The 114841-nt window shown below is 59.8% G+C and carries 100 protein-coding genes and 16 pseudogenes (2 of these 116 only partly in view); 66 read left to right on the forward strand and 50 right to left on the reverse strand.

Features of this window, described 5'->3' with window-relative positions; genetic code table 11:
- The 3 genes from WN982_RS08345 to WN982_RS08355 form a co-directional block, all read left to right on the forward strand.
- Positions 1-6639: the 3' portion of a glucoamylase family protein gene (locus WN982_RS08345; protein ID WP_341315252.1), read on the forward strand. 1959 nt of this gene lie to the left of the window's left edge; only the last 6639 of its 8598 coding nucleotides appear in the window; its start codon lies off the left edge, out of view; the stop codon is at positions 6637-6639.
- Positions 6640-6717: 78 nt separating this feature from the next.
- Positions 6718-7161, forward strand: coding sequence for a hypothetical protein (locus tag WN982_RS08350; protein ID WP_341315253.1), 444 nt, complete (start codon positions 6718-6720; stop codon positions 7159-7161).
- 503 nt (positions 7162-7664) lie between these two features.
- Complete coding sequence (locus WN982_RS08355; RefSeq protein WP_341315254.1) at positions 7665-8663, forward strand: class I SAM-dependent methyltransferase; 999 nt, start codon at positions 7665-7667, stop codon at positions 8661-8663.
- Positions 8664-9052: 389 nt separating this feature from the next.
- Here the strand turns inward: WN982_RS08355 and WN982_RS08360 are convergent, their stop codons facing one another.
- Positions 9053-10498, reverse strand: a complete 1446-nt coding sequence (locus tag WN982_RS08360; RefSeq protein WP_341315255.1) for a DEAD/DEAH box helicase — start codon at positions 10496-10498, stop codon at positions 9053-9055.
- A gap of 135 nt (positions 10499-10633) precedes the next feature.
- Positions 10634-10783, reverse strand: a complete 150-nt coding sequence (locus tag WN982_RS08365) for a hypothetical protein (protein WP_168792753.1) — start codon at positions 10781-10783, stop codon at positions 10634-10636.
- Between the two features lie 120 nt (positions 10784-10903).
- Between WN982_RS08365 and WN982_RS08370 the strand changes: the two are divergent.
- A pseudogene (locus tag WN982_RS08370) lies at positions 10904-11083 on the forward strand (DDE-type integrase/transposase/recombinase); the annotation flags it as partial.
- A gap of 199 nt (positions 11084-11282) precedes the next feature.
- Here the strand turns inward: WN982_RS08370 and WN982_RS08375 are convergent.
- Positions 11283-11429, reverse strand: a complete 147-nt coding sequence (locus WN982_RS08375; protein ID WP_341315256.1) for a hypothetical protein — start codon at positions 11427-11429, stop codon at positions 11283-11285.
- 1646 nt (positions 11430-13075) lie between these two features.
- Between WN982_RS08375 and WN982_RS08380 the strand changes: the two genes are divergently transcribed.
- Positions 13076-14314 carry an NAD(P)-binding domain-containing protein gene (locus WN982_RS08380; protein WP_341315257.1) on the forward strand — a complete coding sequence of 413 codons (1239 nt, stop codon included), beginning with the start codon at positions 13076-13078 and terminating at the stop codon, positions 14312-14314.
- 135 nt (positions 14315-14449) lie between these two features.
- Here the strand turns inward: WN982_RS08380 and WN982_RS08385 are convergent, their stop codons facing one another.
- Together WN982_RS08385 and WN982_RS08390 are read right to left on the reverse strand one after the other, a co-directional pair.
- On the reverse strand, positions 14450-15724 hold the full coding sequence (locus WN982_RS08385; RefSeq protein ID WP_341315258.1) for an aspartate aminotransferase family protein: 1275 nt from the start codon (positions 15722-15724) through the stop codon (positions 14450-14452).
- Between the two features lie 501 nt (positions 15725-16225).
- Positions 16226-17119, reverse strand: a complete 894-nt coding sequence (locus WN982_RS08390; protein WP_341315259.1) for a LysR family transcriptional regulator — start codon at positions 17117-17119, stop codon at positions 16226-16228.
- 115 nt (positions 17120-17234) lie between these two features.
- Here WN982_RS08390 and WN982_RS08395 point away from each other — a divergent pair, with 115 nt between their 5' ends.
- On the forward strand, positions 17235-18092 hold the full coding sequence (locus WN982_RS08395; RefSeq protein WP_341315260.1) for an SDR family oxidoreductase: 858 nt from the start codon (positions 17235-17237) through the stop codon (positions 18090-18092).
- A 203-nt stretch (positions 18093-18295) separates the two neighbouring features.
- Here the strand turns inward: WN982_RS08395 and WN982_RS08400 are convergent, their stop codons facing one another.
- Together WN982_RS08400 and WN982_RS08405 are read right to left on the reverse strand one after the other, a co-directional pair.
- Complete coding sequence (locus tag WN982_RS08400) at positions 18296-19741, reverse strand: IS1182 family transposase (RefSeq protein WP_341315261.1); 1446 nt, start codon at positions 19739-19741, stop codon at positions 18296-18298.
- Positions 19742-19911: 170 nt separating this feature from the next.
- Positions 19912-20130, reverse strand: a pseudogene (locus WN982_RS08405) (IS3 family transposase); the annotation flags it as partial.
- A 328-nt stretch (positions 20131-20458) separates the two neighbouring features.
- Here WN982_RS08405 and WN982_RS08410 point away from each other — a divergent pair.
- Complete coding sequence (locus tag WN982_RS08410) at positions 20459-21769, forward strand: hypothetical protein (RefSeq protein ID WP_341315262.1); 1311 nt, start codon at positions 20459-20461, stop codon at positions 21767-21769.
- A gap of 123 nt (positions 21770-21892) precedes the next feature.
- Here WN982_RS08410 and WN982_RS08415 read toward each other — a convergent pair whose 3' ends face one another.
- Complete coding sequence (locus WN982_RS08415) at positions 21893-23107, reverse strand: IS701 family transposase (RefSeq protein WP_341315263.1); 1215 nt, start codon at positions 23105-23107, stop codon at positions 21893-21895.
- Positions 23108-23430: 323 nt separating this feature from the next.
- Complete coding sequence (locus tag WN982_RS08420; protein ID WP_341315874.1) at positions 23431-23922, reverse strand: hypothetical protein; 492 nt, start codon at positions 23920-23922, stop codon at positions 23431-23433.
- Here WN982_RS08420 and WN982_RS08425 point away from each other — a divergent pair.
- Positions 23818-24204, forward strand: coding sequence for an SET domain-containing protein-lysine N-methyltransferase (locus WN982_RS08425; RefSeq protein ID WP_341315744.1), 387 nt, complete (start codon positions 23818-23820; stop codon positions 24202-24204). The two genes, WN982_RS08420 and WN982_RS08425, sit on opposite strands and share 105 nt — an antisense overlap.
- Positions 24204-24416 (forward strand): hypothetical protein, encoded by a 213-nt coding sequence (locus WN982_RS08430; RefSeq protein ID WP_341315264.1) that lies wholly within the window; start codon positions 24204-24206, stop codon positions 24414-24416. Before WN982_RS08425 ends, WN982_RS08430 begins: the two co-directional genes overlap by 1 nt.
- A gap of 629 nt (positions 24417-25045) precedes the next feature.
- On the opposite strand, the gene WN982_RS08435 is transcribed toward WN982_RS08430, so the two are convergent.
- The 7 genes and pseudogenes from WN982_RS08435 to WN982_RS08465 form a co-directional block, all read right to left on the reverse strand.
- Positions 25046-26062 (reverse strand): alpha/beta fold hydrolase, encoded by a 1017-nt coding sequence (locus WN982_RS08435; protein ID WP_341315265.1) that lies wholly within the window; start codon positions 26060-26062, stop codon positions 25046-25048.
- Between the two features lie 7 nt (positions 26063-26069).
- Complete coding sequence (locus WN982_RS08440; protein WP_341315266.1) at positions 26070-27779, reverse strand: amino acid ABC transporter permease/ATP-binding protein; 1710 nt, start codon at positions 27777-27779, stop codon at positions 26070-26072.
- Positions 27780-27838: 59 nt separating this feature from the next.
- The gene (locus WN982_RS08445) at positions 27839-28690 is read right to left on the reverse strand and encodes an ABC transporter substrate-binding protein (protein WP_341315267.1); all 852 of its coding nucleotides are present in this window, start codon (positions 28688-28690) and stop codon (positions 27839-27841) included.
- Positions 28691-28766: 76 nt separating this feature from the next.
- A complete protein-coding gene (locus WN982_RS08450) occupies positions 28767-29669 on the reverse strand; it encodes a polysaccharide deacetylase family protein (protein ID WP_341315268.1) in 903 nt (300 codons plus the stop codon).
- Positions 29670-29808: 139 nt separating this feature from the next.
- Positions 29809-32184 (reverse strand): acetamidase/formamidase family protein, encoded by a 2376-nt coding sequence (locus WN982_RS08455; protein ID WP_341315269.1) that lies wholly within the window; start codon positions 32182-32184, stop codon positions 29809-29811.
- Between the two features lie 175 nt (positions 32185-32359).
- Positions 32360-33391, reverse strand: a complete 1032-nt coding sequence (locus WN982_RS08460; RefSeq protein ID WP_341315270.1) for an acetamidase/formamidase family protein — start codon at positions 33389-33391, stop codon at positions 32360-32362.
- A 289-nt stretch (positions 33392-33680) separates the two neighbouring features.
- Positions 33681-33995, reverse strand: a pseudogene (locus tag WN982_RS08465) (hypothetical protein); the annotation flags it as partial.
- 82 nt (positions 33996-34077) lie between these two features.
- Between WN982_RS08465 and WN982_RS08470 the strand changes: the two are divergent.
- Entirely contained in the window at positions 34078-34932 is an 855-nt protein-coding gene (locus tag WN982_RS08470) for a DUF1571 domain-containing protein (RefSeq protein WP_341315271.1), read from the forward strand.
- Between the two features lie 883 nt (positions 34933-35815).
- Positions 35816-36034 (forward strand): hypothetical protein, encoded by a 219-nt coding sequence (locus WN982_RS08475; protein ID WP_341315272.1) that lies wholly within the window; start codon positions 35816-35818, stop codon positions 36032-36034.
- A gap of 132 nt (positions 36035-36166) precedes the next feature.
- Here the strand turns inward: WN982_RS08475 and WN982_RS08480 are convergent, their stop codons facing one another.
- Both WN982_RS08480 and WN982_RS08485 read right to left on the reverse strand, forming a co-directional pair.
- Positions 36167-36856: a hypothetical protein gene (locus WN982_RS08480; protein ID WP_341315273.1), complete on the reverse strand. Its 690-nt coding sequence runs from the start codon at positions 36854-36856 to the stop codon at positions 36167-36169.
- A 63-nt stretch (positions 36857-36919) separates the two neighbouring features.
- A complete protein-coding gene (locus WN982_RS08485; protein WP_341315274.1) occupies positions 36920-37438 on the reverse strand; it encodes a hypothetical protein in 519 nt (172 codons plus the stop codon).
- 35 nt (positions 37439-37473) lie between these two features.
- Here WN982_RS08485 and WN982_RS08490 point away from each other — a divergent pair, with 35 nt between their 5' ends.
- The 9 genes and pseudogenes from WN982_RS08490 to WN982_RS08530 form a co-directional block, all read left to right on the forward strand.
- On the forward strand, positions 37474-37677 hold the full coding sequence (locus WN982_RS08490) for a hypothetical protein (RefSeq protein WP_341315275.1): 204 nt from the start codon (positions 37474-37476) through the stop codon (positions 37675-37677).
- Between the two features lie 10 nt (positions 37678-37687).
- Positions 37688-38065, forward strand: coding sequence for a hypothetical protein (locus WN982_RS08495; protein ID WP_341315276.1), 378 nt, complete (start codon positions 37688-37690; stop codon positions 38063-38065).
- A 463-nt stretch (positions 38066-38528) separates the two neighbouring features.
- Positions 38529-38726, forward strand: a complete 198-nt coding sequence (locus WN982_RS08500; RefSeq protein ID WP_063496100.1) for a hypothetical protein — start codon at positions 38529-38531, stop codon at positions 38724-38726.
- Between the two features lie 515 nt (positions 38727-39241).
- Positions 39242-39454, forward strand: a complete 213-nt coding sequence (locus tag WN982_RS08505) for a hypothetical protein (protein ID WP_341315277.1) — start codon at positions 39242-39244, stop codon at positions 39452-39454.
- Between the two features lie 55 nt (positions 39455-39509).
- The gene (locus tag WN982_RS08510) at positions 39510-39845 is read left to right on the forward strand and encodes a hypothetical protein (protein ID WP_341315278.1); all 336 of its coding nucleotides are present in this window, start codon (positions 39510-39512) and stop codon (positions 39843-39845) included.
- Positions 39846-40184: 339 nt separating this feature from the next.
- Positions 40185-40388 (forward strand): annotated as a pseudogene (locus WN982_RS08515) (cold-shock protein).
- A gap of 304 nt (positions 40389-40692) precedes the next feature.
- Positions 40693-40818 (forward strand): annotated as a pseudogene (locus tag WN982_RS08520) (DUF2934 domain-containing protein); the annotation flags it as partial.
- Between the two features lie 976 nt (positions 40819-41794).
- A complete protein-coding gene (ltrA, locus tag WN982_RS08525; protein ID WP_341315279.1) occupies positions 41795-43495 on the forward strand; it encodes a group II intron reverse transcriptase/maturase in 1701 nt (566 codons plus the stop codon).
- 474 nt (positions 43496-43969) lie between these two features.
- Positions 43970-44146: pseudogene (locus tag WN982_RS08530) on the forward strand (EamA/RhaT family transporter); the annotation flags it as partial.
- A gap of 217 nt (positions 44147-44363) precedes the next feature.
- Here WN982_RS08530 and WN982_RS08535 read toward each other — a convergent pair.
- Positions 44364-44930, reverse strand: a complete 567-nt coding sequence (locus tag WN982_RS08535) for a hypothetical protein (protein WP_341315280.1) — start codon at positions 44928-44930, stop codon at positions 44364-44366.
- A gap of 501 nt (positions 44931-45431) precedes the next feature.
- Positions 45432-45795 (reverse strand): annotated as a pseudogene (locus WN982_RS08540) (hypothetical protein); the annotation flags it as partial.
- A 181-nt stretch (positions 45796-45976) separates the two neighbouring features.
- Here WN982_RS08540 and WN982_RS08545 point away from each other — a divergent pair.
- From WN982_RS08545 to WN982_RS08560, 4 genes are all read left to right on the forward strand, one after another.
- Positions 45977-46447: a hypothetical protein gene (locus WN982_RS08545; protein ID WP_341315281.1), complete on the forward strand. Its 471-nt coding sequence runs from the start codon at positions 45977-45979 to the stop codon at positions 46445-46447.
- A 5-nt stretch (positions 46448-46452) separates the two neighbouring features.
- Positions 46453-46683 carry a hypothetical protein gene (locus WN982_RS08550; protein WP_341315282.1) on the forward strand — a complete coding sequence of 77 codons (231 nt, stop codon included), beginning with the start codon at positions 46453-46455 and terminating at the stop codon, positions 46681-46683.
- A 1821-nt stretch (positions 46684-48504) separates the two neighbouring features.
- Positions 48505-48939: a carboxypeptidase-like regulatory domain-containing protein gene (locus WN982_RS08555; RefSeq protein ID WP_341315283.1), complete on the forward strand. Its 435-nt coding sequence runs from the start codon at positions 48505-48507 to the stop codon at positions 48937-48939.
- A 294-nt stretch (positions 48940-49233) separates the two neighbouring features.
- The gene (locus tag WN982_RS08560) at positions 49234-49380 is read left to right on the forward strand and encodes a DUF3096 domain-containing protein (RefSeq protein WP_341315284.1); all 147 of its coding nucleotides are present in this window, start codon (positions 49234-49236) and stop codon (positions 49378-49380) included.
- 73 nt (positions 49381-49453) lie between these two features.
- Here WN982_RS08560 and WN982_RS08565 read toward each other — a convergent pair whose 3' ends face one another.
- Positions 49454-50476 carry a helix-turn-helix domain-containing protein gene (locus WN982_RS08565; protein WP_341315285.1) on the reverse strand — a complete coding sequence of 341 codons (1023 nt, stop codon included), beginning with the start codon at positions 50474-50476 and terminating at the stop codon, positions 49454-49456.
- Between the two features lie 181 nt (positions 50477-50657).
- Between WN982_RS08565 and WN982_RS08570 the strand changes: the two genes are divergently transcribed.
- The 5 genes from WN982_RS08570 to WN982_RS08590 all read left to right on the forward strand — a co-directional run bounded on the left by WN982_RS08570 (position 50658) and on the right by WN982_RS08590 (position 55232).
- A complete protein-coding gene (locus WN982_RS08570) occupies positions 50658-51029 on the forward strand; it encodes a hypothetical protein (protein WP_341315286.1) in 372 nt (123 codons plus the stop codon).
- Between the two features lie 170 nt (positions 51030-51199).
- Positions 51200-51421 (forward strand): hypothetical protein, encoded by a 222-nt coding sequence (locus WN982_RS08575; protein ID WP_341315287.1) that lies wholly within the window; start codon positions 51200-51202, stop codon positions 51419-51421.
- Positions 51422-51665: 244 nt separating this feature from the next.
- Positions 51666-52385, forward strand: a complete 720-nt coding sequence (locus WN982_RS08580; RefSeq protein ID WP_341315288.1) for a Crp/Fnr family transcriptional regulator — start codon at positions 51666-51668, stop codon at positions 52383-52385.
- Between the two features lie 296 nt (positions 52386-52681).
- Positions 52682-54355 (forward strand): phosphoglucomutase (alpha-D-glucose-1,6-bisphosphate-dependent), encoded by a 1674-nt coding sequence (gene pgm / locus WN982_RS08585; RefSeq protein ID WP_341315289.1) that lies wholly within the window; start codon positions 52682-52684, stop codon positions 54353-54355.
- Positions 54356-55076: 721 nt separating this feature from the next.
- On the forward strand, positions 55077-55232 hold the full coding sequence (locus WN982_RS08590; RefSeq protein ID WP_341315290.1) for a hypothetical protein: 156 nt from the start codon (positions 55077-55079) through the stop codon (positions 55230-55232).
- Between the two features lie 8 nt (positions 55233-55240).
- On the opposite strand, the gene WN982_RS08595 is transcribed toward WN982_RS08590, so the two are convergent.
- From WN982_RS08595 to WN982_RS08610, 4 genes are all read right to left on the reverse strand, one after another.
- On the reverse strand, positions 55241-55588 hold the full coding sequence (locus WN982_RS08595; protein ID WP_341315291.1) for a hypothetical protein: 348 nt from the start codon (positions 55586-55588) through the stop codon (positions 55241-55243).
- Positions 55589-55776: 188 nt separating this feature from the next.
- Complete coding sequence (locus WN982_RS08600) at positions 55777-55953, reverse strand: hypothetical protein (protein ID WP_341315292.1); 177 nt, start codon at positions 55951-55953, stop codon at positions 55777-55779.
- 755 nt (positions 55954-56708) lie between these two features.
- Positions 56709-56981, reverse strand: coding sequence for a hypothetical protein (locus WN982_RS08605; RefSeq protein WP_341315293.1), 273 nt, complete (start codon positions 56979-56981; stop codon positions 56709-56711).
- Positions 56982-57223: 242 nt separating this feature from the next.
- Entirely contained in the window at positions 57224-57730 is a 507-nt protein-coding gene (locus tag WN982_RS08610) for a phasin family protein (protein ID WP_341315294.1), read from the reverse strand.
- 493 nt (positions 57731-58223) lie between these two features.
- Here WN982_RS08610 and WN982_RS08615 point away from each other — a divergent pair, with 493 nt between their 5' ends.
- A complete protein-coding gene (locus tag WN982_RS08615; protein WP_341315295.1) occupies positions 58224-58811 on the forward strand; it encodes a YSC84-related protein in 588 nt (195 codons plus the stop codon).
- 310 nt (positions 58812-59121) lie between these two features.
- Complete coding sequence (locus WN982_RS08620; protein ID WP_341315296.1) at positions 59122-59316, forward strand: hypothetical protein; 195 nt, start codon at positions 59122-59124, stop codon at positions 59314-59316.
- A 608-nt stretch (positions 59317-59924) separates the two neighbouring features.
- Here the strand turns inward: WN982_RS08620 and WN982_RS08625 are convergent.
- Positions 59925-60371: a hypothetical protein gene (locus tag WN982_RS08625; protein ID WP_341315297.1), complete on the reverse strand. Its 447-nt coding sequence runs from the start codon at positions 60369-60371 to the stop codon at positions 59925-59927.
- A gap of 573 nt (positions 60372-60944) precedes the next feature.
- On the opposite strand from WN982_RS08625, the gene WN982_RS08630 reads away from it, so the two are divergent.
- Both WN982_RS08630 and WN982_RS08635 read left to right on the forward strand, forming a co-directional pair.
- Complete coding sequence (locus tag WN982_RS08630) at positions 60945-62141, forward strand: fatty acid desaturase (protein ID WP_341315745.1); 1197 nt, start codon at positions 60945-60947, stop codon at positions 62139-62141.
- A gap of 111 nt (positions 62142-62252) precedes the next feature.
- Positions 62253-62756, forward strand: a complete 504-nt coding sequence (locus WN982_RS08635; RefSeq protein ID WP_341315298.1) for a DUF892 family protein — start codon at positions 62253-62255, stop codon at positions 62754-62756.
- Positions 62757-62776: 20 nt separating this feature from the next.
- Here the strand turns inward: WN982_RS08635 and WN982_RS08640 are convergent, their stop codons facing one another.
- Together WN982_RS08640 and WN982_RS08645 are read right to left on the reverse strand one after the other, a co-directional pair.
- Complete coding sequence (locus WN982_RS08640) at positions 62777-62944, reverse strand: hypothetical protein (RefSeq protein WP_341315299.1); 168 nt, start codon at positions 62942-62944, stop codon at positions 62777-62779.
- 126 nt (positions 62945-63070) lie between these two features.
- Entirely contained in the window at positions 63071-63343 is a 273-nt protein-coding gene (locus WN982_RS08645; RefSeq protein WP_341315300.1) for a hypothetical protein, read from the reverse strand.
- A 41-nt stretch (positions 63344-63384) separates the two neighbouring features.
- On the opposite strand from WN982_RS08645, the pseudogene WN982_RS08650 reads away from it, so the two are divergent.
- Positions 63385-63795: pseudogene (locus WN982_RS08650) on the forward strand (J domain-containing protein); the annotation flags it as partial.
- Positions 63796-63852: 57 nt separating this feature from the next.
- On the opposite strand, the pseudogene WN982_RS08655 reads toward WN982_RS08650, so the two are convergent.
- Positions 63853-64281 (reverse strand): annotated as a pseudogene (locus WN982_RS08655) (divalent metal cation transporter); the annotation flags it as partial.
- A gap of 16 nt (positions 64282-64297) precedes the next feature.
- Between WN982_RS08655 and WN982_RS41100 the strand changes: the two are divergent.
- The 8 genes and pseudogenes from WN982_RS41100 (at position 64298) to WN982_RS08695 (ending at position 69808) form a co-directional block, all read left to right on the forward strand.
- Positions 64298-64711, forward strand: coding sequence for a hypothetical protein (locus tag WN982_RS41100; protein WP_348524567.1), 414 nt, complete (start codon positions 64298-64300; stop codon positions 64709-64711).
- Positions 64712-65000: 289 nt separating this feature from the next.
- Complete coding sequence (locus WN982_RS08665) at positions 65001-65345, forward strand: hypothetical protein (RefSeq protein WP_341315302.1); 345 nt, start codon at positions 65001-65003, stop codon at positions 65343-65345.
- 829 nt (positions 65346-66174) lie between these two features.
- The gene (locus WN982_RS08670) at positions 66175-66894 is read left to right on the forward strand and encodes a Crp/Fnr family transcriptional regulator (protein ID WP_341315303.1); all 720 of its coding nucleotides are present in this window, start codon (positions 66175-66177) and stop codon (positions 66892-66894) included.
- A 515-nt stretch (positions 66895-67409) separates the two neighbouring features.
- On the forward strand, positions 67410-67565 hold the full coding sequence (locus WN982_RS08675) for a DUF3309 family protein (RefSeq protein WP_341315304.1): 156 nt from the start codon (positions 67410-67412) through the stop codon (positions 67563-67565).
- Positions 67566-67688: 123 nt separating this feature from the next.
- Positions 67689-67865, forward strand: a complete 177-nt coding sequence (locus tag WN982_RS08680) for a CsbD family protein (RefSeq protein WP_341315305.1) — start codon at positions 67689-67691, stop codon at positions 67863-67865.
- A gap of 97 nt (positions 67866-67962) precedes the next feature.
- Positions 67963-68355, forward strand: a complete 393-nt coding sequence (locus WN982_RS08685; RefSeq protein ID WP_341315306.1) for a PRC-barrel domain-containing protein — start codon at positions 67963-67965, stop codon at positions 68353-68355.
- Between the two features lie 42 nt (positions 68356-68397).
- Entirely contained in the window at positions 68398-68613 is a 216-nt protein-coding gene (locus WN982_RS08690; protein WP_341315307.1) for a hypothetical protein, read from the forward strand.
- Positions 68610-69808 (forward strand): annotated as a pseudogene (locus WN982_RS08695) (DUF2252 family protein). The gene WN982_RS08690 and the pseudogene WN982_RS08695 overlap by 4 nt, the downstream one beginning before the upstream one ends.
- A gap of 284 nt (positions 69809-70092) precedes the next feature.
- Here WN982_RS08695 and WN982_RS08700 read toward each other — a convergent pair.
- The 5 genes from WN982_RS08700 to WN982_RS08720 form a co-directional block, all read right to left on the reverse strand.
- A complete protein-coding gene (locus WN982_RS08700) occupies positions 70093-70866 on the reverse strand; it encodes a PRC-barrel domain-containing protein (RefSeq protein WP_341315308.1) in 774 nt (257 codons plus the stop codon).
- 208 nt (positions 70867-71074) lie between these two features.
- Positions 71075-71221, reverse strand: a complete 147-nt coding sequence (locus tag WN982_RS08705) for a DUF3096 domain-containing protein (RefSeq protein WP_115102851.1) — start codon at positions 71219-71221, stop codon at positions 71075-71077.
- Positions 71222-71284: 63 nt separating this feature from the next.
- Positions 71285-71872, reverse strand: coding sequence for a YSC84-related protein (locus WN982_RS08710; protein ID WP_341315309.1), 588 nt, complete (start codon positions 71870-71872; stop codon positions 71285-71287).
- Positions 71873-72188: 316 nt separating this feature from the next.
- Entirely contained in the window at positions 72189-72584 is a 396-nt protein-coding gene (locus WN982_RS08715; RefSeq protein ID WP_341315310.1) for a type II toxin-antitoxin system HicB family antitoxin, read from the reverse strand.
- Between the two features lie 158 nt (positions 72585-72742).
- Entirely contained in the window at positions 72743-74083 is a 1341-nt protein-coding gene (locus WN982_RS08720; RefSeq protein ID WP_341315311.1) for a cation:proton antiporter, read from the reverse strand.
- A gap of 310 nt (positions 74084-74393) precedes the next feature.
- Between WN982_RS08720 and WN982_RS08725 the strand changes: the two genes are divergently transcribed.
- From WN982_RS08725 to WN982_RS08735, 3 genes are read left to right on the forward strand one after another with little or no spacing between them, the layout of a single operon-like run.
- Positions 74394-74984, forward strand: coding sequence for a YSC84-related protein (locus tag WN982_RS08725; protein ID WP_341315312.1), 591 nt, complete (start codon positions 74394-74396; stop codon positions 74982-74984).
- 60 nt (positions 74985-75044) lie between these two features.
- Positions 75045-75191, forward strand: a complete 147-nt coding sequence (locus WN982_RS08730; protein ID WP_341315313.1) for a DUF3096 domain-containing protein — start codon at positions 75045-75047, stop codon at positions 75189-75191.
- A gap of 32 nt (positions 75192-75223) precedes the next feature.
- Positions 75224-75694: a PRC-barrel domain-containing protein gene (locus WN982_RS08735; RefSeq protein WP_341315314.1), complete on the forward strand. Its 471-nt coding sequence runs from the start codon at positions 75224-75226 to the stop codon at positions 75692-75694.
- A 358-nt stretch (positions 75695-76052) separates the two neighbouring features.
- On the opposite strand, the pseudogene WN982_RS08740 reads toward WN982_RS08735, so the two are convergent.
- A pseudogene (locus WN982_RS08740) lies at positions 76053-76426 on the reverse strand (DDE-type integrase/transposase/recombinase); the annotation flags it as partial.
- Between the two features lie 10 nt (positions 76427-76436).
- Here WN982_RS08740 and WN982_RS08745 point away from each other — a divergent pair.
- Positions 76437-76622, forward strand: a pseudogene (locus WN982_RS08745) (IS6 family transposase); the annotation flags it as partial.
- A gap of 64 nt (positions 76623-76686) precedes the next feature.
- Here WN982_RS08745 and WN982_RS08750 read toward each other — a convergent pair.
- A pseudogene (locus WN982_RS08750) lies at positions 76687-77076 on the reverse strand (IS21 family transposase); the annotation flags it as partial.
- 131 nt (positions 77077-77207) lie between these two features.
- Here WN982_RS08750 and WN982_RS08755 point away from each other — a divergent pair.
- Genes WN982_RS08755 through WN982_RS08765 form a run of 3 tightly spaced genes read left to right on the forward strand, consistent with a single transcriptional unit; the run spans position 77208 to position 80460 of the window.
- Positions 77208-78470: a site-specific integrase gene (locus WN982_RS08755; protein ID WP_341315315.1), complete on the forward strand. Its 1263-nt coding sequence runs from the start codon at positions 77208-77210 to the stop codon at positions 78468-78470.
- Positions 78467-79459, forward strand: a complete 993-nt coding sequence (locus WN982_RS08760) for a tyrosine-type recombinase/integrase (protein ID WP_341315316.1) — start codon at positions 78467-78469, stop codon at positions 79457-79459. The genes WN982_RS08755 and WN982_RS08760 overlap by 4 nt, the downstream gene beginning before the upstream one ends.
- Positions 79456-80460: a tyrosine-type recombinase/integrase gene (locus tag WN982_RS08765; protein ID WP_341315317.1), complete on the forward strand. Its 1005-nt coding sequence runs from the start codon at positions 79456-79458 to the stop codon at positions 80458-80460. Before WN982_RS08760 ends, WN982_RS08765 begins: the two co-directional genes overlap by 4 nt.
- A gap of 173 nt (positions 80461-80633) precedes the next feature.
- Here the strand turns inward: WN982_RS08765 and WN982_RS08770 are convergent, their stop codons facing one another.
- Together WN982_RS08770 and WN982_RS08775 are read right to left on the reverse strand one after the other, a co-directional pair.
- Entirely contained in the window at positions 80634-81110 is a 477-nt protein-coding gene (locus tag WN982_RS08770; RefSeq protein WP_341315318.1) for a hypothetical protein, read from the reverse strand.
- 240 nt (positions 81111-81350) lie between these two features.
- Positions 81351-81497, reverse strand: a pseudogene (locus tag WN982_RS08775) (VIT1/CCC1 transporter family protein); the annotation flags it as partial.
- A gap of 176 nt (positions 81498-81673) precedes the next feature.
- Between WN982_RS08775 and WN982_RS08780 the strand changes: the two are divergent.
- Positions 81674-82162 carry an FAD-dependent oxidoreductase gene (locus WN982_RS08780; protein ID WP_341315319.1) on the forward strand — a complete coding sequence of 163 codons (489 nt, stop codon included), beginning with the start codon at positions 81674-81676 and terminating at the stop codon, positions 82160-82162.
- Here the strand turns inward: WN982_RS08780 and WN982_RS08785 are convergent.
- Entirely contained in the window at positions 82149-82823 is a 675-nt protein-coding gene (locus WN982_RS08785; protein ID WP_341315320.1) for an SOS response-associated peptidase family protein, read from the reverse strand. The two genes, WN982_RS08780 and WN982_RS08785, sit on opposite strands and share 14 nt — an antisense overlap.
- Before the next feature lie 455 nt (positions 82824-83278).
- Between WN982_RS08785 and WN982_RS08790 the strand changes: the two genes are divergently transcribed.
- The 4 genes and pseudogenes from WN982_RS08790 (at position 83279) to WN982_RS08805 (ending at position 87264) form a co-directional block, all read left to right on the forward strand.
- Entirely contained in the window at positions 83279-84682 is a 1404-nt protein-coding gene (locus WN982_RS08790) for an IS4 family transposase (protein ID WP_341312775.1), read from the forward strand.
- A gap of 375 nt (positions 84683-85057) precedes the next feature.
- The gene (locus tag WN982_RS08795; RefSeq protein WP_341315321.1) at positions 85058-85192 is read left to right on the forward strand and encodes an entericidin A/B family lipoprotein; all 135 of its coding nucleotides are present in this window, start codon (positions 85058-85060) and stop codon (positions 85190-85192) included.
- A 554-nt stretch (positions 85193-85746) separates the two neighbouring features.
- Positions 85747-86012 (forward strand): annotated as a pseudogene (locus WN982_RS08800) (IS6 family transposase); the annotation flags it as partial.
- Positions 86013-86265: 253 nt separating this feature from the next.
- Positions 86266-87264 carry an ABC transporter substrate-binding protein gene (locus tag WN982_RS08805; protein WP_341315322.1) on the forward strand — a complete coding sequence of 333 codons (999 nt, stop codon included), beginning with the start codon at positions 86266-86268 and terminating at the stop codon, positions 87262-87264.
- A gap of 371 nt (positions 87265-87635) precedes the next feature.
- Here WN982_RS08805 and WN982_RS08810 read toward each other — a convergent pair whose 3' ends face one another.
- Complete coding sequence (locus WN982_RS08810; protein ID WP_341315323.1) at positions 87636-88508, reverse strand: 4Fe-4S dicluster domain-containing protein; 873 nt, start codon at positions 88506-88508, stop codon at positions 87636-87638.
- Positions 88478-91435: a molybdopterin-dependent oxidoreductase gene (locus WN982_RS08815; RefSeq protein WP_341315324.1), complete on the reverse strand. Its 2958-nt coding sequence runs from the start codon at positions 91433-91435 to the stop codon at positions 88478-88480. Before WN982_RS08815 ends, WN982_RS08810 begins: the two co-directional genes overlap by 31 nt.
- Positions 91436-91754: 319 nt before the next feature.
- Here WN982_RS08815 and WN982_RS08820 point away from each other — a divergent pair, with 319 nt between their 5' ends.
- The 6 genes from WN982_RS08820 (at position 91755) to WN982_RS08845 (ending at position 100237) form a co-directional block, all read left to right on the forward strand.
- Positions 91755-92294, forward strand: a complete 540-nt coding sequence (locus WN982_RS08820; protein WP_341315325.1) for a MarR family transcriptional regulator — start codon at positions 91755-91757, stop codon at positions 92292-92294.
- Positions 92295-92533: 239 nt separating this feature from the next.
- Positions 92534-93580, forward strand: a complete 1047-nt coding sequence (locus WN982_RS08825; RefSeq protein ID WP_341315326.1) for a homogentisate 1,2-dioxygenase — start codon at positions 92534-92536, stop codon at positions 93578-93580.
- Between the two features lie 33 nt (positions 93581-93613).
- Positions 93614-94714 carry a Gfo/Idh/MocA family oxidoreductase gene (locus WN982_RS08830; RefSeq protein WP_341315327.1) on the forward strand — a complete coding sequence of 367 codons (1101 nt, stop codon included), beginning with the start codon at positions 93614-93616 and terminating at the stop codon, positions 94712-94714.
- Positions 94715-95409: 695 nt separating this feature from the next.
- Entirely contained in the window at positions 95410-97887 is a 2478-nt protein-coding gene (locus WN982_RS08835) for an ATP-binding cassette domain-containing protein (protein ID WP_341315328.1), read from the forward strand.
- Between the two features lie 29 nt (positions 97888-97916).
- Positions 97917-98915: an ABC transporter permease gene (locus tag WN982_RS08840; protein WP_341315329.1), complete on the forward strand. Its 999-nt coding sequence runs from the start codon at positions 97917-97919 to the stop codon at positions 98913-98915.
- Positions 98916-99169: 254 nt separating this feature from the next.
- Complete coding sequence (locus WN982_RS08845) at positions 99170-100237, forward strand: porin (RefSeq protein WP_341315330.1); 1068 nt, start codon at positions 99170-99172, stop codon at positions 100235-100237.
- 130 nt (positions 100238-100367) lie between these two features.
- On the opposite strand, the gene WN982_RS08850 is transcribed toward WN982_RS08845, so the two are convergent.
- Entirely contained in the window at positions 100368-101333 is a 966-nt protein-coding gene (locus WN982_RS08850) for an alpha/beta hydrolase (protein WP_341315331.1), read from the reverse strand.
- Between the two features lie 544 nt (positions 101334-101877).
- Between WN982_RS08850 and WN982_RS08855 the strand changes: the two genes are divergently transcribed.
- The 3 genes from WN982_RS08855 (at position 101878) to WN982_RS08865 (ending at position 103823) form a co-directional block, all read left to right on the forward strand.
- The gene (locus tag WN982_RS08855; RefSeq protein WP_341315332.1) at positions 101878-102261 is read left to right on the forward strand and encodes a nuclear transport factor 2 family protein; all 384 of its coding nucleotides are present in this window, start codon (positions 101878-101880) and stop codon (positions 102259-102261) included.
- Between the two features lie 16 nt (positions 102262-102277).
- Positions 102278-103045 carry a glucose 1-dehydrogenase gene (locus tag WN982_RS08860; protein ID WP_341315333.1) on the forward strand — a complete coding sequence of 256 codons (768 nt, stop codon included), beginning with the start codon at positions 102278-102280 and terminating at the stop codon, positions 103043-103045.
- Between the two features lie 238 nt (positions 103046-103283).
- Positions 103284-103823 (forward strand): MarR family transcriptional regulator, encoded by a 540-nt coding sequence (locus WN982_RS08865; RefSeq protein ID WP_341315334.1) that lies wholly within the window; start codon positions 103284-103286, stop codon positions 103821-103823.
- 124 nt (positions 103824-103947) lie between these two features.
- Here WN982_RS08865 and WN982_RS08870 read toward each other — a convergent pair whose 3' ends face one another.
- Positions 103948-105693: an FAD-binding protein gene (locus WN982_RS08870; RefSeq protein WP_341315335.1), complete on the reverse strand. Its 1746-nt coding sequence runs from the start codon at positions 105691-105693 to the stop codon at positions 103948-103950.
- A gap of 366 nt (positions 105694-106059) precedes the next feature.
- Here WN982_RS08870 and WN982_RS08875 point away from each other — a divergent pair, with 366 nt between their 5' ends.
- Positions 106060-106566: a MarR family transcriptional regulator gene (locus WN982_RS08875; RefSeq protein ID WP_341315336.1), complete on the forward strand. Its 507-nt coding sequence runs from the start codon at positions 106060-106062 to the stop codon at positions 106564-106566.
- Between the two features lie 78 nt (positions 106567-106644).
- Here the strand turns inward: WN982_RS08875 and WN982_RS08880 are convergent, their stop codons facing one another.
- The 4 genes from WN982_RS08880 to WN982_RS08895 form a co-directional block, all read right to left on the reverse strand.
- Entirely contained in the window at positions 106645-106881 is a 237-nt protein-coding gene (locus WN982_RS08880; protein ID WP_341315337.1) for a hypothetical protein, read from the reverse strand.
- 229 nt (positions 106882-107110) lie between these two features.
- Positions 107111-108223, reverse strand: coding sequence for a Gfo/Idh/MocA family oxidoreductase (locus WN982_RS08885; RefSeq protein WP_341315338.1), 1113 nt, complete (start codon positions 108221-108223; stop codon positions 107111-107113).
- Between the two features lie 94 nt (positions 108224-108317).
- Positions 108318-108827, reverse strand: a complete 510-nt coding sequence (locus WN982_RS08890) for a nuclear transport factor 2 family protein (protein ID WP_341315339.1) — start codon at positions 108825-108827, stop codon at positions 108318-108320.
- A gap of 114 nt (positions 108828-108941) precedes the next feature.
- Complete coding sequence (locus WN982_RS08895; RefSeq protein ID WP_341315340.1) at positions 108942-109889, reverse strand: 3-keto-5-aminohexanoate cleavage protein; 948 nt, start codon at positions 109887-109889, stop codon at positions 108942-108944.
- 262 nt (positions 109890-110151) lie between these two features.
- Between WN982_RS08895 and WN982_RS08900 the strand changes: the two are divergent.
- Positions 110152-110268, forward strand: a pseudogene (locus WN982_RS08900) (IS3 family transposase); the annotation flags it as partial.
- A 55-nt stretch (positions 110269-110323) separates the two neighbouring features.
- On the opposite strand, the gene WN982_RS08905 reads toward WN982_RS08900, so the two are convergent.
- From WN982_RS08905 to WN982_RS08915, 3 genes are all read right to left on the reverse strand, one after another.
- Complete coding sequence (locus tag WN982_RS08905) at positions 110324-111406, reverse strand: substrate-binding domain-containing protein (RefSeq protein WP_341315341.1); 1083 nt, start codon at positions 111404-111406, stop codon at positions 110324-110326.
- 630 nt (positions 111407-112036) lie between these two features.
- The gene (locus WN982_RS08910; protein WP_341315746.1) at positions 112037-113494 is read right to left on the reverse strand and encodes an NAD-dependent succinate-semialdehyde dehydrogenase; all 1458 of its coding nucleotides are present in this window, start codon (positions 113492-113494) and stop codon (positions 112037-112039) included.
- 11 nt (positions 113495-113505) lie between these two features.
- Positions 113506-114264 carry an SDR family oxidoreductase gene (locus WN982_RS08915; protein ID WP_341315342.1) on the reverse strand — a complete coding sequence of 253 codons (759 nt, stop codon included), beginning with the start codon at positions 114262-114264 and terminating at the stop codon, positions 113506-113508.
- 229 nt (positions 114265-114493) lie between these two features.
- Between WN982_RS08915 and WN982_RS08920 the strand changes: the two genes are divergently transcribed.
- Positions 114494-114841 carry the start of an IclR family transcriptional regulator C-terminal domain-containing protein gene (locus tag WN982_RS08920; protein WP_341315343.1) on the forward strand. The gene runs 384 nt beyond the window's last position, so the window shows 348 of its 732 coding nt (coding positions 1-348); it begins with the start codon at positions 114494-114496; its stop codon lies beyond the right edge, outside the window.

Genomic DNA, 114841 nt, shown 5'->3' on the forward strand with positions numbered 1-114841 from the left:
CATCCGCTGAACCGGCCGACATTCAGCGACGCCGGACAACGCGTCGTCAACGGATACGCGATTCTGCAGCCGCGCGTCACGCCTTCGCTGCCCGTCGGCCAGGAAGGATCGCTGCATCAGCGCGTCTTCTCCGGCCCTGGGGGGATGGACCCGTATGCGGCGGCCGTGTCCGATGTCTATCAGGACCTGTTCGGCGAAGGGTCGTATACCGGCAAGGGCATCTACGACGTCGATGCGTTTGAAGCGGCTTTACATGGACGCGTACCGGAAAACGCGCTGCTCAGTCACGATCTGTTCGAAGGGATTTTTGCGCGCGCCGGGCTGGCGTCGGATGTCGAAGTGGTCGAAGAAGTGCCGTCGCGTTACGACGTGATTGGCAAGCGGCAGCATCGCTGGACGCGTGGCGACTGGCAATTGCTGCCGTGGATCGTCGGCCATCGTGGCCGGGACCGACACGCGATCCCGTCGATCGGCCGCTTCAAGATGCTCGACAATTTGCGCCGTTCGCTGCTCGCACCCTTCATGATCGCCGCGCTCGGCCTATGCTGGCTGATGCCAATCCGCGCCGGTATTGCGGGCGCGTTGTTGATGCTAGGCTCGTTCGCGATTCCCGCCTTCCTGCCGACGCTATTCGCGATCCTGCCGCGCCGCAGCGGCATCCATCTGCGCAATCATCTGGACGTGCTGGCCGCCGACGTGCGGCTCGCCGCCTTGCAAACAGTTCTGTCAGCCGCGTTCCTCGCTGACCAGGCGTGGCGCATGGGCGATGCGATCGTCCGGACGCTGATACGGCTGTTCGTGACGCATCGCCGGCTGCTCGAATGGACGACGGCGGCGCAGTCGAAGGGCAGCCCTCGCCTCGACCTGCGCGGCTTTTATCGGCAGATGGCAGGCGGTGTCGCGCTTGGCCTTGTGCTGCCGGCTGGTGCGATCGGGTTCACACCGTCGCACTGGCCGCTCGTGCTGCCGTTTGCGTTGTTATGGCTCGCCGCGCCGGCGCTCGCGCTGTGGTCGAGCCGTTCGCCGACCGTCGCGCGGCGTTTCGCGATGGCGGACCTGGACGCGCGCAGCCTTCGCCTCATCGCGCGACGCACGTGGCGTTTCTTCGAGACCTTCGTTACGCCAGCAGAAAACATGCTGCCGCCCGACAACTTCCAGGAAGATCCGAAGCCGGTCGTCGCGCACCGCACCTCGCCGACCAACCTTGGGCTCTATCTGCTGTCGGCGATTGCCGCGCGCGATTTTGGCTGGGCGGGGACGACGGAAACCGTCGAACGGCTCGAAGCGGCGTTCGCTTCGATGCACAAGCTCACGCGCTTCAAGGGGCATTTCTATAACTGGTACGGGACGCTCGATCTCCAGGTGCTGGCACCGGCGTATGTTTCGTCGGTCGATAGCGGCAATCTGGCCGGTCATCTGATCGTCGTCGCCAACGCGTGCGAAGAGTGGCCGCATGAATTGCTCGCGCCGACTGCGCGGCCCGGAACGATGGACAACCTGCAACTCGCGCGTGAAGCCATCGACGCGCTGCCCGCCGCAGGCGGTGAACGCGGCAGGCAGCTGGTTGCGATCCTCGAAGAGATCAGCACGCAGTTGCACGGCCCGCAGACGCTCGAAGCGCTGTCGCCGTTGCTCACGCGGCTGACGGAAAAGGCCGCGAAGGCGACGCGTGAACTCGTGCCCGCCGGCAGCGACGACAGTTCTGCCGACCTGATGTTCTGGATCGACGCGCTGAGCAAAAGCGTCGTCGAGCATGCCCGCGACCGGCAACAACTCGCCGAGGCACCGGATCTACTGCAGGCACGCTTGAAGTCGCTCGCCGATACGTCGCGCGCGATGGCGCTCGACATGGACTTCGCGTTCCTGCTCGATCCGGAACGCAAGCTGCTTTCGATCGGCTATTCGCAGTCCGACAACAGCCTCGACCTGAATTGCTACGACCTGCTGGCGTCCGAAGCGCGCCTCGCGAGCCTGTTCGCCATCGCGAAAGGTGACGTGACGACGCGCCACTGGTTCCGTCTCGGTCGCGCCGCGACGCCGGTCGGCAACGGCTCGGCGCTGATCTCGTGGTCCGGGTCGATGTTCGAATACCTGATGCCGTCGCTGGTGATGCGTGCGCCGGTCGGCAGCCTGCTCGAGCAGACGAGCCGTCTGGTGGTGGAGCGGCAAGCCGCGTATGGGCGTTCGCTCGGCATTCCGTGGGGCATTTCGGAATCGGCGTACAACGCGCGCGACATCGAATTCACCTACCAGTATTCGAATTTCGGCGTGCCCGGTCTCGGCCTCAAGCGGGGGCTTTCAGAGAACCGCGTGATCGCGCCGTATGCAACGGGGCTAGCGGCGATGGTCGACCCACAAGCCGCGCGGGAGAACTACGCACAACTCGCCGCGCTGGGCGCGTTGGGTCGGTATGGTTTCTACGAAGCACTCGATTTCACCCGCTCGCGGCTGCCGGACAACGAGGATGTTGCGATCGTGCGAAATTTCATGGCGCATCATCAGGGCATGACGATCGTGTCGATCGCGAACACGTTACTCGACGCGCAGATGCGTGCACGTTTCCATCGCGAACCCATGATCCAGGCGAGCGAACTGTTGTTGCAGGAACGTATGCCGCGCAATGTCGCCGTTGCGCATCCCCGTGCCGAAGAAGTGAACACGTCAGCCGCCGTCGCCGGCGTCGTGCCGCCGACTGTACGGCGCCTCGCTGCGTCGGCTGTGGCCGGCGCTGCGCCGGTGACACACCTGTTGTCGAATGGACGCTACGCGGTCATGCTGACTGCGACCGGCGCCGGTTACAGCCGTTGGCGCGACATGGCCGTGACGCGCTGGCGCGAAGACGCAACCCGCGACGACTGGGGCTCCTTCATCTTCCTGCGCGATACGCAGAGCGGCAACGTGTGGTCGGCAGGCGCACAGCCGGCAGGCAGCGAAGCCGAGTACGAAGAGGTTGTGTTCGGCGAGGACCATGCGGAATTCATCCGCCGCGACGGCTCGTTGACAACGACGATGGACGTGCTGGTTTCCGGTGAAGCAGACGGCGAAGTGCGCCGCGTGTCGTTGGCGAACAGCGGACGGCGCGCACGCGAGATTGAACTGACTTCTTACGCCGAAATCGTGCTCGCGACACCCGCCGCCGACAACGCGCATCCGGCCTTCTCGCGGATGTTTGTCCAGACCGAGCATCTCGCCGAATTCGGCGCGCTGGTGGCCACGCGCCGTCCGCGTTCGCACGATGAAAAACAGGTGTGGGCTGCGCATTTCGCAGTTGTCGACGGCGAGATCGTCGCCGATCCGCAATACGAATCGGATCGCGCGCGCTTTCTGGGGCGCGGGCGCAACGCCGGCACGGCGGCGGCGATCTACGACGATCAGCCGCTGACCAACACCGCCGGGACCGTACTCGATCCGGTCTTTGCGCTCAGGTATCGCGTGCTGGTGCCGCCAGGCAAGGTCGCACGCGTGACGTTCTGGACAGTGGTGGCCGAGTCGCGAGCGCTGTTACTCGATCTGGTCGACAAACACCATGACCGCAACGCGTTCGATCGCGCCAAAACGCTCGCCTGGACGCAGGCCCAGGTGCAGTTGCGCCATCTCGATGTCGAAGCTGAAGAGGCGGCGGATTTTCAGCGCCTCGCCGCGCCCGTCATTTACGCCGACGCGCGTTTCAGAGCGCCGTCGGACACGATCATTCGCGGGGCCGGGGCGCAGTCGGGACTCTGGCCGCACGCGATTTCCGGCGATCTGCCGATCGTGCTGCTGCGTATCGACGACGTCGAAGACATCGCACAGGTTCGGCAGTTATTGAGGGCACACGAGTACTGGCGCATGAAGCGGCTGGGCGTCGATCTCGTCATCATCAACGAACGGGCTTCGTCGTATATCCAGGAATTGCAGGGCGCGATCGAAACAGCCGTGCGCAGCAGCCAGGCGCGGCCGAGTTTCGGCGAAGAGCTCGCGCAAGGGGCGGTCTTTACGCTGCGCGCCGATTTGATGAGCGTGGAGGCGCGTGCGCTGCTGCAATCGGTGGCGCGCGTCGCACTGATCGCGCGCCGTGGTTCAATCGCCGACCAGCTCGCCCGGTTGCCGCAGTCGCAGGGCCAGCTGTCACCGCTGCGCCGGCAGAAGCCGCCGATGTCGTCGCCATGGCCCGCGGCGCCTCATCCGCCTCGCGCGCTTTCTTCGGTGCCATCGAGGCTCGAGTTTTTCAACGGTCTGGGCGGCTTCGATAAAGACGGGCGGGAATACGTGACCGTTCTCGCGGCGGGTGCGACGACGCCCGCGCCGTGGATCAATGTGATCGCGAACTCCGGCTTCGGCTTTCAGGTCGCTACCGACGGCAGCGGCTACACGTGGGCCGAAAACAGCCGCGAGAATCAACTCACGCCGTGGTCGAACGATCCGGTGGAAGACCCAACTGGCGAAGCCATCTATGTGCGCGACGAAGTCACTGGCGATGTGTGGGGCGCCACCGCGCTGCCGATCCGCGACGGCGAGACGTATGTCGCGCGTCACGGGCATGGCTACAGCCGCTTCGAACACGAGGCGAATGGCATCGCGCTCGACTTGCTGCAATACGTGCCGCTCGCCGACCCATTAAAGATTTCCCGGCTGACGTTGCGCAATCTGTCCGGTATGCGGCGCCGTCTGTCCGTGACGACGTGGATGGAATGGGTGCTAGGCACATCGCGCGGCGCATCGGGACCATTCATCGTGACGGAAATCGACGCCGCTACCGGCGCGATGCTGGCGCGCAATCCATGGAGCGTCGGGTTCGCGGGGCGCGTCGCGTTCGCCGACCTCGGCGGCCGGCAGACGGCATGGACGGCAGATCGCACCGAATTCCTCGGCCGCAACGGCGGCACTGCCGCACCCGCCGCGCTGACCGGCAACGCGCCGCTGTCCGGCACGACCGGCGCGGGCCTCGATCCATGCGTGGCGTTGCAGGGCGTCATCGAGCTGGGCGTGGACGAGATCGTCGAGGTGGTGTCGTTCGTCGGCCAATGCGCGTCTGTCGAAGAGGTGCGAGCATTGATCGAGCGCTATCGCAAAGCCGATCTCGACGCTGTCCTCGCCGAAGTGACGAGCCAGTGGCAGAACGTGCTCGGTACCGTCCAGGTGAAAACTCCCGACCGCGCGATGGACCTGATGCTAAACGGCTGGCTGCTGTATCAGACTCTCGCGTGCCGTACCTGGGCGCGCTCGGCGTTCTATCAGGCGAGCGGTGCATACGGGTTCCGTGACCAGTTGCAGGACGGCATGGCGCTGACCCATGCGCAGCCGGACGAGACACGGCGGCATTTGCTGCGCACCGCGGCGCGGCAGTTTGTCGAAGGCGATTTCCAGCATTGGTGGTTACCCCAGTCGGGGCAAGGCGTGCGCACGAGGATTTCCGATGACCGAGTGTGGCTCGCGTTCGCGACGGCGACGTACATCGGCTGCGCGGGCGACTTCGCGATTCTCGACGAGATCGTGCCGTTCCTCGATGGACCGCCACTGCGGCCCGGCGAGCACGATGCGTTCTTCCAGCCGATGGTCGCAGATGAATCAGCGTCGCTGTTCGAACATTGCGCACGCGGCCTGGATCAGTGCATCGAACTGACCGGCGAGCATGGCTTGCCTCTGATCGGCACGGGCGACTGGAACGACGGAATGAACCGCGTCGGTGCGGACGGCAAGGGCGAAAGCGTCTGGCTCGGCTGGCTGCTGCTGCGGACCATCGCGTTGTTCGCCCCGCTGGCTGAACCGCGCGACAGTCAGCGCGCTGTGCGCTGGCGCGCTCATGCAGCGTCGGTACGCGAGGCGCTGGAGCGCGAGGCGTGGGACGGTGAATGGTATCGCCGCGCGACTTTCGACGACGGCACGTGGCTTGGCTCGAAAGACAGTGACGAGTGTCAAATCGACTCGATCGCACAGTCGTGGGCTGTGCTGTCAGGGGTGGCAGATCCAGGGCGCGCGGCGCTGGCGATGACGTCGCTGGAAAAGCACCTTATCCGTCGCAACGACGGGCTTGCTTTGCTGTTCACGCCGCCGTTCGATAAAACGTCGCACGATCCCGGCTATATCAAGGGCTATCCGCCGGGTCTGCGTGAAAACGGCGGGCAGTATAGCCACGCGGCGATGTGGGCGATCCTCGCGTTGACAAAAATGGGTGATGGCAACAAGGCCGCCGCGCTGTTTTCACTGCTTAATCCGGTCAATCATACGCGCACACCGATGGAAGTCGACCGCTACAAGGTCGAGCCCTATGTCGTTGCTGCCGATGTTTATTCCGTGGCGCCGCACGCCGGGCGGGGTGGCTGGAGCTGGTACACGGGATCCGCTGGATGGATGTACCGGGCGGGTGTCGAGGGCATTCTTGGGATTTGTCGCGAGGGGGATTTTCTGGTGGTCGATCCTTGTATTCCGGACACGTGGCCGGGGTTTGAAGCAATAGTGACGATGCATTCGACGCGGTATGAGGTACGCGTCGAATCCACTGGCGAGGGCGGTGTGATGCGTGCGGTGCTCGACGGCGCGAGTCTCGAATGTGGGGATGGACGGGTGCGCGTGCCGCTTGATGCCGGGTCGCATAAGCTCCTGATTTCGCTTTGCTTCGGCGTGAGTGAAGACGTGAACTCGGGCGTGCAGGTCGCCTGACGAATCACCCATCGGTCTTCGAGAGTAAAACAGGAGACGAATAATGGTAGTAGGAGGCAAATCTGATCGGAGCAAACGATGTTGGCATGGCACTACACCACGGGACGAAAATTTCAGCACATCACCTCAAGCGGGATGCTAATCCCAGGCGGCATCGGGGTCGAGCTCACCGGGACGCCTGTGCTGTGGTTTTCGCGAAATCAGCATTGGGAGCAAACGGCGGGCGACGAGTGCCATGAGGCTGGGCAACCGCTGCGCCGCCTGACGATGCATGAAACTTACGTGGCGAGCGGTGGACTCGTTCGGTATGGATGCGATGTTAAACGCCTCTACGCCGGCGAAGTGCTGCGGCGAAAAGCAAGGATGACCCACGAGGTCTGGGCGGCCTTGTATGCCGCGGGAAAGCTACAGCAGGCGTATCCCGCCGCGTGGTGCGGCTCGGTCGACTCAATTCCGATTGATGGCCTGGTAGTGCATATCTTGAGCGAATCCTTCAAATGGCAGCGCTTCGAAGCATGCTAGCGGATTGTCGGTCATTGAATGATTAGGCTTTCTGGATAACGACCTTGACGTCTGCGATGCGATAAGGGACTGCTTGCGACGGGGACGTTTTGGCGATCGACAAGACCGCTCGATTTTCTCCAAAGCCGACGTTCGCGGCAAAAAGATATGTCGGTATGCGAACGGCCGCTTCGGCCGATGTTGCAAAATTCACTTTCGCCGATGGAACGGCCGCTTACTGAGCGGAGTCGCCGTTTGAATGTCCGGGCAATCGAGTAAGCGAATGACGCCTCATGGCCGAGCCCAGTCCCACGGCGTACTTCGGAAATCACCCCCCGCTTGCGACCTACAGCGACCAGAGGCCCTACCCTTGAAGCGATTGGGCGGCTATCGGCCTATCATAGGCAACCGCCCCCTAGCCACCCTGCGCAGGCGGAAGAGCCGAGCGCCGATCCACGATCTTTCGCCGGAAAAGACGCGGTCTGAATTCTGCTCGCAGGATATTTCGCGAAAGGACTTTGATCATGGATGACATCTCTCCGCAAGCCTTCATAGATGCAGTAAGCGGATATCAGAAGACCGCTGCGGTGAAAGCCGCAGTAGCGCTCGATCTGTTCACCGCGATCGAAAATGAAAATGGCGAGCTCTCGCGCATAACGAGCCGCGTGCAGGCCTCCGAGCGCGGTGTGCGCATGCTTTGCGATTACCTGACTGTGCACGGGTTTCTGCAGAAAGAGACGGGATGCTATCGATTGACACCCTCGACTTCCGCGTTCCTTACGACTTCCTCTCCGGCCTGGATGGGAAGCATCGTCGATTTTCTTGCGGCCCCTGAAGTGATGGCACTGTGGCTGGACGATCCCGTTGCGTTCGTTCGCAACGGCGGATCCGTAGGGCTGGGCAACATGGCCCCAGACCACCCCGTCTGGGTGAAATTCGCGCGCGCGATGGTGCCTTTTGTCGCACCAACCGCACAGAACATAGCTCAACAAGTGGGCACATGGCCAAAGGCACCGAAGCGCGTGCTCGATATTGCCGCGGGGCACGGGGTATTCGGAATCGCGATCGCCAAGGCCGTCCCCGGCGCAGAAGTCGTGGCGACCGACTGGCAAGCGGTACTGGAGGTCGCGAAGGAAAATGCTGCGGCGGCCGGTGTGAGCGCGCGCCATCACACGATCGCGGGCAGCGCATTTGAAGTCGAATGGGGAACGAATTTCGATCTCGTGCTGATCACGAATTTCCTGCACCACTTCGATCGGCCAACCTGCGTAGAACTGCTCTCGAAGGTACGCAGGAGCCTCAGCCCCGGAGGGCGAGTACTCGCGGTGGATTTCGTTCCTAATGAGGATCGCGTGTCGCCACCGTTCGCCGCTGCGTTCTCCTTCGTGATGCTTGCGTCTACACCACGAGGTGATGCGTACACTGTGCGCGAGTTCGAGGAGATAGGCAGCGAAGCAGGGTTTTCAAAGGTAAGCGTAGCGCCGCTGCCCCCTTCGCCGGAAAGTCTCATCACATTCGAGTAGCACGCCGCCTGGCTCTGCACGACGCCCAGGCGGCGCTGTCTGTGCCGCCGCTCACGGCGGCTTGCGGGGCAACCATGTTTTCAACTGGGTGCTGCTGACCACCTGCTGCGTGTTATGACCGGCAGTACCCGACCCAAAGCGGTAGTTCGCAATGAGCCGATCAAATGACGGCTTTCGTGTGAGAAGCGGACACATTCGCCAGAGACGATCTCGATCGGACGCTCGCTACGCACGATTTCAACGTCCGTTCGGCCGCGAAGTTGTTATCGATTCTGGATTCAGTGCGCGGTTACCCGCCGACCTGATGCACGCCGAAGCCGCGCCGCTGCCTGCCAGCGGGCCGCAAACCGCCAGCCTGTTCCAGGGCTGGCGTTACTCATCCCCACGGATCAGGGTTGGCGTTTGCCGCGGCCACCAGCGGGTTTGCCAGCCGGCTTACGTGAACCCGCAGCTGGCTTGCTGGCGGGTTTGCTGCGTGGCTTTTGCACGCTGAATGGGTTACCGCTGGACAAGCTTGTGCCTTTGCCCGCGGCCACAGCGCGCTGCGCCGCAGGCTTGCGTTTGTTTTCGCCACTTTGCGGGCGCGGTTTATTGCTGAGCACCTGCATGGCGCCCGGCGCAGCTTGCGGCACTTTCGGCTTCTTAGGCTTTTTGGGTTTCTTGATGATCTGGCCCGTCGCGCTAGTTTGCGGCACGCGGTGTTCGGCTTCAAAACCCGGCTCTTCTTCACGGGGCAGCGTTTGCCGGATCAGCGCTTCAATCGCGGCCAGTTGCGGCGCTTCATCGGCACACACAAGGGACACCGCCACGCCGCTGGCGCCCGCGCGGCCGGTACGGCCAATACGGTGCACATAGTCTTGCGCCACGATCGGCAGATCAACGTTGATCACCAGCGGCAGGTCGTCGATATCCAGCCCGCGCGCAGCCACATCGGTGGCAACCAGCATATGTACTTCGCCCGTCTTGAAGCGCTCCAGCGCACGCAGGCGCGCGGGTTGCGGTTTGTCGCCGCGGATGGTGTCGACCGCATAGCCCGCTTCATCCAGCATGGCCGCTAGGTAATCCGCGCCATTGCGGGTTTTGACGAACACCAGCGCGTGCTGCCAGTTGTTCTCAGCCACAAGGTGCATGAAGAGGTCAGGCTTGTTCTTTTTATCCACCGGCACCACCCACTGCTTGATCTTGCTGGCCGTGGCATTGGGCGGGCTGACGCTGATATTGACCGGGCCGCGCAGAATGCCCGCCGCCATGGCGCGGATATCATCGGTAAACGTGGCAGAGAACAGCAGGGTCTGGCGCTGAACGGGCAAGGCAGCAAAGACGGCGTTGAGTTCGCGCGCAAAGCCCAGATCCAGCATGCGGTCGGCTTCATCCAACACCAGCGTTTGTACTTGATCAAACTGCACTGCGTTCTGGCGATTGAGATCTAGCAAACGGCCCGGCGTGGCAACGAGCACATCCACGCCTTTGCGCAACTTCATCATCTGCGGGTTGATACTCACACCGCCGTAGGCGGCCAGAAATCGTAAGTCGAGGCCTTTGCCGTAATCGATAAAGCTTTGCAGCACTTGTTCGGCCAGTTCACGCGTGGGCACCAGCACCAGAACACGCGCGCGGTTGCTGGACACCGCCGGGCCGTGTTGCACCAGCCGTTGCGACAGCGGCAGCGCAAAACCCGCCGTTTTGCCAGTGCCAGTCTGTGCCGCAGCCATGACGTCCTTGCCACTGAGCACAGCAGGAATCGCCTTGGCCTGCACCGGCGTAGGTGTCTGGTAATTGAGGTCCTGCACATTACGCAGCAAGGGATCGATCAGGCCAAGCGAGGCAAAAGACATTGGCGTATTCCGGACTAAAGCCGCAATTCTAGCGGTTACCGCCTGATTGCGCCGCGCAGATCAATGGTCAAAAAGATCGACGTTGATCGCCACTGAAAAACGTAGCGGTGCCCGGTGCCGCGCCGGCAAGCTGTGCTACGAGACACCGATGAGCAGCACTGCCGCCAGCGCCAGCCCCAATTGCATCAACAGTAAACGCGCCAGTGGCCGCGCAACCAGCCACGCGCGCACCTGCATTGCCACCAGCTGCCCGAAATAAGGCCAGAGTCCTGCCAAGCCATCCATGATCGGATCTGTCGCGGTAACGAAAATCAGGAAAAGTCGAGACGGCACGAATAGGAATGCTTATTTCGCAAGATCGTAGAACTGCTAGGCGACTGAACTATGCCGACCACCGTCACTCTTCATCTGCCCGAGCAGGACCACCGCGCCATCAAACGCATCATCAGACTGATGATGGGGTTCAAGGATTTCCGCTGCGCGCGCATCATCCTGTCCGGCATCGAAATCGCACACATGATCCGCAAAGAGCTGATGCAGAACGACGGCGCCACAAACACCGCAGCGGAGCAATTCTATTCGCTGCCCGTTGCCGACATTCGGCAGGTAGGCAGCGTGAGTTTGCTTTCCAGGTACTACGGTCACTGGAGGAGCCCGTGACCGATCCGCCTAGCGGAGCGCGTTAATACAACGCCGTACAGGTCAGCGCGAAGTCGACGGAAAGCGCGGAATTTGCACGATGAAGCTCGTTCCGCTTTCCGAGGATTCGACCTGAATGGCGCCGTTATGCGCGAGTTCGGCCTAACAGGCACAGCGAATGCTTCACCTGCATCGTGTCGTCGCCAACTGTGGAGTCATCGCGGAAAAGCACGCCGGATGGCGACTCCTGCCACCCGTCCGGATCGGCCAGGAAGATGGCGAGCGTTTTCATAGCTCAAAGGCTTACGATAGAAAACCTGGTACATCGCTCCCATTGCCAGGGCGGAACCAGGGGTCGAACACGCAGAACGGTCCCGCGGCTCATTTCGATGAGCACTCCGCGAGGGGAGGACACATGAACGTAATGAATGGAAGGATCAGACGAAACGATCCGAAGCGTGTTGTAATGTTCAGGCAGGCCGAGCTTGCGCATTCGGGTGCAGGTAGCCCGGATGCAGACATCATGGCCGCACCGCCTGCGCGGGGCAGACGCCTTGCGCTTTGGGTTGCGTCGGCAAGCGCATTGGCTGTCGGGGTCATGGGTATCGTCGCGGATGGCGACCGGTTCGACTATGATCAGGCGCTCGGGATCATCGGACCCACGTCGCCAGCGCAACACACGTCTTGGTCCGGTCATGTCGCGCTACCATCGTCACCTCCCGCTCGCGGAACCGCGGTTGCCAGTGCTGAGCTCGCCCCGCCTGTGCCTTCCGCTCCGTCCGATCATCGCGCTGGACCTACTCCGGATTCTGCTGCGCCGCAGTCGGTTACACGGGGGCCTGGTCAAGCAAGCTATGCCGCTACACAGAATCGCCGCCATTCGGCGCCGCACGTGAGAGCAATCGCGCGGCATGCGCCCGAGATCACCCGACCCACATCGCCAACGCAACAAGCGTCTTCGTCCGGTCATGTCGCGAGATCATCGTCACCTGCTGCCCGGGGAGCGGCAATTGACAGTGCTGAGCTTGCGCCGCCCGTGTCTTCCGCTTCGTTCGATCACCGCGGTGCACCTTCTCCGAATTCTGCTTCACTGTAACTGGCTGAAGGACAGCCTGCCGGCGGTCACGGCGGAGGCGGTTCGGGCGCGGGCGGTTCAGGCGCGGGCGGTTCGGGCGCGGGCGGTTCAGGCGCAGGCGGTTCGGGTGCAGGCGGTTCGGGTGCAGGCGGTGCAGGCGCAGGCGGTTCGGGCGCGGGCGGTTCGGGTGCAGGCGGTTCGGGCGCAGGCGGGAACGGCGGGAATGGCGGGAACGGCGGGGGCGGCTCAAGGTAATCGGCCGCCTTGTTTTCAGCCGCCCTTTCGTGCAAGAGACGAAGGTCATGGCGGCTACCAGACGGGTAATCACAATTTGTATGGAACATGAAGCGTGAGATCCCTTGCGTATGTCCATCTCTCTAGCGGAAGCTCCGATGGCTGTATGCAGCCCCGCCCAGTTCGGGGCAACACTGAGAGGCGAATGTCAGCTGCCGAAGCGCATCGGCCATATGAGCGTCCATTTGCTCAGGTAGAGGAATGACGGGAACTGGCCGCACTGAGCCTAATGACGACCGGCTCAGGTCGACCCCATTGCCGCCGTTCGATCCGACGCCGCCTCGGCGGCAACTCTCAATGTACAACGGTCATTCGCTGGGTGTGCGTTGAGTTTCGACGGTTGCGCGCGCGTCCAGCTGGCCATTGGAACCGTGGTCGAAGATCGCTACGTTGGCAATCGCTCGCCGAGCGTAGCTGTCTCACAGTTGATATGAAGCGAGGGGCACACCTATGGGAGTTTCTTCTCGAACATTTCTCGTCGCGCGTGACGACTAGTTGTTGCAGTAGCATCTAGCGAAGCTCAACGCGCTTAGTATGCAGTCGTCCAGTGGGACGGGAGGCGCAGTCGCATGGAAAGCATCGAGACTGTCGTGATCGGCGCAGGCCAAGCCGGCCTTGCCCTGAGCTGGCATCTGAGCCAGCGCCGCTGCGAACACCTGGTGCTTGAGCGAGCGCGCATCGCCGAGCGCTGGCACTCGCAGCGCTGGGACTCGCTCTACTTCCAGTTCCCGAATTGGAGCATCGAGCTGCCGGGCCATCCACCGTACGCAGGTGGTCCGCCCGACGCCTTCGCGCACCGCAGCGAGGTTTGGGGATTTCTCGAAAGCTACGCGGCAGCTATTCGCGCGCCGGTACGTTGCAACACGGAGGTGACGGCGCTGCGTCGAGACGGTGCTTGGCCGGCGAGATTCCGGCTCGTCACGCCGCAGGGCGAGCTGCGGGCGCGCAGCGTGGTCGTAGCCACGGGCCCATATCAACGTGGGCGCGTCCCGCTTCTGCAACGAGGCATGCCCCCCGAGGTCATGCAGATCCACGCCTGCGACTATCGCAATCCGGACCTGCTACCCGAAGGCGCCGTGCTCGTGATCGGCTCGGGCGCGTCGGGATGCCAGATCGCAGACGAACTGATCGAGGCTAGACGGCGCACCTACCTCAGTGTTGGCCGGCATCAACGTACACCGCGGCGCTATCGGGGCCGCGATGCATTCTGGTGGCGTCGCGAGCTTGGCTTGCTCGACCAGACCGCTACCGAGCTGCCCCCGGAACGCCGCATGCCACCACCGTTGGTGACCGGGGTGCACGGCGGTTACGACGTCGACCTGCGCCAGTCCGCCGCGCGTGGCCTGTCACTTCTCGGGCATCTCCAGGACATCAGTGATGGCCGGTTGCATTTCGGTGACGACCTGGAGACCATTCTGCGCGGCGGCGATCGAAGCCTGGAAGAGTTCGCGGCGAGGATCGACGCGCATGTCGCGCGAGCAGGCGGCCTCGACGTCGAGCCAGCCCCCGACAGGCCCTGTGTCCCTGCCCGCACGATGGCTCATTCGCCAGCGCAGCTCGATGCACGCGCGGATCGAATTGGCAGCGTGATCTGGGCCACCGGCTACAGCTTCGACTTCGGTTGGATCGAGCTGCCCGAGGTGTTCGACGCGGCCGGCGCGCCAATCCACAACCGCGGCATCGCCGAAATGCCGGGGCTGTACTTCCTTGGCCTACCATGGCTGCATAAACGCAAATCGAGTTTCCTCGTCGGAGTCGGGGAGGACGCGGCACATATCGCCGCGGCCATCGCTGACGAGGCGAGCTAACGATGGCCGCGTGATGCCTCAGAGGCGGCGGCGGAAAGCGCCGCCCCTTATCGAGTGGGGGACGAACTTAGAGTGGCCATGCCCCGCGTCCTTGCCTCAGCGACAAAAGGTTAGCGGCCCGGGGCACTAGTTCTATCACCCGAGGGTTTTGCCAGCGCTTACCTCTCGCCAGGTCGCTACGATCGAGTCGGCGGATCGATCGATATCGGCTTCGGTCGTCGCCCACGAAATGACAGAGAAACGCATCACGAGGCGGTCGTGCCAAGTGGCTTCAGCAACGTAGCAGATGCCCGCTGCCTGTACGCTTTCAATGACTGCCCTCGTTAGCTGATCCCTACGCTCAGGCGGCTGTCCGGTGCCGAACTGCACAACAAACTGATTCAGTTCCACTCGATTGAGGATTTCCACGCCGGGTTCCGATCCAAGTCGCTCCGCCATACGCCGGGCCAAAAGACAGTGCTGCTCGATCATCGCCGCAATGCCGCTTCGGCCGAATAACCGGATCAGCGCCCACGTTGCGAAGCCGCGCGCTCGTCGGGACAGCTCGGGCACGTAGTGAAACGGCTCCCGGCATCCTCCGCCACCGGGAGGCAGGTAGCTCGCTTCGAATCCCATCGCCTCCCGATGGGCTTGCTCGTCCCGGACGATCGCATAACCACTGTCGAAAGGCGTTTGCAACCACTTGTGACCGTCGACCGCCCATGAGTCCGCTTGCTCGATGCCGGCGGTCAACCGGAACAACGCAGGGCTCGCTCGCGCCCACAAACCGAAGGCGCCATCGACGTGCAGCCAGCCACCGCGGCGATGCGCGACGTCAGCGATCTCATTGAACGGATCGAACGCGCCCGTGTTGATCTGACCGGCTTGCGCGATCACGATCAGCGGCCCATCGCAAGAAGCCACTGCGCTCGACAGCGCGCCTACCTGCATGCGTCCTACATCATCGGTGGGAATACGAATGACGCGGTCGTGACCGAGTCCAAGATAGCGCAAGACGGCAAAGATAGCGGCATGAGCATCGTTTCCGATGCATACGCTGATAGCAGGCGCGCCGAACAGGCCGCCCGCATCGACATTCCAGCCGACCTGCCGCAACACCCGGCTTCTCGCTGCGGCAAGGCATACGAAGCTTGCCATCGTCGCGCCGGTCGTGAAACCGATCGAGCAGTCGGCGGGCAACGACAGCAGGTCGAGCAGCCATTGCGCAGCGATTTGCTCGGCCACCGCATTGGCGGGAGACCCGTGGTAGCTGCCGCCGTTTTGCCCCCACATGCTTGTCAGCCAGTCGGCGGCGACACCGACCGGATGAGAGCCGCCCATCACCTTGGCAAAGAATCGTGGTCCCGCCGCGCCCATGAGACCAGCGTCCGCGCCATGTGCGAGTTGTTGGATAACATAGGGGGCCGCCATGCCATCTTCAGGAGTTGGAACGTACAGCGCCGCCCACAATTCCTCGAAGCTGGCAGTCGCGGTGGGATTTCGTTTTCTGCGGGAATCGTGAAAAGCCAACGCCAAGAGGTACGCTTGCTCAAGTGCGGCGCGATACTTGTCTGACATGACCGCCCCCAAGAAATGAAGTTCTTTATTTATAGACGTTGTGGAGCATGTTCTTCAGGCGATTCTTGCCCGGGCGAACGGATGATACTTGTCCCATAGAAGCGCCAATTCGTGACTGCGCGATACCGGACATTGCCGATCCGCCGCAACCGGGCATGAGTGGCGGTTTTGGTCGACGACGCGCCGGACATGATCGGCGCGCGAAGGTCCGTTAGCTGGGCGGAGCCGACGTTCGAACGTCCGTGTGAAAGCGTGGGCGAACGCCCGCTGATGGCCGGTCACTGCCTGTCGTCGGTCGTCGGCACGCGACCTGAGCGGTCGGTCAGGATCCTCGACAACGGACATTCACATGCGTTAGTGATTTACTTCCCTAAGCACGTCTATGAACGCCCGCAGACCGGCAGGCACGTGGCGATGCCCAGGATAGTACAGGCAGAGCCCCGGGATGAACGGGCACCAATCTTCCAGCACGGTAACCAGCCGGCCGTCGTCCAGCCAGTCGCGGGCCGTGGACTCCGGTACATACGCGAGGCCCAAACCTTCGGACGCGGCCTCAACCATCAGACCGTTGTGATCCAGCGTGAGCACGCCGGGAACATCGATCGCCACTTCCTGCCCGTGCTTGCGGAACTCCCAGCGGTAGCGCTTGCCGCTCGGCAGCCGTTGGCGAATGCAGTCATGGCTACGAAGGTCGTCGGGCGCGATGGGCGGTGTTCGTCCCGCGAGATACGAAGGCGCTGCAACGACTACGAAGCGAAGATCATCGCTGATGCGCACCACCACCATGTCGCGCGGGATCGACTCGCCAAGCCGTACTCCGGCATCGAAACCTTGCTCGACGATATCGACGAGCCGTCCCTCCGCGACCAGATCGAGCGCCATGCCGGGAAAGCGCTTCAGAAACCGCGGCACCACCGTTTTCAACAGCACCCGCGCCGCACTCTCATTGGCGTTGATCCTGAGCGTGCCGCTCGGATTGCCGCGCGCATCGGCGACGGCATCCAGTGCCTCGTCAAGATCGCGGAGCACGGGCGCAAGCCGCGCGAGCAATGCTTCGCCGGCTTCTGTCGGCGCTACGCTACGCGTCGTGCGATTGAGCAGGCGCACGCCCAATTCGCGCTCCAATGCGAGCATGGCGTGACTTAGCGAGGAGCGCGAAACGCCCAGTGCATCGGCGGCACGGCGGAAACTCCGATGCGCTGCGACAGTGGAAAACGCGGTGAGATCGGCAAGTGTCGGCTTGGTCATTGGTGGCGAATTTTCACGGGGTCATACGCACTATAGAGACTTCTCTGACCAATGACGGGTAGCTAGACTGGTAATCAGGCAATGCCATTCCATCCACTTTATGGAGAGACACACCATGATGAAGACCTGGTTTATCACCGGCACGTCGTCAGGCCTCGGCCGACTACTCGCCGAGCGCCTGCTGCAACGCGGCGATCGGGTCGTCGCGACGCTGCGGCGCGAGGGGGCGCTTGATGAGCTGAAAAAACAGCACGACGACCGGTTGCATGTGCTGACACTCGATGTCACCGACATCCGCGCGGTGCACTCGAAAATCGCTGCCGCATTCGAAGCGATGGGGCGTATCGACGTGGTCGTGAACAACGCGGGCTACGGGTTATTCGGCGCGGCCGAGGAAGTGACTGATGAACAGATAGTCAGGCAGATCGCCACCAATCTCACTGGATCGATTCAGGTCATCCGTGCCGCGCTGCCTCACCTGCGCCGCCAGGGCGGCGGCCGGATCGTCCAGGTCTCGTCCGAAGGTGGACAGATCGCTTACCCGAATTTCAGCCTCTATCACGCTACGAAATGGGGCATCGAAGGTTTCGTCGAGTCAGTGGCAAAGGAGGTGGGGCCATTCGGCATCGACTTCGTGATCGTGGAGCCGGGGCCGACGAGCACGCAGTTCGCTGCCGGTCTCGATCACGCGGTGCCGATGCCCGAGTACGACGATACCCCGGCGGGCGACGTCAGGCGGGCGATCGCGTCCAACAGTTTTGCAATTCGGGGCGATGCCGGCAAGACGGTCACCGCAATGATCGTCGCGGCGGACTCGGCACATCCGCCGTTACGCCTGACGCTTGGCGGCGGTGCCTACGACTCGATCAGGGCTGCGTTGGCTGAGCGCCTGAGGGTGCTCGAAGCACAGAAGGATATCGCGTTTTCAGTCGACTCGATAAGCGAAGCGGACCGGCACAGAGGGGCGCGGTGACGCAATAGCTGCATGATGGCCGTCGCAAACCGACCGAGGCTGTGTGGAAACACCTAGAGAATTTCAATGCACGTGGTTCCGACTTCGCGTCGCACGTTTGGCGGTTTGCGTGTTGACAGTTCATTCGGCAACGGCGAACCGCTGAAGGGGTCTAACGCCCTTTAACTGGCGATTGCGAGCTTGTTTTTAAGGTCGATGGATACTCAGGCGCCCACCAGCCGCATCGCTTTCATTGTCCGCTTGAACCCGAGGATTCTCAGCACTCTCATGAGGTTGTAGGCAAGTACGTTCAGACTCATCTCGGTCCTCACGTTGGGCAGCCTGCGTGTCAGGAAGTGTGTGTAACCCGTCCAGTGCTTGAACGTCCCGAATACATATTCGACAGTCCGCCTGCGAACTGTCATCGCATCCGGCGTCCTGTCGAGCCGACGTTGGACCGCGTCCAGCACCGACTCATGTTCCCATCGGGTGATTCGGCGTTCTGTGCTCGGCGTGCATTGTGATTTCATGGTGCACTGAGGACAGGCACTGCTCCAGTAACGGCGCAGTTGCATACCGTGCTCTTCCCGGGTGAAGCGGTAGATTGCCCGTTCGCCAACTGGACATTGGTATTCGTCGTCCCGCGCAATGTAGCTGAAGTCTGCCCGGTCGAATCGGCCATGGGATTTCGCGCTTGATGTCGTGGGCTTCGGCAGCATGACTGCAACGTCGGCATCCGCGCACTCCTTGATCTGAGGCCCACTGTAGTAGCCACGATCGGCGACTGCCCGCAGTCTGGTCCTACCCATCGCATCGCGCGCAGCTTTCGCAATGGGACTGAACTGCGTCCGGTCACTGCCAGAATTTGTGACCTCGTGAGCAACGATGAGATGGTGTTTGGCGTCTACTGCCACCTGTACGTTGTAGCCCACCATTCCTGAGCCTTTGCCGCTCGTCGCCATGGAGCGTGCATCGGGATCGGTCATCGAGAGTTGGCCATCAGGCTGCGTCTTGAGTTGCTCCTTGATCTGATCGAGGTTTCTCATCTGCTCGCGTAAGCGCGCGATCTTGTCCTGCAAGCGGGTCGTCTTCGCTTCCACCTCAGCGGGTTGCGTACGATCGGCAGTCTCCAGCGCGTTCAGATACCGCTGGATGCTCTCCTCGATCTGCTTCTGGCGCTTATCGACCTTACCCTCTGTGAAGTTGCGATCGCGAGTGTTGACTGCCTTGAACTTGCTACCGTCGATGGCAACCAGCGCTTGCGAGAACAGCTTCAGTTCCCGGCACAGGACGACGAAGCGGCGACATACGTTGCGGATGCCAATGCCGTTATCACGACGGAAGTCCGCTATGGTCTTGAAGTCCGGCGCCAGGCGACCCGTGAGCCACATCAATTCAACATTGCGTTGGCATTCACGTTCCAGGCGGCGGCTCGACTGGACCCGGTTCAGGTAGCCGTAGATATAGATCTTCAGCAGCACGCCCGGATGATAGGACGGTCGACCTGTAGTCGACGGCATCGCTCCATCGAAGCCCAGTGATCCAAGCTCAAGCTCTTCAACGAACGCCTCGATGATCCTGACCGGATTGTCCCCGGCGACGAAGTCATCAAGGCATTCTGGAAGCAGCGTCACCTGCTTGCGATCTTCGCCTTCTATGAAACGCTTCATCCGGTCACCCAGGCTGAATGAGTTAATCCAGTTTAGGCGATCATGGCGTTTTCACACACCCTCGACCCAAAGCCGCCGGTGGCTTTTTCACAAAGCAGACACCCGTCAGCCGTCGCAAACCAATTGCGTTCATTAAAGTCAACAACGCCCAAGCGGCACGCCAGGTTGGTTATCTGCTCGGGATAAAGACCTTTTCGACGCCAATACTCAGCCAGCGCCGCTGCATTGAGCGGCGCGGTTTCCAGCACCACTGCAAACTTGTCCTCCGAAGACCAGCCTTCGAGGTTCTTCTCATCGCTCGGCACCACGATTCCTTCTCCTTTTGCCCTTCGGCGCCACGCATACAGCGTTTGCTCGGTAATCGCCGTTTCTCTGGCTAGCGCCGAAACCCGCCCGTGAATTTTCACGTGAACGTCATACAGAGACTCGCGGCTTAGAGTACGGATGACTCAGGGTTGGTCCTAGGCAACATCCCGTTGCATACGAACTATGCTGAATTTCGTCCGTTAAACCGTGGACGTGTAAAACAATTGATGTACGGCACGCCTTAATGCACCACATTAGAGCGGTGACGTCAGTAAAAGAATCTCTATGAGCGGACGCCGCCGTCTGCTGGCCGAATAAATGAAGTCCAATGCCTTGAGTTCACGAGACCCTGTGGGCAGCACGATACGTGTAGACAGGTATGGCGGAGCTTTGTAAACCGAGGAAATCAAAATGGCTATTTACGTCGGAATCTTGAACGACACAGTAAACGTCTACGACGACAACGCCAACGGAGATGCTGTGCCCGTCCGCAGTATTCACGGCCCCGGCACTGGGTTAGACGGCGTCACGGACATTGTGCTCGATTCTCTGGGGAATCTCTATGCGGGCAATGCCGCGAATAGCACCATTGTGGTCCACGCCCCCACCGCCGACGGCGACGCCGCACCGATCCGCATCATCGGCGGCGGCAGCACTGGCCTTGCGGTTCCCGGAAGTCTGGCTATCGATAGCGCGGACAACCTCTATGTCCTCAACACGGGGGGGATTCCGGCCAATAGAACTATTACTGTTTACAGCCCCGGTGCCAACGGCGACGTAGCGCCTATCCGCACGCTTACCGGGATTCAGATTGGCGGTGGTAACCTGAACGGGATAGCTATCGATAATTTCGACAATTTATACCTCTCCGAGGATATTCCTGAGAGTATCAGCATCTACCCTCCTGGAGCCAACGGTTCGGTCGCGCCGATTCGTACCATCAGCGGCGGCAGTTCGGGACTCGCTGTCCCCTCCCAGATGGCTTTCGATAGCCTCAACAATCTCTATGTGAGCGATGGAATTGACGTTCTTGTCTTCGACCCTGCGGCATCGGGTGGTGCCGCGCCCATCCGAAAGATTTCGGGACCGAGTACTGGAATCTCGGATGACTTCGATCTTGCAGTTGATGCAGCCGGCTTGGTCTATGTGGGAAACTTCCCGCCGGATTTTTCGGCTGGCAGCGTTACTGTCTATGCCGCGGGTGCAAGTGGTGACGCAGCGCCTATCCGCACGATAAGTGGCATTGATACGAAATTGGGGGTGCCGAGCGGCGGTATCGCCATAAGTAAGGAACCGGCAGCAACCACACAGGACAACTGGCGGTGGTGTGGCAAGTGCGAAGGCTTGTTCTTCGCTGGCGATACCACCTCGGGCGCCTGCGCCGCCGGCGGCGGGCACAACGATCGAGGAAGCAGCAACTACGTGCTGGCCCTTGCCCCGGCTGCTGGCCAGGACAACTGGCGTTGGTGCCATAAATGTGAGGGCCTGTTCTTCGCTGGCGATACCACTACCGGCGCGTGCCCTGCCGGGGGCGGGCATGATTATCGGGGCAGTGGCGACTATGTTCTGCCCGCCGCCCCAGGAACCGGCCAGGACAACTGGCGCTGGTGCCACAAATGTGAAGGCCTGTTCTTCGCCGGCGATACCACTACCGGCGCATGCCCTGCCGGGGGCGGGCATGATGATAAGGGCAGCGGCAACTACGTCCTTGCTAGTCACTAGTACGACTGTGTTAACAAATGTTCGTTAATTCGCCCGCAGCATGGGCATTTTTCGAAGCAAGCCATCAAGGCTGCGGCAAGTTCCAATCGCAATGTGGCGATGGAATCTGCCACATGACGCTGCTTACGCAGGGGCGCCCCGGGGCCGGAAGGCTTTGGGTAAGAGAGGCATTTCGCGGAGTAGCCGATCGGTTGAAGTTTTTTTTTGCACCGCCAAGCGCTCCGCAATGAGAAAGCCGTAAGCCGCTATGCACAGCGTCGCGTGGTGATGGAAACCGCGCCAACTGCGTCCCTCGAAATGCCCGAGGCCGAGTTCCTGCTTGAGTTCTTGATAGTCGCGCTCGATGCGCCAGCGCAATTTGGCGAGTCGCACGAGTTCCTTGATGGGCGTGTCAGGGGGCAGCGTGCTTAGGAAATACTTGCTCGGCTCGACTTCGCTCTTGGGCCACTCGACGAGCAACCATTGCTCATCGGAGAGTTCTCTTGCCTGTGCTTCGCGTGAGACGCAACGTACCCGTGTAGCCGCAAAACGTGACGACAAGGCGCGGTTTGTGCCTTCCCGCCAGGTGAGGGTGCGAAAGCGTCGAGTTGGCAATTGCATTGCCAACTCTTTCGCCTGCAGCGGCGCCTGGCCTTCCGATTGCAGGCTGACTGTGCCGGTCACCCCGACCACGTAGGTAAAACCCATCGCCGTGAGTTGCTCGCGAAACATCGTGTTCACCCCATAGCCTGCATCGGCCACCACCAACTCCGGCATCCCTTCACACTCGCCCAGGCTCTCCAGCAGTTGCAGGGCGATCGCCGGTTTAGTGGCGAACTCAATCGCCTCGGGCACTTTGCACTGATCGCGCCGTACTGGGTCGTCTGCCCAGCTTTGTGGCAAATACAGTTGGTAGCGCACCGGCAGACTGAATTGCTCGTTGGCCAACGAGATGCTGACCGCCACTTGGCAGTTGTCTTGCTTACCCAATTGCCCACAGTATTGCCGGGCCACCCCTACCGAATGCTTTCCCTTCTTCGGCAACCCGCTGTCGTCGATCAGCAGCGCCTCTGGTTCGCCCACTCGCGCACTGACTTGCTTCAGCGTACGAACGCGCACCGCATCGAGCACTGCTTGATCCGACCACGGCGCGTCGGCGACAAAGTGATGCAGGCGCTGATGTTCCGAACGTACCCGGGTGGGCGCCAGTTGCGCTGCCATCGGTTCCACACTTTTCCGCTTGACCGGTAGCAGCAATCCCGTGCAATAGCCACGAAACGGTTCGACACGATCAGCGTGCCCAAGCGTCTGTGCAATCAATGACACGTACTCTTCAAACCGTTCCGTTGAGATTCCCATCGCCACCCTCACAGGTCACTTGAAGATAAGCGAATAATGCCTTATTTTCTAACACAGTCGTACTAGGGCCGAGCCATCTATTGAGGCTTGTCATTGACGTGCTGCGTGAATCCGCAACTCGTCGGTGACTTCGCCCGGCCCGGTGATATCTGGAACTGCAACGCAAAACCTAACGCCTCTTCGCCGCCATGCTAGATCTGGCGCTTCCCACCTCTATCGATCCGTGTTCCCAATAGCTACCTTATCGCTTCGGCTCGAGCGCCCCGCCGAACGTCAGCTTTACGGACTCGTCGGTGAGCGGCTGCTAATGGCCGATCGGCGCGTTACTGCGTTACAGGACGCGCATCGTGCGCGTCATTGCGGAAGCCCGCGGGCAACGCGCGATGATCGAATCGCTCGATACCACAGGCAGGACCTTCGTGAGCACGGTGAAGTGGGTTAGCCTGCGTGAGCTGGGCAATCAGCTTTTCTGAAGCTGGATCTCTTCGCGGGCGATCGTCGGTCATTCCGGGATGCCTGCGGATCAGATACGTCGACTCTCCAGCTTCGATATGCCCGCCGGTGCCCGGACGTGGCAAACACGTGCTCATCCCATCACACTGGATGCGGAAATTTGCTGCTCGTATACTGGCGCTGACATCGGGAAAGGAACGAGTATGCGGCGCGTGATTGTTCGGCGGTCTCCAGTTCACGGCAAAGGCGTGTTCGCCATGCATGCGCTCGCGGCGGGCGAGCGCGTGCTTGAGTACAAAGGTGAAATCACCTCGTGGCGAAATGCGGTGCGCCGTCACCAACGTGAAGGCGTCGAAGGCCATACTTTCCTGTTCGGTCTGTCCGATGGGTCCGTGATTGACGGCAGTCGCGGCGGCAATAGTGCACGCTGGCTGAATCACGCTTGCGCACCGAACTGCGAGACTATCGAGGACGAGGGACGGATTTTCATCCACACGCTGCGGCCGATCGAGCCGGGCGAAGAACTGTTCATTGAATATCTGCTCGCCACTGACGATCCGCCGGATGAAGACGTTCGGGCGCAGTACGCGTGCCGGTGTGCTGCAAAAGGGTGCCGTCAGTCGATGCTGGCGAACGCGGCGTGATGGGTGCGACGCAGGAGGCGAAGCGAAAGATCGCTGTCTCCAAGAACGACCAAGCCACGAAGTTTCAGAATGACGACTTTGTCCGGATTGGCATGGATGCGGTTTTTTATCTCGATGTGCTAAAACCGGCGTTGCCAGAAGGAGAGACAAGCAACGGACCTCCCGGCGCCGGGTCAAAAAAACAGATGACGCTGGATCTCGACGATGTCTAGTGGCGTCGACGGCAGCGCCTCATCTGCCGAATCAGGAGAGCGGCCCTATGCAGAAGCGGGAATTCACACGAAAGAGGGTAGGGGATGCAAGTCTGACAGAACTGATGGACCGGCTTGAACTGGCGTTGACGGGGATGCCCGCTCGCGCCTCTGTTTTCAGAGCCCTGGCGGATCTCAATACGCGTCTCGACCCGACCGGTCAGAAAGCAGGTGTATCAGGAAGCCGATCTGCGTCCCCGCGACGTCAGCGTCCCAACGGCGTCGAATCTTTGTCACTGTTTTCTTGACCGTAGCCTTTGCCATCAGCTATCGATGGTATGTCTGCTGGGTAGTTTGAGTGACCGTTCGACAGCGTTTGCGACCTCCTTCGTATCCGGCAGCGATCGGCCAGGAGCGGTCCTTCAGAATCGGTTCAGGAACGTCCGTTCATGAGAGGCGAGCCGCCCTTCAAACGGCAATGGAGATCGGCGCACTAAACGAAGTATCTCGAACCTTGGACGCAAGATGGACTGGAGCGGCGAGCAATATTTATTCGCCCAGAATCAACTCGGGATCCTCGTTCTGCGCTTGCACCAAACCATGCGAAAGCAATCTGGCGCAAGTGGGACCGAGCGCAGAAAAACCGACCACTACGTAGCCAAAATTTCCCTCACCGCACTATCGATGAATTTAACGTCGACAGCATTGGCCGCAGGGCCGCCCGCAAAATGCCCCCAAACCGACTCAATAGGCCGCAACTGTGCATTGGGCATCTTCGAAACCTCATACTCACTATCTTCCGGCGGAAAATAGAGATCCGTGCGCCCAGGCATCACAATAGCCTTTGCAGTGATACTGCCCAACGCCCGATCGAAATCTCCCTTATAAAGCGAATTCGCGCAAATATCGCCGTACTGCCAGCTCCACATCATCGACAAAATATTGTTCGCGTCCTTCTTCAAGAAATCGCCCTCCCAGAACTGGGTAATAAAGTCCTCAAGAGAGCCATATCCCATCGCTTCCATGTCGAGCCGTTGACGCAGAAACGCCTGCGAAAATCCCCACCCGGCAAACACACGCGCAGCAGCGCGCATTCCACGCGTCGGCGGCGCGTCGTAGAAACCGTCCTTGAATTCTGGGTCCAACACCAATGGCGCCTTAAGCCCTTCGATAAACACAAAGTTGTGCCGCGAGCACCGCGCCGCCCCGCAGAACGGCAGAATGCGCTCGACCATTTCCGGATACATCGCGGCCCAATGGAACGCCTGCATCGCGCCCATCGACCAGCCAGTAACAAGCCTGAGCGATTCGATGCCGAACTTCTCGGTCACAAGGCGATACTGCATTGCGACGTTATCGTAGAGCGTCACATGCGGAAAGCGGCCACGATCGTAAGGCGGCGGATTGTTGTTTGGCGAACTCGATACGCCATTACCAAACATATTCGGCACGATGATGAAGTACTCCCGCGGATCGAGCCCCATGTGCTCGCCAATCAGCCATTCGTTGTCGAGATGGCTGCCGCTGTAAAACGTCGGATAGACAATCGCGTTGTCGCGCGCTGCATTCAGCCGGCCATACGTCTTGTAGCTGAGCAACATGTTTGGCAACGTTGCGCCGGACTGTAGTACGACGCGGCCGAGATCATAAGTTTCGAAGTCTGTCACTTGAGCCTCATATTTGATTAACGACGACGTTAAGGAATTTTCGGGTGCGCTCGTGAGTCGGGTTGTCGATGACCTGCTGCGGCGTCCCTTGCTCCACAACTTCGCCACCGTCCATGAACACGACGCGGTCGGCGACATCGCGGGCAAAGCGGATTTCGTGCGTGACCACGACCATCGTCATGCCGGCATCGGCCAGCCCGCGCATCACGCCAAGCACTTCACCGACGAGTTCTGGATCGAGCGCCGAAGTCGGTTCGTCGAAGAGCATCAACTTGGGCTTGATCGCGAGCGCGCGCGCCATCGCCACGCGCTGCTGCTGCCCGCCCGATAACCGATGCGGCAGAAAATCCGCATGCGCGGCGAGGCCCACGCTTTTCAACAGCTCCCGGCCGAGCGCTTCCGCTTCGGCGCGCGGCACGTCATAGACCTGCCGCTGTGCTTCAACGATATTGTCCAGCGCACTCAAATGACTGAAGAGATTGAAATGCTGGAACACCATGCCCACGCGCGCGTCGGCGCGTGCACGTGCGAGGTTGTGCAGGGGCCGCACCGTGCCGCCGCCACCCGGTACTTCGCGATAACCCACATACTGCGAATCGACCTTGATCGTTCCCCAGTCAAGCGGCTCGAGATGGTTAATGAGCTTGAGCAGTGTGCTTTTACCGGAACCGCTCGGGCCGAGGATGACGACCACTTCACCATACTCGATCGACAGGTCGACTCCGCGCAAAATCTCGCGCTTGCCATACGACTTCCAGATGTTCCTGCACGCGACAAACGGTTCATCGCGCTGTCGAGCCGTGCGACTTTCGGCAGGCAGCAGCGTACCGATCCATGCGTGAGCGTTCGCCTCCGGCTCTTTGGCTGCGAACGGCAAAACAATCGGTGCGTCGAGCGGTTTCACATCACGCGTCGATGCGCGCAGTCCGAACCACGAGAACGTGATCTTTCGGTCGCGCTCGTGATCGAAGATGCGTTCGAGCCACACCTGAAGCAATGAAATCCCGCTCGTCAGGAACAGATAAATCACCGCCGCCGCGCCGAAAACGGTAAAGAACTTGAAGTTCTGCCCGACGACCTGTTGCGAGCGAAACGTTAGCTCGTTGACGAAGATCACCGACGCGATCGACGTTAGCTTCAACATGCCGATGGTGTCGTTGGCGAGACCCGGGATCACCGCGCGCATCGATTGCGGCAGGATAATGCGGCGTAACGTCAGCAACGGTCCCATGCCGAGTGCGGCGGCTGCGGTCGATTGCGAACGGTTCACCGACAAGATCCCAGCACGAAACAGTTCAGCGCTGAACGCCGCCTCGTTCAATGCAAAGCCGATAACCGCAGTCGTGACTTCATCGAAACGCAAACCGATCAGCGGCAACGCGTCGAAGATGAACACGAGCTGCAGCAGCTGCGGTGTGCCGCGCACGAACCAGACATAACCCCACGCCGCTGAGTTCAAGGCCTTGAACCGCGACAGCCGCATCAGCGCAAGACCGAGCCCGAGCACTAGCCCGATTGACATCGCGATCAGCGTGATCTTCACCGCGATCCACGCGCCGCCGAGCAGAAACGGCGAGCCGACATAACCGGCCAGCTCCTTGAAACCGTCGAGCACCTGAACCCCATCGAGACCGGCGGCCATCGCCGGCTGCAATACGAACATGGCAACCATACCGAGGGCGCCGACGATCTTGTGTTTGATACGCAATGCCTTCATTTCCGAACCTGATCTATGACGCTACCGGCACACGACGCTGTGTGCCGCGCAGGCAGCCTTTATTGAGTAAGCAGTGTGGTAGGCGTTTCCAGCGACGGATCTACGCCGTACTGCTGAAAGGTCTTCTTCTGCGTCTGATTGGCCTGCATGATCTTGAGTCCATCGGACACGGCGGCGACCATATCGGCGTTGCCTTTTTTCACGCCCACGCCGATCTTCATGCCGCTCGTCACCATGAAGCCGCGCGTGTAGAGCTGTGGGTTCTGTTTCGCGAGACCGTCGACGAGCGCCAGGTCGTACATCATGACATCGGCGCGATGGCTTGAGACGAGGCGCGCGCCTGACGCGATATCGGCGGACGTCATGATGGTCACATCAGGCTTGCCTTGGGCTTTGCATTTGGCGGCTTGCGCTTGCGCCATCGTCAGTTCGACGGTGCCGATCCCTGCCGTGACGGTGAGGCCGCAGAGCCTGGAGATGTCATCGATCTTCTTGGGGTTGCCAGCCGCCACCAGACCGCCCGTGCCGGCCTGCATATATGTGACGAAGGTCGTTTCCTTCGCGCGTTCCGGCGTGTAGTACAGCAAGTCCCACATCACATCGATCTGTCCGGCACGCAGAGCGGGCAGCAGCCCCGGCCAGCCGGCAGTGAAGAATTCCGTCTTCACGCCAGCGCAGTCAAACACGGCCCGGGCCATGTCGGCATCGGCGCCGATGATCTTGTTGAAATCCTTGCTGTCACGAAACGCATACGGCGGCGACTCGGGGTCCACGCCGATCTTGATGGTCTTACCCGCAAGCGATGGATATTTCTGGGCCACCTTGGACGGTTCGCACGATTGCGCTGACGCGCCTTGTGCGAGGAGAAGGCCGGTGAGAGCGCATAACAGTAGCTTGACTGCCTTTGACATGAACATGGCAAATCCTATTGAGGTTGAACGAAATACGGGCGGAAGAGGCGGTATGGCGAAGTGAGAATGAAGTGATCTAATGGCCGAGGAAGTCCATGTGGCTTGCAATCGAACCCGGCGTAGTGACGCAGATCCGGCCTTCGTCGCGCGCGCGGGCAATATGTTCGAGCGCCCGCCGCAAGTGACACAAACGATGCGGCTGTCCCATCAGGTACGCATGCAACGCAATGCCCATCACCAGCGGCTCTCGCGCGGATTGCCGCAGCATTTCCTCGAAGTGATCAATCACTAGATCGGCGAACGACTTTGCGTCCATTTGGCGCGCAAGAATCATCGGGATATCGTTGACTTCTTCCGGATACGGAATCGCCCACAGCGGCTGACCGTTGCGCGTAAGCACGCGCGTGGGCTGATCGTCGTGACACCAGTTGAGCGTGTACTGGTAACCCGCTTCGGCCACCAGATCGCTGGTGACATGACTCTCCGAGAGCCACGGCGATAACCAGCCCGCTGGCTGCTGCGCGCTCTCGGCCGCGATCCGCTCGCGACATGCCACGATCAGCGCGCGTTCGTGGTCTTCTGTCAGCGTTCCTTGCCGTTCCGAATTCGTATGGCCGTGCGCGACGAGTTCATCGCCACGCTGAGCGAACGCGGCGACCAGCTCAGAGCAGTGATCGTAGAGCGCCGTGTTGATGATGGCCGCGGCCGGCAGCGCGAGTTCATCGAAGAGATCGAGGCAACGCCATGCGCCCACGCGCAATGCGTACTCACGCCACGCGTGATTTAGCACATCGGGTTCGGGCATCACCGGACCGATAGTCGGCCCCAGTCCTTCGCCAAACGCAAAGTGCTCGATGTTGAAGCCGATATAGACCGCTAGCCGGGAACCGTCAGGCCAACGATAAACAGGGCGGCCGTTGATCGGCGAATATTGAAAGCGCCCGTGGCCGGGCAACGCGCGATATGCGGGAGAATCCATGGTCCAATGAGTCCTGTCGAACGGCGCGTACGCCTGTGTTCACGTCAGAACCCATGGTAGGGAAGCCAAAATAGCCGCATCGAGCTTGCTGCGAACAAACTCTTGTACGCACGCGTATTGAAGGTCTCCACTCGCTACTTCACGCGGTGAAGAGCGACTTCCGGATGATCGCGTGCACCCCCCAGTTACCGTCTACCACCTGCGTCACGCCGAAGTCGACTGCGACCGAGATCAGCGAGATCGCCTCATCTTCTGAAAGGGCTTTGGTCGTCATCAGGAAGCGCCGTGTTTTGATGAACGCGTCGCGCATTGCGAGATCGAGAGTGGATTTTTCGTACACAGCGCTTTGCGCGCTCGTGCCGAACTCGGCCAGATAGTTCGGATAGCTGAAGCCGTGAAGAACCCATTCGTCGGCGGTTTCGACTAGCGGATAGGTGAGGTCCGCAAACACCTGCCTGCCAAGCGTCTCTTTCTTGTGAAGCACCAGTTGGAAGTCGCCAGTGAGCGAACACTCGATCGCGGTGCCGCACAGTTCTGAGTCTCCTTGCGATGCATGCGGGTCGCCAATGGAGAGCAGCGCGCCGGGCACCCCGACCGGCAAGAACACACTTGCTCCGCGCGTTACACGCCAGTTGTCGAGATTTCCGCCGAAGGTGGACGGCGGAATCGAATCGATCAGACCATCCTGCTGCGGCGCGACGGTGATCACGCCGAAGTGCGGACGCACCGGAATCTGGACGTTCTTCAGGATGTCGTGATTCTCGACTACCGTCGAATGATCGACTGGCACGCCAGGATAATCGATCGTCGGGTGCATCACGCCAAAGGGATCGCGCTGAGGTGTCCAGCGGAAGTTATAGACGGCGCGCGCGCAGGCGGTTTCGCCTGCGGTGGCGTCGGCATCAAGTTCATAGATGGTGACGACCTCGCGCGGTTTCGGCTCGGTCAATAACTCGCGATAGTGGAAGCCCCACCACGCCGCGGCATTGCTGCCGAACGCGCGGCCGGCGAATTTCGGATTGGCGCAACGGCGCGGGTGAATGTCGAGGATGCGCACTTCCAGCACATCGCCGGGTTCCGCGTCGTGCACGGCAATCGGTCCGGTACAGATATGCACGCCGAAGCCTTCTCCCGCGCCACGTCCATAGATGGACGCGTCCATTGGGCCCGCGCCGCGGCGGTTGACGTTCTTGCGCCCGGCGGTCCAGTGGAACACGCTTTCAGCGCCCGGATCTCCCTGCACCATGCGCTCCCAATCATCCGCCGCGTGTTGCGTGAGTGTTTCGATAGTTACCGTGTCGCCGCTGTTCAGTTCGAGCACGGGCTTGAGATCGTGACTGAAATAACCCCAGTGAATCGTGTTGGCCGTCGCGCGCAACAGATGATGACGCGGCTTGCCGGACTCACGCGGCGGTGGTGCCGAAGGCGCTTCAAGCTGGTCTGCAGAGGCGGCCTCGTCCGCAACTTCATGAACCGCACCCCGCTCGGCGAGCTGTGCATGCACGAGCAAAGTCCCGGCATTGACAGGCAAGCCGCGTGAGATTCGCCTCACGAGATGGCGCGCTAATTCAAGACTCGCTTCATGCCGGAAAGTGCGCGGCGACGCGCCATATTGCTCGCGAAACGCGCGGCTGAAATACGCGGGATCGTTGAAACCCCAGCGGAAGCAGACATCGGCAATCGAAAGCTTTTCATACAGCGGATTGACCAGATCCGCGCGGCAGCGCTCCAGCCTGCGTGAGCGCAAGTAGGTGGAGAAATTCTGTCCAACCGCTTCAAACAGCTTCTGCAGATAACGCGGCGAGACGCGCTCTTCTTTCGCTATCGATGTCAGCCCGAAATCGGGGTCAGCGAGATTGCCTTCGATGGTTCGACATACGCGCGAAAAGAGCGCGGCCTGAGATGGCGTGAGGCCACTGAAGCTGCCTTCCTTGTCGTGACCAGCGAGACTCGCGACCAGGAACTCCGCGAGCGCGAGTTCGAGGGGACGCAGCTCGTCGAGTGACAACGTCTCCACGCTTTCATTAATCGAGCGTAGAAAGCCGGAAAACACGTGACCGATACCGGCGTCTCCGGGCAAACGCCCGGCACGCAGTGAGAACGGTGTAAGAAGGCGTGCGTTGATGGCAGCGCGGGGTACGCGGATCAAGAACGCACGGAAGTCGGTGGTGAACGACAGGAGCGCTTCCTCGCGCGACGACGCATAAACAATATCGCCTGTAGCAACCCCCGCGCGCACACCGTCGGCGACGAGCGTCACGCCGCCGTCGAGATTCAGCACGACAACGAGACTGTCGGCGCCGTCGACCTTGAGCTCGATGGTTTGCGCGAACGCGGTCAGCGCGATCAGCTCAAAGCCGTTGCTCGACCTACGCGACTTGATGGTTCCATGCAAGTGGCGCGCGGCTGCTTGAGACGCGCCGCAGTGCAGGCCAAGACGGTCGAGCGCCTCGTTCCATGCTCGCAGGCGATCTACTTCGGCGTACGACTCGGTGGTGAAACGCTGTAAGTCCAACCCAGGCTCCCGGACCCTGACAAACGTCAGTCGAGTGATTCAAAGGCAATGTCCGTGCCATCGATAACAACGCCGTTAGCGCTGCGGCGCTGCGCTAGAACGGTGCGTAGACGCACCGCTACCGCGCTGCGCTACAATCGTGCGCGGACGCACCGTTGTAGCGCACACGCACAACTCACGCGCGAGGTTTTTTCTTCGGAGGAAAAATGCTGCGGGGGATCTTGCAGTGAATGCCCTGACGTCCATCGACGACTTGGGTCACGGAGAAATCCGCGGCGACGCTCATCAGCGAATACGCGTCGTCGCGCGACAGGCCTTGCTGCTCGGTGAGCAGTAACAACATATCGCGTGAAGCGTTTTTGGTCGCGATGTCGAGGTCTTCATCGAAGCCATGGACGATCCAGTAGTCCGGCGTTTCCAGCAGCGGTGAGGGAAATGTGAAGTCGCGCCGCAGCACGATCTGGAACATCACATTGAGCGACGCCTCGATCGCGGTGCCGCTGATCTCGCCATCGCCTTGCGATATATGCGGGTCGCCGATCGAGAACAACCCGCCGTCCACGGCGACTGGGTAATACATGGTGGAGCCCGCGCCGATGCGCCAGTTATCGATATTGCCGCCATGCGCGCCCGGCGGCACGGTGCTCACGCGGCCCGCCACATCAGGCGCGACGCCTGCCGTGCCCAGATGGGGGCGCACCGGCACGCGAATGCCTTCGAGCGCGAGTTCGCGGCAGCAGTCGCGAATCTCCGAGCGCTTGCCCGGCACGAGATATTTGCCGGGATAATCATACGCATACAGCGCGTGAGCCGTGTTCGATGCCTGATCGAGTTCGTAGATAGTGACGCGTTCCTTCTCGAAGTCGGTGAACAGATGGCCCCAGTGCGCCGCGAGATTCGAGCCGTAGTTGAAGCGCGGAATCATTTGCAGATAGCGCACCTCAAGCAGGTCGCCGGGCTTCGCGTCCTTCACGAAGATCGGTCCGGTCATCAGATGGACGCCGGGTTGACGATCGGATTCGGGAATCGTGTCGTAGAGCGCGCGCACCTTGTCATCCATCATGAGCTCGGGGGCGTCGCCTGCATGATGCGTGATCGCTTCGGCGCGAACGAAGTCGCCGCTCTCGACAATCAGTGCGGGCGCTAGCGCCGCGTCAAAATATCCCCAGTGAACATTTTTCTGGATGGCAGGCAGGTCGTGAAGCATGCTTTCTAAAGCTCCGTAAGAGTGTGCGATCGGTGCAACGCGACCGATGACAGATCGTACGGGCGACAGAATAGATACACTTGGGTGACTGCGTACAAAAGCTTGTGCGTGGACGAATCTGGTTGCAGTGTCACCCGGCTTACGAGCGTCTCAAGCCACAAGACAGGCCTTCGTTCGCCTCTCAGTTGATCTCTCTGACAGTAGGGAAACGAGCAGTCGGCATTTGTGAACGTCCGGTTTGCGGCACGCCGCAGACGCTCGCCACGGTGGCTCGACAGACTGTTCAGGGTCGTTCGCGGCAATAGAAAACCTTTCCCAGCGCAGTCTTCAGCTCCGAGCAATGACTATCGTGCAGGCGACGCTGTACGCCGCAGTCCATACAGGATCTACGCGACGCGCAAAAACGTTCGATCTGCTCGACAACGAACTCCTGCTGCACACAATTGAGCAATGACTTGCCTTCGGCGAGTGACAGTCCCACGTCTCCGGGTGTCTGGTCTTCGATAGGCCTGTGAAACCGCATGACCTCAACCCGCTTCACCACACTTGAATCGTGCTTGCCTCGCTGTCTTAACGAAAAATCGGCGAATCCGAGGTGCCACATGCTACGTGTCGCCAAGACGTCATTAAAGTCCCGCGTCGCAGGGTTCGCGAGGCTCGCATCTCTAGCGATCGCATCGGCTGCGATGATTGTCGCGCCGGGGCGTGCTGAGGACGCGCCGACACCGGCGGGCCATCCAGAGCCGGGAGATCAGTCACCCGTCGCGATCACACAGGTATCGAGTCTGCCTGTCGAGCGCCAGATAGTCTGGCTAAGCCACGCCGCCCGAAGCGGTGAGCTCGAACGATTGGACGACGCGCAACTGATCGAACTCTTTCGAACGCTCGCGCCCGACACGCTTTCTCGCTACGTGCAGACGGGAAGTGCGCGCTACCGGGAATACGAGTTCCAGACGTTCGGCCAACAGCGCGTGAAAGGCAGGTGGCAGACGAAGCCGGCTCACATGCTGGTCCGCTATCGTCAGGAGCCGCGACAAGTCTACGTTAAGTGGCTGGCTGACGGCAGGAATGCTGGGCAGGAAATGATTTATGACGAGAAGAAAGATCCGGACCAGCTTTACGCGCATCTGGGTGGGATCCTCAACCTCGCGTCCTTCTGGGTACCAATCGATGGCGCTCGCGTCAAGGCACAGTCGAACCACACCGTGCGTGAACTGGGCATAGACTATTTCACGGATCTGTTTCTGGCTGAGCTGAAGAAGTATCGCGCGGCTGGCGTCGAGAAGCCCTCGAAGATCGAGGTGCTGAACGATCATGGTGCGCGCGTAGTAGCGTTCACGTGGGAAACACCTACCGGACAGCCCGACTTCTATGCAAAGAAGGAGCGGCTCGGCCTCGACTTGCGGCAACCTTTTTTTCGCACGAGCGAAGCGTGGGACAACGATCTCGAACTCTTCGAGAAGTTTTCGTTCACGGATGTGACGCTGAAACGTTTCGACGATTCGGTATTCGATCCAAAGAATCCGGAGTACAGGTTCTGACGCGGCGCCGCTATCGGCCAGTGCGACGGCGGGAGAGCGGCTCGAACGCTTCCTGGCCGGCGAGCCGTATCGACTGGTGCAAAAGAAGCGAGATTAACCGAGAACATTCCATCGTATTCAAACATCAGGGTGTTACTCACCCAATCTGAACGGAACTTGCGATCAACAAGCAGGAACTCATCGATGCAGTATCGGCCATCAGCGGCGACAACAAATCGGCCACCGCACAGGTCATCGACGCCTTCACCGAGATCGTTGGCTACGCGTTGGCGAAAGGAGATACGGGGAACTTAAGGCAGTGCGCGGTCCGTGCATCAAGCGACCGTGGCCCGCAGGATAAGAGTGCGCGTCAGACAAAAAACGGCAAAAGCCGGCTTTAAGAGTCCTGGTACCATCCGGAGGCAGCTAGAGCCGTTCTGATGTGACGAACGCTCCTTTGCCGTGGAAGGCACGACTTCTCCACTTTGGCATATGCTTATCAGCGAAGGGCGAGAGTCGTTCATCACGTCAGAGCCAGTCGGACGACCACACGGAATTGAACAGGAATTCGCGCGTGAGGATCGGGCGCGAGATGCAGCGCGCGCTCCTGCCAGCAAGTTGCTTAAACAGTGTGAGTTCTGAATTGCCGCGTCGCCCCCTCCGAACCTCGACAACCGGCGAAGCGTCGAAAACGGCGATGGAGACAACCATGTGGACTTGCCGAAACTGCGATGCGCGGTTCGCCTTCGATGAGGTCGAGCCCCAAATCGACGAGGAAGGATTTTTTTTCATCTGTCCTGGCCGCGACTATCGGAACAGGTTGGTGGACATAGGTCGAGACGCAGCGGGGCGTCCGCAGCTTGTCCAGCGCGACAACGAGTAGAGCACCCTTTCGGGGACGACCATGAAGTTCGACTACAAAGAGTTCCACATCGACGCGTCGCCTCTCGATGAAGGCGGCCATTACTACGCCCGCGCAAAGATCTACTGGCGTGCCTCGGCGGGTGGAGATGCCGTCGAAGTGAAGTATTCGGGTCACCTCGGCGACTATCCCTCCGACGCGGGCGCTATCGAGGCGGCGCAGCGCTGGGCGATCCAGTGGTGCGACGCCCATGGCGCCTAGCCAGCGAGTTACGATCCCTCGAAAATCACGGTGGAGGCGGATATGGCCTACGAACTCACGCCGGGCAAGGCGCCCGGTACTCGTCAGCGGCGACGTGCATTTCTGGCTCACCATAGACGGTCGCATACAGCACTACGTTGTATCGCATGAAGCGCTTGAAGACCATTTTGGCGACACACACGGGGCCGCAGGTGATGGGATTGCCGCCTTTAATCGCGGACGCGAAACCATTTGCAACGTCGCCGCAGCAAAGCTGGGAAGCGCATCGGTGATGGATTCGGGTGAATTCATAGTGGTGGGGACGTTTGACTTCTGAATCGATCCTGTGCGCCGCCGAAACCCGATTACCCACCCCCGCCGATTGACATCCCATCGATAGCCACGTGCGGCGTTAGGGCTGTCCCACAGACGAATATAGTTGCCGCAGCAGGTGAAGGTGGGCCCAGACTCGCAGCCTTCCGCGGTCGCGTCCGCCTCGCTGATCTCCTGCAGTCGTTCGACGCGTACGACAGTCACCTCGAGGGCGATGCGTGAGGCCCAGCGCGGCACGTGGATCGACGGCGTCCAGCCGCCGCTTTCTTTCGCATCCAGTTCGAGGTATAGGGCCGGCGAAATTTCGAATTGCTCGCGCCCATCGTCGGCCTGATAGGCAACTCCTGCGTAACGGCGCGCTCCGTCCCGGCTCTCCTCGTAGCCGATCCGGTTGACTTCGTGCGCCTCGCGCACCCACAGCTTCTGACCTTCGGCATACGGACAGCAGGCAGCCTTCTGGTCGCGCGACTGCGCGTCCGGGACGCCGGTGGATTTGATGATGGGCCGCATCTTCGTCTTGCGGCCGTCGAGCAGCGTGCACCATTGAGCCGCTGAAAAGGATAGGGCGTTCCTTCATGCCACGATCCTCCAGTCCACTTTCCGGGATGCGCCATGGCTTTCAAGGAAACAAAAGGCAACAAAACTGTCGAGGCATGTGTGATACCGGCTCCCGGTGGCATGTTCAAGGGATACATCCGTGTCACGACGATGCGCGGCAATCATGTCATCGGGCAGACCATTGGGCGAGGCTGCGGGCGCCCGATGCCGACGGCCGAGGCAGCACTGGAGCTTGCCGAGTCTGAAGCGAGGCGGGTTACCGCTCTTTGAATGGATCTCTGGATTCAGCCTTGCGCGGCGTGCGCTGACCTTTACGGCCAGCCGGCCGCCACAAACCCGCACGACGAGCTGATGCTCAATGGCGCCGGCGACGTGAAGGATGCGCGCATTGAGAGCACTACACCTGCGTGCGCTGCTGCGGCGCATTTGTGCATTCTCGGCGGGCCGCTGGCGCGACAGATCTGGATGCTCGTGAACGCGGGGCAGCACTGATTCACCTGCGCCGGAGAGCCGGGTTACGGATAGTTCCTTCATGCTAGGATTCCTCGAAAACTCCGAGAGAAACCTTCATGGCCAGCCACAATTTCTCGTACAACGAAGTCAACTACAGCGTTTACGTGACCCAACAAAAGGATGGAAGGTGGGACTGGGCATACACGTTGACCAAGCCGCCCATCTACTGGAAAAACCCAGAGGCGCCTGCGGGAACTCCGGAGCAGGCGATCGAAGAGGCTCGCGTCGACGCGGAGCGCCGCATCGACGCGATGAAATAAGCCGTCGAAAATGGCCCGTACCATCGGGCACGGCTTCAATTCGGCCGCCTCTGCGGCTCGTCTCGCGTTGCCGGTCATACTAATTTCTTCGGACTTCATCATGGAGGCGACCATGGCATCTCACCTGTTTCATGAGTTCAGTGAAGACGAACGAGAGGACGCGGAATCGATTGCTGCAAGCCATGGCTTTGACATCGTTGAGTTCGACATCTGCGACGAAGATCAATATCCCGCCGGCGGCGCAGTCGGCCCGATTCGTCGGCAAGTCACGGTTACTCGACGAAGCAACGGCAAGGTTGGCATTTACGATGCCGGTAATGGCACCGCGTGGCATGCCGGTTTTGAGCGTAACCTGGCGGCCGGAGAATTCGGTGACAGTTCGGTTTAGCGCGACCGCGTTATCCTTGGTGACGCTCCAGTAGGACGCGGACAGAGGCGTCGCGACGGCATTGTCACGGTAACTGGATGTGCAGGTAGAGTCAGACGATGAAGAACCCGAAGCCGCTCTATCACCGCCATCGCTTTCCGCGCACCGTCATCAGCTGGGCAGTGCGCTGGTGGAGGCCTTCCATGTTCACAAGCGTTCGCACCGGATTCCTCCTGCTCAGCAGTGGCAGCAGCCGACGTTTACCCGCACACTGTCCCAACGGGCATGGGCATCTAAAAAAAATACTTGTCCCACATATTGATCGTTGGCCAGAGACAGCATAAAGTGAGTTCCTCTGCGTGCGGCACGCACCCAGTCGGCACAGACGTCTCGCATCCGTGATCGAAGGGAGATCCGGCTCGCAGCGGGACGGCAACAGATCAGGTTCCCAGCGAATGCAGCCCCTATAAGCCAGGAGACGAAGATGCTGAGTCCACATGAATTCGCAACCCTGATGCTGCTCAAGGACGCTCCAGACCCAATCGACCTGGACCGTGCGGATCTCGAAGCCCTTCTGGAACGCCAACTCGTCACGCTGGAACAGCTCGCTCACGGGCAACAGCGACCTCTCATCACCATCAATGGTTACTCGGTTCTCAAGGCGGCTGCGCGAGTCCGGTAAGTGGCACTTGCGTCAAACGCTGTTTCGCGCGAATCGAGACCACGTTGAGCGGCGCATCGAAGTCCGGCAGGCAAGCCGGCTGGCGGGCATCGAGCGCCGCGAAAACATGAAGGTCGCCTGCCAGGGTAAATGAGCCACGTCGTCGAGAAGGAAATGGCCGGCCCGAACGCCGCCGGGCCCGGTGATCCGGATATCCGGGCGCCGGACTGACGGATCATTCCAGCAGTTGTTGATGTTCGTTAATTGCTAGCCATGTTCACAGCATTTGCGAGCGAAAGAAGGGCTGCGTCTCGTGCCCAATAAGGCTCACCGGCTACAACGTGCGTGTGGAGTCAAAATATGTCGAGTTAACACTGGTTTTAGCGGTCGCGTGTTTACCGCAGAATGCTCCTTCGGCATGAAATCCCAATACATGGGCTGCTGCGCGGGCAAGCGACCGCAGCGAAGTCGTGCCGTTGCAGTGACGCGCCACAAACACTTCGGCGTGGACGAAGAAACGTGATGGAGACAACGCAATGACGGCGGCCGTTTCGACGTTACATCGAGGTTACCGACTTATCGCAAGAGCATGTCCCGCACACAGTGGACTGCATGCCGCAGACCTTGTTATCGAGAAGCCCGGCCGTGCGCCGGAGACGTTCGCTGCTCTGGACTACTTCTTTGACGACGAGCAGGCGTTGAGGTATGCGACCCGCTGGGGACGTATCTGGGTCGACCTGCATGCCTGAGGTCTGCGTCACGCGTCAGCGCCGTGATACGCAGGGGCAAACAACGGAGAATCGAATGCGCGATGTGCCACATATCGAACCGTCGTCCTACATCCATACCGAACAAAGGCTCAGGTTTCTCGCGCGCGACGCCCAGAATCCCTGCGCCGCCATCGTCTACTGGTTAGGAGCGACCGAGCCGTCGCGCGAGTCCAGCTTTTTCGATGCCATGCAAAAATTCGGCGCGCTGATGCAACTGGTTCTGCCTGACGAGCGTCCAGGCGTCTTCGTAAAACGCGATGCCGTTCAGAGCGTTACGGATTTTGGAACCGTGAAGCGACTCGTTTTCAGGGACGGCTCCGCTCTGGATGTTCGATATGCCGGGCCGTGTAGCGACCTGTGCGACGAGTGAACCGCGCAGCCATGCCTGCAGTTTGTCCCGAGACAGTCCGCCGCGGTCACGCGCTGGCGCCGGCCTGCGTAGCCCTGGACGTAACGAGCCGTGAGTGTTGCTGCTGACGACGCATCCCGGCGCACCCGCGAAGGGTACTAGCGCACTATCGAGCGGTCCGACCCGGCGTTTTACCGGGATTGACCCGCGTAGCACAGCAGACTACAACTTCACTGCCGAAGCCCCGGATAGCGGTCAGGCACCGCGATTGAGCCAGGGCACTCGCGGCATCTGTTGCAATCGATGTACGGCTCACGCGCACCGGATTAAGCGCGCTCGTCAAATTGTACGGAGCGGATGATGGCAACTGGAACAGTGAAGTGGTTTAACGACTCGAAGGGTTTTGGATTCATCACCCCGGACGACGGCTGAGAAGACCTGTTTGCCCACTTCTCGGAAATCAGCGCAGCAGGTTTCAAGACCTTGCAGGAGAATCAGAAGGTCAGCTTCGACGTGAAGACGGGTCCAAAGGGCAAGCAGGCCACAAATATCAAACCGGTCTAGGGAAAAGTCTGCATCGTTGAATCGCACGATGCCCGGTCCGCCTGGCGTCGTACTTTCAAGGCGGAGTCGTGCGAGCGCGCCTGGTGAAAGAGTGGCGTCCCGGCACCAAGCGTCGAAATCCGGCATCAAACACGAAGCCCAGCACCAGCCTGAGGAGCTGCACGCAAATGCCAATCGCTTTGATGCGTTCGCCGGACTGGGTATTTATGCTCGCGCGTCGGCTCTTCCGCGTTCCGCCGTCGAAAAGGTATGCCGAGCGACAACATGCGTAGCTGTTCGTGAATAATCTACTGGAGAGACTGCAATGGACAACGTTTCGCGGGAAGAGAAGATTCGTGTGCGGGCGTATGAGCTCTGGGAAAAAGACGGCGGACCCGAGGGACGCGCCGACGAGTATTGGGAGCAGGCCCAGGCCCAGATAGACGAAGAAGAATCCGCGGCCGACGGGAGCGGAACTGACCCAAAGAGCCGGCTGCCCAAGTGAGGGAAGCCGGACGCTGAGGAGGAGCCCCGCCGTCGACCGCCCAGCGGAGCCATAACTCTTGCAGGCGAACCGTTCGGCGGCGTGATGCACGAGGCGCGTCCTGCCGTTGTCGCTGCGCGCCGACCCGATGACGTGCCGGACGCTATCCGGTTTCTTCACGCTACCGCGTAACGCTCCTGACCGGAATTCGACCTTGCAAATTACACAGGACGCTCCTGCAACAGCACCGCTGTCAGTAGGCCTTCTTCATGCCGCCGCTACCGGAAGCAGGTGCATCCATTCCTCCCTTCTTCTGCATCTTGGGGTTATCGTACTTGTGCGACGTGAAAGTCGCGTAGTTCGTTGTTTCACCGCCGATGTTGGGCGGTAGGAAACCGGGCGTTCCGTCGCCCGTAGTCTATCGGTGCATGCGGGACTGGCAACGGCCTCGTGTGGAGCCGCCGAGACAATGTAGCCCGGCGCAAGCCACGCTGAAGTCGTGAGACCGAAGTGCCTCTGCGAGTGTCGATGCGGAGGGGGCGCTAGACTGGATGGCAAGGTTAAGGAATCTGAATCGCCGATAAACATCGTCATTACCAAAAGGCCAAAGACACTGACAGGCCTTACCCAAAACGGGAATGTAGCAGGTCTGCTCCTTAAGTACTGGGGCAGCACGGACAAAATGCTACCGGTGAAAAGGCGGAACCTAAACCATTCATGCGAACGACGCGGAACACGGAAAACCCGTATCGCTGCCCAAGCGGGCAAGCTGACCGTGAGGAACGCTGTTGGCGGTGCGGGCATGGGAGTGCGGAAAAAGCGAAGGCTGGGCTGTAATGGTCCGGATAGGGGTTGAGACATTACCTCACGCGAAAGCGGGCAGACTTCCGCATGGTCTTTCATCACGAGACAGCTTGAATAACCTTTCAAGGAGGAAAAGCAGATGACTGTGCAGCAACTTGGCGCGGGTGCGTCCTCCGATCACGCGACACACTGGCACGGTATCGATTGGGCCGGGTGTCATCGCGAGGTCCGAAGGCTGCAGGCACGCATCGTGAAGGCCAAACAGGCTGGCAAACACAGCAAGGTGAAAGCCCTGCAATGGTTGCTGACCCACTCGTTCAGCGGCAAGGCACTCGCCGTCAAACGGGTGACTGAGAATCGTGGCAAACGGACGCCCGGTGTGGACCGCATCACGTGGTCCACACCGACGTCCAAGTTCCAGGCAGTGTCGTCACTCAAACGGCGCGGTTATCGGCCGCGCCCGCTGAGGCGGATCTATATCCCGAAGGCCAACGGGAAACAGCGGCCCTTGGGAATTCCCTGCATGATCGACAGGGCGTGGCAGGCGCTGTACTTGCTCGCTCTGGAGCCTATCGCGGAGACCACGGCAGACCCGAATTCGTATGGATTCAGGACTGCCCGGTCTACCGCAGATGCGATCGAACAGTGCTTCCGGGCACTCGCACGATCCGATAGTGCACGATGGATTCTTGAGGCTGACATCCGTAGCTGCTTCGACGAACTCTCGCATGACTGGCTGATCGCCCACATCCCCATGGACAAAGCGATACTGCAAAAGTGGTTAAAGGCTGGCTACCTTTACAACTGTGTCATTCACCCAACGGAGGCAGGTGCCCCGCAAGGCGGTATCGTTTCACCAACGTTGATGAACATGACTCTCGACGGGCTGGAGCAGACGTTGCGTACGAAGTTCTGTCCCGGTGGCCGTAATCTGTCGAAGGTCAACATCGTTCGTTATGCAGATGACTTTATCGTTACTGGTGCAACGCGTGAAGTGCTGGCAAATGAAGTTCGTCCAGTGGTCGAGCAGTTTCTGGCGGAACGTGGTCTGTCTCTGTCGCCAGAGAAGACCCGGATCACGCATATCGACGATGGGTTCGATTTCCTCGGCATAAGCGTGCGCAAGTACGCTGGCAAGCTGTTGACAAAGCCTGCCAGCGAGAACGTCCGTGCGTTTCTGCGCAGGGTTCGGGAGATCGTGAAAGGCAACAAGGCGCTGCGCCACGATGCGCTGATTCGTTTGCTCAACCCGCTGTTGCGTGGATGGGCGAATTATTTTCGGCACGTTGTCGCAAAGCAGACCTTCGCAAAGGTCAGTCATGAAATCTGGCGGTGTCTGTGGCGCTGGGCAAAGCGTCGGCATCCAAACAAAAGCGCTCGCTGGATCAAGCAGAAGTATTTCCGGGTCGTCGCCTCGCGTCACTGGGTCTTCGGCACGGAAACCGGCAAAACGCTCAGTACAGGAAAGCCGGAACTCCTGACGCTATATGACATCGCCAGCACGCCGATCCGGCGGCACCGGAAGATCAAGGCTGCCGCCAATCCGTTCGACCCGCAGTGGGACAGTTATTTCGAAGAGCGGCTCGGCTTCGCGATGCTGGATTCGCTCAAGGGCCGGATGCGGCTGATCCGGCTGTGGCTGAACCAGGAGCGGACGTGTCCGGTCTGCCGCCAGATGATCACGAAGTCCAGTGGGTGGCGTCTCTTCCATCTGGAACGCGTGATTGACGGCGGTACGGATGCGAACCGCAATTTGGTAATGCTGCATCCGGTCTGCCACGGGATTGCGAGAGGTCGTCGGGTCTCAGTGGCGAAACCGGCTCCGGCAACGGGGCTTTGAAAGGCTTGAGCGGAGTGCAGGGAAACTTGCACGCTCCGTTCTCAGGGGGCGGTGGCGCAGTAATGCGTTGCTGCTACCCGACTTCGTGTGAAATCTGGCGTCTTGATCGTTAAAGTCTATATGGATCAACAACTTGTAAATTCGCCGAAGGCTAGGAAGCTATACAGCCGCCACTCCCTACTGCAAGCAGGCCTTCACGCGACTACCGCCAGATTTTGCACGGTTCGGACGATTACCCCAAGTTCTGCGCCGACTCAGCGGGCGCGCGGATACTGAAAGCGGGACACGATACAGACTTCCTGAAATGCTCGTATGGGTTCTGACCGGTGCGCAGTCCGCACGACGCCTTGCGTGCGTTGCCCAGGAACGTCGTCACCAAGAAAATCGGCCACTTCTACGGGACCAACAATCGGGGGTACTTGGATCGCTCATACCAATGCCCTTTGGTTCATGAAGTGTGTTCGAAGAAGTCTGGCGCGCGTGAGCGGGACGGAGGCGACGCTATTTACCGCCGTCGAGCCGGTGTCGGCGGTACTTTTCGCGGTGACGGTACTCATGGACACGCTGAACGGGACGCGGGCTGGTGGCTCGCTGGTCTTGATGGGCATGCTCGTAGTCGCACTACGACGGCGCTCCACCATGTTGCGATGACGCTCGCTACGCTCTCCATCTTATGCCCCCTCGATGGTATGAACGAAGGACTACTTCGCGCAGCGCTTCAAAGTGCGATAAGGAACCGCTCGTCACGCGATTCGGGGCGCAGGACCAATTCATCAAGATCAGCATGGGACGGTACCCGCAACTGCAGGTACCTATCCCACGCTATTGAAGAAGATAACGAACGGCCGCCCTTTGAATTCGGCGTCAGTTAGTTTCCGATGAACTTGACGCACCGCTGATGAAGTGAAGTTATTTCGGACATTGTGTCCGGATTCAGAACAACTGCCTTCAGGCCCGCTTCGGTTCTCGAACCTCCGGACAAATCGATTTGGTAACCGGCTTGTACCGCGTTGCCAATAACGAAGTTGCTACCGGTTGTCGGCATAAAAACGATGGTTTTCATCACGCCGTCAGTCTGGGGGGTTGCCGCGTTCGTACCCGGGCACAGGGCTCGACTGAACTGACCACCCGCCAATTCCCCTAGCATCGTGTACCGGGTACGCCCGTTTGGATGCAGGGTATCGCGATCACAGCCGCAAAAAGTACCTTGCCCATCAAAAAATGCATATTCGAGCGTTAGAGTCAACGGTGTGGGGTTGAGAAAAACAAACTCTGTATCTTCCGTTGCAATCTGAGATGCCGGGTTTCTGACATCAGTAAATTTATCATTGAGTTTCCAATGCCCGACCAGATAGGGCCCGGAATCGGCTGCCGTTGCCAAACCTGCATAAAGTAAGGCCGTCAACAGTCCAATCACAGCAGAGCGCTTGTTCATTTTCAGCCTCCGTCTCAGATAAAGTCAGACCCTCGGTCTCTTGGCAGAACCGAAGGCGCCAGGGTTTGTCTGATCCATACGCTCGACTTGCAGAGAATCAGGATCCATTCACCCACGAGAGTGACCGCCAACGACAAAGTGGAGCACGCAACGTCACTGTCCGCACGCAGGGTGATAATGTCCTGCACACAACGACCCACCACGTAACCGTCTGGCGACAGTCTCTGTTTCAAATGATAGGTCGCGACCGCTAGCCGCTTCAAACCGATCGTGGCCGGGTAATACCCGGAGAATCGTCAGGGTGCCGTCGTGCGGTGCGCAGACCGTTCAGGTTCGAAAGATCGCGTCCATGGAAATTGGAGGCAGGCTCAGGGGTGTCAACTGGTCAAGTCCGGTCAGATGTGCACGCCGATCGATGTCCCTTCACGGTTTTCGGCACCAATCGCATGACGCCGACGCCTGTTGTTGCGGGCCGCTGTTCGAACGGGCCCGCCAAACGATTTACGGCGCCACGACAAGCGCCGTGCATTCCCGCTTCATAGTGTCCGGGCCGGGCGCGAGCTTGAATGTCGCGCGCTTGCTCTTGCCCGGCGCGATGTCTTCGATTTCCCCGATCTTTCTCAGCTTGTGCTCCAGCACCCGCCCTTTGCTGACGGGCAGCGCACCATCGGCGAGATCCGTCCTCAGCACGACGAGTTCGTGCTCCATGTTGTTGTCCGCGGATGCCCCCCTGTCGTCGATCTCGAACAAGGCCACCGCTTCGCGCGAACCATTCGCTTGCCGCCGTCGACTGCGCCGCCGCCGAAGCTTCCTCCACCAGCGCGGCATTCTGCTGCGTCACCTGGTCCATCTGGCTGGCTGCAATCAATTTCGCTTGCGCTCACCGGAATATTTTCCGCACTCAGCCGTTTATTGCGCACGTGCGGTCCCCTGCTTGTTGGCTTGTTGGCTTGTTGCGCGTCTTGCGGCCGGGCCGCCGTGAACGCTGTTGCTTCCCGCGGCGCCGGCCATTGCCGCACGAGTCAGCGAGGCGCTGCCCACGCGAGGTGCCACCCCCAACGTCGCGTCCCGCACGTGGCACACATGGCGGCCTGTGGCGCCGGCTGCTGCTCGCGCTGTGCGGCACGGTCGTCGCGCTCGGCGCAACACACGCTGCGTACGCCGAGGATCGCACGCCGCTGCTGCCGCCGCCCGTCGTCACGTCGACCACCATACCGGCGAACGGCGACCTGAATCCGTATGGCATTGTCTTCGTGCCGGACGGCTTTTCTTCCTTCGGCAAGATCGCGCCGGGCGACCTGCTGGTTTCGAACTTCAACAACGCGCAGAACATGCAGGGCACCGGCACCACGATCGTCAAGATCGTGCCGGGCGCGAAGCAGGCCGAGACATTCTCCCAGCTCCACGCTACGCCCCAGTCCCCCATCGGCCTGACCATTGCGCTTGGCGTGCTGCGCGGCGGCTTCGTGCTGGTCAGCAACACGGCACGTTCAACACGATCCAGCCCGGCTCGCTGATCGTCGTGAACCGCAACGGCGTGCCGGTCGGGGAATTCAAGGGCACCCCGACGATCAACGGACCGTGGGGCCTGACGATTTTCGATCAGGTCGATCACGCAAAAGTGTTCGTCTCGAACGTGCTGGGCCGAAACGTTGTGCGGCTCGACGTGACCGTTGTTGAAGCCCTTCAAAACCGGGAGTGGATGAAAAATGGGGGAGGGGCGTTCACTGTTGAGCGAACTCAGGCGATCTAAAGTGAGGGAGCCGCTTGGCGAAACAGGTCTCAAGTCGCCCATCGAGTAGCTCTACCCGCGTTTGCAGAAGGTAGTGAGCGCCCTTCATCGACCAACGCATTTGTTGACGTTTCGTGAGTCGTCGGTTTATCAAATGATTCATGACCGATTCGGCCGAGGCAGACGATACCCGACGGCCGGCCATGCGAGCCCGTTGATAGTCGATAAGGTCATAGCGATTGTTCACGAGGAAAGTCAACATTCGAGCGGCTCCGCTACACGCAGTACCTGCGCAAAGATCATAGAACTTCGGCATAGATCCGATTTCAAGATCCAGCGAAGCGATGAGCGTGCGTAGGATCTCGATTGCCACGTCGCCCCGCCCACGCCATAGCTTGTCGCGCACGCGATTTAATAGTCGCTCGCATCACTGCATCACCATGGGTCGCTGGAGCAGAGGAAATGTGTACGCGCAGAGCGCCGACCGCACAGCGTAAAGTTTCATGCCGATGTGGAACCAGTCGAGAATCCGCGGTGCGACGCAAGGCGCCACTGACGTTACTAGCGATCGCATACCTCGGGCACCGTCTGTGACCACGTCAACCATTGTGGACCGAACCCAACCACACTGGTCGAGTGCGGCAGCGACCAGCACGCGTGTCAGGCTAGGGCGCTGGAGTGCGCACGCGAATCGTCGAGCCGCTATGCCGTCACATTCGACACGGCCCGCTATAACTTCAAACTTGCACACATTCTCCTGCGGAACCGCGGTGATCACGGTGCCGTCAATTGCGAGACGCAAATGCCTGGCGCCTTCAAGGAGTTGGGTTCCCGCGAACCATCCGACGTGGAACTGGTCGTTTTCAATGTGCTCACCGCAGTCGAGCGTCTCTTTGCGAACAGTGGCGTGAGACAGGGTGTGCAACCCGGCGAGGTCGGCGACGTTGCGCGCAGCAAGCGGCCCCTTGCTGCGCGCACAGGTACGCAAGCTCCGGCGTACGTCGTCCCGGTAGCAAGGTTTCTATCGGACACTCGGAGAATCGCAAATCCGCCGGCTCATCGTTCTCGTCCAGCGGTTCAGGGGGGCACAAGCAGGATATCACTCGGGGCACTTGAACTCTGACGTTGCCCAACGTAGTTGCAAAGACGCGAGGGCGCCAGTCTTTTATGCGGCGGTATCGCCCGCAATGCCTGCAGCGTCGACGCTGAGCGTCGTAGGCACGGATCTGGTCTTGGGCCACCGCATGTTGAAGGCTGGACAGCAGACTTTTTCCCTCGGACTTCGACAATCCAAAGTCAGCCAGGGTGGCTCCTTCGAGCGGGCGCTGGAACCTAGCTAATGGCACTTTCTCATCGGGACCGTCCCGCTGCAGGTAAATCGTCCAATGCATATCCATTTGTCACATCGGCTCACGGGTGTCAGCGGTAGATTAGTGCAAAGTGGCGTGCTCCCCCAGTTTTTGTCCGCTCCCACTCGCCACGCAGATTCGAGTACGGCACCGTACTGACTGCTATCACGATTGCGCGCAGCCTGTTTCTTAGGGTGACCACTCTCCCATTCTGAGCTGTTCGGCACGAGCGGCGGGCACAGCGATCATCCTCAATTCCCTGCAACGATTGCTGCTGCCTGCAAGGTGGGGCAACTGCCAGGACGATGAACGGGTTCTCGCAAATGTGACGTATCGACGCGATCCAGGCAAGGGACATCACCGCATGCTCGACGGGCTTTAAGCAGAACATGACGTGCATCCTCGGCACGACACTTCGACGGTTCAGATATTCGTGCTTGCGGAACAGGCAACAGGTCCGCCTATGGGCTTGATGCATTGAATGGAGTTCGAAATGAAAAAACGTGAGGTCTTGCTCTTGCAGTTAATTGTGGTTCTGGGCGCCACACTCAGTGGGGAGATAGCGGTTGCGGCTGACGGGAGTCTTCCGCCGACGCAGCGTGCGGGGGAGGTGACATATTTGTCGGGAGGTATCGGGATAGATCAGTCGCGGGCCATCAAAGATGTTATGCGCGACTACTCTCTGGTGCTCACGTTCGTTGGTACGACGCGAAACGGGAATGAATATCTGTCCGACGTGCCGGTTACCATTACGGATGTGAACGGGAACACAGTTTTGGACACGTCGTCGGACGGCCCGTTTATGCTGGCGTCTCTTCCCAAAGGGCGTTATACGATCACCGCCAGCTACAAGGGAAAAACAGAACAACGCACGGTGAATATTTCGACTTCCCAGCACGCGCGCCAAGTGTTCACCTGGGTCATGTAAGTGTTGCGGCTCGGCTGGGATAGTGGAATGGGGCGTCGCGAATTCCCTGCGCTCTCGACGGTAGCGTCCGTTAGCTGATGCGCTATCTAGCGGCCAACCGGACACTTCCCGTATGAGTTGCAGGGATCTAACGCGTGACGCTGCCGCGAGGCGCGTTCCTGTCAACCAGCAATGGAGTGACGGCCGGCGCAACGCTCGATGGTACGAAGGTCAACCGCCTCAAGTCTCTGTGACGCAGGCAGATACGCGGAACTTGCGTACGACTCATTCCGGGTTCGATTCAGGAGGAACATCATGCCCATGCTCACAAACGCCGGCCCGCTGGTTTCACTGATTGCCGGCATTCTGATTCTTGTTGTCCCACGTCTGTTGAACTACATCGTCGCGATCTACCTGATTGTTATTGGATTGCTGGGGCTTTTCGGGAGCCATATTCACTGATGCGACGTCCGGCGGTGTCGACGAGGAAGCTCAGCAGCACAGCGTACGGTGACGCCTAATCCGGCTGGATCATTCACGACTCGCCCAGAAGCCTGTCACTCTCGCGTTTGACCACCTTGTAGCACTCGCAAACCTGCACTTCCAGGGCGCGACGGTTCAAGACCTCGATCAGCCCCCGGGTGTAACGGATGACCCCGTCATCCTGCAGTTTTCTCGCCGTCTCCGTCACGCCTGCTCTGCGCACGCCCAACATGTTCGCAATCAGTTCCTGCGTCATGTGCACATCATTCGACTCCAGGCGATCGAGGCTTAGGAGCAGCCAGCGGCAGAACTGCTGGGCTATCGAATGATGCCGGTTGCAAACGGCGGTTTGTGCCATCTGTGTAATCAGCGCCTGCGTGTATCGCAGGAAAAGGCGCTGTATGGCGCCGCCGCGAGCGAACTCATCCTTCACGATCTGGCCGCTCAGACGAAACGCCTCGCCGGCGCTCTGCACAATCGCGCGGTTCGGCATGGTCTCGCCGCCCATAAAGAGCGCGACACCCAGCAGTCCGTCTCGACCCACCACGGCAATCTCCGCGGACGCACCGTTTTCCATGACATACAGCATGGAGATGATGGCGGTGGTCGGAAGATAGACATGGCTGAGATGGTCGCCTGATTCATAAACCACCTGGCCCAGCGGCATGGTCACCAGCGAGAGGTGGGGTTCGATACGGCCGCGCTCGTCGGGCGGCAATGCGGCCAGCAGACGATTCAGGTTCGCAGGGGAGCCGGTCGTTTCGCGGGCGTCCTCGCGCTCCTTTTCGAGCGCGTGATCTCGCCCGTTGACTCTCGCAATGAGGTGTTCATGAAGCCCGATCTGCTCTTCGCGATTTTTCTCGGGCAAGAGACTCAGTATCGCTGAGCGCAGCGTGTCGTGGCCCAGCGCATCCAGGATCTTGATTTTGGTCAGGGTCCCGAGGTCGCTCTTGCCGGTCCGCCACGCTGAGATTTGCGAGCGCGTGAGCCCCAAACCCTCGGCCAGTTGCGCATCGCTGCCGAACTGGCCTCGGCGTTTCAGCTCATCGAACAACTCATACCAATCGAACTGCATCGTGTGATAGCCGAAATGATGTCAAATTTATTTGACATGGATTGGCCGCCGTGAAATACTCGCCGTTGGGCCAATGTGTCAAATTTGTTCGACATTTATAGCATACGCACCCTCTTGTCGTGATGCTGGGTTCACGCCTCTGGCATTCATGCCGCGCTCGTGCATTCCATGGGATAGCCGCATGAGCGATTCACCTTCGTATCTCCGTCTCCCTTCCGCGCTCTCCAAGAGGCCGCTGGCCGTCATTTCCCCATCGCTCGACGACGATCAGTTTGCCGCCCATCAGGTTGAATTCATCAAGCACGTGTTCGGTTACTGTGCCTACCTGCGAGAACGCTCCCGCGAAACACCCATGTCCGACGCGTTTCTGTCGGTCTTCGTGAACCTCTTTGACGCGATGGACGCGAATGCGCCGGACGATGCACGCCGGTGCGCCGGACAGTTGCTGAAGATTTTCCGGGTGGTCATTCCTGAGTTCGACCTTGAGCTGCGGACGCAATTGGCACCTCATTTGCCGCCCGACATCGAAACGCAAGTGCTGGAAAAATCCTGAAAGTCAGCCGCAAGTGATTCACATGAATCGGCTCGTGCAATTGAGACCGCTTGAGCGATCAAGCAGGGCGATCTTCGATCAAAGTGAAGTACGGTACCGGGCAGAGCGCACACCCCTTCGTCAGATAGACTTCCTGCGGTGACGTATGGGGCCGCCGAACGGGAGATGCCATGATCTGCACGGACATTGAAGGCGACTTGCGTGACCTCGAAAGGCTTATTTCGCGCGTCGTTCCGGACAAGGCGGCACCGTTGGCTCGTTGGCGCGAACGGCTGCAAGTTCTGTTGGAGCGCGACGGTCTCATCCCATTGGAGCGCCAGCAGCTGACCGTAATCATCGAGCGAATCATCGAACTCCAGCGTGAAACGGGAGCGCGGCGCTACAACGCCTGAACCGATTACCCTATGTCAAGGCTTTGCTACGTTTGGCTCTCGCGCGTGACAGCAGGTCCAAATGTACCGCTATGCGTGTGCCACCTATAATTCCAATGTGGGGTGGAGCCTACTGCGGGCCACCGTGCGTGGTGATGCAATAAGTCGTTCGGAACGGTCATACAACTGCGCCTGACACCACATCTTGTTAGTCGCAATCTTACGAATACGACGCCGCTTCTTTCAGGATATCGGGGAGTGTCTCATGTTGGACACCAATCAACCGCATGACAACCACCTGCTTGCGGTCTTGCCTGAAGCAGAGTGGGCGCGCATCGGACCACATCTGGTACAAGTGGAGATGCCGCTGGGACAGGTCGTCTACGAATCGGGCGACCGCCTTGAGCATGTCTATTTCCCGTCCACCGCAATCGTTTCGCTGCTGTATGTGATGGAAGACGGCGCGTCAGGCGAGATTGCGATCGTCGGAAATGAGGGAGTGATCGGCATTGCCCTCTTCATGGGGGGCGAAACCACGCCAAGCCGGGCGGTCGTTCAGAGCGCGGGGAAGGCGTACCGGCTGGAGGCTCGCATCCTGAAGGAGGAGTTCCATCGCGCCGGCCCAATGCAACGGCTGCTGTTGCGTTATACCCAGGCGCTGATCACGCAGATGGCGCAGACTGCGGTGTGCAACCGGCATCATTCGATCGATAAGCAGTTGTGCCGCTGGTTGCTGCTGAGCATCGACCGCCTGCCGTCCAACGAACTGAAGATGACCCAGGAACTGATTGCCAACATGCTTGGCGTGCGCCGCCCCGGCGTCACCGAAGCGGCGATGAAGTTGCAGGATGCAGGCCTGATCCGCTACAGCTATGGTCACATCGAAGTGCTGGATCGACCGGGACTCGAAAAGCGCGTGTGCGAATGCTATGGCGTGGTGAAGCGGGAATTCGACCGCCTGTTGCCCGACCTGAGAGCGCTATAGGTAACGCGTCATTTGCGCGGCAGCGCCGCCCAACCTTGCTCAATGCGGCTGTCGATGCGGACGTCAACGGCGCGCTGCACGCGACGACCTGACGGACTGTCGATCTTCAACGCGAGAATTGGGTTGATGCCGATCGGCCGTCGTTACGCATACATTCTGCTCAACTAAAGATCGATCTTTGCCTGATACCGTACAGACACATGCCTGTCGCGGGAGAGAAGGTTGACCTGATAAATATAGACGAAGGCGAACCCGGGTGTCGCCATGATGAGGCCCGACTACCATTGGAGACCGCGATGAACATCAGTCCTCTCGCTGGCAAGCCGGCACCCCTTGCGATGCTGGTCAACGTCCCCCGGCTTGTCACGTCGTACTACACCGAAAGACCTGACCCCGCGATCCCCGCGCAGCGGGTCGCGTTCGGCACATCCGGGCATCGCGGCTCGGCGTTCGCGCGCAGCTTCAATGAGTGGCATGTGCTCGCCATCACGCAGGCGATCTGCCGTTATCGGCGGCAGCAGGGTATCGACGGCCCGCTGTTTATCGGCATCGATACGCATGCATTGTCTGAACCGGCTTACGCGAGTGCGCTGGAGGTGTTGGCCGCCAATGGCGTTGAGCTCATGATTGCGCAAAACAGCGAATACACGCCCACGCCGGCGGTGTCGCACGCCATCGTCGCGTACAACCGCGGCCGCACCGCGGGACTGGCGGACGGCATCGTGGTGACGCCGTCGCACAATCCACCGGAAAGCGGCGGTTTCAAATACAACCCGCCGAGTGGCGGCCCGGCCGACGAGGCCGTGACCGGCTGGATCGAAGCGTCAGCGAACGGATTTCTCGAAAGCAAGCTTGATGGCGTGCTGCGTATGCGTTTATCGAAGGCGCTGCGCGCCACGACGACGCATCGGCATGACTTCCTCAACGCTTACGTGGGCGATCTCGTCAGCGTCATCGATATGGATGTGGTGCGTGGCGCGCCGATCCTCCTGGGAGTCGACCCGCTTGGTGGCGCGGGTGTGCACTACTGGGGGCCGATTGCCGAGCGCTATGGCCTGAATCTGAGCGTGATCAACGACGACGTCGATCCAACCTTCCGCTTCATGGGCGTCGATTGGGATGGGCAGATTCGTATGGATCCGTCGTCGCCGTATGCGATGCAAACGCTGATCGACCAGAAGGATCGCTTTGACGTGGCTTTTGCGTGCGACACCGATCACGATCGCCATGGCGTCGTCACCCGGCACGCCGGGCTGCTGCCGCCGAATCACTATCTCACGGTCCTCATCGATTATCTGTATTCTCATCGCCCGCAGTGGCGCGCCCATGCGGCGGTGGGCAAGACCGTTGTCAGCAGCCAGATGATCGATCGCGTGAGCGAGAAGCTCGGTCGTGCGCTTTACGAAGTGCCGGTTGGATTCAAATGGTTTGTCGACGGGTTGCTCGACGGCTCGCTTGGCTTCTGCGGGGAGGAGAGTGCGGGCGCCAGCTGTCTGCGGCTCGACGGCACGGCGTGGACGACCGACAAGGATGGCATCGTACCCGCGTTGCTGTCGGCCGAGATCACGATACGCGCCGGGCGGGACCCCGCTGAAATCTACCGCGATCTGACCCAGAGGATGGGCGACCCGGTTGAACGTCGCGTGCAAGCTGCGGCCACAGCGCAGCAGCGTGCGCTGCTGGGGCGGCTTTCACCTGCGCAGTTTCCTCACACCGAACTGGCCGGCGAAAGGATCGAGCAGGTGCTCGACCGAGCGCCAGGTAATCACGCCGCGATTGGCGGCATCAAGGTAATCACGAAGAACGGCTGGTTCGCCGCGCGTCCGTCAGGAACTGAAGACATCTATAAGATCTACGCGGAGAGCTTCCTGGGTGAAGATCACCTGACTCGCATCGTTGAAGAGGCTCAGGCGATGGTCGATAGCGCGCTTGCGGACCACGCGACAACCCATGACGGCGCTCAGCCATAAGGGAAGAAGCGCAAGAAGCTCGAATGGCGCGCCGGGCGTTGATCGATGATGCTTTGACGCTACATCAGAGCGGCGGCAGACGCGGCACTCCAGCGCGCCCATTGCCAGGATTTGAACCCGTCTTTGTTCTCCAGCGGCGATTTCTGGCTAAGCGCCAGCCACGAAAGTCCTTCAGCGTACAGACACGCGGCCCGATTGTGGGGCAGTGTAATTGGATGGCGCTGATGTCCGGTGTCTCGCTGCATTGCTACGGGCGCAGTCTTGCGCGTGAGCAGGGGAGCTGGGTCAGCCGGACAACGTGCGCTGAACAGACTGCGCGAAGCGATACCGCTCGTGGTCGTAGACGTGACGCCGGGACCAGCGAGATTGCACAGGATACCGTGACTATTTCGCCCACGCGCTGACTGGAAGATGTTGAACCGTAATTCATGTGATAGCAGAAGGCTCTATGCCATTCCTACCTGATTCAAATAATCCCACCCGGGATCGACGCACGGAATATGGCCTGGCGGATGAGGCGCGGGCGGAGAAGCGCAAACAGGATGCAACTCTCATCGATCCGGCAGCGAGCAAGTGGCGCTATCGGCCTGCCCCGCGCGCAGCGAAAACTCCGGAGTGAAGTGCTGGCAAACGGATCCTTTCCACTGGCATCACGCTGTCGCAATACGCGCTTATTCTTTGTCGCGACGGTATGAACTGGGCACCGTCTGAAGGACACGCTATGACGTACGCAATGTGGGGAATCGCAATCGGGATGGCACTGATGTTTGGCGTCTCGCTGTATCGGTATAGCCAGCCGCCCGCGCGCGAGCCGCATGCTCGCCGGGCGGCCACGCAGAGAGAGTGGGACAGGTTGCGCGAGCGCTACGGTCCGTAGTCTCGGACTCAAGCGTCTGTAAATGGATTGCCCTGCCTGGCAGATAGCGTTTGCGGCTTTGTGACCAGATGGTTCGACAACCAATACGTCGCTTTGCTCAACCCAAGCGCGTGAAAGTCCTGGCCAAGTTCACAGACAAATATCCGATCGTCCGATGCGGTTGCCTGTGAAAATGACTTCGCTAGCTGGCCGGCATCGCGGTTGGTGTTGAGAACCAGGAAGACGCCCATTCGGTGAAGATGCAAGAACTCATATTCCCCGCCTGAGACCTGTGCTGCGATGTCCTTGATTTTGGCATGCTGCTCAGTCGGTTCGCCAATGAAGATGCTGACGAGATACGTCGCTTTCTTGATCATGTGCGCACCTCATGTAGTCATTGAAAAGGTTGAGTGTAGTGAAAGGGGCGCAACGAAAGGCGCGTCCTGAAGCTACGGACGCTCCGATCCGCGCTCCTTTCTCATTCCATGCGGGCATCCGAGGCGGCAGGGGGCGCGCCAGGCTTCACGACAATTTGCGATGAGATCGGGGACGCCATGTGGCATGCCTAGTAATGGTCGTGAGCCTCGTGGTAGTCGCTGCCCCCGTGGTATTCACCGCCGCCTTGGTATTCGCCGCTGCCGTGGTGATAGTCGCCGCCGCTGACCGGGACGAGGATGCACGCGCTCAGGCCGGCAATCAGAGACGGCGCGATCAGCATCCATACACGTGTTTGGTTTTTCATCTCCATTCCCCTTCCTTTTGTGTCTTGTCAGCGCTGGACGTCGCTGTAGCGCGCTGAGCGACAACTCCATGCGGATTCAGCGATTCGCCGACGGCAAATCGCGCCAGAACAAGTGCGGCGGGAGCATGCGTTGATTGGGCTCATGGCCATTACACCGCCGTCAAGATGTCGGCTGTTGTGGCAGGCAGGCGAAGATGACCGCTCTGGGTGTGACCGTATCGGACACGTTGAAACACAAGTGTCACGACGCGTGTAGATAGAGTGCTCGCACCCTGGGTTGAAGTCGGTACGGTTCCGTACCCGGTGGTGTCCTAACGGTCTGGTGGCGTTCGCGCAGCGCTTTCGTGTATGGTGACCAGAGGGGCCTTGGTGCTATCCGCGACGAGTCGTCTCGCGCTCGAACTCGTTGAGCAGTTTGAGTAGCCGGGTCACGCGTTTGGTTCCATCTGGAAGCAGGGCCTGCTGCGCCACCAGCGACGTGATGCGATGTCGCCAGTACGCTACTGAAAGCGAATTGCTCCGGTGAAGTAACGGGAGAACGTATTCGAGGTGCGTCAGATCTTTTGCAAACTCGTGGTGCGACATTGTTTTCCCTCGAGAGGCTGGTCGATGCCTCTCGTAGAGCATACGTCGACTTCGTGTCGTTGTCTGCACGTTACCGTACATGCCGTGTATTGGTTTAGATGCTTGAGATCGAAGTTTGACTGGCTCCATGCTGAGCCACGGTGCAACTCTGCTCCGCTGAATGAGGATGCTCAGAGTACCGCTGCCTGAACCTTGCCATCGACGATGTCTTTGCCGAACTGCATCGCGAGTTCGAGGGCATCGCCGGCGCTGGTCGGGCTCGCTGCACCAAACACAGTCGAATAGAGTTGCGCATCCTTGCCGCTGGACGGAATCGTGACAATCCGCACGATCGAAGAAAAGCGTCTAGGACCCCTGGCGAAAGGGTTGCTATAAGGCGGGAATACCTGGTGGGAATACGCGCGCAGTTCGTACCCTCGGTACAAAGCGGTAGGGATAGACATGATGACGTGCTCCTGAGAGGAAGCGGACCGTCGTTGAGCGGTGCCCAGGTTCCGACGATGAGTCGGGTGGCCAGTTGCACCGGATTGCTTCACGGTGCGCTCAATACCATTGCAAAGCAGACAGATTCACAACGGCGTAGGGGAAGAAAGGCTGGCGTGCCGCCAGCCTTCCATTCAGGCGGTGAGTCCGCCAGACGACCCGCTTGTGTGGGTCGTTGTTGTTGTGCCGCCCAGGCGATGGGCTAGGCGATGTCAATTATCGCGGTACGGTCGGCGCTGCCAGCGCCAGTCGTGCGCTTGACGTACTCGGGCGTTTCGCCGACTGCTTTTTCCATCATAGCAATGACAGATTGCATTGCGCCCACTGCGGCGTCCGCACCAAACGGCGCACCGTTGCCCATGTTCGAGCCGAACCGGGTCCACGCGTCAGCGTATTGATCGCGCAGGGCCTTACCCGCCTTTATCAGTGCGGCCTGGAGCTGCGTATCGATATCCTTGACATGATGCGCGTAGGACAAGGCCCGCTCAACAAACTGCTGCTGCGACAAGGCTGCCCCCGCGAACGGCGTCAGACTGAATTGCCACGATGACACGGCACTTTGCCCTTCGTTCACGGTGGCTCTCAGCGCCGCCAGATTCAACTCAGTCAGCTTCTGCAGGCTCTCGAGTACATCGCGCTGGAAATCAAACAGTGCGGGGAACGGGTGTAGGCTGAAATCGGCGGTTTGTTCAATGGCGCGATTGTTCATAAATGCTCCTAATCGACCCGGCACATGCGTCCAAGGGATTTCGGAGGCGAGTGTCTCGCTAAAGACCTGCAGGTCTGCGCGCCCAGCGTGATTTGCTGCGACGCAACATTGATGACTGTATACCTTTCCGGTGGAATGTACAGCGATTCCGTGAAACAGATTCCTGTCGAAGTACTGATTGAAGCCGGCGCTTTGCACCAGCGACACATGCAGTATCGATCCATGATCGTATGAAAGTGCCGCCTTGTTTCTCGCCGATCAGCAGCAGGACCAAAACGATTCGTAAGATGGTGCGCAAGTCAGTCCCCTTTGGGATCATCTGCCCAGCGTCCATTTGAATCGGAATCCGAATGGATCGGTGTTGTTCAGATGCCACCGTGTCGTTTGTAGCCAAAATGGGTGATCGCCGGTCGGCAGTTTGTACGCTGACGTACCGCATTCGGATTCGATCTCGCATAGTGTCGGAGACATCATCGAACAAAGGGAGGTCATCATGCTTCGACGGTCGTTTATCTTGAGTACACCCGGGTCGATTCTCGCGATCGGGCTAGCGGTGTCGGGCTGCACAATGACGGGCGCATCCGATGCCAGTAGTCAGCAGATGGACAAGCGCCACAGCATTGATGCTGGCGTGGACTCGACGTTGGGACGCCTGTACAACGCGGCTAACGGCTCGCGCGAACTGGTCACCAAGGCGCGCGGGGTGCTGGTATTCCCGTCGGTCATCGACGCAGGCTTCGGCATCGGCGGTCAGTATGGAGAGGGGTCGCTGCGTGTCGGCGGACACACGGTCGGGTACTACAGCACGGCAACGGGGTCGATCGGATGGCAAATCGGTGCGCAGTCGAGAGCGATCGTGTTCCTGTTCATGACGGATCAAGCGCTCGAAAAATTCCGCAGTAGCGAAGGCTGGTCGGCGGGCGGCGACGCGTCGGTTGCGTTGCTGAAGGTCGGCGCGAATGGCAATGTCGACACGACCACGGCAACCGGACAGGTGGATGCATTTGTGTTGACCAATTCGGGGCTGATGGCCGGGGCAACGCTCGAGGGCACGAAGGTCAGCCGGCTCAAGACGCTGTAACGCGACCCTACCCGCGTTGTCCTTCGGCAACGCGGGCGGCAGTCGCCGGCGGCTCGAAGCAGAAGGGAGTATTGAACATGTTGCGAAACTTACAGCTTTTGCAAGGGTTGCTTTCGATTGGGATCGTCTGGTAGGCGCCACCGGCCAAACAGAGCCTAATGAACCATAGGCAAATGGTGTGCGCCCCGTGGGGCCATCGAGTACCGCGGTGCTGGGGATGATTTTCAGAAAGAGCGGCTTAAGTAGACGCTACCGTACAGACGGGAAAAATTCTTCCGGCCCATGATGATCTGCATAACAGGAGGCCATCATGTACATCCAACTCTCCCCCGAGGCCGTCCAGACGCTCAAATCGCTTGATCGAATTCCAGATTCCCAGGCAGAGATGCCGCGGTCGATAGCGGAAGAACTATTAAGCTTCGGGCTTGCATACGAATCGCGAGCCTGTGGTGTCATCAACATGACGGCCGCAGGCCGGGTGTGGTTGAACCAGCGCGCCGCGTAGCTCGCAGTTGCTGGCCGGACCAATGGCGCCGTGTGCGCGTGTCGGCCGCGCCCGATCACTGCCATCGCAGAGAGACGCTATGCGCAGATCAAACGATGCGGGACGACTGGCAACATTGATCACTTGACGGAACAAGCGCAGCAGCCTGACACATCGAGCCAAGGACATTGGCCGCCTGCGTACTGACCGTCAAACGGTTCGCCGCGCGTGAGGAGACGCTAATGACCAGGTGGATGCTGACGCTTGCGATGATATGCACCTGTTGCCTCGCTTGGACGGGCCATGCCGAGCCGAACGGCCGGATTAAAAAACTGCTTCAATCACAAGCCGTAAATCGTCCGCCGGCAGATGCCGCGGCGAAGGACAACAACGCTTCGAGCGACGCCAGTGCGCGTCAGGGCAGTGGGTCAGGTCGAGGAGTGTCCGAACCGCCGTCTGACAACCATGATGCCGCCGGCAACGTTCCAACGCGGAAGCCGTAGCTACCTGAGCGATCGAAAGCGTGACCGTCGATCCGAAGCAGCAGGATGCGGCGACTGCAAGGAACGATCGGGACGGAAAAATCGTCGCTTTGACCAGAGCCCACGATTCTGAAGGCGCTTAGCACGTCATTGCCGGTTGCAGAAGATGGCCGTGAGCAGGAGGGGGATGACTTGCCGGACGACAGCGTCGCTGCCGGCCTCGCGTACGCGCGCTTCTACGTCCTCGGCGGATCCAGCTACTACTGCGCCATACGCTGAGTCCGTAATGGGCTGACCGCTTCCCTGTTTGAACATCTTGTCGCCGTGTTCATAGCCGAGAACAGCGTAGACACGAAACCCGAAAGCCGTCAGGTTGCTACCTTGCGCCGGTCGAAATGCGTTGACCGAGTTCGCTTCGACACGCATTGGCTTCGGATCGATATATTGATCGGTCAGGAGCGGGGCGATGAACGCGTGTGCGTTCGATTTGCAGTCGAGTTGCGCATCGAGCGCGTAGGCGCAGCACGGCACTGGAGTAAGCCCCGTGCCAATTGCAGTAGCTATGGTTAGCGTATAGAGGGCGGCCTTGGTCATGATGGTGGCGCAACTGGTTCTATCCCACCCCACCTTCTCATGTCAGACGGGGGATGTCTGTACGCTAGCGGCCCATGCCCTTGACTCAATATGCCCGCTGTGCCCGTTCGATCGGGTGTGCCGCGCTCAGACGTCGCCTCTGGGACGACAAGTGTCCATCACGACAAGCAGCAGCGGCCAGCAGTTCCCGAAGAAGGCACATTCGCCATTGTGTGGACGCTTTTCCCCCCGGTACGGGACCGTACCGACATTCCCCGCAGTCGCATATATCGTGTAAGCGATCGTCTGGCCTCGACTCAGTGAGGCGATTCAGACGTAGATGCGACAATCACGCCCGATTTCGCCAGGCAAAATGGCTGTAAACCGTCTCGGATGGGATAAAAATATGAACCCACTAACGCTGTTTCTTTTCGTTGCGTTTGTATTCGCATTGCTCGATTTCTGGAAGTCGGCTCGGTCTGAATCCGCTGCGCAGCGGAGAATCTGAGGGCATATAGAACCCTTGCGAGTTCACGGGTGGTTGCCACGCGTTATCCCGATGTGCTTGAGATTGCCTCTATCCAGGAGGTCCATTTGTTTATTCCTTCACTTGCATTCTTCTCCCACGGCCTCCTTTCCCTGTTGTGGTGGCAGATTCTACTGACGACACTGGTATTGACACACATCACGATTGTCAGCGTGACGGTTTACCTCCACCGCTGCCAGGCTCACCGCGCGCTCGACCTGCATCCCGTCGTCAGCCACTTTTTCCGCTTCTGGTTGTGGATGACGACGGGCATGCTGACTGGACCGTGGGCGGCGGTTCACCGTAAGCACCACGCGAAGTGCGAGACCGCTGAAGATCCACACAGCCCGCAGATACGTGGCATCTGGAAGGTGCTGCTGGGGGGCGCTGAACTTTATCGCGTCGAAGCGAAGAACGAAGAAACGCTGCGTCGGTTCGGCCACGGCACGCCGAACGACTGGATCGAACGGAACATCTATGCGAGGTACCCGAATCTGGGCGTCAGCCTGCTAGTGGTGATTGATGTTGCACTCTTCGGTGTCGTCGGCGTATCGGTCTGGGCCGTGCAGATGATGTGGATTCCGTTCTGGGCGGGCGGCGTTGTCAATGGCGTAGGACATTTTCTAGGCTATCGCAACTTCGGTTCTGCCGATGCGAGTACGAACGTTATTCCGTTGGGCATTCTTATCGGTGGGGAGGAACTTCACAACAACCACCACGCCTATGTGACATCCGCCAGGCTGTCGAACAGGTGGTACGAGTTCGATATCGGCTGGATGTACATTTGCATCCTCTCGGCACTGGGATTGGCGAAGGTAAGGAAAGTGGCGCCGACGCCGCATCTGGTCAAAGGCAAGATGGTGCTCGACGACGAGACGGTGCAAGCCATCCTTCGCAACCGCTACGAGGTGATGGCGAACTACGCAAGAACGGCCGAACGCGCGTTCCGGCAGGAACTGGAGCGTATGGGACACATCAGCCGCCATGAAAGGTTCCTGCTTATGCGCGGTGTAAGGACGTGGTTTCGCGGCGCGTACGCAGCGCAAGGCAATCGGTGGCAAAGGCAGTTGATGGAGATATACAACCGCAACCAGAAGCTGCGCACCTACGTCGAGTTGCGCGACGATCTGTCGGCAATCTGGGAACGGTCGAATAGATCGCGCGAGCAGTTGCTCTACCAGTTGCAGGAATGGTGTCGCCGTGCGGAGCATAGCGGGATCAATGCACTCGAGGAATTTTCATTGCGCCTTCGCCAGTATGCTTGACGTAAGGCATGGCTCCTGCTCTTCTTCCAGAGAGGTATCACGCCAGAACAATGATGTTGTGTCGCCGCTGCGAAGCGGGACTGTTCGACGCAGACATGATAGGAAACCAGTATGACCGATCCAAGGGAAGACATGCTGCGCGCACTGCGAGACGCGTATGCGATGGAACGGGATGCTGAGCGGTTGCTGGGAAACCACGCGACCAGATCGACACCCGATCCTGAAGTCAATGCCCGCATTGAGGCGCATCTGACTGAGACATTGGCAAACCAGAAATCGTTGGCTAGCTGCATCGACCGTATCGACGCGAACGACACCATCCAGCAGACGTTCCCGGATGATTCTCCGGCTGCTATCGAAACAGGCGACATTGTTCAAACACCGGACGAAGTCGTCAGGAGTCTGGTAAACCTCTATGTGTTTAAGCATCAGGAGATCGCGTCCTACACCTCATTGATCGCCATCGCCGAAGCCAACGGCTTCTTTGAGACCAAGCTCGCCTGCGAGACAATTGCTCTACAACAGATTGCCATGGCGGACTGGCTACTTGACCACCTTCCTGCAGCCACGAAGGCGTATCTGGGTCAAGGTGGCAGCGCAGCGTTGACCGGCTGAACGGGACCTGCCGGTGCAACTTACTTCTGTACCGACCATCCGTATCGTTTGCGTAGCTTGCCTGACACATGATGCTGGTCCAACCAACGGAGCTCCCGCTCATGCTGACGCATTTTCCTGTAGCGCTGCAGCGATGCGACGAGCATGATTGCCATCGCGATATCGATGCCCCACATTGCGTAACTCATATTATCCCTTCCTCTGACTGTTCATTTCATGCCCGTCCGCACCGGGAAAGCTGGCGCGAAATTCGACGCCCGCGCCGCCGGGCACGTGAAGTAGATATTGCATGACCTGCTCCCATTGAATTGCGGTCAGAGCACAACGCCATGAACCTTGCCATCGACAATGTCCTTGCCGAACTGCAACGCGAGGTCGAGGGCGTCGGTGGCGCTGCTCGGGCTGACAGCGCCAAAGACCGTCGAATAGCGCCGCACATCGGCGCCACCGGACGGAGCGTTGGCGAACCGAACTATCGATGAAAACCGCCTGGTACCCTTGGCGAATGGGTCACGAAACGGGGGGAATATCTGGTGAGAGTACGCACGTAACTCGTACCCTTTGTACACGGCGGTGGGCGTGATCATGATGACGTGCTCCTTACAGTGGAGCCCAAGGTTCGATGCCTGGACAGGATCACCACGCCAAAGTCGTGATTGGTCTAAGGGATGCCTATCGCGGAGTGCAACGTTCGATTGAGCTCCAGACTCCTGCGCTCGATGAACAGGGCCATGTCACTTTGCAATCACGAACGCTGAATGTCTCGATTCCAAAGGGCGTTCGGGCTGGGCAGCACCTGCGGCTTGCCGGTCAAGGCGGCACCGGACTGGGGCAAGGACGCGCCGGCAATTTATATCTGGAAATCGCCATCCGCGAACATCCTCGTTTCCGTGTCGACGGACGCGATGTTTCGCTCGACGTGCCAGTGACGCCTTGGGAAGCGGCGCTCGGCGCACGCATCATGGTGCCGACGCCGGACGGCGCCGTCGAAATGACGGTGCCGGAGAGGTCGGCTGGCGGTCGTCGCTTGCGACTGGAGTGCCGTGCTTAACGGCGTGGTCGCTGTGCCCGTGATGATCGTCATGATGCATCTGTCGATGCGCACCGGGATGGACAGCAGACCAAAGAGGCAGACATACAGCAGCGCGGGGCCGGCGATCAACAGTTTGAGCGCCGCGCCCATCGCCCCAAGATCGGCGCCGAGGTTGATGATGTTCGCGATCAGCAGCAAGCCGACGATGCCGCTGGAAAGCCAGCGCGGATAGTGACGGCGCAGATTGCCGGCAATGCCGTATCCGGTCACGCGACCGACACGCGCACTGATTTCCTGGATCGCCGCCATCAGCGGATAGCTGAAGAGCAAGGTCCAGGCGAGTCCATAGCCGAATTGCGCGCCGACCTGTGAATAGGTCGCGATGCCGCTCGGGTCGTCGTCTGAGGCGCCAGTGATGAGGCCCGGCCCCATCACCTGGAGCCGCTTCGGCCGTGTCGGCTGTTCCACCGGATCGCGTGTGAGCGTATCCATCGCAAGGCGCTCCTGAGTGTTTTTGCTGCGGCTGAACACGACGGTGAAGCCGTCTCACGCCGCCGGCACACATGGTTGGATCGAAAGATCTGCCTCGCGTCCATCCGCCGCGTCCTACGTGCGGCGGCATCTGGTTCAAGCATGCCTGCGTTGCCAGGAAGCGCTGTTGCATATTGGCGCGAAGGCGCATCTATTTCCCAACCTGATTCCCAACGACGCCACCGACGGCAGCTCCGCCAACCGTGCCCAAGGCACTCCCGCCGGTCAGCACAGCGCCTGCGACGCCGCCAACCCCGGCACCGATCACGGTATCCGTGCCTCGCCGGGACATATCACCACACCCCATCATGCCAATCACGACGATCAGGATTGTCGTGTTCATAAAAAATGCGTGCGTGGTTCTCATGTTGTTTCTCCCGTTCGCCAATGAGGCGATCTGGCGCGGCCGGCCCGATGGCACTCAGCGATGCAAAGCCTTGTCGCCTGCCACAACCAATACCATCCTATCTGAACGGGAAGTCACAATCGGTCCGCCACCGTACACCGGATCAACTCAGGCGTAGCAGTACAACTTTCGGGAGAACGTCTGCAGCGCGCAAGTGTCCGGCACCGGACGGACGCTAGTCTGAAGTCGGCGCACAGATGATCTGTTCGATCGAACTCGCCTGAAATGACGGTAATCCCTTCGGGAGTCCATCGAATTCCTTTGGAGACCGATCATGAGACTCGTTGCACCCCCGTCCCAACTTCGAACTGCACCGGCGCTCGCGATTGCGGTTTTTCTCGCGATAACGGCGTTCGCCAATCCTGCGAGCGCTGTCTCCCCCACCCAGACTCAACCACCTGCAAGCGTGATCGCCGTTGCGGCCCGCGACCGGATCGATACGCGCATCAGTGCACTTCACGCCAGGCTTCAGATCACCGCGGCGCAGGAAGAACTCTGGCAAAAGGTCGCGCAAGTCATGCGCGACAATGCGGGCACGATGGACTCGCTCAGACAGGAGCGAACCAGTCATGCCAACAGCATGAGAATAGCCAGGGCCATCCACAGCAACATGGCATGAATAACGGTTCTCGGCAGAACCAGGGGTATCAGTGGGATCACGGCAATCGGCAGGCGTATCAACATCCCGGCAATGACCACCGTCGCGGCGACAACTACGGCAACGAGGACTATGTGTATGCGCCACCACCCGTGGTCTATGCCCCGGAGTCAGCACCGGGCATAACTCTGTTTATACCGCTCCAGTTCCGGTAGAACGCAGGACTGCCCGGAGGCTTGGTCCGCTGGATCAACGCGGGTTGAACGTCTGACGCCAGAGAAGTGGGACTTTGAGCATCGGCTGGCGCAAGTCATTGTGGGTGTCGAACGTCTTGCGTTGCGAAAACCTGGCACAACGTCGCCGCTCGGTGTACTCGTTCTGGAGGTGAACGGCACGATCGATCACCCGCCGGAACGGGAACAGCGGTTTGAGTCATCGCGTCAAGGTCAGTGACCGCTACCGTATTCGGCTGCCCATCGTGATGGAACGGCGCATGACTCGTGAGTCAGCGTGACGACGGCAGTGCAGCCACCCATTTCAGTCTGCAGCTGAGCCGGCCAGCCTAGGGGCGACACGCTTCCTTTCAACTGAAAGAATTTTCAGCGCAGATATATATCCATCCATGGCTGCCGGCCGCTAGAGCCTGCCGCGAAGTGTCACCGTGCGCGCGAACTATAATTTATGAGGGTTCAGTCAGACTCGGCGTTCAGAGAAGCTGCGCGATGCCATGCAGCGGCGTCTTAGCCGATTCGTCTGACGCGTTCACGCAACTACCGTCGAAACCTGATATTGCCAAGAACAATTCGGCGAAGACGGTGCGGTTTCTGGACAGGATGTCGGGGAGCGACACATGGAGAACGAACGTCATGCCAACAAAAATCACCTGCTCGCGGTTTTGCCCGAAGCAGAGTGGGCACGCGTAGCCCCGCATCTGGTGCGGGTCGACATGCCGCTGGGGCAGGTCGTGTACGAGTCCGGCGACCGCCTCCACCACGTTTATTTTCCGACGACCTCAATCGTGTCGCTGCTGTACGTGATGGAAGACGGCTCGTCCGCTGAAATTGCGATCGTGGGTAACGAAGGGCTCATCGGCATTGCGCTTTTCATGGGCGGGGAAACCACGCCAAGCCGGGCGATTGTGCAAAGCGCAGGCGCGGCATATCGACTGGACGCCGGGATACTGAAAGAGGAATTCCATCGAGCCGGCCCGGTGCAGCGGCTGTTGCTGCGCTACACCCAGGCACTGATCACGCAGATGGCCCAGACCGCCGTTTGCAACCGGCATCATTCGATCGACCAGCAATTGTGCCGCTGGCTGCTGCTCAGCCTGGACCGCCTGCCATCAAACGAGCTGACGATGACGCAGGAACTGATCGCCAACATGCTTGGCGTGCGGAGGTCCGGCGTGACGGAGGCGGCGCTGAAACTGCAGGACGCGGGGCTGATTCGCTACAGTCATGGCCACATCGAGGTGCTGGACCGACCGGGGCTCGAAAAGCGCGTGTGCGAATGCTACAGCGTGGTGAAACGGGAGTTCGATCGGCTGTTGCCTGATCTGAGGGCGCTGTAAAACGCCCGCCATCCGCGCGAGCGCGAACCGCTACCGACGATACCCCTGCAGGACTCCTGGGAGACATGGCTCGCGCACTCCGGGCATGCAGTTGAACCCTTGCGTGGAAGGAAGAAACGTGCCGACGCGACTGGACCGCTGCAGAACAGAACGCCGTGCTTTGACAGGCGTGTTGCAGAGCGTCATCCGGATCGCGCCGAACGATTTTCCGGCCGACCGAAGCGCAGTCGGACTTGAATGAGCGGCAACAGTCCCCGGGGCCGCACGCAGGCACGCGGTGTTCGCGAACGCGGAGCGGCAATCAGGATATTTCGATGTACACGACCGTACCGACTGGGTGGCAAATCAAGGTCATCCTTACTCTACCGGGCAGGTCCGTCCCGAGTAGCGCGTATGCGCGCTTGCATCAAATTGAACGTTGCGGAGATACCTCGCGAAAAGCGTGAAGATTCCGGGCACCTAGCGAGAGAGCGGCGACGGGCTCGTCGAAACACGGAGTCGTAAGGAGAAGTTCCATGTTGGGAACAATATTGATCGTCGTACTGGTGCTCGTGTTGCTCGGTGTGATACCGACCTGGCCGCACAGCCGTTCGTGGGGTTATATGCCCAGCGGCCTGTTAGGCGTTGTGTTGGTCGTTGTGCTTGTGTTGCTGCTTCTGGGCAGGATATAGGCGCAAAAAACCTGTTTGGATGATCCCTTCGCGGGTAGCCGTTGCCGGGCCGTCCCATCTGAAAACGAGCGGCCGGCAAGCGTCAGTAAGCTTGATCATCCGGCATTTTCAAGGAGCAATGTCATGAACAAGGATCAAGTGAAAGGCCGCGTCAAAGATGCAAAAGGAAAGCTGAAGGAAGTGGTCGGCAAAGCCACGGGAAATGCAACGACCAGGGTGAAGGGCAGAATCGAACAGGTCGTCGGCAAGACACAAGCCTCGTACGGCGATGCGAAAGAGCAACTCAAGAAGCAGCCGTAGGGTGTTCGCGCGGATAGGCTCTGAAGCGCTACGTAGTGGAGCAAAGTGCTCCCGCGACGCTTTCTGAGCGTATGCATTTGAACCGCGGAGGTGCATCATGAAACGGGTTATCGCTCTGGTATCGGCGGCTGTACTCGGGACGGGCTTGACCACGGGAACGCTCCGGGCTCAGGGAGCGCCACAATCCATCACGGAGAAGCGCGTTGATGTGGTCCAGGTGTCGACGGGGTATCGAGCGTCAAAGATCAACGGATCGCCCGTCTATGACCGCAACAAAGACAAAATCGGAACGATTGACGATCTGATCGTCAGCCCAACCGATCGGACCTCATATGTCATCCTCTCAGTGGGAGGATTTCTCGGTATGGGAACCCATCTCGTCGCGGTACCGTTTAGCAGCCTTCAGATCGTCGATAAGCAAATGCGGTTGCCGGACGCGACCAGGGAGTCCCTGAAGGCATTGCCCGAGTTCAAATACACGCCTGACTAGCCAGTGCCACCGGTCATGACAACGCCTCGGCGACACCAGAAAATGAGAGCCGAACATAGCCAACCGGTGCTCGAGTGCATCGCCGGTCCGGCGGCGCGGCCCCTGCACACCGTTGCACCCGGCGGCCTGCGGGGCAATGCGCCTTATTGCCGTGCCGAGCCGTATCGCTATCTCGTCACGTTGTGCAGCGCATCGCAGTTCGCCACGATCGCCGGTGACTACGAGGCTTTGGTGCCGTGGCCGCTCGATCTCGCGTGAAGAATGCTTGCAGACCCACGCCAGCAAGCGGGCGGGCGGCAGCACTCATTGCGTTCCGGAACTTGAAGATGGCGCGGTCAGCATACGCCTATGTCCGGGGCAATACCATCAGATTTTACGAATGGCTTGAAAGCCTGGAGAGCCACGCGTTACCCGAAGGACCTCCGATCTGGATTTGCGGCGACTGTCACGTAGGCAATCTGGGACCCATCGCGAGCGCACGGGGGCACGTCGAGATACAAATTCGCGACCTGGACCAAACGGTTGTCGGCAACCCCGTCCATGACCTCATCCGCCTCGGATTGTCGCTCGCTACCGCCGCGCGTGGCTCCGATTTGTCGGGTGTGGTAATCGCGACCATGATGGAACAGATAATGGAAGGCTACGAGCGCGTGCCGACGGAACCATTGAAAGTCCGGAGTGTGCCCGGGTAATGATGAGGCAGGCATGGAAGCGGACGTGGAAAAATCTGGCCAGGGAACGCATCGAGAACACAAAGCCAACGATACCTTTAGGCAAGATATTCTGGCCCCTGTCCAGGGAAGAAAAACGCGCAGTCAAGCAGTTGTTCGCAGATGAGGTCGTTGCACGCCTCGCCACCTTGTTGCGTTCGCGCGACGAAGGCGCGTCGGTCGAGGTGCTTGATGCCGCTTACTGGGTAAAAGGCTGCAGTTCACTTGGCCGCTTGCGCGTTGCGGTACTTCTCGACGTCGGACGTGACTCTTCCAGCGGAGATGACCTTTGTCTGATGGACATCAAAGAGGCCATCCAGGCCGCCGCTCCTCGATACCCGGCGGTCAAGATGCCACGGGACAACGGCGAACGCGTCGTCGAGGGAGCTCGCCATCTGGCGCCATTCCTGGGCGAACGCATGCGCGCGTCACGCTTTCTCGACCGGCCGGTGTTCGTGCGCGAACTGCTTCCTCAAGACCTGAAAGTGGAAATCAACCAACTCACACGTGAAGAAGCCATGAAAGTCGCACGATTCCTGGCGCTGGTCGTCGGAAAGGCCCACGCCAGGCAAATGGACGCGTCAACGCGCGCGAGCTGGCGGGCGGAACTGCAGCGCAATCGCTCAAAAACGCTCGATGCGCCTACCTGGCTGTGGACCAGTATCGTCGAGCTTGTGAGCCGGCACGAACGGGGCTATCTCGAGCACTGCCGCAGATATGCAATGGACTCCGCTACAAGATAGGGTGGGGCATCACAGTGCTATAGATCGGCATGGCTACCGACCCTGTGCGTGATGACCGCGCGTGCCACCTGACGCGATCATCACGCGGGGACTGTGCTGCCGACTCAATCCCCACTGACTATCTCCTACCCCACGGCATTGCGCAAACTTCCAGTCGATCCGTATGAACGATGGCCCAACTCGCTGATGACGCGGCGATCATTGCGCAGTCGAAGCACGCCGCGATCACACTGACCCTCGCGGCTGTATCCCCGGCGCGAACAGGCCGTGATGTCGCACTGTCCTCACCAATATCCGTCCCTGCCATGAAACTCGTGGAGTCTCTTTTCGTAATCGCGGCTGAGTGGAACGGAGTCGTCGTACTCAGGGCTATTCTTGATTGCGTCGCGACTGAGTCTGGTAGAAGCGGTAGAGCCGATCCAGTCGATCAGGTCGATCCATCGCGTTGCCACCAGCACCTCCTTGCCACCCGGCCACCAGTTTCGCGTATCGACGGTCAGATAGCGAATGGCCCATGCAACATCGTCGAAGATGAAACCGGAGACGTGGCCTATGCTGCCATCGGCCACCTCGATGTGATAGCCCTCTACGGCATTTGTGCTGTGCAGGTGGACGTCCGCGGGCGCTCGATGTAAGTCCAGGTCGGGGCGCGGGAGTGCCTCCGATGCTGGGTCTGGCGACACGTCCGGTACGTCGAATGCAGGGTAGGCGCCCATTCCCCACAGGTTTGGACCACCCCAGTACGTCGGATAGCCGTAGTAAAGGAGGTATTCGGTTTCGTGCTGACGCGACACCGGCTTGTGCGTATCGATGCTCGGACTGTCCCGCACCTGTTGCCGCGTAAGATGCACATGGACGGTGCCTGATTCCCGGTCCAAGTGTTTGACTGAATACGGTGAAATCAGTACCTGCCGCTCGTGCATCCAGTTTCCCGTGTCGACCACGAGATAGCGCACCCCCCACGCCTCGTCATCAAAATAAACTTCGTCGACGCTTCCGATGTCGCCGTCACGTGCCGCGACGGTACATCCATGAAGACTCTTTATGCTTCGCAACATGTTCGATACTCCTTCTCAGCTGCTGGCTGTTGATGCGCTCGCTCGCTTCCGGTGTTGCGGGTTCAGGGATCTCGCTCGGTGCCAGTCATTCGTCTCGATGCTGCGCACCGGTTAGCCTCCGCGCCAGGGTGGTAGACGCCTTGATGACCTGAAACCGCCATTGAAAAAACCGATGTTCGCAACGTGCTTTTTTATGGGTGGTTTCGGGTCAGTGGAGATGTCCCCCGAACAGCCCGAGCAGCCCGATAACGATCAGGTAGATCGCAACGATGTAATTCAGCAGGCGAGGCACAACGAGAATCAGAATGCCGGCGATCAGCGAAACCAGCGGGCCCGCGTTCGTGAGAATGTGCATGCCCCCTCCGTAAGATTGAAATCGAAAAATAGACACAAACTTGCCCCGCCTGCGTCGCTCCTCTTATAGTGACTTGAGCCTGGTGACCTTCGTGCCTTCGAGCGTCACGCCGGCCATCAGTCCGTTGTTCGTGAGCACGAACACTTCGACCGGCGCAGTCGCGGTGGTGGTGTCCACATTGCCGTTCGCGCCAACCTTCAGTATCGCCACTGACGCATCGCCGCCCACCGACCAGCCTTCGCTATTACGGAACCGGGTGAGTGCGTCCTCGGTCATGAACAGGAAAATGATCGCTTTCGATTGCGCGCCGATCTGCAGCCCGATCGAACCGGTCGTGGTGCTGTAGTACCCGACCGTGCTGCCGCCGACTCGCAGCGAGCCTTCGCCGTACTGGCCGCCGACCCAGAAGCCGGCGGCGATGACAGACGGGAACACTAATACGCCACGCGCCTTGCCGACCAGTTCACGTGAGCCGTTGGCGATCGTGTAAAGGCGTGCAAGGGTGGAGTCGACGCTCGCGTCGATGGTGTGACGCTTGTCGGCCTGTTGGCCACTGGCGTCGGATGTTCCGGTCGTCGTACAGCCCGAGACCGCGAGGCCTATAGCCAGGAATGATCCCGGCGTACCCCATATGAATGTTCGTCTTAGCATGATTTTCCCCAGGTTGTTCCTGGATGTCCCTGACGCTACGCGCAGTCGGACGCGAATGCGGTACGAAACCGTACAAAACGTGCAACGGGTTTCAATTCGTGCGTCGTGACCGGGTAGAGGATCGTTCCGACTGGCTTCGCGTTCTTTCACGGGAATTGTCTGAGCAATGCCCTGGTGCTGGCGGTTTTAGGTGCCGCTTCATCCGCGACGCGCGCAAGTGCGCTGTTCCACTATCGCCCGGCGCGAGCGCGGGTAGCGATGTGGCCGACCAGATTTCATCGAGGGCGATCGGGGCGCCGGAAGACGGTTGCAATCGTTATCGCTTCGCCAACTCATGTACGGCAGCCAGCGTCATAAACGCAGAGCGCGTCATATGACGATCCTTCGCCGCAGCATCGACCCGCCGCAAAAGGCTCTCCAGCAGACTGAACTGAAGGTTTACGGACTTCGAAGTCACACGCGCCAGATTGATGTCCACGAATACCCAGATTCCCTCGCCGTCGTCCATTTCAAGCGTGCGCAGTTCCGATGTATCAGCTGTGGGTGCGGGGATGACTTGCTCACTGCGGTCATACATCCGTTCTACTGCTTCCAGTGCATTGCGCTCCAGTTCTGCCAGTGATGCACCGGTCACGTCGGCGCCAGGAAAATCCGGGAAGCTGGCGTGAAGAGTGTCAGTGTGGTCGCGACGGACATACAGCGGATATTGCATGATCTGCTCCATCTAAACTGAGCACCGCGGATCTCTGTCCAATGCCTTCGCGCCGCGGCTGTTTCCTGGGCGAGTGGGTGTCAGTCCGCTGTGTTCGTATGTCTCATTAGACGCGCTATGTACGAATACGCAACCACTTTCTCACTGTAGCCACGTTGCTAGAACCGTGCGTCGATGTCTTCCTGAACGCGAGCAGTACCTCGACCATAGCGGCGCATGAGCGGCGTGGCCGAGATGCCATGCAACACCACGGATGCGGAAATTGTCGCCAGCACCCATGGAATAACGGGGGCCAACTCCGTGCGCGGTCCGCGCTCAAGTGCAAGCATCAGGTAGTACACGGACCCGACACCGCGGATACCGAGCCAGCCAATGAGCCACCGCTGCGTGCGTGACGCGGAAGAACCGAGCAGCGAGATCTGGGTGGCCAGCGGCCGTATGACTATCAGCAATGTGGTGACCACAGCCGCGCTGCGCCAGGTGAGCATGGCAACCCAGTACTGTGAGACGAGACAGCCAATCAGCAGCATCAAGGCAACTTCTGCGATGTGCTCCAGTTCGATGGTGAATCCCATCACCGATTCCGCAATGAACGCATGCGCCCGGTCGGGATCAGTGGCCGTCGCTTCGACGTCTTGCGTATCGACAGTCCCTACGGCCTCTTTCGACGACTTGTCGCCACTCGACTGATGTTCGACTCGCCGCATCGCGACGCCGGCCGCGAAGACGGCCAGGAAGCCGTATCCGTGCGTGATCAGTGCGACGCCGTACGACAAGGCAATCAAGCCAAGCGTGAAGAAACCCTCGAGGCCGAGCGCCTGACCATAACGGCTGCGCATGAAAGCAACGAACCGGGCTGTGGCGACGCCGAGCAGCCAGCCGCCGCCGATTCCTCCGATGACTCCCCACGCGACGCTCCCGACGAAGGCCCATGAAATGCCCGGCGCACCGCTATGCTCTGCTGTGCCACACAGCAGAAGACCGAGCAACGCGAACGGATAGGCCGTCCCATCGTTCAGTCCACCCTCTCCGGATAGCGTAAAGCGCACAAGCTCGACATCACCGGCATCGCGTACGCCGACGTCATGCGCCAGCACGGGATCGGTGGGCGCCATCATCGCCCCTAAGAGGACTGCTGCGCCGATGCTCAGATGAAACGCCAGGACACCAAACAGGGCGAGCGATGCCACTGTGAGAATCATCGCGAGGATGCCTAACCGAAGCGGCAGTGCCCACCTCCGGTCCGACGGCGGCACGCGTAGTCGCAAGCCGATTGCAAAGAGCGACACGAGGATGCCAACTTCCGCAATCATGCGCAGGTGGGTTACGTCATCCGGTAGTCGCAACGACAACAGGCCGACGCCTGTCGGCCCGAGCACGAAGCCGATCCCCAGGTAGACCATGGCCGCACTGAGCGGCAGCCGCTTGAGTGTCGACCCGACGAGGCCCATGAACATCAGCAGGCTGCCCACAATGAGGCACCATATCGCGTCGACCACGGCAGATATCCCAAAGTTGTGAAGTGGCACTACATTAGCACTCGACACGCCAACCGGCAGCCGTTTTGAGCCAATGGCGCACCCACGGCGCTCGCCGTCTGCACCGTGCAGCGGCGGTTCTATTGCGGTAAGGACGCTGAGGCGAACCCGGGAGGGCGCGCGGTGTAGCCCGGCACGTGAATACCGCGCCCGCTGAACGGGAGAAGGCGGGCGGCCTGCATACTTGTGATCGAGTCTTTACGTTGTCGTACCGCATCGGACTCCGTTCTTGCGTAGCGTTGGGTACATCAGATAAAAAGGGGAGGTGACGATGCTACGACGGGCATTCATGTGGGGTGCACCGGGATCGATCCTCGCGATCAGCCTTGCGCCATCGGGCTGTACAACGACAACCGGTGCGTCCGACACGATGGTCCAGCAGAAGGATAAACGCCGCACCATTGACGCCGGTGTCGACTCGACCTTGGTACGTCTCTACAACCTTGCTCGCGGCTCCCGCGAACTGGCCGGCAAATCGAGCGGCATGCTGATTTTCCCGTCCGTTATCGACGCCGGCTTCGGTGTGGGCAGACAGTATGGCGTGGGGGCGTTGCGCGTTGGCGGAAGCACGGTCGGGTACTACAGCACCGCGACCGCGTCGGTCGGGTTGCAAGCAGGCGCGCAATCGAAGGCGATCGTCTTTCTGTTCACGACCGCGAACGCACTCGATCGATTCCGCAACAGCGAAGGCTGGTCGGCAGGCGGCGACGCGTCGGTGGCGGTATTGAAGATCGGCGCGAACGGTACTGTCGACACCGGCACGGCAACTGGTCAGGTTGACGTATTCGTGCTGACAAATGGCGGGTTGATGGCTGGCGCAACAGTGGACGGCACGAAGGTGACCCGACTCAAATCGCTGTAACGGACAGGACAGTCGTGCCGCAAACAATCATCCTCCGTTCAGTTCTGACTGGGAAACATCATGCACTCTTTGACGAGCGCGGGCCCACTGGTTTCACTGATCGCAGGCATTCTGATTCTGGTGGTGCCGCGCCTGCTGAATTATATCGTGGCGATCTATCTGATCATCATCGGGCTGCTGGGACTGTTTGGAAGTCGTCTCCACTGATGCCGTGTCACCCGTAGCAGGAGTATCGAACCATGTTGCGAAGCATCGGGAGTCTCAAGGGATGCGCCGTCGCCGCCAACGATGGTGAAATAGGCAGCATCGAAAAAGTGTACTTCGATGATGACGCGTGGGGTGTCCGGTATCTCGTGGCGAAAACGGGAAACTGGACCAATGAGCGACGCGTGTTGATCTCGCCGTATTCCGTCAAACACACGGATCCCGGCTCGGGGGTTGTCCGCGTTGATCTGACACTGCAGCAGGTCAGCGACAGTCTTGCTATCGATACACATAAACCCGTATCGCGCCAGCATGAAGCCGAATATTTCCGCTACTACGGCTATCCGACATACGGGGGCGGGCTGGGTGTGTGGGGAATGAACAGCTTCCCGGCATTCAGTCGCGCGGCCACGGCGGGTACGTCATCGGATACGCGAACACACAACTCGCGCTGTACGATGACAAACCGCCAGAGGACAGTCATCTGCGGAGTGCGAACGCGGTAGACGGCTATCACGTCGAAGCAGCCGATGGCGATATCGGTCACGTGTCCGGCTTCATTTTTGATGATGAAAGCATGGACCATGCGCTATGTCATTGTCGACACCGGGAACTGGTGGGCAGCAGGAAAGGAAGTGCTACGGGCAACTGAATGGATCTTCCTGATCGACTGGGTCGAATCCACCGTTTCTACAAAGCTTACCTGCGACGCGCACGCTGGCCGATCTTCCCTTCATCCTGTGGTCGGGCAGCAGTCTCGAGGCCTTCATCTCATTTAACGGCGGTTTTTTGCGGAAAGGGCTCGCGTTCACGATGCTGGTCGCGCACATAAATCGCCTGCTCGATGGCATGCCGTAAGCGACGCCGGTTGTTGATGCGGGCAGCTGCTTTGACGAACACGTGCTTCACGCTCGCCAGTTCCGGAATCTCGGCCTTTGCCGCCGGATAGCTACGCAGCTGATCGGCGACGATCTTGCGCGGCACCGGGATCGAGCGCAGCGCACGCGCTTGAAAAAGCGTTTGGCGGCGGCCTTGTCGCGTCGCTTTTGCAGCAGGATGTCAAGTTCGACGCCGTGCTCATCGACCGCACGCCACAACAGGTAAGGCTCACCTCGTAGCGTAACGAACATCTCGTCGAGGTGCCACGTACTGCCCGGCTTGCGCCGCACCGCTTTCACCCGGTAAGCAAAGCCCGCGCCAAACTTGGCGCACCAGCATTGGATCGTCTCGTATGTCAGTCTTTGGGACGTGCGCGGCTTTCGTGATCCGAGACGCACGCAGGAATTCCTCTCGTGCTTCGGGCCGATCAGGCAACACTTCGCGCTCAAGCGGCATCTGCTGCGAGCTTCACTCTATCGCAAACAACTCGCTGCGCGATTCGTCGCGTCGCGCGAATTCGCCGAACTCGCCCAAAATCCGTTGACTGGTTTCTGAACAACGGGCTCACCTGCCATCGCTTCGCCTCAAGCTCAGCAACTCGACAACGCCCTTTGTGATGCTGGATGTGAGCGTCACGATGAACGGTGACCGTGGACCATGCGGCGAGCTCCGGCGGTACATCGGGCAACGCCGTCAACAGCGGCTTCTCGATGGCGGCGCACGCCAGGGGCTGTTCGCGTGTCGTGCCGTGTTCACGAACACTGGCTTCCTGCATGATCCATTCGCGCAACTGCCGGTTGGCATCCGGCGGATCACGGAACGTGCGCAGCGGCATGAAGGACTTCTTGACGTATTTGACGCCCGATTCAACGACGCCTTTCTTCTGCGGGTCGTGCGGCGGACAGGCATCGATCCGGAAACCGTATCCGTCAGCGAGGCCTGCGTAGGAACGCTGGACTTCGGGATCGTACGTGCAGGCCCTGATGATCGCGCACTTCGCGTTGTCGATTTTCTGTGCCCGAGGCCGTTATGTGGCCATTCGCCTTGAACTAGGCGTTGCGAGCGACTCTGCTGCACTGCAAGGCAACATAACGCGCTTGCTATGGCATGGTGATTTCCCGCTTTCCTTGGGAGATTGTCATGCTCGAGCACTATTACTTTCGTCCAGAGACCGTCGACCGCATTCGTGCGTCCTGGCTCGCTCCGGCGATTGAGCAATACGTCACCTGGCTGACAGAGGCTCATTACACGGCCCGTAGCGTGTTGCATCGCGTTCCCGTGCTGATGAGCTTCGGGGAGTACGCAATGGCGCACGGCGCGAGGGATTTCGCGCAGCTAAGCGATCACGTCGAACCGTTTGTGCAAACCTGGATTTGTCGGCATGGGCGTGGACGCAGTGCTGCCCGGCGGAGCAAGTTCTCTCATGAGGTTCGCAATCCTATTTGCCAGATGCTACGCCTGGTAGTTGACGGTTACGATGGCCCAGGTCGTCCACACAAGCCGGATAACCCGTTCGAACGGGAGGCTCCGCATTTTATGGCGTTTCTTGTTGAGGAGAAGGGGCTTCGCCCGCGTACCCTTATCCAGTACCGTTTCCATCTGCATCAGTTTGCCACCTACCTCGAGCGCAACGGCATCCGGTTACGGGCTGTTTCGCCAACCGTAATCAGCGGGTTCATCGCCGAGTATGGCCCACGTGTTGCGTGGACAACGCTTCGTAACGCCTGCGGAACGTTGCGGGTCCTGCTGCGCTATCTGTATCGGGAAGGAGTCGTATCCCGGGACCTGAGCCCGCTCGTCGAGTTTCCGCAATCATATCGACACGCAGGTATCCCCCGATCTATCAGCTGGGATCAGGTCGAACAGGTCCTGGCGAGCATTGACCGGCGTTCGCCCTGTGGCAGGCGCGACTACGCGATGTTGTTGCTGCTGTCTACATACGGGTTGCGGGCCTGCGAAGTTGCCTCGCTTACCCTGGACGATATCGACTGGCGCAACGAGCGGTTTAGAATCCGGGACCGCAAGGCAGGCAACACCACCACTTATCCGCTTTCCGCAGTGGCCGGATCCGCGATCGTCGACTACCTCAAGAATGGCCGACCGGTCACAACGCATCGTGAGGTTTTTATGCGCATGTCGGCACCGCTTGCTCCGATTGGTCACGCGGCCGTGGTGTGCCGGGCTGCTCACTTCATCCGCAAAGCAGGCATCAGCGTTCCACGGGCCGGCTCACACGTACTACGGCACAGCTGCGTACGGCACTTGCTGAATGCTCATTTCTCACTCAAGCATATTGGCGACTATGTTGGCCATCGAAGCATCTCTTCGACCCAGATTTACGGCAAGCTGGCAATCGAGCAACTACGCGATGTTGCGCAAGGCGATGGGGAGGATGTGCTATGAGATCTCCTACTCGCTTCCGCAGCTTTCTTGGTCCAGATATCGAACGGTTCCTCGGCTACAAGCGCTCGTTGGGCAGGCGTTTCGACGTCGAAGAGAAAGCACTCGCTCTACTCGACGCATACCTGCTACGCAAGCAGATCCGCAGCTTTTCCCAGGTGACTCCGACCGTCGTGGACGAGTTTCTGCTCTCCCGTCCGCGACCACACCCGAGAAGCTACAATCATCTGCGCTGTACGATTGGGAGGTTGTTCGCGTATCTCGTCAATCATGGGAAGCTTGTCGCGACGCCACTGCGATCACCACCGCGCCGATCACGATATGAACGGACGCCTTTCATTTTCGACACGGCGTCGATCAGGAGGTTGCTTGCGCTTGCCAGGATGCTTCCCGACAAAGGCGGGACCATAGGGCGAGGCGACACGTATTTCGTCATTTTCGCTGTTCTGTACGGACTCGGATTGCGGGTCGGCGAGGTCTGCAGGCTGCGAATCAAGGACGTTGACCTTCAGCGTCAACTGCTCGTCATCCGCGAAACAAAGTTCTACAAGAGCCGGCTGGTACCTTTCGGCCCGAAGCTTGGTGCATTGCTTGCCGAGCATTTGCGTCAACGCGAGACAGCGTCCACATACCCCGCTCAGGATGAGAGTCCGCTGTTCTGCTTACGTGGTGGACGGGCCATCAACCCATGCACGATCAGCCAGACTTTTCACGCCCTGATTCCCAAACTGCACCTTGAGATTCCACTGGGCATCTCGTATCCGCACTTACACGATCTCCGCCACGCATTCGCCGTCGGCGTACTCACACGATGGTACCGTCTCGGCCTTGATCCACAGGCAAATCTCCTTGCGCTCTCGACGTTCATGGGGCATGTCGACGTGAGCTCCACAGCGGTGTACTTGTCGACGACACCTGAGCTCCTTGAGCAGGCTAACCGCCGTTACAAGGCATTCGCTGCGGCAACTCTCAGGGAGGTTCTCCCATCATGAACCCATCTCTCGGTTCATTGATACAGTCATTTTTTATCGATCACCTCCCCGTGCAGAAAGGCCTGCGTCAAGGTTCGATCCGAAGTTATCGCGACACAGTTCGACTGTTTCTGGGCTTTGTATCCGAGCAACGCCGCACCTCAATTACCTCCCTGACTGTCGAGGACCTCACCTTTGAGCGAGTTCTGACATTCCTCAAGTATCTGGAGCAGCAGCGCGGCAACTCCGCGCGTACCCGCAACCAACGGCGCGCGGCCCTGAATACCTTCTACGCGTACCTCGCCTTACGCGTGCCAGAGATGTTGGCAGCGTGCCAGCAAATCGCGGCGATTCCCGTCAAGCGCACATCATTGCCCGATACCCATTACCTCGAGCAAGAGGAGATGGCAGCATTGTTTCGGTCTCTGCCAAAGCGAGGACGTTTTGCACTTCGCGACCGAACACTGTTGCTCTTTCTATATAACACGGGCGCCCGGGTTCAGGAAGTCGCCGAGCTTCGTAGGGAACATCTCGATTTAGCATCTCCAGCCAAGGTCCATCTGCACGGCAAAGGCGACAAGTGGCGCGTCTGCCCGCTCTGGGATGAAACGGTAAAATGTCTTCAGAAACTGCTCGGTGAACAACGCACATTGCCCAATGGCCCGGTGTTCGGCGCAGTAAAAAGCCGCCCCCTGACGCGCTTTGGTATCTACAAGATAGTGCGGCGACATGCAGCGCCGTGGGACACGGACGGTCCGCAGCCGCGACATGTCAGTCCCCATCTGTTTCGACATACTGCCGCCGTCCACCTCCTTGAATCCGGTGTCGAAGTCAACGTCATTCGTGGTTGGCTCGGACACGTTAGCCTCGATACCACCAATCGCTATGCTGAACTGACGTTACGCGCCAAGGCCGAAGCGTTACGTGCCTGCGAAATAAGTCCTTCTAATTCGGGGGCATCCCGCGCTCGTGCAGTTTGGAAGGACGACAAAGCACTCATCGAATGGCTCAACGCGCTGTAGCTCGTTATGTGCCCAGACATTCGCGCTCCTCCCGACAGCAGTACAAATCTGCGTCGATCGCCACATAACGGCCTCGGGCACAGAACATTGATTTTGTTCCCGGCAACAAAATTGAGGAGGATCCGCCCGGGGTAGCCGCCGAACCACTCGAAGGCGCGTCGGTGACAGGCCAGTCACGTCTTGACGGTCTGATCGAACACGAGTTCGACGTACTGATGACGCGACCAGCATAGCTTCATGACGAAGAACCACGTCTTGAGGGTGTGGCCTGATTCGTGGCCGAGCGCGGGGCCGGCGCCGAAGTCGACCTGCGCGGCATCGGCCGGCGGGAAGTCCAGAATCGTCGTCGCGGTGACGCCGCGTTCAACGGCCAGATGCTTCAGAAAGCGCCGCACCGCCGAATATCTGCCGGTGTAGCCGTGGTTGCGTTTGAGCGCACAATGAATCGTGGTGCCCTGCACGTCGGCCTCAAACCAGCCGCTGATCTGCTCGCGAAAGGTTTCGAACGTCGACATGCAGGTGCTGGGCAGGTGCAGTGTGCGGCCGAACTGACCGGCGGTCACGGGGTCTTGCGGCAGCTGCCGCGCCGGATCGAGCCAGCCGAGCTCCTGCGCAGTGCGCCTTACGGCGGTGAGCTTCTTGCGGCCCATGAGCCCTGCGCGGGCTATGTCGCGGTCGGAATCACCTTGCCGAATGCGGACAAGGACTTGGCGGTACTCAAACAATTCGAACCTCCGGTTGGCCATGAGCGCTCCGCTCAAAAAAGAGCGAAGCGTACCCAGTTGGGAAAGTTCGAACCGCGTTCTGCTACACGGCGCAGGTGGCGCCTATGCGCCGATCATCAATTGGCTCCGATACGGCGATCCGTGACAGAAACTGGTGACCTTGAGCACAATGCTTCCATGAGCGGTGTGTGCTGATGCTACGCCGGTGACAAGGCTCGCCGTCGAGACAATGCCATCATTGGCGCCCAGCACAGCGGCGCGCAACCAGCTGATGGATTCGAGACGGTGCCGTTCCTTATGTCGCCCTGGCATAATTCCTCCACATTGGAAACGTTGATGCACTCTCTCATGGCGGGTGGACGCAGGAGCAGCCTGATTGTGTAGCTACGGTAGCGGCGCGTCACTTAGTCGACGGATATTGACATACCGCCGTGCTCGGGCGACAACAACGTTTTGAATGTCAGCCGATCCCATCACCAAGGATTGCCATGGACTTCGATTACGACTTGTTTGTCATTGGCGCGGGATCGGGCGGCGTCCGGCTGTCCTGGATGGTTGCCGCCAGCGGTGCCAAAGTGGCGGTCGCGGAGCAAAGCCGCATTGGCGGAACCTGCGTGATCCGCGGCTGCGTGCCGAAGAAACTGCTGGTCTACGCGTCCCGCTACGGCGAGGACCTGGTCGATGCCGCCGGTTATGGATGGCAAGTCGAGACGAGAGGCTTTTCGTGGGAAACGCTGATCGAGCGCAAGAACCGCGAGATCGACCGGCTCAACGCGGCCTACGTCGGGATGCTGGAGAACGCCGGTGTCACGCTCTGCCCAAGCCGCGCTGTCATTGCCGATCCGCACACCGTGGTGATCGCGCAGGACGGGCGCCGCATTACTGCCCGCCATATCGTCGTCGCGACAACTGCGCTTCAAAGCAACCGCCCGGGCAGTCTGTTTTCTCTTGACGACGCGCCTGTCAAACTGGTTTGACTAATTCCGCACCGTCGTTTCCAACGCGGTTGACTGCCGGACTAACCTGAAACCACTCGAATTCTTCGGCGGGCACTGCCGTGTTGCGCGCGATATCTTCGACCTCCCGAGCGGATGTCGCTGGGTCCAGCCATTTGCGGGCGGCGTCAGCCGCGAATATCAGTGGACTCCTGCCATGCACATCGAACAGGCCTGATTTGGCCGCTGATGTGATGACGATGAACCCGTCATCATCGTGTGCTTCGTTGTCCGGTTGCAGGTTAGCCACCCCGGCGAGGAACAGTGGCCCCGACCTTTTCGGCAATATCGCATATGGTTGCCTCACACCGTCGTCTGTCCCGATCCACTCGTACCAGGAGTCCGCAGGCACAATCACACGGCCCGAGCGCCAGAGCGCTTTCAGAAACGGGCTGTATGCGACATTCTCCGCGCGTGAGGTGACGATTTTGGGGAGACGCAGGGGGACGAACCCGGGTGGACGACAGCCCCAATTGAGACTACGAATGATGCAGTCGGGGTAAATGACGAGCTGTCGAGTGCCCGGCGCGGCGTTCCACGTCGGCGAATAGATGTCGCGCAGTTCGAGGAATTGGTCGATGTCGGTCGAAAGAGGGGCGACATATCCGGGTCCGGAGCCGGTTCGGACATAGCGAACGCACATAATGTTCTCCCTGACGTGGACACAGAGGGCTTCGAAAGCGCATCGTTTAAGTATCGCGCTATCTGAAACCGCCGTCTGTACGGTGTCATACTTCGATCAACCTGGCCGGCAAATGGTGTCTGGTTTCCCGACGTGCCACGGGCCGTCTCGGGGGCTGCCTACTGCCCACTGTCGCGCGAGCGTCATTCGCGCATCTGCCCGCGCGCGTCGTCCCGTTTCGCTGCGAGGAGTCTGCCGTGGCCGCAGCAGGCGCGACCTCGGACCGATAGCATCAACGCCATCGCAAAACTCGTCCGCACCTTCTCATCAGCTCCACGACCCCCCGTGGAATCCTGAACAGCGCGCCGACGACCCCAGTAGGGGCCTCAGGATTACCCACATCTGTGCCGGGATAGCGCTTGTAAACAGCTTGAGGTGGTGTTAACTTGAGGCACCGCCACAGGAACCAGACGCAATTGCCTTCGACCGAGAATCAGGATGACCAGGACGACTGGGCCGACATCGAATTCGGTGCGGCAAATCTGGGCGATGCCCGTTTGACGAATCGGCTCGTTGCACTGGCACGCCGGCTTGCCAGCACACCGGACTGCTCGTTTCCACGCTCCATGGATGCCGCCGAACTCAAGGCGGCCTATCGCTTCTTCGATAACGACCAGGTCGATACGGACGGTGTGCTTGCACCTCACGTAGACCAGACGCTCAAGCGCATGACCCAGGTGCCAGTCGTGCTCGCGGTGCAGGACACAACCGAATTCAACCTGACGCATCTGGGCGCGACCGAAGGCCTGGGCTACGGCACGGGCAACCAGTCGCGCGGCTTCATGCTGCACAGCCTGCTGGCCGTGACACCGGAAGGCCTGCCGCTCGGCGTGCTGGGCATGAAGACGTGGGTGCGCGATGACGCAGATCTGGGCCGCAGGCGTCAACGCTCAAAGCGCGACTTCAATGACAAGGAAAGCGTTAAATGGGTTGAGGGTCTGAACCATCTGGCAGCCCTTAAGACCCGATGTCCCGATACGCGCATGGTGGGCGTGGGCGACCGCGAAAGCGACGTCTATGAAGTGTTCGTGGCCGAGCGGCCTGCTGGCGTAGACTGGCTCATTCGTGCGGCATGGGACCGTCGGACGGCGCACCCCGAGCGTTATCTCTGGGACACGGTGACGGCGAGCGCCCCCTTGGGCGAAATCGAGCTGGAGTTGCCGGCACACCGCAACATGGCCCGGCGCATTGCGCGTCTGACGCTGCGTTGCACGCAGGTCAGCCTGATTGCACCACCCAGAGCGTCGACCAAAGGCACCGGGCGCGCCCGGCTCACCCCGGTGGAGGTGTTTGCAATCCACGCACTTGAAACCGATCCGCCAGCGGGCGTCGAGCCGCTCGAGTGGATGCTGCTCAGCTCTGTGCCCACGCTCACGCTGAGCGATGCACTTGAACGACTCGAATGGTATGCACGTCGCTGGACGATCGAATCGTGGCATCGTGTGCTCAAAAGCGGCTGTCGGATCGAGGCGCGCCAGTTCGGCAATCTTGAACGGTTCGTCCGCGCGACCGCGCTATTTGCAGTGATCAGCTGGCGAATCATGTACGCCACGCTGCTGGGTCGGGCCGACCCGGATCTGTCGTGTGAAGTGCTACTTCAGCCCGACGAATGGCGCGCGCTTTACTGCCGCGCCAACCGCACCTCAAAACCACCGGTGGCAACGCCTTCGCTAGGCGAAGTCGTACTGTGGATCGCCAAACTCGGCGGTTATCTGAACCGTAAGCATGATCACCCGCCCGGGCCCACCGTCATGTGGCGAGGGTTCCTGGTCCTTCACGAAATCACCGAGATGTACCGGATCTTTAGCCAGGACGGGTGATTCACATCACGAGATGTGGGTAATCCTGAGAGTAGGGGCGGAGGTGAGTGTCGACGTTCGGCTATGACTCGTCATTTCGAGTTCTTTACAGAAAGCGGTCACCGTCGGCCAGTCACAGGGTCAATATACTCTGCATGGTTCGAGTCGCGCCTTGAGCTTCGGCCTGCATGGAACGTGACGAAGCGGCGCGTCGCAATCAGAGTCGCTATCCCGCCTTTCGGTTTGCGTCCGGGACGCTGCGATTGCGAGCGGCGGCACTCAGATCCACGTCACGATACCGCGTCAGTCGATGCCGACAGGCGAAGCAGACAGCACCGACGGCAAAATCGTCTAAAATTAATCTGCTCCGATCCTGATTTGAACAAGGGGAAGAAAATGATTCGATTGATTGTATGGATGCTGATTGCTGGTACCGCAGTTCTCGCCGGCTGCAGCACGATGGCGGGCGCAGGCCAGGACATTTCGAAGGGCGGCCAGGCGATCAAGAATGAGGCACAAGAGCCCAAGTAAGGAAGCCAGCTGAGGGAGCGCGCCAACGAAGTCAAGAGCAGAGATCAACAAGCCCATTCGCTGCCAATCATCGCAGCAGACGCGGCGCCGTGCTGGTGCCGCGTTTTCAATTGCGCGGTGATCGTCTTGTTGTGCCGTGAGTTCGATTGCCGACGTATCCGCATCGCCGCCCCGGGTAACAAGGATGTGGATGTCACCCGGTGTAATGTCGCCGATCCTGCGCTTCCTTCAACTTCAGTTCACCTGGCTTCCCTCGCATTCATGGTTTGCTCCGTTTATCAGATCTGCTTTGCAACATCCAGTCCGTATGTCGTAGCATTCATTCGAGCCCTCCATTCCTCAAGTGGACGTGTCGAAACTCCACTCTGGCACATTGATGCCGATCGGTTCTGGAGGGCCTCTGCGTTCCTGTAGGACCCTGCGTCCCCAAAGGAAAGGCAGTGTCCATTTCATCTCGGTCGAACTCGGCCTTTGGTTGTCGGTGCAGAGGGCTGCAGTTTGCACGGCTTCGTTATAATCCAGCGGTCTTCAAGCTATCGCGGATAGCTGACTGGGTCTTCGTCAAAGCCTGCGCGCGGGTCAATAATCGAGCCGAAAATAGTCATCAGCCCACGCGAGAACGTGAGCGGCGCATGCGTGGATTTCGCGATCCCGAACGGAACGCAAGCAAGCTTTCTTATCGAGCTTCGGTCCGATCCAGAAGCACTTCACACTCAAACGACATTTGCTGCGCGCCTCGCTCTATCGAAAACAGCTCGCCGCACGCTTCGCCGCTTGGCATCATTTCACTGAAATTACCAAAAATCCGTCCAGTTTCTGAGCAATTGCGTGCCATGTTCGCTAACGCGCCGCACGCGCTTTAACGTGACAGTGCCGTTCGACGACACGTGATTGTGCTGCCGTCAACGTGGCACGCCGATCAATGGTCCTCCATGATCCTTGACACATGTAATCCTTAGTAGGATCATGCGATATGGAATAAATTGATTGCGATTTAACCGGTCTCCCGGCCCGCCTGGCTGGCCCGTGTTGACGCTTTCGTTTCTATCGTTCCGCAACAAGGAGAAGAGGTAATGGGAAATCACAAGCTCCGGCTGTCTATCGCCGTTGGCAACTATGACCGTATGCGTCCGCTCGTCGATGGGGATGTTCAGATCGACGGCGTCGATCCGGTCTTCATGCTGCAGGAACCTGAGGAGATCTTCTTTCGCGCGTTTCGGCACGCCGACTACGACATCTGCGAACTGTCGCTCAGCAGCTATTCAGTCAAGATGGCCGCGGGCACGTCGCCCTATATCGCCGTGCCGGTCTTTCCGTCGCGGGCGTTCAGGCATACCGCGATCTACGTGCGAGCGGACCGGGGAATCAACAAGCCTGAAGACCTGAAGGGCAAGCGCATTGGGGTACCCGAGTACCAGCTCACCGCCAATGTCTGGGTCCGGCTCTTTCTCGAGGAAGAGTATGGGGTAAAAGCGTCCGACGTGACCTGGGTGCGCGGCGGCTACGAAGATCCTTCCCGAGTCGAGAAGATCTCGTTGAACCTGCCGGACGACATCAAAGTGGAAGACGCCCCCGAAGGCGAAACCATCTCCAGGCTTCTGGCGGCGGGGGAGATCGACGCCGTCATCGGTCCGCGTGCGCCATCCTGCTTTGACCAGGGCCATCCGCAGGTTCGGTATCTCTTCGACGATCCACACAAGACTGCCGCCGATTGGTATGCGCGCACGAAGCTGTTTCCAATCATGCACACGCTCGGCGTCAGAAAGACGCTCGCCGATCAGCATCCGTGGCTGCCGGGTGCACTCGCCAAGGCGTTCGAGAAGTCGAAGGCCCTCGCGCTCGAGCGGCTCAGCGAGACCGGTGCGACCAAGGTGACTTTGCCGTTCGTCGAAGACCAGTTGCGGGCGGCGCGCAAGCTGATGGGCTTCGATTTCTGGCCGTACGGCTTTGCGGAGAACGAGCACACTATCGACCGCTTCCTTGCTCGGCATTATGCCGAGGGCTTGTCCAGCCGCCGGCTTCAGGCGCGTGAGTTGTTCCATCCCGCGAGCCTCGAAAGCTTCAAGATCTGATTCCAGCGTCGAGCCTTGTCCGGGGTGATGCGTCGAAGCCGGGCGCGGGCCCCGAAACGCCAGATCCTGGCTACTGGCAAACCGATCGTCCCGAATGTTGCATGTCCGCCAACGAACAGGCGGACATGCGAACCTGATTCAGGATTCCCGCACCGATATATCTGTTTGACGGCGCAAATAGGGCTCTCACGCGCTGGGACCGGGACAGGCGTTCCGCAAGTGTGAACGGTTCCCCCGTGTAGAGGTTGTATGCGGAGGATTCCTTGCAGAAATCCTCGTCAATACCGCTAGTCGCAATCCGGATATCGCGCTCGACGCTGCGTCCGAGTCCGCGTGGGACGACGCGGCCCTCGCGGATTAGAGACCTGGTTTCAACAGAGCAGTGTGCCGAGGTTGACGCTCCCAGTGCGGTCTCTTGTAGCGAGGACCTTTTCCGTCCCGTCCTTTCTTACCCGCAACTCGATGCGCGAGGACGGCGCAACCAGCCCAGAGAATCGAAAGTCGCCGAAATGGTCGGTCCTGGTTGCGCGTTCGCTACCATCGGAGGAGTCACGCAGGATAACTTCGGCACCCTCCAGATTACGCAGTTGACCGCCACCCAGGTCTTCGCAGACATTGCCTGCCACCAGATGGCTGAGCGCATCGTCCAGATTCTTGTAGAAGACGCGCGGCTTGGTGCCGAACTCGGGGCTAATGACTGACAGGTGCTCTTTCTCGACCATTTCCGCCAATTGGGCGTCCACGACATTCAACGCACGGATCGCCTTGGTAGGGCAGGCCTGCGCGCAGCGTGGCTCTTTCCAGCCGGCATCGAGCAGGTGAGCGTCGAAGTTCCAGTTCTGCGGCACCTGTTCCTGTTCATTCCATTCGATCATGCCGTAAGGGCATGTCCCGACCAGATCGCGCCGGCCATGCGACTTGACCGGGTCGATCACGACGACGCCGTCCGGCCGCTTGTAGATCGCGCCGTCCGAGGCTGCTTTAACGCAGGGGGCGTTGTCACAGTGATTACAGGTCTTCGGGATATAGGTGACATCGACCAGCGAGCCTTCTCCGCGAACGTGGCGTTCGATCCGGATCGTTTCGAGCCCTTCCGGCGGATGGGGCGCCGAATAGCCCGGAAAGGCATTGCCGGCGTACTCGTCCTTGGTCGCGAGGACGCAATTTCTGCAATTGATGCAGAGTGAAACGTCAACGACCAGCGCCCAGCCGCTCACGCTGCTTTCTCGAGTGTCGAGTCCCATTTTTCCACCTCCACCCAGCAAGTATTAGGCATGATCCCGTCCGCAGTCGGACTCATTTTTCCACCCGGCGTCAGGAGATTGAGACAGCCTCCGCGATCGACCAGGCCCACCGAAGTCTCGATCAGGTCGAGCTCGGCACACGACTCGTTGCCGCGCGCCACTCCCGCCTTGACGAGCTGCGAAACATCCACGGCACAGATGACCGACGCCTGCGCGTTGTGGACACGAACCAGATCGCCGCGCTGTATGCCTCGAGTCTCGGCATCCCGGCGATTCATTCGCAGAACCCAATATCGATATCCGCCGACCTCCATCCGGTGTTCGTCGATTGTGCTGACGTGACTGTTCTTTCCGTCCGCATGCGTATGGAAGCTGTAGACCGGATGGTTGGTGACGAGCTGCAGCGGAAACGGTTGTTTCGCGGCGCTGGCGCGGTTTATGTATCGGTTGACGGCCGGCCTTGCGGGATCAATCTTCTCAATGCGACGCAGGCTCGACGGTACGAACTCGAACTTGCCCGACTGGGTGGGGAGTCCCTCACCGAACGCTTTCGAATACACGCCGGGAAGCGGGTTCGCTTCCGGCAAATCCTTGGGCCGCCCCTCAGCGAACCAGCGCATGTCGACGGGTGGCTTGTCATTGTCCGAAGGAGGGGGAACGACGTGATAGCCCTTTTGCAGGAACTTCTTCCAGGTGGTTTGCTTCGGCAGGTCCGTGGAGTTGAACATTCGCTCGCACCACGCCAGTTCGGAGCAACCACCTTCCGAAAACATGCCACCGTATCCAAGCCTTGTCATGATATCCAGAAAGATCTGATAGTCCGACTTCGATTCGCCGAGGGGTTCGATGCATTTGTGTTGCATGATCACCATACGGTGATTGAGCTGGCTCTGCGCATGCTGGATGTAGCCGCCGCAATTGGCCCATTCGGCGATGTCATCACGTTCGAGCGCGGTGCAAGCAGGCAGAATGACGTCTGCGAACTGGGCCTCGTTCTCCATCCAGATCGACTGGTTGACGATGAACTCCAGGGATGAGTGACGATACGCTTCAACAAGCCTGTTCGATCCCGGAGTCGTGCCGAACGATGACGAGCCGTAGCGGTACAGCATGTGGATGCGGGAATGGCCCGGCCTCGGATACGAGTATTGGGCAAATTGCCCCTCGATCGAGAAGCCGTCCCACGCATAGCCTTCCGCGTGTCCCTCCACGATGGCTTCGGCAAGCCGTTGCCGGGGGACGGACTGCTTCACCGGATTGATCGTGATGATATGAGGCATGCGGCAGTAGTTGTTGGCCGCGCTCGCAGTGTTGTTCAAATCGCCTGAGATTCCGCCCTCGGCGTACCCGGGGAAGTAAAAATTGAGGTCCTGCGGTGCACCAATCTGCAAATTGCCGAAATTGATCCCCGGTTTCCCCCATCCCTGCATCGCCATCATCATGACGACGCTTCGCGCCCATTGAGCACCCGTCTCGGTGCGGCATGCGCCACCAAAGCCTGCGCCCAGGCCGCCAGCCGCGAGATAAGTCTTCTTTGACGCCCATAACTTCGCCAGACTGCGCACATCCTTGGCGGGCACGCCGGTTTCCGCTTCTTGCCACTCCGGCGTCTTGGGTACGCCGTCCTCTTTGCCGAGGACGTAAGCGCTCCATTCGTCAAAGCCCGTCGTATTCGATGCAACGTACTCCTTATCGTAGCTGCCGCTAACCATCCATTCGTGCATGATGGCGATCGCGAGCGCCGAGTCGGAGCCGGGTTTGATCGGCAGCCATTTCCCGCCAAGGAACTGCGCGGAATGCGTCAGATAAGGATCGATATGCACGAACTCGATGCCGAGCTGCTTGGCCCATAGCCGCCGTTCGGTGCCTTCGAATCCGCCATAGACACCATTGGTCGATTCGGGATCGCTCGACCAGAACACGATGACCTCGGCATGCTGAAGACAATCCTCGATCGTGCCGTAAAAGCTCGGCGTGCCCAGGCGCAGGCTGTTGCCGTAGTGATGCATGGCCCCCCAATACCAGCCTTCCCAACTGATCGGACTCGGTTCGACGCGGGTAAAGCCGATCAGGTTACCGAAGCGCAGCATCGCGCTCAGGTAGTAGTTGATGTTCCCCCACTGGTGGTGTGCGCCCGTGACCATGGCTATGGATCCGGGGCCGTAGTCCTTCTTCATGCGGCGAATTTCTCCGGCGACAATATCGAGCGCTTCGTCCCAGCTGATGCGTTCATAGCCCGAGATCCCGCGATTCTGGGGATTGCGCTCGCCGTTGGGGTCAAAGTCGACGCGCTTCATCGGATAGAGGAGGCGCTTGTCGGAGTACACGAGCGATTTCAGGGAGAGCGCGTGCGGACTGACCGTCGCGCGCCGTGCCGGCGAAAGCCGGCGGCCTCTTGCCGTGATACTCCAGCTCGGTCCATCGTCCTCTTCGAGATCGATGGGCGTGGTGCGAACGATCTTGTCGTCCTTGACGAAGACGAACACGGGTCCGCCATTGGTGAGCGTGACGTAACGCGTGGTTCCGTCCTTCATCGGCATGCCCTTGCGCCACGCAGCCGTCTTCATTGTGTTGACGAGTTGGCCGAACCACACGAGCTTCTGGTCGCTTCCGCCCTGCGTGATCTTGAAGTTCTTGAGCGCATCGATCAGGAACGCATGATCCGTTTTCGGCGCGAGCATCTTGTGCGCTGTCGCGACGTCCATGAAGACGAGCTCTGCGTCGGGCTTGGCGCACACTCCCCAGCGTCCGGACACGCTGCCGTCTTTGAAATGGAGTTGCCTCGCGAGACTGTTGTCTCTGAGCCGTAGCTGGATGACTCCACTTCCTGTGGCGAGATGCGCTCGCACGGCAGGAAACTTGCGGGCCGCAATACGCAGGACGGTCGGCATGAGCCAGAGGATAAGTACAAGGATTTTTCGCTGCATGAGAATGTCATCCCTGAGCAGAACTGTGCTTTGATTGGACGCAACGACTGCCGTTCAGGCACCGGTCCAGGTTGTTCCGAATTGCCCCTGATGAGCGAATTTTGCGGAGCAGCGCGACGCAGCGGTCGGTCACGTTGTATGATCGTAACTATAGCGGATCATTTGTAAGGCAATGATACCTTAAAAAATAAACCTGTATCGAATGATGCTGTTTGGTATAAACAAAGTCAAGGGCTCCTGTGGTGGGGTATGCCCTGACTACCGTTTGTTCGGGGCCCGGAAATTTGCCCGGTTGGCCCATCTATAAAGGAATCAGGCAATGTCCAAGTCGAATCCCAGCGCCGCCAAGGCAACTTTGGATCGCGAACCGTCAGGCGAGGCAGCCGCGAAGTTGTCACCCGAACTATTTGATGAGCGTGGCCGAACTGTGCCGTGGATGGCCAGGACGGTGCACCGGCTCTATGATGCACAGGGCCAGAAAGTTCTAGATAAGGAAAACCTTGCCATTTCGTATTGGTATTACCTCCGCGTACTGGCCGAGCGCGGCGAGTTGAATCAGCTCGAATTAAGCAAGCGAGTGGGGATAGCCTCGACGACCGCGGTGCCGGCACTTGACAACCTGGAGAAGCGCGGGCTGGTGCAAAGGATCCGGGATCCTAAGGATCGAAGAAAATATTACGTCAGTCTTAAGGAAGAGGGTAGACGCCTGGTCGACGACATATTGCCGGAGTTCACGGACATACACTCCGCCTCGCTCGACGGAATTTCCTCGCGGGACATGCGGGTGTTCTGGAAGGTCGCGCACCAGATCGAGAAAAATCTGATTCAGATGTCCAAGGACGATGCGGCCTTGGACTGACGGCCTCGAAAAGATAATTACGTTTGCAACGTGCGTTGTCGCCCGAGATCTGCATGGGGAATTCCCTGGTGCTCTTGACTTGATTTGTTCTGCAACACATCATTCGATATAAATCTATCCTTTGTGCGATCATCGCAGGAAAATGATGTGCCTTAGGGTGATGGACGTTACTTGCCGACGTCGGCCAGCGAAAGTGAGAGGCGGCGGAAGCGGTGTTAGAGAACGAAGGAGGTGGACAAATGAGTGGCAAAACGCATGATGCAGGCCCCCCCCTGGTGCAACTCTGGAGCCGTGACGGATTCCAGGGTGCGCTGTCAGTTGTGACCCGGCCGACATATGCGCCTGATTATCTTTCCGTGCAGGGGCCGCACGCACCGCGGCGCGCCGTCCTTGAGCGCTTGACGCCTGACGATCAGGACGACCCTGAGGCCCTTCCGACCACCGTGGCGACTTCCAGGCTCGGCGTCAAGCTGCATGTGTCGGGGCGGCGCAAGCCCATGCCGTATGTAGTGCGCAATGTCGAAGCGGACGAGATTCATTTCATCCAATCCGGCACGGTAAGGTTCGAAACGGACGTGGGCTGTCTCACGGCGACGGAAGGAGACTTCGTCTGCATTCCCCGATCTGTCGCGTATCGCTATGCACCGACGGGCGATGCTATGCGAAGCATCATCGTCGAGAGTCCTGCGGCCCTGAAGCTCGCGCCGCCCGCGCCAAGTGGCCTGCTCAACGTTGCGCGGGATCTCAAGTTTGCCGAAATCGACTCCGCCATGCCGGCCGGCGGCCCAACGCGGCTGGTGCTGAAAACCCTCGACACCGAGAACACGGTCTTCACGATGCCGCATGATCCGCTTGCGCTTGGCGTGTGCTTGTCGGAGTCCGTCCCGGTGTGGAAGCTGAATCTGGCCAATATCCAGGTTCACGCCTACCTGCCTGAGGGTGGTCCGCCTAGCCAGTTTCTGTCATCGAGCACGGGCGACATTCTGATGTTCAACCTCAGCGCGCGTCCCGGGGGGCGGCCACCGGTTCACATCAACGCCGACTTCGACGAAGTGATCTGTTACGTGCGGGGCCCCGGCGCTTGGGGCGGGTGTTCGGAACCTGGCACCTTGACCTGTGTGCCAAAGGGGGTCATCCACCACGGGCCCTCGGAGGACGTTCCTGAGGGCTATCAGGCCTGGTTGCTGGAAACACGCGCGACGCTGCGTTGGACACCGAAGGCCCTTGCCGCTTCGGAGTTGATGGAGACGGGCCAATACCGGCCGCACCCGAGTGTGGGTAAATGACCGGCGTGACGTGACGCATATTTCGAGGATGCAATGAAAAAACGTTTTCGAGTAGGAATCGTGGGAGTGAGCGCGCAGCGTGGTTGGGGCACCGCAGCGCATATTCCTGCGTTGCGTGCGTTGTCCGACGTATTCGAGGCCGCCGGCGTGGCAAACACGAGTCTCGCGAGCGCAAAGGCGGCCGCTGCTGCCTTTGGCATTCCGCGCGCGTTCGAGAACGTGGCGGAGCTCGTGGCCTCCCCGGATATCGACGTCCTGGCCGTCACGGTCAAAGTTCCGCACCATCGTGAAGTTGTCGCCGCGGCTTTGGCGGCGGGCAAGCATGTCTACTGTGAGTGGCCGCTCGGCAACGGCCTTGCAGAAGCGATCGAGCTTGCAGATCTCGCCAGGGAGAGCCCGGCACGGGCAGTGGTGGGCACCCAGGCCACCGCGTCGCCCGAAGTCGAACTCGTCCGCAAGCTCGTGGCCGACGGACACGTGGGCGAGGTGTTGTCGTCGACCTACCTCGGCTGCGGTCCTACCTGGGGTGACGAAGTCACGCGCGGTGACTCGTACGCGATGGATGCGGCCAACGGCGCAACCTTGCTGAGGATCATTGGCGGGCATGCACTTGCTGCCGTGCAAAGTGTGCTCGGCCCCGTTGACGACGTGGAGGGTGTGGTGTCGCAGCGCCGCAAGACCGTGCGCATCGTCGAGACAGGCGACACGATCCCGATGCGAACACACGATCATGTGATGGTTAATGCCGTTTTGAAGTCGGGCGCACCGTTGTCGCTGGAGCTCCGCGGGGGCCTGCCGCGCGGCACGCAGCTGCTGTGGGAGATCAACGGAACGGCGGGTGATCTGCGCATTACCGCTGCGCATGACCAGTATCCCGTCATCAACATCGCGCCATTGCGCGTGGAGGCGGGCCGCAAGGGCGAGCAGGGGTATCGCGAGGTCGAGGCTGCGAAATCCGATTTCGTGGATACGGTCATTGCGCGGAATGTGGCGGCCATCTATCGGCAGATGGCCGAGGACCTGGTTCACGGGACCAGCACTGCCCCTGATTTCGATGACGCTGTGGCCCTTCATAAGGTGATTGATGCCATCGAGAGATCAGATCAGACCCGCAAGCGGGTGCGAATCGACTGATCTGTTGAGGTCTGCGATCGGGTCCATTGACACGCCGATCGCCGTCTATCGTGTTGCCAGCGGCAACCATACATCGCAACGTTGATTCTCAGCGACACCGATCTGCTCGACGACCCGCCAGTAACACTGCTGGCGGGTTCGTCCGTCTTTGCATTGCACCACGCTCAAGAAGAATCAGGCCAGCACGGACTGCAGCGAACAAGCGTCGCGCAGTCAGTTGCGGCATCGCCATTCGCAGTCGCGGGCCGCTTTCAGACGACACCCTTGTGACATCCACGGCCCATGCGGCATGGGTAGGGAGATTCCCTAAGGTTCTTGACTTTGGTCGTTCTAAAACACATCATTCGATATAAATCAATCGCGTCTTGAATCATCGTATTCGAAATGATGTGCGCGAGGGTACGCTGCCCGTATTCCTCTGTTTATTTTCGAGCTATTGCATTCCGCTGTCGAGGCTATCAATCCTCATCCACTTTCGGAATTAAGATTTTTCATAATAACTCTGGACGCAGATAGATAAAAAGAACAAGAAATCAGGTGCAAATTCACTTTTCAATATTTCGTACAACAGATCAATGAAAGCAATAGGCGCGTCGTGAAACGTTTGAACCGCTCCGCCTGATGCTGGCTCTCCTCCGCGCTTCCTGCCGACAAGCTCAAGGAAGTATTTGCACAACAATTGCTTGAGATGAATCATGAATGACCAGAAAACGCTGCTGCAGGTCGATGGTGTCACCAAGATATTCCCCGGAGTCAGGGCGCTCGACAACGTAACGTTCTCGGTGGTCGAGGGCGAGGTGCACGGTCTCGTGGGCGAGAACGGGGCAGGCAAGTCCACGCTGATGGCCGTTGCGTCGGGCGCCCTCGTTCCGGAGCAAGGGCGCGTCGTGATCGACGGCACGGAAACGCGAGGCGACACGGAGCAGGCACGCCGGTTGGGGTTGGCTATCGTACGGCAGGAACCGGCGCTTATGCCCGACCTGACCGTAGCGGAAAACCTCTATCTCGGCGTGCCTGCCGAGCAACGTCCGTCCTTGATGGAGGTTGCGCAATGGGCACGCGGGCTCCTGAAGCAATGGAGCGACGATGTTGCGATCGATGCGAGCGAGCGCGTGGTGAGCTTGGGCCCCGAGCAGAGGTTCATCGTCGAAATTGTCAAAGCGCTTGCTGCAAAGCCCAAGGTTCTGGTTCTCGACGAACCGACCGAACATCTGTTGACGGAAGACGTCGACCGTCTGTTCGAGCGCATCCGCAAGATAACGGCTTCGGGTTGTTCGGTCGTTTATATCTCGCACCGGATCCGCGAGGTGCAGAGAATTGCGCATCGCCTGACGGTGCTTCGCGACGGGCAGGGCCAGGGCACCTATGAGGCCGCGGGCCTCAGCGAACAGGAAATCGTCGAACTGATCGTTGGCGGCGCGCTCGACCGCGACTTCCCGGCCAAGGGTAACAATAGCGGTGCAAGCGTCGTTCTCGACGTGACAAAGCTGCGTGGTGTCGGCTTTACCGACATATCGGTTCGGATCAGGAAAGGCGAGATTGTTGGTCTTGCGGGGATCGACGGCAATGGCCAGCGAGAGTTCATGCGGGCTCTCGCAGGACAAACGCGAAGCCGCGGCAGCGTCACGGTGGCCGGCGTTCCCGCGAAGCTTCACAACTCGCAGGCTGCCGCCGGTTCGGGCATCCGTTATCTGCCGGGCGACCGTCATCGCGAGGGCATTTTCGGCGAATTGTCGGTGCGCGAGAATTTTTCGCTCCGCAGTCTGCCATTCGATTCCATCAAAGGGTGGGTGAGCCAGCGCAGCGAAGCAAAGCGCGCGAGAGATGCCGTGACGCGATTCGCTGTCAAGACGCCGTCCGTCGACACGCCTATTCGGACCCTGTCGGGCGGTAACCAGCAGAAGCTTGTGCTGGCGAGTGTGCTCGCCAGTCATCCCAAGGTGTTGCTGGTCGACGAGCCGACCCAGGGCGTGGACATTGGCGCGCGGATGGAAATCTACAAGGTGCTTCGCGAGGCTGCAGCTGCAGGTGCAGCCGTGATCGTCGTTTCGTCGGATGCGCACGAGGTGGCGGGACTCTGTGATCGCGTGCTCATCTTCTCGCGCGGACATGTCGTCAAGGAATTGGGCGAGAACGCCGTCAGTGAGAACAACATCACGTCTGCCGTCCTGACCGCAACGACTGAGCGGGAAAAGGACGCTTCCCGGACCTCCGGGCTCTGGAAGTGGGCTGCTGGGGATTGGGCGCCGCTGGTGATGCTTGCCGTCGCGGTCTGTGCGCTCGGCTTGTATGCGGCGCACGTCAACCCAGCCTACCTTTCTGCGCGAAACTTGAGCGGCATGCTGGCGCTCGTGGCGACACTGGCCATCGTCGCATACGGGCAACAGATGCTCATGCTGGTTGGCGGGATCGATCTTTCGGTTGGGCCGCTCATGGGGCTCATCGTTGTCATACAGTCGTTCTTCCTGAATGATGGCGCCTCGTTGGCTCATCAGCTCTCGGGATGGGGGATCGTGTTGCTCGTCGCCCTCGCCGTCGGACTCGTGAACTGGATGCTGGTGGGTCCGTTCCGGTTGCATCCGATGGTAGCGACACTCGCGACGTACATGGCGCTTCAGGCGGTGTCGCTGCTCCTGCGCCCGGTTCCGGGTGGCCTGATTGCGGATTCCATTGCGGAGTCGATCAGTGCGCAGCTCGGCGTCATGCCCATTATCGTGATCGTGGCAATCGTGCTTGCCGTGGTGCTCGAAATCGCGTTGTTCAAGTCAAGGGCCGGTCTCACGCTGCGCGGCGTGGGCTCCCGCTTCGAAGCCGCGCGTATGTCCGGTGCCCGCCCGCAACTGACGGCGCTCGCCGCGTACATGGGGTGTTCGTTCCTTGCGGGCGTCGCTGCCGTGCCCATGATGGCGCAGGTTGGCACGGGCGACCCCAGCGCCGGTATTAACTACACGCTCGGAAGCGTCGCAGCGGTAGTGATCGGCGGCGCGAGCCTGTTTGGCGGACGCGGCTCCTTTGTCGGTTCACTGCTGGGTGCGCTCCTCATCATTCAGGTGAACGTCGTCACCTCGTTCCTCGATATCGGGGACTCGTGGCAGTCGTATCTCCTGGGCGGGATGATCCTCACGTCAGTCGCGCTCTATTCCAAGAGCAGAGAAATGGTGGTGGCGAAATGAGAAACGCAACGCACAATCAGGCGGAAGTTATGTCGGAATTCCTTGAGCCCTCTACGTCGAAATCAAAAGTAAAGCCGGCACGGCTACCCGCGGTTGATGAATTCTCATGGATCTGGGTCGGGCTGATCCTGCTCTTCGTTTGCAGTTCCATCGTCGCGCCGGGCACGATGACGCGAGGCTCGATCCTGGCCATGCTTCCGTTCGCCGGCATTCTTGCAATCGTCGCGACGGGCCAAACGCTGGTTATCCAGCAGCGCGGGCTGGACATGTCGGCAATCGGTATGGTTTCGCTCGCGGGCATTGTCATGGCCAGAACGGGATTCGCGTTCAATTCCATCGTCCTCGCCGTCATTTTTACGGTCTGTATCGGCGGGATCGTCGGAATCATCAACGGTGCGCTCATCTCGAGGGTCGCGATTACGCCGCTAGTGGCGACGCTTGCCGTCAACGCGCTGCTGATTGGTTGCGCGCGCTCGTTGACCGGTAACGTTCCGGTGGACGTTCCGACCGTCATGCAAACCATTTCGCACGCCCAGTTCCTTGGGCTTCCGGCCAACGTCTGGTTCGCCCTCGCGTTCGTGACGACCGCGTGGATCATTACCCGCAAGACCACGGTAGGGCGCAGGTTCGTCGCCGTCGGGGTGAACCCGCGCGCGGCCGAAGCCGCAGGCGTTGCCGTGCTGAAGTACAGGATTGGGGCGTACCTCGCGTCCGCCGTTTGCTTTTGCGCGGCGGGCATGCTGCTCGCCGGATTCATCGGAAGCGCGTCGCAGACGTCCGGTAACGACTATCTCCTGCCGGCGATCGCGGCCGTGGTGGTCGGGGGCACGCCGTTCACGGGCGGCAGAGGCAGTGTCGTTGCGAGTGCCGTGGCCGCATTGTTCATGGCGCAACTCGGTCAGCTCGTGCTGGCGCTTGGCGCAGGCCCAGCTATTCAGCTCCTCGTTCAGGCTTGCGCGATTCTTCTGGCGACAACGGTACGTCATCTACCGGAACTTCTGCGAACAATTCGCAAGTCAAGGGGGTAGTCGTTTTGTGCCGCGTCCGCCATGCCGCCGGCGGACGCGTATTGACCAGATCTGAAAATTGCCGGTTTGTAATTAGTAATGCGATTGTTTGTTTTGTTCGATTCTGGTTTGCGCCAGAGGTCGAGTCGGGCGATTGAAAGGCCCTACGGTCTATCTGTGCTAATCAGCGGCAAGACGGCGGATTCTGCACGGTGTGGCCCGGAAAGAGGCCTTCGCTTTATCCATGGAGATTATTTTTCGTTCAGGATTGAAAAATGAAAAAACTGACATTATTTGCGGCTTTGACAGCCATCGGGATCTGCAATGCGAACGCACAGAGCTCTGTAACCCTGTATGGGCGTGTTGCGTCCGGCCTCGACTTCGTGACGAATGTGGCGACGAACGGCCAGTCAAAGAGCAATTTCCGATTCGGCAGCAATCAGTACGGGTACAGCTGGTTTGGCCTGAAAGGCGATGAAGACCTCGGCGGCGGCGTGCATGCGGTCTTTAAACTCGAAAGCCTGTTTTCGTCCGGAAACGGCCAGATTTTTAATAACGGGCTCTTTGTCCGCGATGCGTATGTGGGCCTGGCCCACGAGAAATACGGAAGCATCTGGTTCGGCGAGGCCATGAGCCTGGCCGACGAAACCGGCTGGTACATTGACCCGCTGGGAGAGCAGGTTGGCACCGGTATTGCCAACTTCGCGTTCGGCAGAGCGTGGGGGCCGCGATCCAACGTGGTCACCTACAACTCACCTAACTGGGGCGGTTTCTCCTTCCGCCTTCAGGATGGTTTCGGGAACCAGGCCGGCAACTTCCGTGGCGGTCGCGAGTTCAGTGCGAGCGCACAATACACGGCCGCCAGCTTCGCTGCGTACGGCGTATATGAAGAACTCCGCGATTCCAAGGGCAAATTTTCAGACCTGTACGCCGCGTCCCGGGTATACATGGCCGGTGTCACCTACACGTTGGGCCAGGTCAAGTTCTACACGGGCTATCAGCAACTGGTCTCATCCGGACAGGACACGGTCGCCACTACGTTTAACCCGTACGCCGCCACACGCAGCCAGCAGGAGTGGGTCGGCGCCTCGTATCAGGCTACCCCTGCGCTCTCGCTCCAGGCCGGCTGGTATCACGGTAACGTGAATCATGGAGGTGGAGTGGGCAATCTCGGTGCCATCGGCACCACCTACAACCTGTCAAAACGGACATTCCTCTACCTGACCCTTGGAGCAATGTTCAACGGCAAACAGTCCGCGTTCCCGGTTGAAACGACCGATTCCCTGCCGCTGCCGGGCCACAATCAGCAAGGTGGCTACCTCGGCATCATGCACTTCTTCTGAGTGCAATTGGTGACCTTGACGCGCGACCGGCAGTCAATCGGCGCGACGTTCGCAAGGTAACGATCCGGGGCGCCGGCATGGTCTGTCATGTGGCGACGTCCCCGGTCGATCAACCCACGCGGGTGCGGGTTCACGAACCGCTACCCGACTGCAGTCTCTCCGTAAGAAACGTGCCGATGGCATCGAGAGTCTGTGTCGAGGCCTTCAGGGTCCCGACACTGCCATAGAATCCGTGTGGCATGCCCATCCAGACATCGACTCGTGCATCGACGCCCGCGGCGACAGCGCGCTGGACGTATAGACGCGAATCGTCCAGGAGTACTTCGTCGTTTCCCACGTGAACGCGGACGGGCGGCAGGCCGGTCACGGGCGCGTGGAGTGGCGAAGCCAGTGGATGTTTGGGGTCAGCGTCTCGCAAGTAGGTATGGACGAGCTCCGATGCCTGCGCGCGCGTGAAAATTGGATCGGCATCCGCGCGCGATTCGTACGTCGGGCCGGAGAGCGTCAAATCCGTCACGGGTGACAACGCGACCGCGCCCACAAGTGTCGCCTTCGCGGCGACTTCTCCGCTGGCGATGCGCGACGCGAGGATCAGGGCAAGATTGCCGCCCGCCGAGTCGCCGGTAACCGCGATCCGGGAAATGCCGCTCTCGTCGAGCCCAAGATAGCAGGACAGCACGTCATCCACTGCAGCGGGGAAAGGATGTTCGGGCGCCAACCGATAATCCGGCACGAAGGCCTTTACGCCGCTCCTCGCGGCGATTTGGGCGACAAGGTGACGGAATGCGTTGGCGGATCCAAAGTGAAACCAACCACCGTGCAAATGGAGTATCGCTTCGTCAGGCCGACTATTTTCAGGTTTGACCCAGAGCCCAGGAATGCCGCCGACCGAGCCGGATTCGAACGTCACGCCCTTGTGCGGCGATACACGTTCCATCATCGCATCGAACGCGCCACGCCACTCGATTCCCAACCGCATGCCTTTGTCGGAACGGGTCATGGCGCGCATTGCCTCAGTGATCTTCCCGTCTTCAGGATCAAGCGGGTGTGTCACGACGAAGGTGCTCGACAGATTGCCGGTGGATGAAGTTTGCATGGTCAGTTCCTCTAACCGGATAGATTGTTCGTCATGCCAATCACTGCCGCTGCTCATCGCTATCGACAACGGCGCTCGCCGGCAGCAGCGGATCAGTTGAAATCATAGACGTCATTTGGCCATTGGGGCAATGAAGTGACAAGTCGCGTAAATGAGAAGCTTCGTTTCGCGCGTAGAACGATTTGCATCCGTCAGGAGGTGGTGCGTTGCGGCGATGAACTGTCCGAATATCCGTTGGAGGTCAAGCCGCGCGACGCGTGACTCGACCGATAGCCAATGACGTCGTCGATGGCGCCACACGGTGTCACGCTGGACTGGGCCACGGCCGGCGCGCAGGCGAACACAGTTGGCGCAAAACCCGGAAGGGAATGAACCCCTTGCGGACTCCGTGGGAAATCTCATATCCTCCCCGGAATATTTATTCTATATCGCATAAATTGATGACGTATAATTGGCGATGGAATTACCCGGGGCGCTTCGCGCAGGCAATGCTTCACATCGGCAGTTGTGATGGACCCAATCATCATCAAGGAGACGATTCACGATGTTGTTGACGCAAACACCCACAGCAGCAATCGAGTTTGTTTCAAAGGTTTATGAAGCGATCGATTCGATGGACGAGCAGGGATTCGCGAACTGTTTGACCGAGAACTGTACCTTCGTCTTTGCGAATAGCGATCCTGTCATCGGTCGGGCAAATGCTGCTGCGGCTTCACAGAATTTCCTGAATCAACTTGCGGGCATCAAGCATCAACTCCTCAACGTATGGGCGTTCGAGGATGTCATTGTTTCGCAAATATCGGTGACTTACACACGCAAGGACGGGTCGACACTGACGATTCCGGCCGTGACGATCTGGAAGTTGCAGGACAGGTTGATTGATGAATGCCGCATCTACGTCGATATTTCTCCGCTGTTCGCGAGTTGATCTACGGGGCGAAGAAATGAATCGCGATCTCGAAGGAAAGACCATCATCGTCACCGGCGGCGGTTCGGGTATCGGGCGTGCAGCGGCGCTGGCATGCTCCGTGGCGGGGGCCCGCGTTGTTGTCGCGGATATTGTTGGTGCGGCGGGAGAGGAGACAGTCTCGGCGGTTCGACGCGCAGGCAGCGATGCAATCTTTGTAGCAACGAACGTAGCCGATGAAGAGCAGGTCGAAGCGCTCGTGGCTGCGGCATTGCGCAAGTATGGGCGGCTCGATGGCGCATTCAACAATGCCGGCTTTTCCCAGACGAACGTTCTGCTACACGAACTGACTGCCGAGCAATGGCGCCGAATTCAGTCAGTCAACTACGACGGCGTGTTCTTTTGCATGAAGCATGAGATACGTGCCATGCTGCCGACGGGTGGCGGCTCCATCGTCAATACTTCCTCCACGCTGGGCCGCGTGGCGGTGCGCAGTGCGGCGGACTACTGTGGCTCCAAGGGCGGAGTACTAGGGGTGACAAAAGGCGCAGCGGCCGACTACGGCGACAAACATATCCGCGTCAACGCCATCCTCCCGGGCGCGGTGGACACGCCAATGGTTCACGCGTTGGTGTCCGATCCGCAATTTGCCGATTTGATCGAGAAGCTTCGAGCCAGTCACCCGCTGGGAAGAATCGGCGTTCCGGAGGAGATTGCTGCCGCCGCCGTTTGGCTTCTTTCGGATAAGGCATCCTTCGTGACGGGAGCCGAGTTGGCGGTCGATGGGGGATTCCTCGCCATTTGATGCTGCTGTGCGCTTGATGCGGCCGTCCTGTCACTCATGGACGGGCGGCCCACGGAACTCTCCGGACATTCGGGCGTGCCGTTGCTGCAGCCGAAGCCGTATTCGCGGGTCTCAGTCGTTTCTCCTCCCGCCGTCCATAGAGGCCGTGCTAAACCTGTTGTATGATTTCTCTTTGGTTGAATCAATTTGAACAGATAGTACCGACCGATGGCTCGATGCCATGCTGAGGAATGAGTGAATGCCCAAATCCAATTCGTCTGCAGTCAAGGCAGCCACCACCGCTCCGAAGTTAGTAGAGGCAACAACGAAGAGACCATCAGATGTATTTGATGATCGCGGCAGAACCATTCCGTGGATCGCGCGAACGGTACACCGACTTTACGATGCTCAAGCGCAGAAGCTCCTCGACAGGGAAACTATTCCGATTGCGTACTGGTACTACCTTCGTGTACTGGCCGAACGCGGCGAGATCAATCAACTCGAGCTCAGTAAGCGCGTGGGCATCGCGTCGACGACCGCGGTACCCGCGCTCGACTATCTGGAAAAGCGCGGCCTGGTGAAAAGGGTGCGCGATCCAAACGACAGGCGAAAGTATTTCGTCAAGCTACAGGACGAAGGCAAGCGCCTCGTCGACGAAATGCTGCCCGAGCTTACCGACATGATTTCGGTGTCACTCGAGGGAATCTCGCAGAAGGACATGCGCGTCTTCTGGAAGGTCATGCACCAGATCGAAGCAAACCTGTTTCAGATGGCCCAAGGCGACACGGTCGTCGACTGACTGATCGCGAGCGTCGACCGCAGCGAAGACTCTGCACTCGGGTGATTGACGACCGATGCGTATGCAGTGCCGCTTTCGAGAACCAGATTTTGCGGTGCGCTGCCTGATTCCGGCAGCGGAGCTATCAGGTTTGAGCAATATTCTGGGCCGCCGAAGAAGCGGCCATGGAAGCAGGGCCGGCCCCTGACTGACTAAGCTTTGCCAGCGCCATTGCGGCCAGGTAACCAAACGTGATCGCCGGTCCCAGTGTAATGCCTGCACCGATGTAGTGGCCGCCAACAGGCGAGTTCATGTCGTTGCCGCATGCAAAGATGCCGGGAATCGGACGGTCGTTGTTGTCCAGGACTTCGCCGTTGGGGCCCGTCACGAGACCGCGGCTGGTGCCGAAGTCTCCCGGCATCAGCTTGACTGCATAGAACGGTCCCTTCGCGATCGGGCCGATACACGGGTTCGGGGTGTGAGTGGGGTCGCCTTTGTAGGTGTTGTAGGCCGACGCGCCCTTGCCGAATTCCTCGTCGACCCCGGTCTCCGCGAAGCGGTTGTTGCGTACAACGCTGCGCGCGAGCCCGGCGGCATCGATGCCAGCCTTGGCGGCGAGCTCCGCGAGTGTCTCGCCGCTATAGAGATAGCCCGACTCCTCATAGCGACGCAGCGACATGCCCGGCAGGATGACGCCAATGCCGTACTTCTTCACGGCTGCTGCGTCGGCGACCAGAAACGCAGGGATCGCGCCGGCGTCGAACATTCCCTGGGTGAAGGCGTGGTATGACGCGGCTTCATTGGTGAAGCGATTGCCTTCCTTGTTCACTGCAATGAAACCGGGCTTGGGCCGATCCAGCATGAAGTGACCCCACAGCGTATTGCCTTTTTCATTCCGGTATTGCGAAATCGGCACGTAGTAACCCGTGTCGCGCGCGTTGTGATCGAGCCGGCCGCCGACTGAAACTCCGAGTCGAATTCCTTCGCCGACATTGCTCGGCAAGCCGAGGCCGAGTCCGACCGTCGGCTGACGAGAATGCTCGCGGCGCATTTCGAGGTTACCGCTGTAGCCGCCGGTCGCAATAATGACGCCGCGGTGTGCGCGTACGCGAGACGTGCGGCCATCGCGCGTCACTTCGGCACCGATCACGGCGCCATTCTCGGTGATGAGCCGCGTTGCATGCGCGCCAAGCCAAACCGGAATCTGCTCATCGAGGATCGTCTTGTACAGGCGCGCAATGAGCGCATTACCGCCCACGAGGCGGGTGCCGCGATGATAGCTCAGGCGGTCTTTGCCGTAGCGCAGGAAGCGCTTCACGACATGCGAGAACGACTTGAACGAGCGCGTGAAGGACAAGAAGTGGTTCAAATCCAGAAGGTCGAGCATCATGCCGCCAAAGGGAGCGAATGCCGGCAGCGGTGCCCGCAGGTCCTTAAAGCGCGGACCGAGCAAGCGCCCGTCGAACTCGAGCGGGGCGTGAGCCCGCCCGAACATGCCGCCATCGGACTCCGGATAGTAGTCCGGATAATGGACCGCCATCACCTTGAGTTCGGAATGGCCGACCAGATAGTCCAGTGCGACCCGGCCCTGGGTGATGTAGCTTTCCTGAAGCGGACTACCCACGGTGGTGCCGACAGTCGCCGCAAAGTATCGACGTGCTTTCTCGATGGAATCCTGAAAGCCCGCCTCCTGCATCGGCGTGCTATCTACGAACCACATCATGCCGACCGACCAGGCGGAGGTGCCGCCAACCTGGTCCGTCTTCTCCAGCAGGAGCGGCTTGAGCCCCTCGTTTTTCGACACAATGGTCGCCGACATGCCGCCTGCACCCGCTCCCAGAATAATGACGTCGACCTCGAAATCCCAGCTTGCCGTCATATCAGTACCCATAGCGCTTGTCCTGTTTGAGAGGTCCCGGAAGGTATGCCGGGACATTGCCGGCCAGTGCACGCGCCATGTACGATAGGCCGGCCATCCTGTCGATCAACGCTGGCGGGTCCGCGCTGCAGCGGGGCGCGTGCACATCCATTTTGCGCATGCTGTATAATCCTCGCGAAGCGGATTATCTTCAAAGAGATAATGCTTTGTAGTATCGATTTATATCGAATGATGTGTTCTAGGGTGAACAAAGTCAAGAGTTCCAGGGAATTCCCTGTATCGAGAGCATGACGCTTGCTGCACATGCCTGGTTCGTGCGTTGCCGGCCGTGTGGCCCCAGTTGAGGAATAGCCAATGTCAAAATTGAGTTCGAATGCAATGCACGATGCGCTCGAGGGGCTGGACGTGCCGGGCGGTCAGCGCTCAGACGTTTTTGACGACCGCGGCCGAACCGTGCCGTGGATGGCACGCACGATATACCGTCTCTACGACGCCCAAGGCCAGAAGCTGCTGGACAAGGAGGGCGTTTCGGTTGCGCACTGGTTCTATCTTCGGGTTCTGGCCGAACGTGGCGAGATGAACCAGCTCGAACTCAGCAAGCGGGTCGGCATTGCATCGACCACGGCCGTACCGGCGCTCGATAGCATGGAAAAGCGCAATCTCGTGCGACGCACACGCGACCCCAAGGACAGAAGAAAATACTACGTCAGCCTGCAGGATGAAGGACGACGCCTTGTCGACGAAATGCTGCCTGAGCTCACCGAGATGATTTCGGCTTCGCTCGAAGGCATCTCGGCAAAAGATCTCCGGGTTTTCTGGAAAGTCATGCACCAGATCGAAGACAACCTGACCCAGATGTCTCAGGGCGACTCCGTGATCGACTAGCTGCCGGCCGGTCGTTGGCACGACGACGACGTCGTTGGGAGCATTGCTGATCGTCGTGCGGCCAACGGCGGCGCGCGCTCACGCCACGCGCATGGACGGGCGCTCCCGGCATGGCGGGAAAATACACCAGAGTCCGTCCTTGTGGCGAAAGAAGAACATGGCCGCGGTTCCGGCGGCCCTGCGTGCTTCGACGCACACGTAACATTGCCGCCTCGCACGCTGGTTCTTGAATTCGACCACATGCACCGTGTCCATCGAGGTGGGAGCAAGCCAGTGTTCCACCATCGAGTGCAACGACTTTCCTGCGCTAGCCATGATCTTCTCCTTATCACGCTCGCCTTGATCGCGTGACTACAACCAACTGACCGGCCTCGCTCACTAAATGGACGTTCACGTCCGCCGCGAGGCCAGTCAGGACCAACACCTGCAACCTGCCTGCATCGCTTGGCGCCCAGCCCCGGCCGACCATGGTTAGGATGGGCGCATACTCCTGTCTACGCGTGTCATGTGCGAGTGCGGCGCATACGAGAGCCGCACTCACTTGTTACTTGCTCACCTTGATCCGATTGCCCGTTTCACTCGACTGCTCGATTGCATAGAGCACTTCGTGAAGTGCGCGTGCGTGATCGAAGCTGGGCGCCGTGCGGGTGCCATGGCGCAGGTCATCGGCGAGCAACCGGTAAACGCCCGCGACATTGCGCGCGGCAACGGCATCGCCGGCATCGATCGGGAAGGGATCCGGGACGTCGAGTTCCTCGTAGCCGTTCTGGCCTTTGCGTCCGAACTCGACGCGCAAGGGCGAGATGTTGACCGCCGGGACGTATTCATTCCTCGCGGTGACACGCAGATCGCCCTCGCTTCCGTTGATCTCCCACAGCAGCTTCGTCCCACGCGGCACGCCACCGCGGAGTTGCAACGACAGCGGCGCTCCGGAGCGCAGAATCGCGTTCGCCATGAGGTGGTCGGGCGTTTTCATTTCGACGGTTTCGCCCGTCTCGATGATGCGCACGGTTTGCCTGCGTTGAGAGAGCACCGCGCCGATCTGTTCGATATTGCCGAGGACGGCATCAATTGCCGAAATCGCGTGCCCCCCGATCACGGAAAGCAGTGTGGCGCCGTTCCGGTTGTCCATGGCGTAGGCGTCACCTTGCAGGATGTCGTCGCCCCAGCTGAAACCCGAACCCACGTACGTCGAAGAAAGGACATTGCCGATCTTGCCGTCCGAGACGAGCTTGCGCAGGAACTGCACTTCGGGGGAGGCGATCGCCTGCGCGCCAACGACGGCCAATGCCTTTTTCTCGCGCGCGAGTTCGGCAAGCGCGATGGTTTCTTCGAGCCCGTTGCCGAGCGGCCATTCGCTGTACACGCTCTTGCCTGCCTGCAGAGCCGCCGTGACGACTTCCTTGTGGTGCTGAACCTTGACGGTGACGACGACGATGTCGATGTCCGGCGATGCGGCCAGCGCAGCGGCACTTTCGAATGCTTGCGGGATGTCGAACTCGGCGGCCGCTGCCTGCGCGCTCGCGAGGCTCGTGTTCGCCACGCCGGCGAGCTCAAAGACGTCGGACAAGGCCCGCAAGGCCGGAATATGGGCTGTCGCCGCCCAGCCGCGTCCTGGGCTCAGGCCGACGATACCGACACGATATTTTCTTTCCATTGCTTCCTCTAACCTTTAGGTAACCGCAGTAACCTTGAGCGCCTGATCTCAAAGGTTGGTCCTCTGGAGCCAGCCACAGACACTGGCGGAGCCGTCATACGATCTGGTACTTGTACGACGGATCCTCCTTGTCACGGCGCCCGACATTGGAATTTTCGAGCAGTGCCATATCCCCGGGAACCGGGTCCGATCGCTGCGAGTCGAGCACGACCACCCGATCGGCAATGCGCCATTCACCGTTGCGCCGCTCCATGCGGTCCACGTAGCGAATGTTCACCACCCAATCCATCGCTGGCTTGTCGCCGTCGGGTTTCGTGCGGTGGCTGGCCTGCGCATAGTGTTCCGCGAACGCCACATCGCCGTGCACCTCGACATACTGGTTGCCGGTGAAGTGCTGCGTCGATTCGAAGCTCGGCAACAACTCGGCTGCCCAGTCGATGAAACCTTCCACGCCTCCGTTGTACGCACCGTGCCTGTCGATCGCATCCGGGTGATAACACGACCGCACGAGATCCCAGTCCATCCGATCGATGCCGCGGCAATAACGGATATGAACGCGGCGAATCTCCGCTTCATCCAGTAGCTGCTGAAGTTTCGTTTCCAATTTCGGTCTCCTTGATTGGATCGTCGCGGCTGAACTCGGGTGCAGAGCACGATTGCCCACTCCCGTCGTGCCTGCACCGCTGTCCGCTTGCGCGGTCATGGCCGCGCTATGTTTTTAATTCCGGGCCGGCTTGCCGACCAGCGCCCGGTATTCATTGGCCGAGGCCGGCTTGCGTCCGAGCAGGCCGGCGATGTCGCGCGCCATGTTGAACATCTCCAGATTGTCCTTGAGGCGCTCGTCGCTGTTCGGGTACTTCCACGGCGTGTCTTCAGTGCCGATCCGGATATGCAGGCCCATCATGGTGGCAAGGGTGGTCATATAGAGCGTCGCGCGACCTGCCGCACAGACGCTGATGACCGACGTCGGATCGATCTTGCGGATCTGGTCGACCATCAGGAACATGTGGCGCGTCATGTCCTGGGCATCGCTCACCCACGTGCCGGACACCAGCGTGCGACCGACGTTGAACGGCAGACCGTAGAGAATCAGCCAGTTGTAGGGCTTCTTGAGAATGCCGGTATCGATCAGTTTGCGCTTCGCGAGCTCGATCTCGCCGGAGCTGTGGACGGCCAGTTCCGGCTTGACGCCGGTTGCCTCGAGCTCCGTGATGGCCGGCACCATGAAGGCTTCCGGATGACCCGGCGCGCACGGTGCGACTTCGGTCAGACCTGCGCGCGCGGGGCTCACACACTCATCGAATGTCGAGCCGTTGAGGACGTTCAGATTCGGCACGAAGTCGTTGCCAAAGCGCGAGCGCAGCGGCTCGAGAACGGCGGAATATGCCTCAACTGGCGGGATGTCACGGTCGAGGCGCCGCCCCTTCTCGTCGGTCATGAACGAAAAGTCGATGTGCACGCCGCAGGCGCCGGCTTCGATGACGCTCGAGGCGGCATCCACATACTCCGCGAGCGACGTGGCGCTCTCAAAGCGCCCCGATACGGCGGCATTGATCGCAATCTTGTCCGACACGTCCCACTTGGGTTGCAGCTCGGCTCCGGCAATGAACTGGTACTCCTCCATTTCGCGTTTGGCGGCTTCCCAGAGAGACAGTTTTTCGACCATGATGATCCTCGACACAGGTAGTGAATTTAGGCTCGCAAATCTTCCGAACCCACGGCAACCAAACTGGAGAGGTTTTGGCGGGTCGCGCCGGAAAAGCAGACCCCTCCCGCAATCAGATCGTGTGCACCAAGATAATTCCACGCACAATAGATTTATATCGAATGATGCGTCGTAGAATTAAATAAGTCAAGGAACCTGGGGAATGCCCTGGGGAATGGCCCGTGAGCGACGGCCCTACTGCGACCAGGAGGTCGTGCTTGGGACGAAATTCGGAGGCCTGTCGCCCTCGGAGGTAAGGCGCAGGAGGCAGTTCGAGGAAAAAAGCGCGAAGCCCACGCGGCTCGTGGCGGACTTCGCGCTGGATAAGGCCATCGTTCGTGGCTTTATCGATCTGCGGCAGGGAATGCTGTTCGTTTGTGACTCGTTTTTAGCGATCAACGCTCGAACACGGCCTTCAGCTTCTGCGGCGGGAGCGCGGAGGTGAGGTCGGCGTCCGGCGGAGCGGACGGATCGCACTTCGGATCGAGGCCCTTGGCACTATCGGCGTAGGCAAAGGGCAGAATCGACGGCGACTCCTTGTTTACCGTTCCCTGATAGGCCGCTACACCCTGCCGCACGGCAAAGCGGACGTAAGTCGTCGTGCCGTCGAGCGTGTAATAGGGATAGGGCTTGCCCGACTGCTTCGCCGACATATAGTGGCAATTCACCTGGTTGTCGCTTGCGATAGTCGCGATGGCGGGGACCGGAAGGTGAGCCTGCTCGAATGCCTTTACAGCGGCCAGCGCGGTTTCGCCGCCATCCGTCACGATGGCGTCAATCTTCGGATACTGCGCGATAAGACCGACGGTGGCCTTCTGGGCGTCGACGGGATTCCAGTTCGTCACGATGTACTGCTCGTTGAGCAACTTCAGATCCGGGTATTTCTTGAGTCCGCCTTTCAGACCGTCCATGAAGTTTTGCGAGGTGGTCGCTCCGGGCGATCCACCCATGAACACGACATTCCCCTTCTTCAGCGTGGTTCCGAGCCAGTCGGCCCACAGGACACCGATCTGCTGCGTATCGCCCACCACATTGACGACATAGTCACGGCCAGGTGTGCCCGCCATCTGAGCCGAGTACGGGACGACCGCGACGCCCGCCTTCATGGCCGCCCGCATGGCGGGAAGCTGCACCGCGCCGAAGTCAGGAAGCAGAATGAGGACGTTGATGCCCTGCGCGACCATGCTGTTGATGTCGGAATTCGCCTTCTGCGGATCGCCGTTGGCATTGCTGTAGATAACCCGCGTGACGTTCTTGCACCGACTGAGCTCGTCCTTGACTTCCGCGAGGCCGGTCTTGCGCCACGTATTGCCGCCGTAGCCGTCCGACACGCCGACGATCATCGGCTTCGTGCCGCACATCGGCGTGATGTCGCCTTGATGGTTCGTGATGGAATCTCCCGCCGCGTGGGCAGGGGTACAGATCAAACCCGTGGCAAGAAGCAGGCTGGCGCTTATTTGCGTAATCGAGACGAGCATCTTCCCTCGCCAGAATCGAAGATCGCGCCGATTCTTGAGGCCGCACTGATGAGCGGGCATAGTCTCTTGCGCAACGAACGGACTTTGCTGTTTTTGCACTGCAGCTTGCAATACGCGAAGCTTGAAGAACATGGTGATCCTCGCCGTGGGTGATGGATGAGTCTTGGAAATGGGGCGATCAGGAAAAAGGAACTTTCCTTTGACGGCATTGATACGTGATGCTAGATGAGACAGTGTGTTGCAGGATCAATTCATATCGAATAATGTGTCTCGGGATGAATGAAGTCAAGCACCCTGGGGAAAGTCCCTGGCAAGGGCGCACGTGAACGTGGCGGGTGCGGCCGAATTGGCTTCGCGTGCAGCGGTGAGGAAGGGGCGAGTGCAGCGCACCCGCCCGCAGGTTGAAGATGAGAGAGGACAGGGGAGGCGGGATTCCGGATAGTTTGGTCTGCCCTATCCGTCAGCGGAATGATCGGAATCCCGTCGGAGAAATATGCCGCTGCGTCGGCACTGCCGCGCTGCGGCCAGTACCGACGCAGCGGCGTAGGACACGGTACGAACGCGTTCTCAGAAATGCACGCAAGTTTGCTCGTACGGGGGCACTAACGAAGAGGTGCGGTCGCGTTTTTGTCAGGGCACCCGACTGGCCTGCGACACAAACTTGGTGACGAGATAGCCATCGAACGTCTCGATACCTCCTTCGCTGCCCATACCGCTCTCCTTCACGCCACCCAGCGGCGTCTCGGCCAATGCCAGGCCGAAATGGTTGATGCCAACCATTCCGGCCTCGATACGGCCTGCAACGTATTCGGCGGTCGCGATCGAATTGGTGAACACGTATGAAGCCAGGCCGTATGGCAGCGCGTTGGCACGTGACAATGCCTCTTCAGCGCTACTGAATGTCGTTATCGGCACAACAGGTCCGAATGGTTCCTCGATCATCAGGCGCGCGTCATCGGGCACGCCTGTGAGGATGGTCGGAGGGAAGAAGTAACCTGTTTCAGCCAGACGGCTGCCACCGCACACCAGCGATGCGCCGCGCTCCCGCGCGTCCGTCACCAGAGCTTGCATTGCGTCGATGCGTCGTTCATGGGCCAGCGGTCCCATCTGGGTCTGCGGATCGAGGCCGTCTCCGACCCGTAGCGGTGCGTACTCGGCGGCGAAGGCATTCACGAACCGCTCATAGGCTTTTTCGTGCACGAAGAAGCGGCTAGGTGCCATGCAGACCTGACCGGCATTGCGTGTCTTGGTACGCGCCAGAAAACGCGCGGCCTGTTCTACGTCGGAATCGTCGAACACCAGAACCGGCGAGTGGCCACCCAGTTCCATCGTCATGCGCTTCATCTGCGCGCCGGCCATCGACGCCAGTTGTTTGCCGACAGTGGCGGAGCCAGTGAAGGAAATCTTTCGCACCGCCGGAGCGTTGATGAGATGCGTGGAAACCTCGGACGGCACGCCCCAGACGACGTTAAGGCATCCCGCCGGCAAACCTGCATCGTGAAATATACGCGCCAGCGCGACTACTGCGCTTGGCGAATCCTCAGGACCCTTGAGTATTATCGTGCAGCCCGCACCCAATGCGGCGACCACCTTGCGTAGCGCCAGGTTGAAGGGGAAGTTCCAGGGTGTGAACGCAGCGCAAACACCTATGGGTTCACGGGAGACTGTCTGCTGCACACCCGGCGTGCGCGCCGGGATCACGCGTCCATAAATGCGCCTGCACTCCTCCGCATGCCATTCAGCGTGCTCAGCACAGCTTTGTACTTCCAGAATGGCTTCGGCCAAAGGCTTGCCCTGATCGAGCGTAATGTTGCGTGCAATCTGTGGAGCTCGCTCCCGGATCAACGAGGCAACACGGCGCAGCAACGCTGAACGTTCGATTGCCGGCGTGCGCCGCCAGACCTGGAATGCATCTGCCGCTGCGTGCACGGCATCATCCAGATCCTGGGGCGTAGCGTGCGGCAATCGGGCGAACGCCTCGCCAGTTGCAGGGTTGATCACATCCTGTTCGGGCCGCCCACGGGCGCTCAGGAAACGGCCACCGATGTAGAGGGCGAGTGCTTCGTATTGTGCGGTTGTGGTGTCCATGGCGGCCTGACTCAAAGAAATACACTACCGCCGTCCACGGCGAGGGTTTGGCCGGTGACAAAGCCCGAACCATCACTGACCAGGTACGCGAGCGCCGCCACGAGGTCACCCGGCACCTGATCGCGCTGAATACAGCGGCCGGAAGTACGAGCGTTTTCACCAATGCGGTCTTGCAGATCGGTCTGCAGCACGCCGTCGCTTAGCGTGAAGCCGGGGGCAATCGCATTGACCGTAATGCTGTCCTTCGCCAGTTCCCGCGCAAGTGCGCGCGTGAAGGCAATGACGGCTCCCTTGCTGGCCACGTAGTGCGCCATATTCACCGGCCCCTTGATTGGCACGGTGGATGCGATGTTCACCAGGCGCCCCCGGCCGCTTTGACGCAGTTGCGGCAACACCGCTTTGGCACAGTTGAATGGACCCATCGTGTTGACTTCCATCACCCGCATCCATTCCTGATTGGTGATCTGCTCAAACGGCTTGAGCGTCAGGGTAGTAAACAGTGCGGCGTTATTGACGAGGCCATCGATACCGCCGAACTCCGAGACTGCCGCTGCCGCCATGGCAGCGACATCTGCCTCGCTGACAACGTCCGTGCGCACGCCGATGACTTGATGTCCGGACTCACGAAGACGTGCTGCGGCTTCGTCTGCGCCACGCAGGTCGGCGATGACGACACGATGCCCCAGCTGTGCAAGATGTTCGCTGAACGCGTAGCCAATGCCGCTGGCACCACCAGTGACAATAATGCGCTTGGGTAATTCAGGTTTCATGGTTTCCTTCGCACGTCAAAAGACTTCAGATGGCAATGAGTGATCTATGTTCCCGGGGGCGTTTGCCCTGTGGTATGTAGCGAAATATCATCAAAGGGGGATCGGGTGTCAACGAGCCTGGCTACAATGTCCGCATACCGGACTTTTATACGGAATTCGAATTTCGCGAGGGTCTATGGCGTCTCATGCGGGCGGGAAAGAATCGCGGGAAAACGAACCGGAATACGTGATGGGGCTCGAAAAAGGGCTGTCCATCATCGAAGCATTCGGTATGAAAAAAGGGCCGTTGACCGTGACACAGGCGGCAGAGATAACCGGTCATACAAAGGGTTCGGTACGCCGCAGTTTGCTGACGCTTTGCAGGCTGGGCTATGCCACGCAGAGTGGTTACAGTTTTGTCCTGGCACCCCGCGCTCTGAGGCTGGGCTACGCGTATGTCGTTTCAGATCCGCTGACCAAGGTCGCGCAACCCATCCTGGAGATCACCAGCGAACGCACGCAAGAGTCTGCCTCGATCGCAGTGCTGGATTTGCAGGATGCGGTCTTCGTCGCGCGCTCAACACATCGGCGCAGCCTG

The organism is Paraburkholderia sp. IMGN_8, assembly GCF_038050405.1.
Classification (GTDB): domain Bacteria; phylum Pseudomonadota; class Gammaproteobacteria; order Burkholderiales; family Burkholderiaceae; genus Paraburkholderia.

Excerpts from the sequence above, each read along its gene's own strand:
- WN982_RS08350 (WP_341315253.1), top strand. The coding sequence starts at position 6,718 with ATGTTGGCATGGCACTACACCACGGGACGAAAATTTCAGCACATCACC.
- WN982_RS08355 (WP_341315254.1), top strand. The coding sequence starts at position 7,665 with ATGGATGACATCTCTCCGCAAGCCTTCATAGATGCAGTAAGCGGATAT.
- WN982_RS08360 (WP_341315255.1), bottom strand. The coding sequence starts at position 10,498 with ATGTCTTTTGCCTCGCTTGGCCTGATCGATCCCTTGCTGCGTAATGTG.
- WN982_RS08365 (WP_168792753.1), bottom strand. The coding sequence starts at position 10,783 with ATGGATGGCTTGGCAGGACTCTGGCCTTATTTCGGGCAGCTGGTGGCA.
- WN982_RS08375 (WP_341315256.1), bottom strand. The coding sequence starts at position 11,429 with ATGAAAACGCTCGCCATCTTCCTGGCCGATCCGGACGGGTGGCAGGAG.
- WN982_RS08380 (WP_341315257.1), top strand. The coding sequence starts at position 13,076 with ATGGAAAGCATCGAGACTGTCGTGATCGGCGCAGGCCAAGCCGGCCTT.
- WN982_RS08385 (WP_341315258.1), bottom strand. The coding sequence starts at position 15,724 with ATGGCGGCCCCCTATGTTATCCAACAACTCGCACATGGCGCGGACGCT.
- WN982_RS08390 (WP_341315259.1), bottom strand. The coding sequence starts at position 17,119 with ATGACCAAGCCGACACTTGCCGATCTCACCGCGTTTTCCACTGTCGCA.
- WN982_RS08395 (WP_341315260.1), top strand. The coding sequence starts at position 17,235 with ATGATGAAGACCTGGTTTATCACCGGCACGTCGTCAGGCCTCGGCCGA.
- WN982_RS08400 (WP_341315261.1), bottom strand. The coding sequence starts at position 19,741 with ATGAAGCGTTTCATAGAAGGCGAAGATCGCAAGCAGGTGACGCTGCTT.
- WN982_RS08410 (WP_341315262.1), top strand. The coding sequence starts at position 20,459 with ATGGCTATTTACGTCGGAATCTTGAACGACACAGTAAACGTCTACGAC.
- WN982_RS08415 (WP_341315263.1), bottom strand. The coding sequence starts at position 23,107 with ATGGGAATCTCAACGGAACGGTTTGAAGAGTACGTGTCATTGATTGCA.
- WN982_RS08425 (WP_341315744.1), top strand. The coding sequence starts at position 23,818 with ATGCATGCGCTCGCGGCGGGCGAGCGCGTGCTTGAGTACAAAGGTGAA.
- WN982_RS08420 (WP_341315874.1), bottom strand. The coding sequence starts at position 23,922 with ATGGCCTTCGACGCCTTCACGTTGGTGACGGCGCACCGCATTTCGCCA.
- WN982_RS08430 (WP_341315264.1), top strand. The coding sequence starts at position 24,204 with ATGGGTGCGACGCAGGAGGCGAAGCGAAAGATCGCTGTCTCCAAGAAC.
- WN982_RS08440 (WP_341315266.1), bottom strand. The coding sequence starts at position 27,779 with ATGAAGGCATTGCGTATCAAACACAAGATCGTCGGCGCCCTCGGTATG.
- WN982_RS08445 (WP_341315267.1), bottom strand. The coding sequence starts at position 28,690 with ATGTCAAAGGCAGTCAAGCTACTGTTATGCGCTCTCACCGGCCTTCTC.
- WN982_RS08450 (WP_341315268.1), bottom strand. The coding sequence starts at position 29,669 with ATGGATTCTCCCGCATATCGCGCGTTGCCCGGCCACGGGCGCTTTCAA.
- WN982_RS08460 (WP_341315270.1), bottom strand. The coding sequence starts at position 33,391 with ATGCTTCACGACCTGCCTGCCATCCAGAAAAATGTTCACTGGGGATAT.
- WN982_RS08470 (WP_341315271.1), top strand. The coding sequence starts at position 34,078 with ATGATTGTCGCGCCGGGGCGTGCTGAGGACGCGCCGACACCGGCGGGC.
- WN982_RS08475 (WP_341315272.1), top strand. The coding sequence starts at position 35,816 with ATGAAGTTCGACTACAAAGAGTTCCACATCGACGCGTCGCCTCTCGAT.
- WN982_RS08480 (WP_341315273.1), bottom strand. The coding sequence starts at position 36,856 with ATGCGGCCCATCATCAAATCCACCGGCGTCCCGGACGCGCAGTCGCGC.
- WN982_RS08485 (WP_341315274.1), bottom strand. The coding sequence starts at position 37,438 with ATGAAGGAACTATCCGTAACCCGGCTCTCCGGCGCAGGTGAATCAGTG.
- WN982_RS08490 (WP_341315275.1), top strand. The coding sequence starts at position 37,474 with ATGGCCAGCCACAATTTCTCGTACAACGAAGTCAACTACAGCGTTTAC.
- WN982_RS08495 (WP_341315276.1), top strand. The coding sequence starts at position 37,688 with ATGGCCCGTACCATCGGGCACGGCTTCAATTCGGCCGCCTCTGCGGCT.
- WN982_RS08500 (WP_063496100.1), top strand. The coding sequence starts at position 38,529 with ATGCTGAGTCCACATGAATTCGCAACCCTGATGCTGCTCAAGGACGCT.
- WN982_RS08505 (WP_341315277.1), top strand. The coding sequence starts at position 39,242 with ATGACGGCGGCCGTTTCGACGTTACATCGAGGTTACCGACTTATCGCA.
- WN982_RS08510 (WP_341315278.1), top strand. The coding sequence starts at position 39,510 with ATGCGCGATGTGCCACATATCGAACCGTCGTCCTACATCCATACCGAA.
- ltrA (WP_341315279.1), top strand. The coding sequence starts at position 41,795 with ATGACTGTGCAGCAACTTGGCGCGGGTGCGTCCTCCGATCACGCGACA.
- WN982_RS08535 (WP_341315280.1), bottom strand. The coding sequence starts at position 44,930 with ATGAACAAGCGCTCTGCTGTGATTGGACTGTTGACGGCCTTACTTTAT.
- WN982_RS08555 (WP_341315283.1), top strand. The coding sequence starts at position 48,505 with ATGAAAAAACGTGAGGTCTTGCTCTTGCAGTTAATTGTGGTTCTGGGC.
- WN982_RS08560 (WP_341315284.1), top strand. The coding sequence starts at position 49,234 with ATGCCCATGCTCACAAACGCCGGCCCGCTGGTTTCACTGATTGCCGGC.
- WN982_RS08565 (WP_341315285.1), bottom strand. The coding sequence starts at position 50,476 with ATGCAGTTCGATTGGTATGAGTTGTTCGATGAGCTGAAACGCCGAGGC.
- WN982_RS08570 (WP_341315286.1), top strand. The coding sequence starts at position 50,658 with ATGAGCGATTCACCTTCGTATCTCCGTCTCCCTTCCGCGCTCTCCAAG.
- WN982_RS08575 (WP_341315287.1), top strand. The coding sequence starts at position 51,200 with ATGATCTGCACGGACATTGAAGGCGACTTGCGTGACCTCGAAAGGCTT.
- WN982_RS08580 (WP_341315288.1), top strand. The coding sequence starts at position 51,666 with ATGTTGGACACCAATCAACCGCATGACAACCACCTGCTTGCGGTCTTG.
- pgm (WP_341315289.1), top strand. The coding sequence starts at position 52,682 with ATGAACATCAGTCCTCTCGCTGGCAAGCCGGCACCCCTTGCGATGCTG.
- WN982_RS08590 (WP_341315290.1), top strand. The coding sequence starts at position 55,077 with ATGACGTACGCAATGTGGGGAATCGCAATCGGGATGGCACTGATGTTT.
- WN982_RS08595 (WP_341315291.1), bottom strand. The coding sequence starts at position 55,588 with ATGATCAAGAAAGCGACGTATCTCGTCAGCATCTTCATTGGCGAACCG.
- WN982_RS08600 (WP_341315292.1), bottom strand. The coding sequence starts at position 55,953 with ATGAAAAACCAAACACGTGTATGGATGCTGATCGCGCCGTCTCTGATT.
- WN982_RS08605 (WP_341315293.1), bottom strand. The coding sequence starts at position 56,981 with ATGTCTATCCCTACCGCTTTGTACCGAGGGTACGAACTGCGCGCGTAT.
- WN982_RS08610 (WP_341315294.1), bottom strand. The coding sequence starts at position 57,730 with ATGAACAATCGCGCCATTGAACAAACCGCCGATTTCAGCCTACACCCG.
- WN982_RS08615 (WP_341315295.1), top strand. The coding sequence starts at position 58,224 with ATGCTTCGACGGTCGTTTATCTTGAGTACACCCGGGTCGATTCTCGCG.
- WN982_RS08620 (WP_341315296.1), top strand. The coding sequence starts at position 59,122 with ATGTACATCCAACTCTCCCCCGAGGCCGTCCAGACGCTCAAATCGCTT.
- WN982_RS08625 (WP_341315297.1), bottom strand. The coding sequence starts at position 60,371 with ATGACCAAGGCCGCCCTCTATACGCTAACCATAGCTACTGCAATTGGC.
- WN982_RS08635 (WP_341315298.1), top strand. The coding sequence starts at position 62,253 with ATGACCGATCCAAGGGAAGACATGCTGCGCGCACTGCGAGACGCGTAT.
- WN982_RS08640 (WP_341315299.1), bottom strand. The coding sequence starts at position 62,944 with ATGAGTTACGCAATGTGGGGCATCGATATCGCGATGGCAATCATGCTC.
- WN982_RS08645 (WP_341315300.1), bottom strand. The coding sequence starts at position 63,343 with ATGATCACGCCCACCGCCGTGTACAAAGGGTACGAGTTACGTGCGTAC.
- WN982_RS08665 (WP_341315302.1), top strand. The coding sequence starts at position 65,001 with ATGAGACTCGTTGCACCCCCGTCCCAACTTCGAACTGCACCGGCGCTC.
- WN982_RS08670 (WP_341315303.1), top strand. The coding sequence starts at position 66,175 with ATGGAGAACGAACGTCATGCCAACAAAAATCACCTGCTCGCGGTTTTG.
- WN982_RS08675 (WP_341315304.1), top strand. The coding sequence starts at position 67,410 with ATGTTGGGAACAATATTGATCGTCGTACTGGTGCTCGTGTTGCTCGGT.
- WN982_RS08680 (WP_341315305.1), top strand. The coding sequence starts at position 67,689 with ATGAACAAGGATCAAGTGAAAGGCCGCGTCAAAGATGCAAAAGGAAAG.
- WN982_RS08685 (WP_341315306.1), top strand. The coding sequence starts at position 67,963 with ATGAAACGGGTTATCGCTCTGGTATCGGCGGCTGTACTCGGGACGGGC.
- WN982_RS08690 (WP_341315307.1), top strand. The coding sequence starts at position 68,398 with ATGAGAGCCGAACATAGCCAACCGGTGCTCGAGTGCATCGCCGGTCCG.
- WN982_RS08700 (WP_341315308.1), bottom strand. The coding sequence starts at position 70,866 with ATGTTGCGAAGCATAAAGAGTCTTCATGGATGTACCGTCGCGGCACGT.
- WN982_RS08705 (WP_115102851.1), bottom strand. The coding sequence starts at position 71,221 with ATGCACATTCTCACGAACGCGGGCCCGCTGGTTTCGCTGATCGCCGGC.
- WN982_RS08710 (WP_341315309.1), bottom strand. The coding sequence starts at position 71,872 with ATGCTAAGACGAACATTCATATGGGGTACGCCGGGATCATTCCTGGCT.
- WN982_RS08715 (WP_341315310.1), bottom strand. The coding sequence starts at position 72,584 with ATGCAATATCCGCTGTATGTCCGTCGCGACCACACTGACACTCTTCAC.
- WN982_RS08725 (WP_341315312.1), top strand. The coding sequence starts at position 74,394 with ATGCTACGACGGGCATTCATGTGGGGTGCACCGGGATCGATCCTCGCG.
- WN982_RS08730 (WP_341315313.1), top strand. The coding sequence starts at position 75,045 with ATGCACTCTTTGACGAGCGCGGGCCCACTGGTTTCACTGATCGCAGGC.
- WN982_RS08735 (WP_341315314.1), top strand. The coding sequence starts at position 75,224 with ATGTTGCGAAGCATCGGGAGTCTCAAGGGATGCGCCGTCGCCGCCAAC.
- WN982_RS08755 (WP_341315315.1), top strand. The coding sequence starts at position 77,208 with ATGCTCGAGCACTATTACTTTCGTCCAGAGACCGTCGACCGCATTCGT.
- WN982_RS08760 (WP_341315316.1), top strand. The coding sequence starts at position 78,467 with ATGAGATCTCCTACTCGCTTCCGCAGCTTTCTTGGTCCAGATATCGAA.
- WN982_RS08765 (WP_341315317.1), top strand. The coding sequence starts at position 79,456 with ATGAACCCATCTCTCGGTTCATTGATACAGTCATTTTTTATCGATCAC.
- WN982_RS08770 (WP_341315318.1), bottom strand. The coding sequence starts at position 81,110 with ATGGGCCGCAAGAAGCTCACCGCCGTAAGGCGCACTGCGCAGGAGCTC.
- WN982_RS08780 (WP_341315319.1), top strand. The coding sequence starts at position 81,674 with ATGGACTTCGATTACGACTTGTTTGTCATTGGCGCGGGATCGGGCGGC.
- WN982_RS08785 (WP_341315320.1), bottom strand. The coding sequence starts at position 82,823 with ATGTGCGTTCGCTATGTCCGAACCGGCTCCGGACCCGGATATGTCGCC.
- WN982_RS08795 (WP_341315321.1), top strand. The coding sequence starts at position 85,058 with ATGATTCGATTGATTGTATGGATGCTGATTGCTGGTACCGCAGTTCTC.
- WN982_RS08805 (WP_341315322.1), top strand. The coding sequence starts at position 86,266 with ATGGGAAATCACAAGCTCCGGCTGTCTATCGCCGTTGGCAACTATGAC.
- WN982_RS08810 (WP_341315323.1), bottom strand. The coding sequence starts at position 88,508 with ATGGGACTCGACACTCGAGAAAGCAGCGTGAGCGGCTGGGCGCTGGTC.
- WN982_RS08815 (WP_341315324.1), bottom strand. The coding sequence starts at position 91,435 with ATGCAGCGAAAAATCCTTGTACTTATCCTCTGGCTCATGCCGACCGTC.
- WN982_RS08820 (WP_341315325.1), top strand. The coding sequence starts at position 91,755 with ATGTCCAAGTCGAATCCCAGCGCCGCCAAGGCAACTTTGGATCGCGAA.
- WN982_RS08825 (WP_341315326.1), top strand. The coding sequence starts at position 92,534 with ATGAGTGGCAAAACGCATGATGCAGGCCCCCCCCTGGTGCAACTCTGG.
- WN982_RS08830 (WP_341315327.1), top strand. The coding sequence starts at position 93,614 with ATGAAAAAACGTTTTCGAGTAGGAATCGTGGGAGTGAGCGCGCAGCGT.
- WN982_RS08835 (WP_341315328.1), top strand. The coding sequence starts at position 95,410 with ATGAATGACCAGAAAACGCTGCTGCAGGTCGATGGTGTCACCAAGATA.
- WN982_RS08840 (WP_341315329.1), top strand. The coding sequence starts at position 97,917 with ATGTCGGAATTCCTTGAGCCCTCTACGTCGAAATCAAAAGTAAAGCCG.
- WN982_RS08845 (WP_341315330.1), top strand. The coding sequence starts at position 99,170 with ATGAAAAAACTGACATTATTTGCGGCTTTGACAGCCATCGGGATCTGC.
- WN982_RS08850 (WP_341315331.1), bottom strand. The coding sequence starts at position 101,333 with ATGCAAACTTCATCCACCGGCAATCTGTCGAGCACCTTCGTCGTGACA.
- WN982_RS08855 (WP_341315332.1), top strand. The coding sequence starts at position 101,878 with ATGTTGTTGACGCAAACACCCACAGCAGCAATCGAGTTTGTTTCAAAG.
- WN982_RS08860 (WP_341315333.1), top strand. The coding sequence starts at position 102,278 with ATGAATCGCGATCTCGAAGGAAAGACCATCATCGTCACCGGCGGCGGT.
- WN982_RS08865 (WP_341315334.1), top strand. The coding sequence starts at position 103,284 with ATGCCCAAATCCAATTCGTCTGCAGTCAAGGCAGCCACCACCGCTCCG.
- WN982_RS08870 (WP_341315335.1), bottom strand. The coding sequence starts at position 105,693 with ATGGGTACTGATATGACGGCAAGCTGGGATTTCGAGGTCGACGTCATT.
- WN982_RS08875 (WP_341315336.1), top strand. The coding sequence starts at position 106,060 with ATGCACGATGCGCTCGAGGGGCTGGACGTGCCGGGCGGTCAGCGCTCA.
- WN982_RS08880 (WP_341315337.1), bottom strand. The coding sequence starts at position 106,881 with ATGGCTAGCGCAGGAAAGTCGTTGCACTCGATGGTGGAACACTGGCTT.
- WN982_RS08885 (WP_341315338.1), bottom strand. The coding sequence starts at position 108,223 with ATGGAAAGAAAATATCGTGTCGGTATCGTCGGCCTGAGCCCAGGACGC.
- WN982_RS08895 (WP_341315340.1), bottom strand. The coding sequence starts at position 109,889 with ATGGTCGAAAAACTGTCTCTCTGGGAAGCCGCCAAACGCGAAATGGAG.
- WN982_RS08905 (WP_341315341.1), bottom strand. The coding sequence starts at position 111,406 with ATGCTCGTCTCGATTACGCAAATAAGCGCCAGCCTGCTTCTTGCCACG.
- WN982_RS08910 (WP_341315746.1), bottom strand. The coding sequence starts at position 113,494 with ATGGACACCACAACCGCACAATACGAAGCACTCGCCCTCTACATCGGT.
- WN982_RS08915 (WP_341315342.1), bottom strand. The coding sequence starts at position 114,264 with ATGAAACCTGAATTACCCAAGCGCATTATTGTCACTGGTGGTGCCAGC.